General features: G+C 58.3%; 99 protein-coding genes, 3 tRNA genes and 6 pseudogenes (1 of these 108 running past the window's edge). 72 read left to right on the plus strand and 36 right to left on the minus strand.

Annotated features, from left to right (window positions below; translation table 11 throughout):
* Positions 1–1,128 (minus strand): IS256 family transposase (locus A3220_RS00315; protein ID WP_062372272.1); only part of this gene is annotated, 1,128 nt, incomplete at its 3' end.
* A gap of 752 nt (positions 1,129–1,880) precedes the next feature.
* Between A3220_RS00315 and A3220_RS17375 the strand changes: the two genes are divergently transcribed.
* Complete coding sequence (locus tag A3220_RS17375) at positions 1,881–2,483, plus strand: PcfJ domain-containing protein (RefSeq protein ID WP_164834368.1); 603 nt, start codon at positions 1,881–1,883, stop codon at positions 2,481–2,483.
* Here A3220_RS17375 and A3220_RS00325 read toward each other — a convergent pair.
* Together A3220_RS00325 and A3220_RS00330 are read right to left on the minus strand one after the other, a co-directional pair.
* Positions 2,480–3,727 (minus strand): PD-(D/E)XK nuclease family protein, encoded by a 1,248-nt coding sequence (locus A3220_RS00325; protein ID WP_062372277.1) that lies wholly within the window; start codon positions 3,725–3,727, stop codon positions 2,480–2,482. The genes A3220_RS17375 and A3220_RS00325 overlap by 4 nt on opposite strands.
* Positions 3,728–3,736: 9 nt before the next feature.
* Positions 3,737–4,909, minus strand: coding sequence for a UbiH/UbiF/VisC/COQ6 family ubiquinone biosynthesis hydroxylase (locus A3220_RS00330; RefSeq protein ID WP_062372280.1), 1,173 nt, complete (start codon positions 4,907–4,909; stop codon positions 3,737–3,739).
* Between the two features lie 96 nt (positions 4,910–5,005).
* Here A3220_RS00330 and A3220_RS00335 point away from each other — a divergent pair, with 96 nt between their 5' ends.
* From A3220_RS00335 to A3220_RS00355, 5 genes are all read left to right on the plus strand, one after another.
* Positions 5,006–5,872 carry an NAD-dependent protein deacetylase gene (locus A3220_RS00335; RefSeq protein WP_062372283.1) on the plus strand — a complete coding sequence of 289 codons (867 nt, stop codon included), beginning with the start codon at positions 5,006–5,008 and terminating at the stop codon, positions 5,870–5,872.
* 141 nt (positions 5,873–6,013) lie between these two features.
* Entirely contained in the window at positions 6,014–7,507 is a 1,494-nt protein-coding gene (locus A3220_RS00340; RefSeq protein ID WP_062372286.1) for a protein adenylyltransferase SelO, read from the plus strand.
* 63 nt (positions 7,508–7,570) lie between these two features.
* A complete protein-coding gene (dinB, locus tag A3220_RS00345) occupies positions 7,571–8,617 on the plus strand; it encodes a DNA polymerase IV (RefSeq protein WP_062372289.1) in 1,047 nt (348 codons plus the stop codon).
* 104 nt (positions 8,618–8,721) lie between these two features.
* Complete coding sequence (locus tag A3220_RS00350) at positions 8,722–9,534, plus strand: alpha/beta hydrolase (protein WP_062372292.1); 813 nt, start codon at positions 8,722–8,724, stop codon at positions 9,532–9,534.
* Between the two features lie 18 nt (positions 9,535–9,552).
* Positions 9,553–9,801, plus strand: a complete 249-nt coding sequence (locus A3220_RS00355; RefSeq protein WP_062372295.1) for a YkoF family thiamine/hydroxymethylpyrimidine-binding protein — start codon at positions 9,553–9,555, stop codon at positions 9,799–9,801.
* Between the two features lie 28 nt (positions 9,802–9,829).
* Here the strand turns inward: A3220_RS00355 and gabT are convergent, their stop codons facing one another.
* From gabT to csiR, 5 genes are all read right to left on the minus strand, one after another.
* Positions 9,830–11,104, minus strand: a complete 1,275-nt coding sequence (gene gabT, locus A3220_RS00360) for a 4-aminobutyrate--2-oxoglutarate transaminase (protein ID WP_062372298.1) — start codon at positions 11,102–11,104, stop codon at positions 9,830–9,832.
* A 56-nt stretch (positions 11,105–11,160) separates the two neighbouring features.
* Entirely contained in the window at positions 11,161–11,358 is a 198-nt protein-coding gene (locus A3220_RS16625) for a diguanylate cyclase (protein ID WP_269061811.1), read from the minus strand.
* A 10-nt stretch (positions 11,359–11,368) separates the two neighbouring features.
* A complete protein-coding gene (locus A3220_RS00365) occupies positions 11,369–12,583 on the minus strand; it encodes a CaiB/BaiF CoA-transferase family protein (RefSeq protein ID WP_062372300.1) in 1,215 nt (404 codons plus the stop codon).
* Between the two features lie 27 nt (positions 12,584–12,610).
* Entirely contained in the window at positions 12,611–13,789 is a 1,179-nt protein-coding gene (locus tag A3220_RS00370) for an acyl-CoA dehydrogenase (protein WP_058578270.1), read from the minus strand.
* A 99-nt stretch (positions 13,790–13,888) separates the two neighbouring features.
* The gene (gene csiR / locus A3220_RS00375; protein ID WP_044628884.1) at positions 13,889–14,578 is read right to left on the minus strand and encodes a DNA-binding transcriptional regulator CsiR; all 690 of its coding nucleotides are present in this window, start codon (positions 14,576–14,578) and stop codon (positions 13,889–13,891) included.
* A gap of 111 nt (positions 14,579–14,689) precedes the next feature.
* On the opposite strand from csiR, the gene lhgO reads away from it, so the two are divergent.
* The 4 genes from lhgO to A3220_RS00395 all read left to right on the plus strand — a co-directional run bounded on the left by lhgO (position 14,690) and on the right by A3220_RS00395 (position 19,605).
* Positions 14,690–15,883 carry an L-2-hydroxyglutarate oxidase gene (gene lhgO / locus A3220_RS00380; protein WP_062372303.1) on the plus strand — a complete coding sequence of 398 codons (1,194 nt, stop codon included), beginning with the start codon at positions 14,690–14,692 and terminating at the stop codon, positions 15,881–15,883.
* 132 nt (positions 15,884–16,015) lie between these two features.
* Positions 16,016–16,975 (plus strand): TAXI family TRAP transporter solute-binding subunit, encoded by a 960-nt coding sequence (locus A3220_RS00385; RefSeq protein ID WP_062372305.1) that lies wholly within the window; start codon positions 16,016–16,018, stop codon positions 16,973–16,975.
* Positions 16,976–16,993: 18 nt separating this feature from the next.
* Entirely contained in the window at positions 16,994–17,488 is a 495-nt protein-coding gene (locus tag A3220_RS00390; protein WP_062372308.1) for a DUF1850 domain-containing protein, read from the plus strand.
* Positions 17,489–17,592: 104 nt separating this feature from the next.
* Complete coding sequence (locus A3220_RS00395; protein WP_062372311.1) at positions 17,593–19,605, plus strand: TRAP transporter permease; 2,013 nt, start codon at positions 17,593–17,595, stop codon at positions 19,603–19,605.
* An 80-nt stretch (positions 19,606–19,685) separates the two neighbouring features.
* Here A3220_RS00395 and A3220_RS00400 read toward each other — a convergent pair whose 3' ends face one another.
* Positions 19,686–22,214: a penicillin-binding protein 1A gene (locus A3220_RS00400; protein ID WP_062372314.1), complete on the minus strand. Its 2,529-nt coding sequence runs from the start codon at positions 22,212–22,214 to the stop codon at positions 19,686–19,688.
* 193 nt (positions 22,215–22,407) lie between these two features.
* Between A3220_RS00400 and pilM the strand changes: the two genes are divergently transcribed.
* The 12 genes from pilM to eno all read left to right on the plus strand — a co-directional run bounded on the left by pilM (position 22,408) and on the right by eno (position 39,560).
* Positions 22,408–23,469: a type IV pilus assembly protein PilM gene (gene pilM, locus A3220_RS00405; RefSeq protein WP_062372316.1), complete on the plus strand. Its 1,062-nt coding sequence runs from the start codon at positions 22,408–22,410 to the stop codon at positions 23,467–23,469.
* The gene (locus tag A3220_RS00410; RefSeq protein ID WP_062372320.1) at positions 23,466–24,035 is read left to right on the plus strand and encodes a PilN domain-containing protein; all 570 of its coding nucleotides are present in this window, start codon (positions 23,466–23,468) and stop codon (positions 24,033–24,035) included. Before pilM ends, A3220_RS00410 begins: the two co-directional genes overlap by 4 nt.
* A complete protein-coding gene (locus A3220_RS00415) occupies positions 24,032–24,679 on the plus strand; it encodes a type 4a pilus biogenesis protein PilO (RefSeq protein ID WP_062372323.1) in 648 nt (215 codons plus the stop codon). The genes A3220_RS00410 and A3220_RS00415 overlap by 4 nt, the downstream gene beginning before the upstream one ends.
* A complete protein-coding gene (locus A3220_RS00420) occupies positions 24,676–25,194 on the plus strand; it encodes a pilus assembly protein PilP (protein WP_062372326.1) in 519 nt (172 codons plus the stop codon). Before A3220_RS00415 ends, A3220_RS00420 begins: the two co-directional genes overlap by 4 nt.
* 60 nt (positions 25,195–25,254) lie before the next feature.
* Positions 25,255–27,300 carry a type IV pilus secretin family protein gene (gene pilQ, locus A3220_RS00425; protein WP_062372328.1) on the plus strand — a complete coding sequence of 682 codons (2,046 nt, stop codon included), beginning with the start codon at positions 25,255–25,257 and terminating at the stop codon, positions 27,298–27,300.
* On the plus strand, positions 27,300–27,866 hold the full coding sequence (gene aroK, locus A3220_RS00430; protein ID WP_062372331.1) for a shikimate kinase AroK: 567 nt from the start codon (positions 27,300–27,302) through the stop codon (positions 27,864–27,866). The genes pilQ and aroK overlap by 1 nt, the downstream gene beginning before the upstream one ends.
* Positions 27,863–28,966 (plus strand): 3-dehydroquinate synthase, encoded by a 1,104-nt coding sequence (gene aroB, locus A3220_RS00435; protein ID WP_062372336.1) that lies wholly within the window; start codon positions 27,863–27,865, stop codon positions 28,964–28,966. The genes aroK and aroB overlap by 4 nt, the downstream gene beginning before the upstream one ends.
* A 457-nt stretch (positions 28,967–29,423) precedes the next feature.
* Positions 29,424–33,866: a glutamate synthase large subunit gene (gene gltB, locus A3220_RS00440; RefSeq protein WP_062372340.1), complete on the plus strand. Its 4,443-nt coding sequence runs from the start codon at positions 29,424–29,426 to the stop codon at positions 33,864–33,866.
* A 32-nt stretch (positions 33,867–33,898) separates the two neighbouring features.
* On the plus strand, positions 33,899–35,317 hold the full coding sequence (locus tag A3220_RS00445) for an FAD-dependent oxidoreductase (protein ID WP_062362444.1): 1,419 nt from the start codon (positions 33,899–33,901) through the stop codon (positions 35,315–35,317).
* 355 nt (positions 35,318–35,672) lie between these two features.
* Positions 35,673–37,328 carry a CTP synthase gene (locus A3220_RS00450; RefSeq protein ID WP_044628869.1) on the plus strand — a complete coding sequence of 552 codons (1,656 nt, stop codon included), beginning with the start codon at positions 35,673–35,675 and terminating at the stop codon, positions 37,326–37,328.
* 10 nt (positions 37,329–37,338) lie between these two features.
* Entirely contained in the window at positions 37,339–38,202 is an 864-nt protein-coding gene (gene kdsA, locus A3220_RS00455; protein WP_062372343.1) for a 3-deoxy-8-phosphooctulonate synthase, read from the plus strand.
* 68 nt (positions 38,203–38,270) lie between these two features.
* Positions 38,271–39,560 (plus strand): phosphopyruvate hydratase, encoded by a 1,290-nt coding sequence (eno, locus tag A3220_RS00460; protein WP_062372347.1) that lies wholly within the window; start codon positions 38,271–38,273, stop codon positions 39,558–39,560.
* Between the two features lie 498 nt (positions 39,561–40,058).
* Here eno and fdxA read toward each other — a convergent pair whose 3' ends face one another.
* Positions 40,059–40,382, minus strand: a complete 324-nt coding sequence (gene fdxA, locus A3220_RS00465; RefSeq protein WP_044628866.1) for a ferredoxin FdxA — start codon at positions 40,380–40,382, stop codon at positions 40,059–40,061.
* A 182-nt stretch (positions 40,383–40,564) separates the two neighbouring features.
* Positions 40,565–43,132 carry a DNA mismatch repair protein MutS gene (gene mutS, locus A3220_RS00470; protein WP_062361599.1) on the minus strand — a complete coding sequence of 856 codons (2,568 nt, stop codon included), beginning with the start codon at positions 43,130–43,132 and terminating at the stop codon, positions 40,565–40,567.
* A 121-nt stretch (positions 43,133–43,253) separates the two neighbouring features.
* On the opposite strand from mutS, the gene A3220_RS00475 reads away from it, so the two are divergent.
* From A3220_RS00475 to A3220_RS00515, 9 genes and pseudogenes are all read left to right on the plus strand, one after another.
* Complete coding sequence (locus A3220_RS00475; protein ID WP_062372476.1) at positions 43,254–43,778, plus strand: CinA family protein; 525 nt, start codon at positions 43,254–43,256, stop codon at positions 43,776–43,778.
* Between the two features lie 89 nt (positions 43,779–43,867).
* Entirely contained in the window at positions 43,868–44,929 is a 1,062-nt protein-coding gene (recA, locus tag A3220_RS00480) for a recombinase RecA (protein ID WP_062372350.1), read from the plus strand.
* A gap of 38 nt (positions 44,930–44,967) precedes the next feature.
* Positions 44,968–45,430, plus strand: a pseudogene (locus A3220_RS00485) (regulatory protein RecX).
* Positions 45,431–45,654: 224 nt separating this feature from the next.
* The gene (gene alaS / locus A3220_RS00490; protein ID WP_062372353.1) at positions 45,655–48,264 is read left to right on the plus strand and encodes an alanine--tRNA ligase; all 2,610 of its coding nucleotides are present in this window, start codon (positions 45,655–45,657) and stop codon (positions 48,262–48,264) included.
* Between the two features lie 105 nt (positions 48,265–48,369).
* Positions 48,370–49,620, plus strand: coding sequence for an aspartate kinase (locus A3220_RS00495; RefSeq protein ID WP_044630003.1), 1,251 nt, complete (start codon positions 48,370–48,372; stop codon positions 49,618–49,620).
* Between the two features lie 192 nt (positions 49,621–49,812).
* On the plus strand, positions 49,813–50,001 hold the full coding sequence (csrA, locus tag A3220_RS00500) for a carbon storage regulator CsrA (protein WP_009722197.1): 189 nt from the start codon (positions 49,813–49,815) through the stop codon (positions 49,999–50,001).
* Between the two features lie 124 nt (positions 50,002–50,125).
* Positions 50,126–50,218: transfer RNA gene (locus tag A3220_RS00505), tRNA-Ser, on the plus strand.
* A 30-nt stretch (positions 50,219–50,248) separates the two neighbouring features.
* Positions 50,249–50,325 (plus strand) — tRNA-Arg (locus tag A3220_RS00510).
* Positions 50,326–50,393: 68 nt separating this feature from the next.
* Positions 50,394–50,470: transfer RNA gene (locus tag A3220_RS00515), tRNA-Arg, on the plus strand.
* A 239-nt stretch (positions 50,471–50,709) separates the two neighbouring features.
* Here A3220_RS00515 and A3220_RS00520 read toward each other — a convergent pair.
* Positions 50,710–51,714: a tRNA-dihydrouridine synthase gene (locus A3220_RS00520; RefSeq protein WP_252860387.1), complete on the minus strand. Its 1,005-nt coding sequence runs from the start codon at positions 51,712–51,714 to the stop codon at positions 50,710–50,712.
* Positions 51,715–51,841: 127 nt separating this feature from the next.
* Between A3220_RS00520 and A3220_RS00525 the strand changes: the two genes are divergently transcribed.
* The 3 genes from A3220_RS00525 (at position 51,842) to A3220_RS00535 (ending at position 55,330) form a co-directional block, all read left to right on the plus strand.
* Positions 51,842–52,099 carry an OadG family transporter subunit gene (locus tag A3220_RS00525; RefSeq protein WP_044630001.1) on the plus strand — a complete coding sequence of 86 codons (258 nt, stop codon included), beginning with the start codon at positions 51,842–51,844 and terminating at the stop codon, positions 52,097–52,099.
* Positions 52,100–52,191: 92 nt separating this feature from the next.
* The gene (oadA, locus tag A3220_RS00530; protein ID WP_044630000.1) at positions 52,192–53,994 is read left to right on the plus strand and encodes a sodium-extruding oxaloacetate decarboxylase subunit alpha; all 1,803 of its coding nucleotides are present in this window, start codon (positions 52,192–52,194) and stop codon (positions 53,992–53,994) included.
* Between the two features lie 13 nt (positions 53,995–54,007).
* Positions 54,008–55,330 carry a sodium ion-translocating decarboxylase subunit beta gene (locus tag A3220_RS00535; RefSeq protein ID WP_044629999.1) on the plus strand — a complete coding sequence of 441 codons (1,323 nt, stop codon included), beginning with the start codon at positions 54,008–54,010 and terminating at the stop codon, positions 55,328–55,330.
* 76 nt (positions 55,331–55,406) lie between these two features.
* On the opposite strand, the gene A3220_RS00540 is transcribed toward A3220_RS00535, so the two are convergent.
* Both A3220_RS00540 and A3220_RS17660 read right to left on the minus strand, forming a co-directional pair.
* Positions 55,407–56,024 (minus strand): YigZ family protein, encoded by a 618-nt coding sequence (locus tag A3220_RS00540; RefSeq protein WP_062372356.1) that lies wholly within the window; start codon positions 56,022–56,024, stop codon positions 55,407–55,409.
* A 27-nt stretch (positions 56,025–56,051) separates the two neighbouring features.
* Positions 56,052–56,507 carry a S24 family peptidase gene (locus A3220_RS17660; RefSeq protein ID WP_252860388.1) on the minus strand — a complete coding sequence of 152 codons (456 nt, stop codon included), beginning with the start codon at positions 56,505–56,507 and terminating at the stop codon, positions 56,052–56,054.
* 261 nt (positions 56,508–56,768) lie between these two features.
* Between A3220_RS17660 and ccmA the strand changes: the two genes are divergently transcribed.
* The 13 genes and pseudogenes from ccmA to A3220_RS00610 all read left to right on the plus strand — a co-directional run bounded on the left by ccmA (position 56,769) and on the right by A3220_RS00610 (position 72,217).
* Positions 56,769–57,389 carry a cytochrome c biogenesis heme-transporting ATPase CcmA gene (ccmA, locus tag A3220_RS00550; RefSeq protein ID WP_062372361.1) on the plus strand — a complete coding sequence of 207 codons (621 nt, stop codon included), beginning with the start codon at positions 56,769–56,771 and terminating at the stop codon, positions 57,387–57,389.
* 55 nt (positions 57,390–57,444) lie between these two features.
* Positions 57,445–58,137: a heme exporter protein CcmB gene (gene ccmB, locus A3220_RS00555; protein ID WP_062372482.1), complete on the plus strand. Its 693-nt coding sequence runs from the start codon at positions 57,445–57,447 to the stop codon at positions 58,135–58,137.
* A 14-nt stretch (positions 58,138–58,151) separates the two neighbouring features.
* A pseudogene (locus A3220_RS00560) lies at positions 58,152–58,893 on the plus strand (heme ABC transporter permease).
* Entirely contained in the window at positions 58,893–59,147 is a 255-nt protein-coding gene (gene ccmD, locus A3220_RS00565) for a heme exporter protein CcmD (protein WP_044629993.1), read from the plus strand. The pseudogene A3220_RS00560 and the gene ccmD overlap by 1 nt, the downstream one beginning before the upstream one ends.
* Positions 59,137–59,646, plus strand: coding sequence for a cytochrome c maturation protein CcmE (gene ccmE, locus A3220_RS00570; protein WP_044629992.1), 510 nt, complete (start codon positions 59,137–59,139; stop codon positions 59,644–59,646). Before ccmD ends, ccmE begins: the two co-directional genes overlap by 11 nt.
* 50 nt (positions 59,647–59,696) lie before the next feature.
* The gene (locus A3220_RS00575; RefSeq protein ID WP_062372364.1) at positions 59,697–61,703 is read left to right on the plus strand and encodes a heme lyase CcmF/NrfE family subunit; all 2,007 of its coding nucleotides are present in this window, start codon (positions 59,697–59,699) and stop codon (positions 61,701–61,703) included.
* A complete protein-coding gene (locus tag A3220_RS00580) occupies positions 61,700–62,227 on the plus strand; it encodes a DsbE family thiol:disulfide interchange protein (protein WP_058579615.1) in 528 nt (175 codons plus the stop codon). The genes A3220_RS00575 and A3220_RS00580 overlap by 4 nt, the downstream gene beginning before the upstream one ends.
* A complete protein-coding gene (locus A3220_RS00585) occupies positions 62,218–62,688 on the plus strand; it encodes a cytochrome c-type biogenesis protein (protein WP_062372367.1) in 471 nt (156 codons plus the stop codon). Before A3220_RS00580 ends, A3220_RS00585 begins: the two co-directional genes overlap by 10 nt.
* Positions 62,685–63,926, plus strand: a complete 1,242-nt coding sequence (gene ccmI / locus A3220_RS00590; RefSeq protein WP_062372370.1) for a c-type cytochrome biogenesis protein CcmI — start codon at positions 62,685–62,687, stop codon at positions 63,924–63,926. The genes A3220_RS00585 and ccmI overlap by 4 nt, the downstream gene beginning before the upstream one ends.
* Positions 63,927–63,959: 33 nt before the next feature.
* Complete coding sequence (gene smc / locus A3220_RS00595; RefSeq protein WP_044629987.1) at positions 63,960–67,460, plus strand: chromosome segregation protein SMC; 3,501 nt, start codon at positions 63,960–63,962, stop codon at positions 67,458–67,460.
* A gap of 580 nt (positions 67,461–68,040) precedes the next feature.
* Positions 68,041–69,822 carry a cell division protein ZipA C-terminal FtsZ-binding domain-containing protein gene (locus A3220_RS00600; RefSeq protein WP_062372372.1) on the plus strand — a complete coding sequence of 594 codons (1,782 nt, stop codon included), beginning with the start codon at positions 68,041–68,043 and terminating at the stop codon, positions 69,820–69,822.
* A gap of 89 nt (positions 69,823–69,911) precedes the next feature.
* Positions 69,912–71,948 (plus strand): NAD-dependent DNA ligase LigA, encoded by a 2,037-nt coding sequence (ligA, locus tag A3220_RS00605; RefSeq protein ID WP_044629985.1) that lies wholly within the window; start codon positions 69,912–69,914, stop codon positions 71,946–71,948.
* Complete coding sequence (locus A3220_RS00610; RefSeq protein ID WP_062372376.1) at positions 71,945–72,217, plus strand: YheU family protein; 273 nt, start codon at positions 71,945–71,947, stop codon at positions 72,215–72,217. Before ligA ends, A3220_RS00610 begins: the two co-directional genes overlap by 4 nt.
* Here the strand turns inward: A3220_RS00610 and mnmC are convergent.
* The gene (gene mnmC / locus A3220_RS00615) at positions 72,211–74,250 is read right to left on the minus strand and encodes a bifunctional tRNA (5-methylaminomethyl-2-thiouridine)(34)-methyltransferase MnmD/FAD-dependent 5-carboxymethylaminomethyl-2-thiouridine(34) oxidoreductase MnmC (RefSeq protein WP_062372379.1); all 2,040 of its coding nucleotides are present in this window, start codon (positions 74,248–74,250) and stop codon (positions 72,211–72,213) included. The two genes, A3220_RS00610 and mnmC, sit on opposite strands and share 7 nt — an antisense overlap.
* A 157-nt stretch (positions 74,251–74,407) precedes the next feature.
* Positions 74,408–74,707: a YciI family protein gene (locus A3220_RS00620; protein WP_054641335.1), complete on the minus strand. Its 300-nt coding sequence runs from the start codon at positions 74,705–74,707 to the stop codon at positions 74,408–74,410.
* 131 nt (positions 74,708–74,838) lie between these two features.
* Between A3220_RS00620 and A3220_RS00625 the strand changes: the two genes are divergently transcribed.
* Together A3220_RS00625 and A3220_RS00630 are read left to right on the plus strand one after the other, a co-directional pair.
* Positions 74,839–75,795, plus strand: a complete 957-nt coding sequence (locus A3220_RS00625) for a PHP domain-containing protein (RefSeq protein WP_044630011.1) — start codon at positions 74,839–74,841, stop codon at positions 75,793–75,795.
* A gap of 54 nt (positions 75,796–75,849) precedes the next feature.
* Positions 75,850–76,474, plus strand: a pseudogene (locus A3220_RS00630) (L-threonylcarbamoyladenylate synthase).
* A 63-nt stretch (positions 76,475–76,537) separates the two neighbouring features.
* On the opposite strand, the gene A3220_RS00635 reads toward A3220_RS00630, so the two are convergent.
* Together A3220_RS00635 and A3220_RS00640 are read right to left on the minus strand one after the other, a co-directional pair.
* Positions 76,538–77,440, minus strand: coding sequence for an ion transporter (locus A3220_RS00635; protein ID WP_062372382.1), 903 nt, complete (start codon positions 77,438–77,440; stop codon positions 76,538–76,540).
* Positions 77,441–77,482: 42 nt separating this feature from the next.
* Positions 77,483–78,382: a CYTH domain-containing protein gene (locus A3220_RS00640; RefSeq protein WP_062372384.1), complete on the minus strand. Its 900-nt coding sequence runs from the start codon at positions 78,380–78,382 to the stop codon at positions 77,483–77,485.
* A gap of 136 nt (positions 78,383–78,518) precedes the next feature.
* Here A3220_RS00640 and A3220_RS00645 point away from each other — a divergent pair, with 136 nt between their 5' ends.
* The 5 genes from A3220_RS00645 (at position 78,519) to A3220_RS00665 (ending at position 82,672) form a co-directional block, all read left to right on the plus strand.
* Complete coding sequence (locus tag A3220_RS00645; protein WP_062372387.1) at positions 78,519–79,199, plus strand: TIGR00153 family protein; 681 nt, start codon at positions 78,519–78,521, stop codon at positions 79,197–79,199.
* A gap of 9 nt (positions 79,200–79,208) precedes the next feature.
* On the plus strand, positions 79,209–80,474 hold the full coding sequence (locus A3220_RS00650) for an inorganic phosphate transporter (RefSeq protein WP_044629977.1): 1,266 nt from the start codon (positions 79,209–79,211) through the stop codon (positions 80,472–80,474).
* A 179-nt stretch (positions 80,475–80,653) separates the two neighbouring features.
* A complete protein-coding gene (argA, locus tag A3220_RS00655; protein WP_058578697.1) occupies positions 80,654–81,970 on the plus strand; it encodes an amino-acid N-acetyltransferase in 1,317 nt (438 codons plus the stop codon).
* A gap of 89 nt (positions 81,971–82,059) precedes the next feature.
* Entirely contained in the window at positions 82,060–82,257 is a 198-nt protein-coding gene (locus A3220_RS00660) for a hypothetical protein (RefSeq protein ID WP_054641836.1), read from the plus strand.
* Complete coding sequence (locus tag A3220_RS00665) at positions 82,226–82,672, plus strand: DUF2335 domain-containing protein (protein ID WP_084812722.1); 447 nt, start codon at positions 82,226–82,228, stop codon at positions 82,670–82,672. The genes A3220_RS00660 and A3220_RS00665 overlap by 32 nt, the downstream gene beginning before the upstream one ends.
* 58 nt (positions 82,673–82,730) lie before the next feature.
* On the opposite strand, the gene A3220_RS00670 is transcribed toward A3220_RS00665, so the two are convergent.
* On the minus strand, positions 82,731–83,585 hold the full coding sequence (locus A3220_RS00670; RefSeq protein WP_062372389.1) for an SDR family oxidoreductase: 855 nt from the start codon (positions 83,583–83,585) through the stop codon (positions 82,731–82,733).
* Between the two features lie 372 nt (positions 83,586–83,957).
* Here A3220_RS00670 and A3220_RS18110 point away from each other — a divergent pair, with 372 nt between their 5' ends.
* Positions 83,958–84,080, plus strand: a complete 123-nt coding sequence (locus A3220_RS18110; RefSeq protein ID WP_266100169.1) for a hypothetical protein — start codon at positions 83,958–83,960, stop codon at positions 84,078–84,080.
* Between the two features lie 183 nt (positions 84,081–84,263).
* Positions 84,264–84,788 (plus strand): annotated as a pseudogene (locus A3220_RS00675) (transposase); the annotation flags it as partial.
* Here A3220_RS00675 and A3220_RS16630 read toward each other — a convergent pair.
* Both A3220_RS16630 and xseA read right to left on the minus strand, forming a co-directional pair.
* The gene (locus tag A3220_RS16630; RefSeq protein WP_044630769.1) at positions 84,773–85,042 is read right to left on the minus strand and encodes a helix-turn-helix transcriptional regulator; all 270 of its coding nucleotides are present in this window, start codon (positions 85,040–85,042) and stop codon (positions 84,773–84,775) included. The pseudogene A3220_RS00675 and the gene A3220_RS16630 overlap by 16 nt on opposite strands.
* A 134-nt stretch (positions 85,043–85,176) precedes the next feature.
* Positions 85,177–86,535: an exodeoxyribonuclease VII large subunit gene (gene xseA / locus A3220_RS00680; protein ID WP_044630770.1), complete on the minus strand. Its 1,359-nt coding sequence runs from the start codon at positions 86,533–86,535 to the stop codon at positions 85,177–85,179.
* A gap of 217 nt (positions 86,536–86,752) precedes the next feature.
* Here xseA and guaB point away from each other — a divergent pair, with 217 nt between their 5' ends.
* Positions 86,753–88,222: an IMP dehydrogenase gene (guaB, locus tag A3220_RS00685; RefSeq protein ID WP_054645354.1), complete on the plus strand. Its 1,470-nt coding sequence runs from the start codon at positions 86,753–86,755 to the stop codon at positions 88,220–88,222.
* 88 nt (positions 88,223–88,310) lie between these two features.
* Positions 88,311–89,888, plus strand: coding sequence for a glutamine-hydrolyzing GMP synthase (gene guaA, locus A3220_RS00690; RefSeq protein ID WP_044630771.1), 1,578 nt, complete (start codon positions 88,311–88,313; stop codon positions 89,886–89,888).
* Between the two features lie 342 nt (positions 89,889–90,230).
* Here the strand turns inward: guaA and cadR are convergent, their stop codons facing one another.
* Positions 90,231–90,641 carry a Cd(II)/Pb(II)-responsive transcriptional regulator gene (gene cadR, locus A3220_RS00695; RefSeq protein ID WP_170968092.1) on the minus strand — a complete coding sequence of 137 codons (411 nt, stop codon included), beginning with the start codon at positions 90,639–90,641 and terminating at the stop codon, positions 90,231–90,233.
* 79 nt (positions 90,642–90,720) lie between these two features.
* Here cadR and A3220_RS00700 point away from each other — a divergent pair, with 79 nt between their 5' ends.
* Positions 90,721–91,626, plus strand: coding sequence for a cation transporter (locus tag A3220_RS00700; RefSeq protein ID WP_042924021.1), 906 nt, complete (start codon positions 90,721–90,723; stop codon positions 91,624–91,626).
* Positions 91,627–91,732: 106 nt separating this feature from the next.
* Here the strand turns inward: A3220_RS00700 and A3220_RS00705 are convergent, their stop codons facing one another.
* Positions 91,733–92,641: a cation diffusion facilitator family transporter gene (locus A3220_RS00705; protein ID WP_044630773.1), complete on the minus strand. Its 909-nt coding sequence runs from the start codon at positions 92,639–92,641 to the stop codon at positions 91,733–91,735.
* A gap of 218 nt (positions 92,642–92,859) precedes the next feature.
* On the opposite strand from A3220_RS00705, the gene A3220_RS00710 reads away from it, so the two are divergent.
* A complete protein-coding gene (locus A3220_RS00710; protein ID WP_054641841.1) occupies positions 92,860–94,116 on the plus strand; it encodes a transposase in 1,257 nt (418 codons plus the stop codon).
* 68 nt (positions 94,117–94,184) lie between these two features.
* Here A3220_RS00710 and A3220_RS00715 read toward each other — a convergent pair whose 3' ends face one another.
* The 5 genes from A3220_RS00715 to A3220_RS17155 all read right to left on the minus strand — a co-directional run bounded on the left by A3220_RS00715 (position 94,185) and on the right by A3220_RS17155 (position 100,579).
* Complete coding sequence (locus A3220_RS00715) at positions 94,185–94,379, minus strand: DUF6316 family protein (protein ID WP_062372392.1); 195 nt, start codon at positions 94,377–94,379, stop codon at positions 94,185–94,187.
* Between the two features lie 80 nt (positions 94,380–94,459).
* Positions 94,460–97,606: a CusA/CzcA family heavy metal efflux RND transporter gene (locus tag A3220_RS00720; protein WP_062372393.1), complete on the minus strand. Its 3,147-nt coding sequence runs from the start codon at positions 97,604–97,606 to the stop codon at positions 94,460–94,462.
* A 13-nt stretch (positions 97,607–97,619) separates the two neighbouring features.
* Positions 97,620–98,834 (minus strand): efflux RND transporter periplasmic adaptor subunit, encoded by a 1,215-nt coding sequence (locus A3220_RS00725; RefSeq protein WP_054641790.1) that lies wholly within the window; start codon positions 98,832–98,834, stop codon positions 97,620–97,622.
* Positions 98,835–98,857: 23 nt separating this feature from the next.
* Positions 98,858–100,168 (minus strand): TolC family protein, encoded by a 1,311-nt coding sequence (locus tag A3220_RS00730; RefSeq protein WP_062372396.1) that lies wholly within the window; start codon positions 100,166–100,168, stop codon positions 98,858–98,860.
* Between the two features lie 63 nt (positions 100,169–100,231).
* The gene (locus A3220_RS17155) at positions 100,232–100,579 is read right to left on the minus strand and encodes a hypothetical protein (RefSeq protein ID WP_128082391.1); all 348 of its coding nucleotides are present in this window, start codon (positions 100,577–100,579) and stop codon (positions 100,232–100,234) included.
* An 82-nt stretch (positions 100,580–100,661) separates the two neighbouring features.
* Between A3220_RS17155 and A3220_RS18115 the strand changes: the two are divergent.
* A pseudogene (locus tag A3220_RS18115) lies at positions 100,662–100,943 on the plus strand (hypothetical protein); the annotation flags it as partial.
* Between the two features lie 15 nt (positions 100,944–100,958).
* Here A3220_RS18115 and A3220_RS00740 read toward each other — a convergent pair.
* Entirely contained in the window at positions 100,959–101,915 is a 957-nt protein-coding gene (locus tag A3220_RS00740; protein WP_042924031.1) for a bile acid:sodium symporter, read from the minus strand.
* A gap of 602 nt (positions 101,916–102,517) precedes the next feature.
* On the opposite strand from A3220_RS00740, the gene A3220_RS00745 reads away from it, so the two are divergent.
* From A3220_RS00745 to A3220_RS00760, 5 genes are all read left to right on the plus strand, one after another.
* Positions 102,518–103,408, plus strand: coding sequence for a sce7726 family protein (locus tag A3220_RS00745; protein ID WP_062372403.1), 891 nt, complete (start codon positions 102,518–102,520; stop codon positions 103,406–103,408).
* A gap of 7 nt (positions 103,409–103,415) precedes the next feature.
* Positions 103,416–103,673 carry a sce7725 family protein gene (locus tag A3220_RS17670; protein WP_252860389.1) on the plus strand — a complete coding sequence of 86 codons (258 nt, stop codon included), beginning with the start codon at positions 103,416–103,418 and terminating at the stop codon, positions 103,671–103,673.
* Positions 103,609–104,352: a sce7725 family protein gene (locus A3220_RS00750; RefSeq protein ID WP_252860390.1), complete on the plus strand. Its 744-nt coding sequence runs from the start codon at positions 103,609–103,611 to the stop codon at positions 104,350–104,352. The genes A3220_RS17670 and A3220_RS00750 overlap by 65 nt, the downstream gene beginning before the upstream one ends.
* Before the next feature lie 50 nt (positions 104,353–104,402).
* Positions 104,403–105,386: an RES family NAD+ phosphorylase gene (locus tag A3220_RS00755; protein ID WP_197746084.1), complete on the plus strand. Its 984-nt coding sequence runs from the start codon at positions 104,403–104,405 to the stop codon at positions 105,384–105,386.
* Positions 105,387–105,484: 98 nt separating this feature from the next.
* On the plus strand, positions 105,485–105,712 hold the full coding sequence (locus A3220_RS00760; protein ID WP_252860391.1) for a DeoR family transcriptional regulator: 228 nt from the start codon (positions 105,485–105,487) through the stop codon (positions 105,710–105,712).
* 33 nt (positions 105,713–105,745) lie between these two features.
* On the opposite strand, the gene A3220_RS00765 is transcribed toward A3220_RS00760, so the two are convergent.
* Complete coding sequence (locus tag A3220_RS00765) at positions 105,746–106,054, minus strand: hypothetical protein (protein ID WP_054641258.1); 309 nt, start codon at positions 106,052–106,054, stop codon at positions 105,746–105,748.
* 254 nt (positions 106,055–106,308) lie between these two features.
* On the opposite strand from A3220_RS00765, the gene A3220_RS00770 reads away from it, so the two are divergent.
* The 4 genes from A3220_RS00770 (at position 106,309) to A3220_RS00785 (ending at position 109,468) form a co-directional block, all read left to right on the plus strand.
* Positions 106,309–106,890 (plus strand): DedA family protein, encoded by a 582-nt coding sequence (locus A3220_RS00770; RefSeq protein WP_058578690.1) that lies wholly within the window; start codon positions 106,309–106,311, stop codon positions 106,888–106,890.
* Between the two features lie 66 nt (positions 106,891–106,956).
* The gene (locus tag A3220_RS00775) at positions 106,957–107,760 is read left to right on the plus strand and encodes a PhzF family phenazine biosynthesis protein (RefSeq protein ID WP_062372411.1); all 804 of its coding nucleotides are present in this window, start codon (positions 106,957–106,959) and stop codon (positions 107,758–107,760) included.
* Between the two features lie 169 nt (positions 107,761–107,929).
* Positions 107,930–108,880: a DUF808 domain-containing protein gene (locus tag A3220_RS00780; RefSeq protein ID WP_062372414.1), complete on the plus strand. Its 951-nt coding sequence runs from the start codon at positions 107,930–107,932 to the stop codon at positions 108,878–108,880.
* Between the two features lie 75 nt (positions 108,881–108,955).
* Positions 108,956–109,468, plus strand: coding sequence for an NYN domain-containing protein (locus tag A3220_RS00785; RefSeq protein WP_062363093.1), 513 nt, complete (start codon positions 108,956–108,958; stop codon positions 109,466–109,468).
* Here the strand turns inward: A3220_RS00785 and A3220_RS00790 are convergent.
* From A3220_RS00790 to A3220_RS00800, 3 genes are all read right to left on the minus strand, one after another.
* Positions 109,429–109,725 carry a DUF1330 domain-containing protein gene (locus A3220_RS00790; protein WP_062363090.1) on the minus strand — a complete coding sequence of 99 codons (297 nt, stop codon included), beginning with the start codon at positions 109,723–109,725 and terminating at the stop codon, positions 109,429–109,431. The two genes, A3220_RS00785 and A3220_RS00790, sit on opposite strands and share 40 nt — an antisense overlap.
* A gap of 67 nt (positions 109,726–109,792) precedes the next feature.
* A complete protein-coding gene (locus A3220_RS00795; protein WP_062372416.1) occupies positions 109,793–110,335 on the minus strand; it encodes a hypothetical protein in 543 nt (180 codons plus the stop codon).
* 30 nt (positions 110,336–110,365) lie between these two features.
* Positions 110,366–110,818, minus strand: a complete 453-nt coding sequence (locus A3220_RS00800) for a helix-turn-helix domain-containing protein (RefSeq protein WP_058578684.1) — start codon at positions 110,816–110,818, stop codon at positions 110,366–110,368.
* Positions 110,819–110,888: 70 nt separating this feature from the next.
* Here A3220_RS00800 and A3220_RS00805 point away from each other — a divergent pair, with 70 nt between their 5' ends.
* Complete coding sequence (locus tag A3220_RS00805; RefSeq protein WP_062372419.1) at positions 110,889–111,914, plus strand: SO_0444 family Cu/Zn efflux transporter; 1,026 nt, start codon at positions 110,889–110,891, stop codon at positions 111,912–111,914.
* Positions 111,915–112,225: 311 nt separating this feature from the next.
* Here the strand turns inward: A3220_RS00805 and A3220_RS00810 are convergent.
* Positions 112,226–113,130 (minus strand): annotated as a pseudogene (locus A3220_RS00810) (LysR family transcriptional regulator).
* 170 nt (positions 113,131–113,300) lie between these two features.
* On the opposite strand from A3220_RS00810, the gene A3220_RS00815 reads away from it, so the two are divergent.
* Positions 113,301–113,879 carry an NAD(P)H-dependent oxidoreductase gene (locus tag A3220_RS00815; RefSeq protein ID WP_062372420.1) on the plus strand — a complete coding sequence of 193 codons (579 nt, stop codon included), beginning with the start codon at positions 113,301–113,303 and terminating at the stop codon, positions 113,877–113,879.
* A gap of 144 nt (positions 113,880–114,023) precedes the next feature.
* Here A3220_RS00815 and msrQ read toward each other — a convergent pair whose 3' ends face one another.
* Positions 114,024–114,641 carry a protein-methionine-sulfoxide reductase heme-binding subunit MsrQ gene (gene msrQ / locus A3220_RS00820; RefSeq protein ID WP_044629806.1) on the minus strand — a complete coding sequence of 206 codons (618 nt, stop codon included), beginning with the start codon at positions 114,639–114,641 and terminating at the stop codon, positions 114,024–114,026.
* Positions 114,641–115,343, minus strand: the 3' portion of a protein-coding gene (gene msrP / locus A3220_RS00825) for a protein-methionine-sulfoxide reductase catalytic subunit MsrP (protein ID WP_044629805.1). It continues 314 nt past the right edge of the window; 703 of the gene's 1,017 nt are visible here — the last part of the coding sequence; its start codon lies beyond the right edge, outside the window; its stop codon occupies positions 114,641–114,643. The genes msrQ and msrP overlap by 1 nt, the downstream gene beginning before the upstream one ends.

A 115,343-nucleotide genomic window follows, 5' to 3' on the forward strand; every position in this document is an offset into this window, starting at 1 on the left:
CAGCTTGAAGACCATCGCCAGGGTCGTCGCTCTGGAGCCGCAGTTCCGGCTGCGCTTGCTCCGCAGGCGGACCGTGGCGAAGGTCGACTCGATCGGGTTGGTGGTGCGGATATGCACCCAGTGTTCTGCCGGGTAGTCATAGAACGCCAGCAGCTCCTCCCGATCCTTGGCCAGGCACTCCATGGCTCTGGGGTACTTGGCCTCGAAGCGTTTCACCGTGCGATCGAAAGCCTTGTGCGCCTCATCGCGGGTCTCGGCCATCCAGATCTCATGGAGGTCGGCCTTGACCTTGGGCTGCACGGATTTCGGCAGTTTATTCAATACGTTGGCAGTCTTGTGGACCCAGCAGCGCTGGTGCTCGGTCTCTGGATAGACCTTGCTCAGTGCAGCCCAGAAGCCCATGGCGCCGTCGCCGACCGCCAGCTTGGGGGCAGTGGTCAGCCCGCGCTCGCGTAGACCCGTAAGCAGCTCTTTCCAGCTGGCCTCCGACTCGCGTTGCCCATCCTCGACAGCCACCAGCTCCTTGCGGCCCTGATCGGTAACACCGATGATCACCAACAGGCACAGGCGGTCATCCATGCGCACGTTGCTGTACACGCCGTCTGCCCACCAGTAGACGTAGCGCTGCTCTGATAAGCCCCGCTTCTGCCACTCGGCGTGCTCAGCCTCCCACTGCTTCTTGAGCCGCGACACAGTATTGGCCGAAAGCCCCTTGGCCTGGTCGCCCAGCAGGGCTGCCAGGGCCTCCTGGTAGTCACCGGTGGAGACCCCCTTCAGGTAGAGCCAGGGGATCAGCTCTTCGATGCTGCGGGCCCGCTTCAGGTAGGGCGGCAGCAGCGCGCTGCTGAAGGTAACCCCATCACCGCTGCGATCGCGGGTCCGGGGCACCTTGACCTCGACGTCGCCGATACCGGTCTGCACCGTGCGCTCCGGCAAGTAGCCGTTGCGGACGACGGCACGGCGACCGTCTTCCAGCGTCTTCTCGGCGTACTGCTCAAGGAACGTGCTCAACTCGGCCTCCACGGCTTTGGCGATCAGATCTCGGGCACCTTGGCGAAGCAATTCATGCAGCGGGTCGGTAGCGCCAGTGTCTGGTTGCGTCACGGCTTGGAGAGTAGAATTGCTCATGGCGTATCCGTCCTATGTTGGTTGTGATCTGGCGAGATCAATCAACAGGATACGCCACCCTCTCTACTGCCCTCCATACACAAGAACTGAGCTTAACTCCTTAAGAAGAACTAGGGGTTAATAATGCTTACCGCCGGAGACACTGTCATATGCAGCTTTGCGCCGCCCTAATGAAGCAGCTATTTGCTCGAGCCAAGCGTCAAAACAAGAGTGCTTCCCTAAACACTAAACACGGCAGTGAGCGTTCTGGCTGGTGGTCATTAGATCTTTCTGGGCAACTTGGGTATCCGCTAACGCTTGAGATTCAAGGCTGGTATGGCAGCCAGCCCTTTTCTTGGAAAAGCGTTAGCGACGGCGCTGTTGTTGCGGAAAGCCGCTTTCTCCAGTCGCCTGGTCTTCCTTTGGATATTTTATGCACTCAGAATAATACCCTTGAGCAGGGGATCCCTTCCGAGCTTGTAGCGTTGGGCGATCACGCCCCTTTTATGCGTTATGCTGTCTATCAAGCCTGTGCCTGCTTACCTCCTGCCAAACAATTAGCCGAAGACTCCCCGTTGCTGCTGGTTCTCACGCTTGATTGGGCACAGAGGTTAAATATTGAACAAGCTGAATTGGCAGTTTGGCTGTCCGACAAGCGTGCTAGGCTGTTGAAAATAATTGGCTTACCGGGTTCTGCTTCTCTTGCTAGGCTGTTACGCCGTATTCCATTAACGCCAATCGCAAGCTGGCAGTTGGACGCTTTGCGGAAATGCTTGCAACAACCTGACGCCCTGGGGCTATTGCGGCATCTCACCCATCCTAACCTTAACCATGTGTGGTTCCTGAACCGTTTCCCCGCTTCTTGGCCAAAGCTGCTGGAGATGATTGAGCAGAATGCATCGTTGCATACAATCGTCTGGCTACAGCGCATGGTGGAAGACATCCAGCGCCTCGCGCCTAACGGCACCCAGCTCTACCGTGTAAGCGATACCCAGGCGTTGCAGCAACTGCATGATGACTTGGTGGCGCGCTTCAATGCCCTGAGCCGCGAGAGCCATGGCGCTGCACTCGCTATGCAGTATGGCGACTACCCCGAGGTGCCTCACCCTGGTGATGCCGATATCGTTGCGCTGGAGAGTTGGGATGCTCTGCTGGCCGAAGGCACCCAAATGCATCACTGCATAGGCAGCTATGCGGCACAAATCGCTGCCCGCCAAGTATTCGTTTACCACATGCAAGCGCCCGAGGTACTAACCGTTGCGCTTACCCCACAAGGCGGTAAATGGGGGCTGCAAGAAGCACGCGGTTATTGCAATGCGTTGCCTGGTGAAGCGGCATTAGCGGCAATACAGCGATGGTTATCGGTTGCCTATTAGGCTTGCTCTGTGGGAAGCATTGCTGCCTGAAAGGCGTGCTCATCCACCCATGCCGCCAAATCACCCAGCGCCTTCATGGCACCTGCCTTGGTGTATTCAGCGGGCCAGGCACTTAACGCTAACCAGCGGCCCCTATTTTCATACCAAGTATCGTTGTCACTGCCATCCCTGTACCACGTGCTGTCCGGCTGTTTGGAGGTAGGTACTGCCTTTAAAAATGCTCGTTCGAGATCTTTCAGACACGGGTCATGATTCTCCTGGCTCTCCACGTATGCGCGGAGCTCGAAACCGATGCTTTCATTACCTTCTGATTCCGATGAAGGGTAAAAAATCAGACATACTTGGGTGGCTCCACCATGTTGTTCGCTCCACGAGCGGGGGAAGAAGCGCCATACCCTTGTTTGGTGCCAGTTCTCCGGCTTTTTATTGGTGCTAATATTGCCGATATCTATCTGTAACGCAGCGGCAATATGGCTTTTCCCTTCCGCCCTCAGTTCCTGTTCGAACTGTTCCAGACGCGCCGATGCTTCGTATAAGTCATGAAAATGCTTTAACGAAAACTCTAGTTCCTCTTTCGTCATGATCTTCTCTTCCGTGGGGTGGGCGATAGAGGCGAGGTGCTGCAGCAACTCCTGATAAAAGACTTGCCATTTCGTCTGCTCAGAGGGCGCTACATCTTGCCCATACAGCGCATAAGCCGAGACTAATAGTTCCGAGTAGGATAGCGTCGGCCAGCCTGCCTTTTTAGCGGGAGCCCAAACGCTTTCCTTGGAGTCATCCGGGCATAAAACGCATCGATAAGCTTTAACCGCATAGCTGTTCAGCAAGCTGTCGTAGGCATCAAACGGATTATGCTCCGCCGAAGCCCATACTTTATGCTCGATACCCACGACGAAGTCGTTTCCCGACACCACTAAATCTAAACGCTTCGTCGATGCGCTTTCGGCGCTCCAACTCCCTGCTTCTCGTTCGGTGGTAACGGCTTCCCAGTCGACTTGCTGTAGATGTTCACCATCGAAGTGGCCTTTACGCACGAGTGCATGCAGCAGCGCTTTGGCTAACCAGCGGGGCGCACCGGGGTAGCCGCCCATGAAGAAGGCCATTAAGTCCGATAAGCGGTTTTCATGCTGGCCAGGGCCTGCAACGGAGAACAAGTTGGGGGTAGGGGGCTCCGGCTTGGGCAGGAGTGCCAACTTCTCGAAAAACCGTTCTAACGCTGCCAAATTAGCTGATTCTGAAGACATCAAGTACCCCTAAAACATTCTGAACGGATTCAACCCATTGGCCTGCTGCATCATCATGCGTTTGGCAAACGGCACTCGCTCGGCGAGGTGCAGGCTGAGATCACCCAGTTGGCGGAGCGGCTTGGCCCCGGTGAAGAGGTGGTGGAAGCTGTCGGTGGCGGCAATCATCGCTTGGTTGGCGAGGCGGCGCTGGCACTCGAAGCGGTGCAGGCTGATGTGGTCGCCGGGGTCGCGGCCTTTGATGATCAGCTCGGCCAGGGTGTCGGCGTCGTGCAGGCCGATGTTCAACCCTTGCCCGGCCAGCGGGTGCACAACGTGGGCGGCGTCGCCGATCAGCGCGAGGCGTTTGCCGATGTAGCGCTTGGCGTGCTGGCGCTTGATGGGGAAGCTGGCCCGCGCCACAATACGGGTGAGCTTGCCCAGGCGTTGGGGGAAGGTGGTTTCAATGGCGTGCTGGAGCGCGTTGTCGGAGAGCTGTTCGCGGGCTTTGGTGGCTTCGTTGCTGTCGTACCACACCAGCGAGGCGCGCTGGCCGGGCAGCGGCAGCATGGCAATCGGCCCTTTGGGGGTAAAACACTGCCAGCTAACATCCTGCTGGGGCAGCTCGGTCTCGACGTTAATGATCATCGCCCGCTGGTGGTAGTCGTGGCTGGTCACGCCAATGCCCGCTAGCTCGCGTAGCGTAGAGCGCGCGCCGTCGGCCCCCACAATCAGCCGGGCACTTAGGGTTTTGCCGTTATCCAGCTCTAGCATGCGGGCGGTGGTGGCTGCCATGGTGCTGAGCGGGGCGCACTGGGTATAGCAGGTCACGCTGGGCAGTTCTTCCAAGCGTTGCCACAGGGCGTACTGCAAAGCGCGGTTTTCGATAAAAATACCGAAGTCGTTCATGCCGCTCTCTTCGGCGGAGAACACGGAGTGGCCGGTGCCATCCTGATTCGCCACGTCGATATGCCGGAACGGGCAGCAGCGCTCGCCGGGCAGTATCGCGCCGCTGGCTTTCACAAACGCCAGCGACCGGGCGTTGAGCGATGAAATACGCAGGTCGTAGTCGCCGCTGGCGGGTTTGGGGGCGCTGCCGCGCTCGACGAGCCCCACGGAAATGCCCGCTTGGCCGAGCCTTGCCGCCAGGGCCGCGCCCACCATGCCGCCACCGACAATAATAATCTCGTGATCCCACTGCATGAGAGGCTCCTTAATCCGCTATCGAGGGCACATTGCATGTGCTTATATTGTCCTACAGTATCGTTGACTTGTCGCAGTATTGCCTAGGGTGATCCATTGACGCAGGCCGTGGAAAGTGTCGAAAAACGAGAGAGCAGCGAGGTAGCCGGGGAAGCACTGGCCGCCTTTATCAGGCGCTACCCCAAACTCTGGGTGATTACCGGAGCGGGGGTGAGTACCGATAGCGGAATTCCCGATTACCGCGATGCCGATGGTCAGTGGAAGCGCCCGCCGCCGGTGCAGCACGGCGATTTCATGAGTTCCTTCGCCGTTCGCCAGCGCTATTGGGCGCGAGCGCTGGTAGGCTTCAAGGCCATGCGTGAAGCCCAGGTGAGCGGGGCGCATCGGGCGTTGGCAGAGCTTGAGGCCATGGGTCATGTGGAGTTGCTGGTCACACAAAACGTGGACCGCCTGCACCAGCGGGCGGGCTCAAAAAAGGTGATCGATCTTCACGGCAGGGCGGACGTGGTGGCCTGTATGGCCTGCGGCTATCAAATGATGCGTCACGCCATGCACAGTGAAATGGCGCGCATGAACCCAGCCTTTGCCACGTTGGATGCCCGCCACGCGCCGGATGGCGATGCGGATCTGGAAGCCGATTTCTCCACCTTTAACGTATTGGATTGCCCGCGCTGCAAGGGCATTCTCAAACCGCAGGTGGTCTATTACGGCGATGTGGTGCCCCCTGCGCGGCGGTTGGCGGCCCAGGCGGCGCTGCAGCAAGCCGACGCGGTGCTGGCAGTGGGCACGTCGTTGATGGTCTATTCCGGCTACCGCTTCTGTCGGGATGCCCACGCCATGGGCCTGCCCGTGGCATCGCTCTCGCTGGGCGTGACCCGTGCCGATGGGTTCTTGACCCACCAGTGGCGCGCGCCGCTAACGCCGGTGCTGGAATATGCGGTTGGGCGTCTGAAAAAGGGCTAACGTGTTTTGGATACCGGCGGGTTACTATCGAAGCGAGCAATTTCAAATTGGTTAAGAGGCTCTCTGCGACAGGCTATCGCCAATTACTTGAGTAAACTGCTAGGGTATTCCTAGACGATAAACTGAAAAGCGGAGTTGCCCGTGCTGACCTTTGAACACCAGTTTGCCACGCTGCCAGAGCCTTTATGGGTGGCTTGCCAGCCTACGCCCGTGGCGCAGCCCAGCCTGATCGCGTTTAACGATGACCTGGCCGCGCAGCTAGGCATGCAAACCCGGCCCGACGACGCCACGCTGGCCCAGTGGTTCAGCGGTAACCAGCTGCCGCCGGGTGCCGAGCCTAAAGCGCTGGGCTACGCCGGGCACCAGTTCGGCAACTTCGTACCCCAGCTTGGCGATGGTCGCGCGCTGCTATTGGGCGAAGTGGTGGACCAGCAGGGTGAGCGCCGAGATGTGCAGCTAAAAGGCAGCGGCCGCACGCCGTTTTCTCGGGGTGGCGATGGGCGCTCGCCCCTTGGCCCGGTGCTTCGCGAATACTTGGTGAGCGAGTTCATGGCCGCCGTGGGCGTACCCACCACCCGCGCCCTGGCGGCCGTCTCTACGGGCGAGCGCGTGGTGCGCCAAATGGCCGAGCCGGGAGCCGTGCTGACCCGTGTAGCCAGCAGCCATATTCGTGTAGGCACGTTCCAGTTTGCCGCCGTTCGCCGCGATGAAGACGCGCTCAAAGCGTTGGCCAATCATGTGATGGCCCGCCACTACCCAGAAACGGCCAATGCTGACGATCCGTACCTTGCCCTGCTGGAAGCCGTTACCGCCCGCCAGGCAGCGCTGGTGGCGCGTTGGATGAGTCTAGGCTTCATTCACGGCGTGATGAACACCGACAACTGCAGCATTGCCGGTGAAACCATCGATTACGGCCCCTGCGCCTTCATGGAGCAGTTCGACCCGCAAAAGGTCTTCAGCTCCATCGATCAGGGTGGGCGCTACGCTTTTAACCACCAGCCGGGCATCGCTCAGTGGAACCTGGCGCGCTTTGCCGAAACCCTGCTGCCGCTGATGCGTGAAGAGGGTGATGCCGTGGTAGAGCAGGCCACCGAGGTGCTACGCGGCTTTACCGCTCGTTTTGGCGCCGAGCAGCGCCGCCTGCATGCCGACAAGCTGGGCCTTGCCCCGGAAAGCGACCGTGCCGTGGCGCTGATGGAAGCGCTAGAGATCCAGATGCATCAAGGCCGCATGGACATGACCGCGACGTTCGACGCGTTGACGCACTATGCCAAAACGCTGGGTGCCCAAGCCTTGAGCGCGGACACGTCAGCCCACTCCCAAAAAGAGGCGCTGCTGGCGCTGACCACGCAGCCCGCTGGCCTGACCGCTTGGCTGGCCGACTGGGAAAACGCCCAGCAAGCCAGCCAGCAGAGTGAACGCCAGGAGGCCATGCGCCGCGCCAACCCTGTGGTGACTCCCCGCAACCACCGCATTCAAGAGGTCATCGATGCGGCGGTAGAAGGCGATTTCGCGCCTTTCCACACGCTGCTCGCGGCGGTCACGCAGCCCTTTGATGAATCGGAAACCGCGCGCCAACTGGCCGCCCCTGCCACGGCTAGTGAGCAGGTGCTGCGCACTTTTTGTGGTACGTGACGGCGGCACACCCTGTGATAAACTGTGCTTTTTTACAGGTAAGGGCGGAGGCAAGGTCGGCCTGTGCGCAAAATCATTCACTGCGACTGTGACTGCTTCTATGCGGCGGTCGAGATGCGCGACAACCCCGCGCTGGCGGAGATTCCCATTGCCATTGGCGGCAGTGTGGCGCAGCGCGGGGTGGTGGCCACCTGTAACTATCCTGCCCGCGCGTTTGGCATCCACTCCGCCATGCCCATGGCTCAGGCGCTCAAACGCTGTCCTCACCTCACGGTGATTCGTGGCGACATGGCGAAGTACAAGGCCGTGGCACGCCAGGTGTTTGCCATCTATCGCGATGTCACCGAACTGATCGAGCCGCTCTCGCTGGACGAAGCCTTTCTGGACGTCTCGGAGGTCACGCTTCACCACGGCAGCGCCACCCGTATGGCCGAAGCCATTCGCCATCGGGTGAAGCAGGAAGTGGGCATTACCGTGTCGGCGGGGGTGGCACCCAACAAGTTTCTCGCCAAGATCGCCAGCGACTGGCGCAAGCCCGATGGGCTGTTTGTCATCACGCCAGACGATATCGACGCCTTCGTGCAGCAGCTGCCGGTGAAAAAGATTCATGGGGTGGGGCCGCGCACCGCTGAAAAGCTGGCCGAACTGGGGATTCAAACGGGGGCGGATCTGCGCGCCCGGCCGCTGACCGAGCTGGTGGAGCGCTTTGGTCGCTTTGGGCATCGCCTGCATGAACTCAGCCACGGGCGCGATGAGCGCCCGGTTAAAACTCACCGCGAACGCAAGTCGATCAGCACCGAGCAAACCTACTCTCAAGATTTACCCACCTTGGAAGCCTGCCGTCGTCAGCTCCCCGAGCTGATTGGCGATTTAGAGCGCCGCTACGCCCGCCTAGACCCGGCACCCGCCGTGCGCGGAGTAATGGTGAAGATCAAATTCAACGACTTCACCCAAACCACCGTCGAACACGCCGACCCCGCACCCAACTTGGAGCAGTTCGAAACCTTGCTGAATGTGGGATGGGCAAGGGGCGAGCGCCCCGTGCGCCTGCTGGGGGTGGGCTACCGCTTGTCGGAAGAGACCGCTGCCCAGCAGCTCTCGCTGTTTTAATTAGCCTGTTAACACTTGGGTGGATTGACGGGTTTCAGTGCTCGCGTTAAAACAGACGTATGATAGATAGCGCTTCTTCCCGTTAGCCTAACTGCGAGCCTGCCATGCCTGCCGATGCCACCCAACGCCCCCGCTTAGTGTTTGCCCATGCCAACGGCTTTCCCGGTTTGAGCTACCGCAGCCTGTTAGACCCGCTGGCAGAATCGTTCGATTTACACCCGCTAGATCGGCTAGGCCACCACCCGGATTACCCGGTGAATCACAACTGGGGCAACTTGGTGGAGGAACTGCTTAGCTACCTCCCCGATACCGACGCGCCGCTGCTGGGCGTAGGGCATTCGCTGGGCGGCACGCTGATGGCCATGGCTGCGGATAAGCAGCCGGAGCGTTTTCGCGGTGTGATCATGCTCGACCCGCCGCTGATGCTGGGGCCGGATGCCTGGGCCATGAAAGCGGCCAAACGGTTTGGGTTCATGGACCGTATCACCCCCGCGGGTAAAACCAAGGGGCGGCGCACGGTGTGGCCCAGCCGTGAGGCCATGGCGACCTCGCTGCGGCGGCGAGGGCTGTTTCGTCGCTTTACCCCCGAGGCACTCAACGACTACATTGAAGCAGGCACACGGCTGCTGGACGATGGCAGCGCCGAGCTGACCTTCGACCCGCGCATCGAGCTGGAAATTTTCCGCCACTTGCCGGATCACCTCTCCGGCTTGCCCCAACGGGTAGGCGTACCCGTTCAGCTAGTGGCCGGGCTGGAGTCGCACTTGATGACGCCATCGCGGGTCAAGCGCATCGCCCGCCGGGGGTTGCCGGTCAGTACGGTGCCGGGCACCCACATGTTCCCCATGGAGCACCCGGAGGAGACCCGCTCGGCGATCTTGGTCGCGTGGCAGCAGTTTCAAACAGCGCCGTCATAGGGCGCTCAAGGAGTCGATATGTACCTTTCCGTACAGCTGAGTTACTACCCGCTGGCCGATGATTTCAAGCCCGTGGTGAAAGAGGTCGTCAAACGCCTGGAGGCCACCGGGCTGGAGGTTCATCCTAACCGCATGAGTACCCAGGTATTCGGTGAGTTCGATGAGGTGATGGCGGCACTCGGCGAGGTGATGAAGTGGTCGTTCGAGGCCCACGGCAAAGCCGTGTTTACCGCCAACTTTTTGGAAGGTGATCGGCGGCCCCGGTAACGCTCCTCAACTGCGTGGGGATGAGAGTTTAGATCAGCGATTCCAGGCAGGACTCGATGATGTCCAGGCCTTCGTTCAGCACGTCGTCTTCGATGGTGACGGGCATCAGGAAGCGGATGGTGTTGCCGTACATACCGCAGGAGAGCAGGATCAGACCCTCTTCACGGGCTTTTTTGCACAGCGCTGCTGCCAGCTCCGGGTCCGGGGTGCGGTCGGTCTTGTTGTTCACCAGTTCGAAGGCGGCCATGGCACCCATGTTACGCACGTGGTCGATGCAATCGAACTTGCCCTGCCACTCGTTGAAGCGTGCTGCCAGCTTCTCGCCCAGCGCCTGGCTCTTCTCGAGGATGTTCTCCTCTTCGAAGATTTCCATGACGGCCAGCGCTGCGGCACAGGCGGTGGGGCTGCCGGTGTAAGTGCCGCCCAGGGAGTTGGGGCCAGAGGCGTCCATCACCTTGTCGGTACCGACGATGGCCGAGATCGGCATGCCGTCGGCCATGCTCTTGGCCATGGTCATCATGTCTGGCTCAACGCCGCTGTGCTCGATGGCGAACATCTTGCCGGTGCGGCCAAAGCCCGACTGCACTTCGTCGATGATCATCAGCATGCCATGCTCATCGCAAATTTCGCGAATCTTCTTCAGGAAGCTGGTCGGAGCAGGGTAGAAGCCGCCTTCACCCAGCACCGGCTCAAGAATGATCGCGGCAGTGTCTTTAGGGTTGGCGTCGGTTTTCAACGTCATCTTCAGGCCGCGAATGGCCTCGTCTTCGCTGACGCCGTGGTAGGGCACCGGGTAGGGCGCGCGGAATACGGTGCCGGGCATCGGGCCGAAATCGGTCTGGTAGGGCGCGACCTTGCCGTTCATGGCCATGGTGTAGAAGGTGCGGCCATGGTAGCCGCCATCGAAGCAGATCACGTTGGAGCGGCCAGTGGCGGCGCGAGCGATCTTCACCGCGTTTTCCAGCGCTTCGGCACCGGAGTTGGCCAGCATCACCTTGGCGTGGCCGCGCACGGGCACGAGATGGCTGAGCTTTTCGGCGACCTTGACGTAGCCTTCATAGGGCATGACCGTTTGGCAAGTGTGCATGACCTTGTCGAGCTGGGCTTTTACCGCAGCCACTACCTTCGGATGGCGGTGCCCCACGTTCAAGACGCCAATACCGCCCGCGAAGTCGATGAAGCGGTTGCCGTCGGCGTCCCAGATCTCAGCGTTTTCGGCGCGGTCCGCAAAGGCGGTGGCGGGGCTTGCAGCGCCCGCCGCGACGTATTTCTGCTTTAGTTCGTTAAGCTCGGCATTGCTCATGACTCAGCTCCTTAAAGGATAGGGTGTAGCTCTAGCATAGTGCGCAATAGCGTTGATCACACTGATGACGATGCGATGACAATCCGGTTGCGCCCGGCTTGTTTGGCCTGATACATCGCTTTATCGGCGCGATCAAGCATTCGAGTACTCGACGTTTCAATGTAACACGCGATGCCTGCTGAAAGCGTCACGGTTAGCTGATGCTGAGTGTAGGGCGTTTTGAGAAGCGGGGCGGTAGGCTCGTTTGCCGCCAATAGCGTCTGATTAAATAATGCCCGCTTGGCGAAGCACTAGGCGCTGTTCATCGGTGATGCCGATGGCATTCAGCACGCTGTCGGTGTGCTCGCCAAGCGTAGGGGGCGCGGTGGTGGCACTGATGGATTCGCCGTTGATGCGGATCGGGTTGGCTACAAGGTTGACCTCACCTGCTTGGCGATGGGGCAGCGTCTGCCTCAGGCCGCGAGCTTTCACGTGGGGGTCGTCAAAGACGCGGTCCAGGGTGTTGATCGGCCCGCAGGGCACGCCCACCGCTTCAAATGCCGAGAGCCACGTATCCGTAGGCTGCAATGCTAGGGCGAGTTCTAATACCGGCACCAGCGTCTCGCGATGCTGCACACGGCTACCGTTGGTGGCAAAGCGTTCATCTTGCGCCAACTGCGGCTGGTCAATGACCTGGCAGAAGCGCTTGAACTGCTCGTCGTTGCCCACCGCCACAATCATATGGCCATCTGCCGTGGCAAACGCTTGGTAGGGCACAATATTAGGATGCGCGTTGCCCAGCCGCTGAGGCACCTGACCGGAGGTCAGATAGTTAAGCGCTTGGTTCGCCAGCACGCCTACCTGAACATCCATCAGTGCCAAATCGATATGGCAGCCTTCGCCGGTGTCGCGGCGCTGGTAGAGCGCTGCCAGCACTGCGTTGGCGGCATATAGGCCGGTAAAGATATCGGTAAACGCTACGCCGCTTTTGACGGGGCCGCCACCGGGCTCACTATCCGGCTTGCCGGTCAGGCTCATAATCCCGCCCATGGCCTGAATCATAAAATCGTAGCCCGCCCGGTGGGCGTAGGGGCTCTGCTGGCCAAAGCCGGTAATGGAGCAGTAGACCAGGCCAGGATTGAGTGCTTTCAGGCTCGCGTAGTCCAGGCCGTATTTTTTCAGCCCGCCGACCTTGAAGTTTTCCAGCACCACGTCCGATTGGGCCGCCAACTGCTTGATCAGCGCTTGGCCTTCGGGCTTGGCCATATCCACCGTCACCGAACGCTTACCGCGATTGGCGCACAGGTAATAGGCCGACTCCGTGCTGCCGGAGAGCCAGGGTGGCCCCCAGTGGCGCGTGTCATCGCCGCTTTGGGGACGCTCGATCTTGATCACTTCGGCACCCATGTCGGCCAGCATCTGCCCGCACCAGGGGCCTGCCAGTACGCGAGAGATGTCGAGTACCTTGATGCCTGCCAGGGGCTTTGCGACTGTGCTCATGGGGTGCCTCGCTGAGTGATGACGACGTTAGAAGAACGACTGAATGCCGGTTTGTGCGCGGCCCAGAATCAGGGCGTGCACATCGTGGGTACCTTCATAGGTATTCACGGACTCCAGGTTCACCATGTGGCGAATGACGCCATACTCGTCAGACACGCCGTTACCGCCGTGCATGTCGCGGGAAACACGGGCGATATCCAGCGCTTTACCGCAGTTGTTGCGCTTGATCAGCGAGATCATTTCCGGTGCCCAGTTACCGCTGTCCATCAGGCGGCCCACCTGCAGGGCGGCTTGTAAGCCCAGGGTGATTTCGGTCTGCATGTCGGCCAGCTTCTTCTGGATGAGCTGGTTGGCGGCGAGCGGGCGGCCAAACTGCTTGCGGTCCAGAGTGTATTGGCGGGCGGCGTGCCAGCAGAACTCAGCGGTGCCCATCACGCCCCAAGCGATGCCGTAGCGGGCTTTATTCAAACAGCCGAAGGGGCCTTTCAGGCCGCTCACGTTAGGCAGCAGGTTCTCTTCGGGAACGAAAGCGTTGTCCAGCACGATCTCGCCGGTGATAGAGGCACGCAGCGATACTTTGCCTTCGATTTTCGGGGTGGAGAAGCCTTCGGTACCACGCTCGACGATGAAGCCTTTGATCTGGTTATCGTGGGCAGCGGACTTGGCCCAGACCACCGCGATATCGGCAATCGGGCTGTTGGTGATCCACATTTTCGCGCCGGTCAGGCGGTAGCCACCATCGACTTTTTCCGCACGGGTGATCATGGAGCCCGGATCGGAGCCATGGTCGGGTTCGGTCAGGCCGAAGCAGCCCACCATCTCGCCGCTGGCAAGCTTGGGCAGGTATTTCTGTTTCTGCTCTTCGGAGCCATACGCTTCGATGGGGTACATTACCAGCGATGACTGCACGCTCATGGCCGAGCGGTAGCCAGAATCGACACGCTCCACTTCACGGGCGATCAGGCCATAAGCCACGTGGTTGACGCCCGCGCCGCCGTATTCCGGGGAAACCGTGGCACCTAGCAGACCCAGCTCGCCCATCTCGTTCATGATCTCGCGGTCGAAACGCTCTTCGCGGAAGGCGCTCAGCACACGTGGCTGCAGGTTTTCCTGGCAGTAGTCGTGGGCCGCATCGCGGATCTGGCGCTCTTCGTCGGTGAGCTGGCTTTCCAGCAGAAGCGGGTCGTCCCAGTTGAAGCGTGTCATGGCGTGAACTCCGAAAGATGATCGTGTTGAGCTCAATGTATCGCCGTTATTTAAAAATTTCTACATTTTTTTAAAACGCAGAATTTAATCACCTGGCATTCAATCGATGCCGCGGGATTGCAGTACCCGTGTGATGATAGGCACCGGGGTCATCAGGTGGTCGCGCATCAGGTTAGCGGCCTGCTCGGCATTGCGGGCGAGAATGACGTCGACCAGCGCAGCGTGCTCCTGGCGCTTGATGTCCAGCGCCTGGGGCGACATGACGGTCTCTTGCAGCCACAGGTGGCGATAGCGCTCTACCTGATCAAACAGGGTGTCGCGCATCTGCAGCAGGTGGGGGGAGTTGCAGCCGCTGGCAATGGCGGTATGGAACGCCTTGTGGCGCAAATCCCAACCATCCAGCAGCTCGTCGGGGGAGCTGACGCCGGTGACTTTGGCTAGCCGGTGTGCCGTGGCCAGCACGTTGGCTTCCCAGTCGTCGTCGCCACGTTCGATGGCGAGGCGCAAAATCAGCCCTTCCAACTGAGCGCGAGCGTCGTAGATATCGTTCAGTTCGGCCAGCGACATGGCGGCCACCCGGTAGCCCCGTTGGCTGATGGCCACGACCAGCCGGTCGGCGACCAGCTGTGACAGCGCTTCACGCAGCGGCCCGGTGCTCACGCCGTAATACTCTTTCAAACGGCTCATCAAGAGCTTCTCTTCGGGGGCATAGCGGCCACGAATGATGTCCTGCTTGAGCGCGTGGTAAGCGCTAATTGCTAGGTTCTGGCGCGGTGCATCGTGCTCCATAGGGACTCCTTGGATCAGTGTGGCTTAGACCAATGTAGGGGTGTGGCGGTCAACGTAGAATAACGGCTATTATCAATAAATTTTGAAAATTTGGCACAGGTAACGACATTCATGTGGGATTTCATCATTGTCGGCGGCGGCATACTGGGCTTTTCCACCGCCATGCAGCTGCAACAGGCCTACCCGGACAAACGCTTGCTGGTGTTGGAAAAGGAAGCAGGCCCCGCTCAGCATCAAACCGGCCATAACAGCGGCGTGATTCATGCCGGGGTGTATTACACGCCGGGAAGCCTGAAAGCGAAGTTTTGCCTGGAAGGCAATCGCGCCACCCGTGAATTCTGCGACCAGCACGGCGTGCGCTACGACATTTGCGGCAAGCTGCTGGTGGCCACCAACCCGCTGGAAAAGCAGCGTATGGAAGCGCTCTGGGAGCGCACGGCGGCCAACGGTCTGGAGCGTGAATGGCTAGAGGCCGAGGCACTCAAGGAGCGCGAGCCCAATATCACCGGCGTAGCGGGTATTTTCGTGCCCTCTAGCGGTATTGTGAATTACGCTGAAGTCACCCGCGCCATGGCGGCAGAGTTCACGCGCCTTGGCGGTGAGATCCGCTTTGACCACTGCGTCACCGGCCTTGAGGAGCGGGCTGATGAGGTCGTGGTGACCACTCAGCAGGAAACGTTTACCGGCCGCTATTTGGTCTCTTGTTCGGGCTTAATGGCGGACCGCGTCATCCGCATGCTGGGCAAAGATCCTGGATTTACGATTTGCCCCTTCCGTGGCGAATACTACCTGCTTCTCGAGCGCCACAACCGCATCGTCAACCACCTGATTTACCCCATTCCCGATCCCGCCATGCCGTTCTTGGGCGTTCACCTGACGCGGATGATCGATGGCACGGTCACCGTGGGGCCGAACGCGGTGCTGGCGTTAAAACGCGAGGGCTACCGCAAGCAGGACATGTCGCTGAGTGACATGGGCCAGATGTTCAGCCACCCAGGCATCCTGAAAGTGCTGGGCAAGCATCTCAAGCCTGGGCTGGTGGAAATGAAAAACTCGCTCTACAAGCGCGGCTATCTGGAGCTGGTCCGCAAGTACTGCCCGAGCCTGACCCTGGAGGATTTGACCCCTTACCCGGCGGGCGTACGCGCTCAGGCGGTCTCCAACGATGGTCGGCTGGTGGATGACTTCCTGTTCGTGAATACTCCGCGCACGGTCAACGTGGGCAATGCGCCATCGCCTGCGGCGACCTCGGCGTTGCCCATTGGTGCGCATATCGTGGAGCAGGTGAAAATGTTGTTGGATTAGTATCTAACGCGACTGCCGTGCTAACGTTTAAATACCGTTCTCGGCGCCGCTGACGGCGGCGAGAAACTGGCTCCTTACCTCCCTTTACGTCAACCATAATCAATAAGTCCAAGCAGGACGGAGGCAATTCCAATGAAAAAACTAAAATATACCGTTGCAGCGACCATGATGGCGGCTGCTCTGCCCGCCAGCGCGCAGCAGCTCTCCATCGCGACCGGCGGTACCGGCGGCGTTTACTACCCGATCGGTGGTGGCTTTGCCGAAATGATCAACAACCATATCGATGGCGCTCAGGCGACCGCCGAAGTGACCGGCGCTTCCGTCGAGAACATGGGGCTGATCATGCGCGGCGATGCCGACCTGGCACTAGTGCTGGCAGATACTGCTTATCAGGCGTATACCGGTACCGGCGATTTCGATGGCCGCCAGATTGAGAACACCCGCGCGCTCGCGTCTGTGTATCCCAATGCTGTGCAGTTGGTCACCCTGGCAGAGTCTGACATTCAGAGCATTGCGGACCTAGCCGGTAAGCGTGTCTCTGTAGGCGCACCGGGTAGCGGCACCGAGCTGAACGCCCGTGCTCTGCTAGAAGCCAACGGCGTCAACTATGAAGATTTCACTCCTCAGCGCCTGAACTTCAACGAAACCGCTGACGCGATTCGTGATGGCGATATCGATGCTGGTTTCTGGAGCGTTGGTCCGCCCACTAGCTCGATTCTCAACCTTGCTGCCACGCGCGATATTCGCCTGATCGGCCTGTCCGATGAAGAGATTGCCAACGCTCAGGAAGTGGAGGCGGTGTTTGCGCCTTATGAACTGGCCGCGGGTATGTACGACGGCATGGACGAGGCGGTACAGACCATCGGTATCCCTAACGTGCTGGTCGTCAACGCCGATATGGATGAAGAGCTGGCCTACCAGTTGACTCAGCTGCTGTTTGAAAACACCGATGAGCTGATTGCCGTTCACCCAGCGGCTAACGACACCACCATCGAGTTCACCATGAGCTCTACGCCGGTACCGCTGCATCCGGGCGCGCTTCGCTACTTCGAAGAAGTTGGCGCTGAGATCCCGGACCGTCTGCGTCCATAACCCATTAGGAGCCGTGCCATGCAGTGGCAACGACGACTGATGGCGCTCTTACTGATGAGTGGTTTGTTCGCCGAAGCGGAGGCCTCCCCCGCTTCGGCGACTGCGTCTTGGCATCTGCGGGTCGTGACCGAGCAGGGCGACACGCTCGTAGATGCAGCCGCGCCGCAGGGCAGCCGCTGGTGCATCCAGTGGCAGCACTCTGTCGAGCACTTTACGGTGTTGGACTGTTACCGTAACGCGGGTGGCATCATGCAGCTAGAGCGTAGCCACCAGCCGGATTTTGCCGCTGGGCTTGGGCATATTTACGGGCGTGGTGAGCAGGTATCCGACGGTGAGGGCGGGTACTGGATCAATACGATTAACGAGCCGGTGGCGAATAATCGCTACGTGCTACGGGTCGGCTCGACGGCCGTCAATCACCGTGTCATGTGGCCGGATGGCGAGCATCCCACCGTGAGCCTGAGTGAGCGAGCGGCTGGCCAACGCGTCACGATAGCCTTGTCATTGCGTTGAGTGTCGTTAGTCAAACACCTCATAAGTGCGCCGATCGATGTCGCTTTTCATAAAAATTAAGTGGGTGTTAATCCCCTAAGTTAGCTTATGCTTCCGAGGACTTTATGAACGAATCCACGCCACCGCCGACTGTGATGCCGGGCGGCAATGCGATTCAACCCCGCTTCGTTTTATGGTGTATCACCATCGTTGCGGTGGGACTGTCGTTATTCCAACTCTACTCGGCGGGTATTCAGCCGCTGGGCCTATTTTATCAGCGCAGCATTCACCTAGCGCTGATCATGCTATTGGCATTTTTGATGTTTCCGGCCTTTGGGCCAAACCATAAGCGCGGCATCGTGGGCTGGGGAATCGACCTGGTCTTCTTTGCCGGTGCGCTGATCACGGGTGGCTACTTGGTGTTCAACTTGGATGCCATCTTCAGTCGCGCCGGGTTCTGGAACCAGACCGATATTTTGGTTGCCTGTATTGCCACGGCCACTGTACTCGAGGCCAGCCGCCGCGCGGTGGGTTTTGGTATGACGGTGATTGGCTTGCTCGCTATCGTTTATGCGTTTGCCGGCCCCCGTGGGGAGCTTCCCTGGCTGGGCGAGTGGATGCCCGGCATCATGGAGCACCGTGGCTATAGCCTTGACCGCGTAGCGGGCCAGCTTTACTTGGGCCAAGAAGGCATCTTCGGCCTGCCGCTGGGAGTTGCCGCTACCTATATCTTCATTTTTGTGCTCTTCGGTGCTTTTTTGGAAAGCACGGGTGCCGGTAAGTTTTTCATCGATATGGCTTACGCCGCTACTGGACGCCAGCGCGGCGGTCCGGCCAAAGCGGCCGTTCTGGCCTCGGCGGGTATGGGGTCGATTTCGGGCAGCGCCATTGCCAATGTGGTCACCACCGGCGCGTTTACCATTCCGCTGATGAAGAAACTGGGCTACCAGCCGAAGCAGGCGGGGGGCATCGAAGCCGCCGCTTCCACCGGCGGGCAAATCATGCCGCCGCTGATGGGCGCAGGCGCCTTCTTGATTGCCGAATATACCAATACGCCTTACTTAGAGATCGTCAAAATCAGCATTCTGCCGGCGATCATGTACTTTGCCACGGTCTATCTGTTCGTCCACATCATTGCCTTGAAACAAGGCATGCAGGGCATGGCCAAGAGCGAGCTGCCCCAAATGCGCCAAGTCATGAAAGATGGCTGGCACTTCCTGCTGCCGCTGGCGGTGTTGGTATGGCTGCTGGCCATGAGCATGTCGCCCATGCGCGTGGGGTATTACGCAGTCATCACCATGGTGGCGGTGGCCGTCTTGCGCTATGCGTTATGGTACTTCTTCGTGGCACCCAAACAGGGGCAGCCGGTCACGGTCGAGCGCACGAAAGTGGTCGTGTGGGCAGGGCTCGTGAAGCTGGTCCAGGGATTAGAGTTGGGCGCGCGCAATGCCGTGGCGGTCTCCATGGCTTGCGCTGTCGCCGGTATCATCGTTGGCGTGGTCGGTTTGACTGGTCTGGGTCTGAAGTTCTCCTCCATGATGCTGGCGTTCTCCGGTGGCAACCTGGTGCTGGCACTGCTGTTGGTGCTGTTGGCGAGCCTAATTTTGGGGATGGGGTTACCGGTCACTGCCAGCTACATCGTTCTGATCGTGCTGGTGGGCCCGGCGCTGACCGCCGAGTTCGGTGTGCCGCTGTTGATCGCTCACTTGGTGGTTTTTTGGTACTCCCAGGACTCTAACGTGACGCCGCCCATCGCCTTGGCAGGCTTTGCTGGGGCGGCGATTGCGGGCAGTAAACCTATGGAGACGGGCTTCCAAGCGTGGAAGTTTGCCAAAGGCCTCTATTTGATTCCGCTGTTTATGGTGTTCAATCCGGAGATCATCATTGGCGGGCCGGTACTCGTGGTGGTATGGAATGCAGTCATCGCGCTACTGGCGCTATGTGCATTCGCGGCCTCGCTAGAAGGCTACCTGTTCACGCGTATGTCTTGGCTGCCTCGTTTGGCCATTGGTGGTGCCATCGTCGGTGTGTTCTATCCAAGCTTGTGGACGGAGGTGGCCGGAGTCACGGTCATGGTCGTAGCCATCGCCGCTAACTGGCAGGCGAGCAAACGGGAGACAACGCCGGTGGCTGGTTGATTTTGCCCAGAAGAAAAGCAGCACCAAAAAAGCCCGGGAACATTCGTTCCCGGGCTTTACGTTTTAGCGTCGGTTCGTATTTAGAAAATTGACTCTGCCGTGCCAGACCCTTGCGAGCCGCTGGCTTCCTCGAGCTCTTGGCTAATGCGCCGAGGCTGGAAATCCGGTAGATGGTCTCTGTGGAACAGCTCGGTCATGCCGCCCGGTTGGTCATCGTGTAAACGACGGCCTGTCTCCTGGTCCACCCGTGCGGTGACGATGGTGTCGGGACGCTCTGGCAGAGCAGAGGGCGTTCCTTCTAGCGCATCCCCCATGAAGTCGATCCAAATCGGTAGTGCTGCATTCGCGCCGTACTCGGCAATGGTGTCGTTGCTGTCTTTACCGACCCACACCGTTGTCACGAGATTGCTGTTGAAACCGGCAAACCAAGCGTCCCGCTGGCTGTTGGTCGTCCCGGTTTTACCGACGATATCCTCACGATTAAGACTCAGCGCTGCCCGGCCCGTGCCCGATGTGATGACGTCGCGCAGCATGTCACGCAGGATGTACACCGCGGCGGCGTCGGCAACGCGGGGCGCCACTGGGTAGCTTTTGCCATCAATCTCGACGGTCTCCTGGCCTTCGGCACAGTTAACGCAGGCGACTTGGGGAGTGGCTTCATCGATGATCTCGTTGTCATCGTCACGGGTAACGCGCTCAATAAACCAAGGGGCGACTTGGAAGCCACCATTGGCGATCACCGCGTAGGCGTTGGTCATCTCCATCGGCGTAAGGCTGGCGCTGCCTAGTGCCAGTGACAGGCCACGGGGCAGGCGCTCAGGTGCAAAACCGAAGCCTTCTAGGTACTGAATAGTGTGGTCCAACCCCATGGTTTGCAGCACGCGGATAGTGACCAAGTTACGCGAACGCGCGAGCGCCGGGCGCAGGCGCATCGGCCCTTGGAAGTCGCGGCTGGAGTTCACCGGACGCCACAGCGAATCGCTGCCGTCGTCTAGCACCACTGGGGCGTCATTGACCACGCTGGCCGCATTCATCTCGCCATCTTGCAGCGCGGCGAGGTAGATAAACGGTTTGAAGATCGATCCTGACTGGCGCTGTGCCTGTACAGCGCGGTTGAATTTACTGGCGTTAAAATCAAACCCGCCCTGTAACGCTAGGATGGCGCCAGTGCGTGGGTCCTGGGCTACCAGCGAGCCTTCTGCATCGGGGCGCTGGGAGAGGCGCAGTGTGCCTTCGTCGGTTTCCATTACGCGAATCAGGTCGCCACGCTTGGCAATCTGGTCGGCGCTGCTGGGTTCGGCACCACGGCTACGCGGGCTTAAGTAGGGCTGTGCCCAGCTTAGGCCATCCCAGGCAATGGTTTGCAGCTCACCGCCGCGGGTTAATACCTGCATTTCACGGCCGCTGCTCTCTACCACAATCGCGGGCTGTAGCAGACCGTAGTTGGGCGTGCGCTCCAGTACTTGAAGCCAGTTGCTCACATCGCCATCTACGCCTTCGACTTCTGTTTGGCTACGTTGCGCTGCCTGACGGGCAGTTTGGCGGATCTCAGGCGACTCAGATAGCTCCTCTTCCAAACCCTGGGTAGTGGTCTGCTCTTGGGCTTCGACCAAGCTGGGGGCAATGTCCTCTTGCTCGGCACCCCGCCAGCCATGGCGTAGGTCGTACTCGATCAGGCCGTTGGCCAGTGCTTGGCGGGCAAACGGCTGCAGCTCGCTATCAATCGTAGTGTAAATACGGTAGCCGCCGGTGTAGGCGTCATCGCCAAAGCGCTCAATGGCATACTGGCGAGCCATCTCTGCCACATAGGCCGCGTCCACTTCGGCTTGGGTGTAATGGCGGCGAGCGGTGACCGGCTCTTGCACGGCATTTTGGTAGATGTCGTTATCGATATAACCAAGCTCGCGCATACGGAACAGAATCCAATTACGACGGATCAGCGAGCGCTCAGAGTTCGCCAGTGGGTTAAAGGCAGAAGGCGCTTTGGGTAGCCCAGCAATCATGGCGGTTTCGGCCAGGCTCAGCTCGGCAAGCGGCTTGTCATAGTAAGTCTCGGCGGCGGCAGCAATGCCGTAGGCGCGGTTACCCAGGAAGATTTTGTTGACGTAAAGCTCAAAAATCTCCTCTTTATCGAGGATCTGCTCCATCTGCAGGGCTAGCAGAATCTCGCGGATTTTACGTGTGAAGGTCTGGTCCAGGGTCAGCATGTAGTTACGCGCGACCTGCATGGTAATGGTCGAGCCGCCCGACTGAATGGTGCCGCCGCTCTGCACTAGCTCCACCGCTGCACGGGCTAAGCCGCGAGGGTCGACGCCGGCATGGTCGAAATAGCTGGCATCTTCTGCCGCAATCAGCGCATTAATCATATCCTGGGGGATATCGTCGAAGTCGATCGCCATGCGGCGCTCTTCGCCGAATTCGCCAATCAGTTTGCCGTCGTTGGTGAAAATACGCAGCGGTGTGTGCAGTTCAAAATCTTGCAGTTGGCGAACGTCGGGCAGTCCCGGCGAGAAGTAGATAGCGGCACCAATCACCGCCAGTATGACCGCGCCTGAGAGCGCAACAACCAGCGAAAATAGTGACAACACAAGAGTTCGTAAAAACGTCATGAACAGTGGGTACCCGTGAAAAGAGGAGTAGCCAGGGCAGTATTAACGCCATGGCGCGCAAGTGGCTGCCATTATAGGAAGGGGAGGCAGCGGCCACCAGTGTTGATATGGCGTAGAGGCATTGGCGTGTGCCTTAACTAAAAATCATGTAACCTCGAAACTCGCACGATAGGCAGGCGGAGCCGGAGTCAGCATGCGCTTACTAAAACCCAGTAAAGGGTTGATTGGTGTCGATATTACCTCGGCCACCGTCAAGCTACTTGAACTTAAACAGTGCAACGACAACTATCAAGTTGAGAGCTACGCCGTGCGCCCGCTTCGCGAAGGCGCGGTAGTCGAGCGCCGTATTCGTGACATGAACGATGTCGCCAATGTGCTTAGTCGCGCCGTTGAGCATGCCAAACCCTCGACGCGCAAAGCCGCCGTGGCCGTTCCGGCCAGCGCCGCGATTACCAAAACGCTCCAGTTTCCCATTTCGCTTAGCGAAGATGAAATAGAGGAGCGCATCATTGCTGAGTCTGACCGGCATATTCCGTTTCCGTTCAGCGAGGTAGCGTTCGATTTCCATTGCCTAGGCCCCGCGCCCTTTGATGAAGAGCAGCAGCAGGTGATTTTGGTGGTGTGCCGCCAGCAGGATGTTTCTCAACTTACCGAAACCTTAGAGCGTGCAGGTCTTGAGCCTGCGGCGGTGGATGTGGAAACCTTCGCCATGGAGCGCTCGCTGGCCGAGCTGCGTCGTCAGCTCAACGTCGACAGCGATCCCAACGCCTGCGTAGGGCTAGTGGATATTGGTGCGAACATGAACGCCTTCCACGTGGTGCGTGGAGGTCACATCGTCTACAGCCGGGACACGGTGTTTGGCGGTCGCCAGCTCACCGACGCGATTCGCGACCATTACTCTTTGAGTAACGAAGAGGCCGGCTTTGCCAAAAAGTACGGCGGCCTACCGGATGACTATCACGAGAAAGTGCTGAATCCGTTTTTGGAAACCGTGGTACAGCAAGTAGGTCGCTCGCTGCAGCTTTATTACACCGCTGCTCGCCAGCATGAGGTGCAACACATTGTATTGGCGGGAGGTTCAAGCGTTATTCCCGGCCTTGCCGAACGTATTTCAGAAGATAGCGGTATGTCGGTGACGATTGCCAACCCGTTCCAACGTATGCGTGTGAATAAACGCCTTAATATTGAAGGCCTAACCAATGATGCACCGGCCATGCTCACCGCTGGTGGTTTGGCGATGAGGGTTGGGTTATGAGCATTAATATCAACCTACTTCCCTGGCGGGAAGCACGCCGTGAAAAGCGTACACGCCGATTTTATGGGGTAGTCGTGATGATGTTCTTAGCGGGTATTGGTTTAGGGCTGGGTGTCTTGCAAGTTTATCAGCAGCAGTTATCAGCTCAGCAGCAGCGCAATGCGTATATCACGAACCACATTGAGCGCTTGAATAACGAAATCGCCGACGTGCAGCGCTATCAAGCAACCGCAGCCCGGTTGGGTGAGCAATTAACGCTGTTTCAAACCCTGCAAGCCGAGCGGATAGGCACTGTACAGTTGTTCAATAATATTGCTGCCAGCGTGGTGGATGGCGTGGTGTATCAGCGCCTTTCCCGCAGTGGTGAACAGGTTAGCTTTTCTGCCATGGCGGGCAGCGAGCGGCAGGTATCGGATCAACTGCGCCAAATCGCCAGTATGCCAGGGTTTGGGGTGCCACAACTCTCTGAGGTAGCCAGTGGCGATGATGGTACCAGCCGAGTGTTCCAGTTTGACGTGGTACAGTCTGTCGTAGAAGAAGCCGCCGCTGAGGAGGAAGCGCCATGATCTGGGGGCGTGAACGCTGGCGGAGTGAGTGGCGGCAGCTGCAAGATGTAGATTGGCAGGGGCTGGATGTAAAAGAGGCGGGAGAGTGGCCTGCGCTATTAAAAGCGCTATGTGGGGTGCTGGCCTTTGTCATTGCCGTTGGCGCATTAAGTTGGTGGCTGGTGGGCGAAAAGCGCGCCGAGCTAGAAGCGGCGCAGCGTCAAGAGATGCGCCTGCTGAGTGAGTACCGCAGTAAAGTCTCTGAGGCGGCATTTTTGCCCGAGGTACGCGACCAACTAATGGTCTTAGAGGAGCAAATGGCCACTATGCGTGCCATGCTGCCCACCAGTGCCGAGATTCCTTCACTGCTGGATAGTATTAGCGATGCGGCGGTGAACAATAACCTAAGTATCGAAACGATTCGTCTTCGGCCCATCGTGCGTAACGCCCATTATGTGGAGCACCCTTTGGATATTCAGGTGCGTGGCGGCTATCACGAGCTGGCGCAATTCGTGGCCGATATTAGCCAGCTTGCGCGTATTGTGACCCAGCACGATTTAACCCTAGCCCCTGCCGGGCAGAGTGGTGACTCGCTGCGCATGTCGCTGCTGGCACGTACCTATAGCTATATAGAAGCAGTGGAAGGGGAGGAGACCGCCCCATGAAGCGTCTACTTAGCATTGGCGCGGTGGTTCTGTTAGCGGGCTGTGGCGATGCCAATCTGAGCCAGTTAGATACCGTGATGGAAGAGATTCGTCGTATACCGGCAGGGCAGCCACCGGTGATTATACCGACGATTCCTGAGTATCAGCCGGTAGATTACCGTTACCGCGAGGTGCGAAGCCCCTTCTTAGCACCAGAAAGCATTCGTGCCAACGACACGGTAGCAGTGATGGAGAGTGCGCTCGCCCCGGATCAGCAGCGCACCCCCGAGCCGCTAGAGGAGTTTCAGCTGGAGGCGCTGCGTTTAGTTGGCACATTGCGCATGGGCGGGAAGCAGGTGGCGTTGATTAGCGCCCCTGATGGCAGCACTTATAGTGTGCGTGAAGGCAACTATTTAGGCACTAACTACGGGCATATCACCGCGATTGGCCCGCAAGAAGTACGCATAACCGAACGTATTTTTAATCAGTTGCAGGGTTGGCAGGAGCGTCAGGCATCGCTCACCCTGAATGAGTAGGCTAAGCACATATCGCACGGTGCGCCCTATGTATTTTTACTTGTTATCGGATAACACGCTATGGTCGTCATGCTTCGTCTAATTACGCTGCCATTGTTAGCCCTGATGCCCACCTTTGCCCTGGGTTCAGTGCTAACGGACCTTGATGTGCGTTCAACCAGTGGCGGTGAGGTGGAGCTGGTATTGCAATTTAGCGGCGGCGTTGCCGAGCTTCGCGGCTATCGGCTGAATACTCCGCCGCGTCTAGCGCTAGATCTAGCCGATACCCAAAGCAGCTTGCCCCAGCGGCGTATTAACGTAGCCAGCGCAGGTGTGGAGCGTATTACCGCGTTGGAGGGCAATGGCCGTACACGGCTAGTGGTCGACCTGAGCGAGCCGCTGGACTACACCTCTCGCATAGAAGGGGATCAGCTGCGCATCACCCTAAGCCCTGAAAGTATTAGCGCTGCGAATGACAACTCGCCCGCAGGTATGAGTAGCGAGCTGGAAACTGCCCTAGGGCCGCAAGTAACGGATATCGACTTCCAGCGGGGGGCTGATGGGGCAGGGCGTTTGCTGGTCTCTTTTGATCGTGAAGGGGTAGTGACGCAAGTGCGGGAAGGGAGTGAGGGCCGCGTTATTGCTGAGCTTCGCGACGTAGATATTCCTGATTCCTTGAATCAAATTTACGATGTGACCGACTTTGCTACCCCCATTACTCGCATAACCCCCCGCACTGGCCAGCGGGAAACCCTGCTTGAGCTACAAACGAACGGCCCCTACGCGATGATTTCATCGCAAAGCGGGCGAACACTCACCGTGGAAGTACAGCCGGTGAGCCAAGCCTCTCAGCAGGACCGCGCGCAGCAGGGAGAAAGCTTCACCGGCGACCGTCTGAGCCTCAATTTCCAAGATATTGAGGTGCGAGCCGTGCTGGCGACGCTGGCTGAGTTTACCGGCTTGAACCTAGTCGCCAGTGATAGTGTTACTGGGCGAGTAACGCTCAACCTCAACGATGTGCCCTGGGACCAGGCGCTGGCGCTGATTTTGCAAAGCCAAGGGCTCTCTAGCCGTGAACAGGGCAATGTGATTGTAGTAGCGCCGGCCAGTGAGCTGGCCGAGATTGAGCGTCAAGAGATTGAGGCCCGTAGCCAGCAGCAAATCTTGGCGCCGTTGGTGACTGAGTTCATCGAGATAAAGTACGCACGGGCCGAAGATTTAGCACAGCTGTTGCGTGGTGGTGACGGTTTTGGGCTGCTCACTGAGCGTGGCCGCGTTAGCGTTGACCAGCGTACCAACACACTGCTCATTCAAGACACGGCCGAACAGGTGCGCGATATTATGCGGACGCTGGTCCGGCTGGATGTGGCGGTGCGTCAGGTACAGATCGAAGCGCGCATCGTGATTGCCCGTGATAGCGCTTCCCGAGAGTTGGGGGTGAACTGGGGCGTCTCCAGCACCCGAGGCTTCCTGGAAAACGAAGCCGGGCAGTTCGTGCCGCGCAACATCAATCCTGGCGGCCTCAACCGTGCCCAAGGTGGCCTGGCGGTGGACTTAGGCTCAACGGCAGCGGCTGATACGGGCTTCAGCTTTGGCTATCTCTCAGGGGATATTCTGCTCGACCTTGAGTTGCGCGCCCTTGAAAGCGAAGGCAAAAGCCAGACCATTTCGCAGCCTCGGGTGATTACCGCCAACCAGCGCACCGCAACGATCCGCCAAGGGGAGGAGCGGGCATTCCAGAGTGTCGATGCCCAGGGCAACCCCGATACCGAGTTCAAGGAGGCGGAGCTGTCGCTGGAGGTCACGCCGCAAATTACCCCAGATAACCGCATCATTATGGATTTGGTAATCAAGAACGACAGCTTCCGTGAGAGCGAGTTCGGCGGCGAGCCGCCCATTGATACCAACCAAATCGAGACCCAGGTGCTGGTCGATAATGGCCAGACGGTGGTGTTAGGCGGTATTTTGACCACTGAACAGCTGAGCCAAATAGCGAAAACACCGCTGCTGGGCGATCTTCCTATACTGGGCAGGCTGTTTCGCTATACCGAAGAGAGCAATGAAAAGGTAGAGTTATTAGTCTTTATCACTCCACGATTACTTGATGATGGTTTGGCGGTTCGCTGATGCAGGATTTACCCAATCTTTTCTTAATAGGCCCCATGGGGGCTGGTAAAAGCACGATAGGCCGCTTATTGGCGGGAGAACTATCGCGCCCGTTTTACGATAGCGATCACGCCATACAAGACCGCTGCGGTGCCGATATACCCTGGATTTTTGACGTGGAGGGTGAGCAAGGCTTTCGTCAGCGTGAAATTCAGATGATTGACGAGCTCACCCAGCTCACGGATGTCGTGGTCGCCACCGGCGGTGGCGCGGTGCTGCGAGAAGAGAACCGCCGAGCGCTGCGCGATCGCGGTACAGTGGTGTACTTGATGACCACTGTCGAGCAGCAGCTAAAACGCACCGCCAAAGATCGCAACCGCCCGTTGCTGCAGTGTGCGAATCGCGAACAGGTGCTCAACGATATGTTCGCCGCCCGTGATCCGCTCTATCGTGCTACTTCCGACATTACGGTACGTACGGATCGCCGTAGCCCCCGTGCCGTGGTGAATGAAATTTTACGCCGCGTGCATCGCCTGATTGATCCGTTAGAAACCGCCAGCGCCCCGCATAAAAAGGTATCTCAATGACAGAGCTAGCCCATGACCGTACGTTAACCGTTGAACTGGGTGAGCGCAGCTACCCCATCCATATTGGCGTTGGGCTATTAAATCGCTCCGACAGTTTTGTGCCCTATCTGGCCGGTAGCCAAGTCATGATCGTCACCAATGAAACCGTGGCGCCGCACTACTTAGACACGCTGCGTTCTAGCTTACCCGAGCATTTAGACGTGCGTGCCGTGGTGCTGCCAGATGGCGAGCAGTACAAAACCATCGAACAGGTAGGACGCATTTGGGGTGCGCTGCTGGAAGCCGGCTTTAACCGCCGCTGCACACTCATTGCCCTTGGCGGCGGTGTGATTGGCGATATGGTGGGCTATGCCGCTGCTTCCTATCAGCGCGGGGTGGCCTTTATTCAAGTGCCCACCACGCTGCTTTCCCAGGTGGACTCCTCGGTGGGCGGCAAAACCGGTGTTAATCATCCGCTGGGTAAGAACATGATTGGCGCGTTTTGGCAGCCAAAAGCGGTAGTGGTGGATATTGCCACGCTGACCACGCTGCCTGCCCGAGAGCTTTCTGCAGGGCTTGCGGAAGTGGTGAAGTACGGCTTTATTCGTGACGCTGCTTTCTTAGCGTGGCTAGAACAAAACATGACGGCGCTGCGCCGCGTTGAACCTGAGATCGTTGCAGAGGCCATTGCCAAAAGCTGTCAAATCAAAGCCAATATTGTGGCGGAAGATGAAACCGAGCAGGGCGTTCGTGCGCTGCTGAACCTTGGCCACACGTTTGGCCACGCCATCGAGGCGCATCAAGGTTACGGCAACTGGCTGCACGGCGAAGCCGTAGGAGCCGGCATGGCGATGGCCGCCACGCTCTCCCACCAGTTGGGGTGGATCAGCGCTGATGCCTTAAAGCGCACGAAAGCGGTGATCGAAAGCGCGGGCCTTCCGCTGGTTGCGCCAACGGGCATGTCGTCGGATGACTTCTTGACACGAATGCGGCTGGATAAAAAGAACGTGGACGCGCGTCTGCGTCTGGTGCTACTGAACGACTTGGGCGATGCCTGCGTTAGCGATGCCACGCCTATCGAGACACTGAGACAGCTACTCGATGATTATCCGCGCGGCTAGGGGAATCACCCGTAAGCGCACCCGCTCAAAACCCGCCTCGAAACAGGCGGGTTTTGTTTGTCTAGAAAGCGCCGAAGTGGCTGCTGACTAGTGATATCCGTATGCCTTATGCGCTATCGGCATGGGGTTTTTAGTAAAAATTAGACTAAAGTCTAGTGCTCTGTATTGATCGTTGAAATACCGTTTCTTTGGCCTGCAAGCCGTTGAAGTATAACTATTTTTTTATTGAGCGGTAGTGCAACTACGGGATTTGGCGAGGGTTTTTGACGATTGGCGAGTGTCGAGCGATTGCGCTACGCGGTGGCAAATCGCTATGCTGAGCGACCTTTTTCTCGCAGCAGCGAATGCGGACAACACCCTATTTTGGGCGGGTAACAAGAGCCATAAAAAAAGAAAAAACCCGTGATTATACCATAAAAAACGCTGCTTACAAAATACGCTGACTAGAGGCACGCCCATGAATAGAGGTCTTCACCAGCCAGGCGAGTTTCGCGATAACTGCGGCTTTGGCCTTATTGCCCACATGGAAGGGCAGGCCAGCCACGACTTGCTGAAAACGGCTATCGAATCACTGACTTGTATGACCCACCGCGGCGGCATCGCGGCAGATGGTAAAACCGGCGACGGTTGCGGCCTGCTGCTAAAGATGCCCGCACAGTTCATGCGTGCTGCCGCCAAAGAAGCGCTCGACGTCGAGCTGGGCGAGCGCTTCGCGGTGGGGTCGGTGTTTTTACCCAACGACGATGCGCGTGCCGCCAAAGCCAAAGAGACGCTGGTGGCTGAGTTAAGCGCACGCGGTTTGGACGTGCTGGGCTGGCGCGTAGTGCCCACGGACTCGAGTGTCTGCGGCCCCATGGCGCTGGACTGCCTGCCGCGTATCGAGCAGCTGTTCGTTGCCCCCGGCAGCAGCGACAATTTCGATGTCGATCTTTTCATGGGTCGCCGCTACGCCGAGCAGGCGCTGCGCAGCGACGAAGACTTTTACGTGGCATCGCTCTCCAGCGAAGTGGTCTCCTATAAAGGCCTGGTCATGCCGGAAGACCTGCCAGCCTTTTACAAGGACCTGAACGACCCGCGCCTGGAAACCGCCATTTGTGTTTTCCACCAGCGCTTCTCGACCAACACCGCACCGCGCTGGCCCCTGGCGCAGCCATTCCGCCTACTGGCACATAACGGTGAAATCAACACCATCGAAGCCAACCGCGGCTGGGCGAACTCGCGCAAGGCGAACTTCGTCAACGAGCGTCTGCCGGATATCGCTAAACTAGACGAAATCGTCAACACCACCGGCTCCGACTCCTCCAGTATGGATAACATGCTGGAAGTGCTGCTGACCGGCGGTATGGAGCTACACCGCGCTGTGCGCATGATGGTGCCGCCCGCCTGGCAAAACGTCGAGACCATGGGCGCCGAGCTACGCGCGTTCTACGAGTACAACTCCATGCACATGGAGCCGTGGGACGGCCCTGCAGGCGTGGTCATGACCGACGGTCGCCAAGCGGTCTGTATGCTGGACCGTAACGGCCTGCGTCCGGCGCGCTGGGTGATTACCAAGAACGGCTACATCACCCTGGCCTCCGAAATCGGCACCTACGGCTACAAGCCGGAAGATGTTGTTGCAAAAGGCCGCGTCGGCCCCGGCCAGATGCTGGCCGTCGATACCCAAACGGGCGAAGTGCTGCACACTCAGGACATCGACGATCGCCTGAAGTCCGCATACCCCTACAAGCGCTGGCTGAAACAGGAAGCGAACTACCTGGAGTCGGCGCTGACCGAACTGGCGCGCTTCCAAACGATGGACACGGATGCGCTGAACGTGCAGCAGAAGATGTTCCAGGTAACGTTCGAAGAGCGCGACCAGGTACTGCGCCCGCTAGCGGAGAGCGGCCAGGAGGCGGTGGGCTCCATGGGCGATGATACGCCGATGGCGGTGCTGTCGAGCCGCCCGCGCCTGCTCACCGACTACTTCCGGCAGAAGTTTGCCCAGGTCACCAACCCGCCGATCGACCCGCTGCGCGAAGCGATCGTGATGTCGTTGGAAACCTGCTGTGGCGCGGAGCTGAACGTCTTCAAGGCCACACCGGAACACGCCCATCGCTTGATTTTGACCACGCCGGTGCTCTCGCCGCGTAAATTCACCGCCCTGGTGAGCCAGGACGATCCGGCCTTTGCTAGCCATATGCTGCCGCTCGGGTACGATCCAGAGCAGACCAGCCTGCAGCAGGCGATTACCGCGCTTTGCCAAGAAGCCGAAGCGCAGGTAAAAGCGGGTAAAGTGATTCTGGTGCTGAGCGATGCGGAGCTGCCGAAAGGACAACTGCCCATTCAGGCGGCGCTTGCAGTAGGTGCGGTGCACTCCCACCTTGGCCGTTTAGCGCTGCGTCCTAACGCTAATATCGTGGTGGAAACCGGCTACGCCCGCGATGCCCACCAGATGGCCGTGCTGTTCGGCGTTGGTGCAACGGCTGTCTTCCCGTGGCTGGCCTACCAGGTCATGGCGGATATGCACCGCACCGGCGAGCTGACCGGAAATCCGGCGGATGCCCGTGAGAACTACCGCAAAGGCCTGCAGAAAGGGTTGTTCAAAATCCTTTCGAAAATGGGCATCTCAACGCTGGCGTCCTACCGTGGCTCCATGCTGTTTGAAGCGGTAGGCCTGTCGGATGAAGTCATGAACACCTGCTTTGTGGGCATGGCTTCGCGTATCCAGGGCACCGGCTTTGCTGAGCTTCAGCTTCAGCAAGAACTGCTGGCCAAGGATGCATGGATTCCCCGCAAAGGGATCTCTCAAGGCGGTATGCTCAAGTACGTGCACGGCCACGAGTACCACGCCTACAACCCGGATGTGGTCAAGGCGCTGCAGGCGGCGGTGCAAGAGGGCAGCTACACCAAGTGGAAGAAATTTGCGCAGCTGGTGAACGAGCGCCCCGTGGCCACCATTCGTGACCTGCTGAAACTCAAGCCTGCGGCCACGCCGATTCCGCTGGAAGAGGTCGAGCCCATCGAAGCGCTGATTCCACGCTTCGACAGCGCAGGCATGTCGCTGGGCGCGCTGTCGCCCGAAGCGCACGAAGCGCTGGCCCAGGCCATGAACGAGGCGGGCGGTCGCTCCAACTCCGGTGAAGGTGGCGAAGACCCAGCCCGTTACGGCACCATTCGCAGCTCGAAAATCAAACAGATCGCTTCTGGCCGTTTCGGTGTTACGCCAGCTTACTTGGTCAATGCCGAAGTGCTGCAGATCAAAGTGGCCCAGGGTGCGAAGCCCGGTGAGGGCGGCCAGCTACCGGGCGGTAAGGTCAATCAGCTGATTGCCCGCTTGCGCTACTCGGTGCCCGGCGTCACGCTGATTTCGCCGCCGCCGCACCACGATATTTACTCCATCGAAGACTTGGCGCAGCTGATCTTTGACCTCAAGCAGGTCAACCCAGACGCGCAGGTCTCGGTGAAACTAGTCTCCGAGCCAGGGATCGGCACTATTGCGACCGGCGTCGCCAAAGCCTATGCGGATTTGATCACTGTGTCTGGCTACGATGGCGGCACGGCGGCAAGCCCGCTCACTTCCATCAAGCACGCCGGTTCCCCTTGGGAGCTGGGCCTGCCCGAGGTGCATCAAGCGCTGCGCATTAACGGCCTGCGGGACAAAATTCGTCTGCAAACCGATGGTGGTCTGAAGACCGGCCTCGACGTCGTCAAAGCGGCGATTCTGGGTGCTGAAAGCTTCGGTTTCGGCACCGCGCCGATGGTCGCGCTGGGCTGTAAATACCTGCGTATTTGCCACCTGAACAACTGCGCCACCGGTGTAGCGACCCAGGATGACTTCCTGCGTGGCGAGCACTTCCGCGGCACCGTGGATATGGTGAAAAACTACTTCCGCTTTATTGCCGAAGAAGTACGCGAGCTGATGGCCATGCTGGGCGTGCGTAAGCTCACCGACCTGATTGGCCGCACGGACCTGCTGGAAGTGCTGGAAGGCAATACGGCATCACAGAGTAAGCTGGACTTAATGCCGCTGCTGGCGAACGACTTCGTGCCTGCAGATGCGCCGCAGTTCTGTGAAGTGAGCCGTAACGTGCCCCACGACCCGGGTGCCAAAAACCAGGAAGTCTTGGCGGCGCTGAAAGAGGCCATTGAGTCTCAGTCTGGCGGCACGTTCGATTTTACCATCACCAACTGCGACCGCAGTGTCGGTGCGCTCACCTCCGGTGCCATTGCCAAGCGTTACGGTGAAGATGGCCTTGAGGCCGCACCGGTCACCGCGCGCTTTACCGGCGTGGCGGGCCAAAGCTTTGGCGTATGGAACGCTCGTGGCCTGAACCTCTACCTGGAAGGCGATGCCAACGACTACGTCGGTAAAGGCATGAACGGTGGCAGCATCGTCATCGTGCCGCCCAAGGTCAGCCAGTTCGAGAGCCACAAAACGGCCATTATCGGCAACACCTGCCTCTATGGGGCTACGGGTGGCACGCTGTTTGCTGCCGGTACCGCTGGCGAGCGTTTTGCGGTACGTAACTCCGGCGCCACGGCGGTGATCGAAGGCGCGGGTGACCACTGCTGTGAGTACATGACCGGTGGTTTGGTCTGCGTGCTGGGTGAGACCGGCGTTAACTTCGGTGCGGGCATGACCGGTGGTTTTGCCTACGTGTTGGATGAAGATCGTAGCTTCGTGGATAAGTACAACCACGAGCTGGTTGAGATTCACCGGGTCAACACCGAAGCGATGGAAGCCTACCGTCGCCACCTGCGGGAGATGATCGAGGCCTACGTGGCCGCGACGGGTTCCGCACGCGGTGCGGCGATTCTGGAAGACTTTAGCGACTACGCGCGCCACTTCTGGCTGGTGAAGCCAAAAGCGGCCAGCCTGGGTAGTCTGCTGGATCAGTCTCGGCGTCAGCCGCAATAACCGTCAGCGCCTACGCTTCGAGGAGAGAGATCATGGCCAACCGTTTAAATAACGATTTTCAGTTTGTCGACGTGGGTCGTAAAGACCCACAGAAAAAACCTGCGCACACCCGGGCCAAAGAGTTCGCGGAAATTTACGAGCCGTTCAAGCCCACCGATGCGGCGAGCCAGGCGCACCGCTGCTTGCACTGCGGCAACCCCTACTGCGAGTGGAAGTGCCCGGTACACAACTACATTCCCAACTGGCTGCAGCTGGTGGTGGAAGGCAACATTATTGAAGCCGCCGAGCTGTCCCACAAAACCAACTCGCTGCCGGAAGTGTGTGGCCGCGTGTGCCCGCAAGACCGCCTATGTGAAGGCGATTGCACCCTGAACGATGGCTTTGGCGCGGTGACGATCGGCTCGGTGGAGAAATACATCACCGATACCGCCTTTGCCATGGGCTGGCGCCCTGATATGTCCAAAGTGGTGTGGACCGATAAGAAAGTCGCGATTGTTGGTGCAGGTCCTGCGGGCTTGGGCTGTGCCGATATTCTGGCGCGCAACGGCGTCAAGCCGGTGGTGTTCGATAAGTACCCCGAAATTGGCGGTCTGCTGACCTTTGGTATCCCTGAGTTCAAGCTGGAAAAGAACGTCATGGAGCGCCGCCGTGCGGTATTCGAGGAAATGGGCGTTGAGTTCCGTCTGAATACCGAAATCGGTACTGATGTCGAGTTCGAGACGCTGCTGCAGGAGTACGACGCGGTGTTCCTGGGCATGGGTACTTACAAGTACATGCAGGGTGGCTTCCCCGGTGAAGACCTGCCCGGTGTCTACAAAGCGCTGGATTTCCTAATTGCCAACGTCAACCGCCGCTTGGGCTTCGAGAAAGACCCGAACGACTTTATCTCCATGGAAGGCAAGCGCGTGGTGGTGCTGGGCGGTGGTGATACCGCGATGGACTGTAACCGCACCTCGATTCGTCAGCGCGCCGCCAGCGTGACCTGTGCCTACCGCCGCGATGAAGAGAACATGCCGGGCTCGCGCCGTGAAGTGGCTAACGCACGGGAAGAGGGCGTCGAGTTCTTGTTCAACCGCCAGCCGGTAGCGGTAGTGGGCGAAGATAAGGTCGAGGGTGTGAAGGTAGTCCGCACGCGCCTGGGCGAGCCGGATGAGAACGGCCGTCGTCGTCCTGAAGTGGTGCCGGGGTCTGAAGAGATCATTGCGGCCGATGCGGTCGTGGTGGCCTTTGGTTTCCAGGCAAGCCCGGCACCGTGGTTCGATAGCGCCAATATCGATGTCAACGAATGGGACCTAGTCAAAGCGCCTGAGCATGGTCAGTACGCCTTCCAAACTAGCAATGAGAAAATTTTTGCCGGTGGCGATATGGTGCGTGGCTCCGATCTCGTGGTCACCGCTATATATGAAGGGCGTCAGGCGGCCGAGGGCATTCTGGATTACCTAGGCGTGTAAAGTGTGTATGCCATGCCGAACAGCACCAGGGGTAGGTCGTAGCGAGGGTCTTTTGTCATGGATGACAAAAGTAGCGCCCAGGGATGGGTTCACAGCGCCCTCGCGCAGACCTACTTCTGGGGCAACTGCGCATCGGCATCCTTTAGCCCGATCAATTGGCCTCCCACTGTTTATGTACAGTCAGTAGCTAGTTATGTGTAGCCAATAGCTAGGGTGGGAGGCAGCTTTAGCTCGCGACCGAGAGCTGGCGCTGTTTCACTTCAAATTGAGCCTTAAGGCGTACTCTGCTATTCTGTCGTCCCATCCTGGTGTGGCTTTCTGTTACGCCTTTTGATCACGTTTCGACAGGTTTTCCATGACACGATATATCTTCGTGACCGGCGGCGTTGTGTCCTCTCTTGGCAAGGGCATCGCGTCGGCCTCGCTGGCGGCGATTCTCGAGGCCCGCGGCCTTAAGGTCACCATGCTCAAGCTCGACCCGTACATCAACGTGGACCCGGGCACCATGAGTCCCTTCCAGCACGGCGAGGTGTTCGTCACCGAGGATGGCGCCGAGACGGACTTGGACTTAGGTCACTATGAGCGCTTTATTCGCACCAAAATGACCCAGGGCAACAACTTCACCACCGGCCGCGTGTACGAACATGTGCTACGCAAAGAGCGCCGGGGTGACTACCTGGGTGGCACTGTGCAGGTCATTCCGCACATCACTGATGAGATCAAGCAGCGCGTCTACGCTGGAGGCGAAGGCTTCGACGTGGCGCTGGTGGAGATCGGCGGGACGGTTGGCGATATCGAATCACTGCCGTTCCTGGAGTCCATTCGTCAGATTCGCAGCGAGCTGGGCGCAAGCCGCGCCATTTACATGCACCTCACCCTGGTGCCGTACATCAAGACCGCTGGCGAAACCAAAACCAAACCGACGCAGCACAGCGTAAAAGAGCTGCGCTCCATCGGCATCCAGCCGGATATTTTGATTTGCCGCAGCGAAGTGGAGCTTGAGGAGAGCGAGCGCCGCAAGATTGCGCTGTTCACCAATGTGGAAGAGCGTGCGGTAGTGCCGCTGCAAGACGCCGACACTATCTACCGCATTCCGCTAATGCTTCACGAGCACGGCCTGGACGATATCGTCTGCGACAAGCTGCGCTTAGAAGCTGAGCCTGCGGATCTGTCGGAGTGGGTCAAGGTACTCGATGCCAAGCTGAACCCGCTGAAGTCGGTCAGCATCGCCATGGTCGGCAAGTACATGGAGCTGCTGGATGCGTATAAGTCGCTGAACGAAGCGCTGATCCACGCGGGTATTCAGGGCCGCATCAAGGTCAACGTCGACTACATCGACTCTGAAGACATCGAGCGTCACGGCACCGAGCGTCTGGCAGGTAAAGATGCCATTCTAGTGCCCGGCGGTTTTGGCGAGCGCGGTGTGGAAGGCAAGATTCTGACCGCCCAGTTTGCCCGTGAAAACAACATCCCTTACCTGGGTATCTGTCTAGGCATGCAGGTAGCGGTGATCGAGTTCGCCCGCAACGTGGCTGGCTGGAAAGACGCCAACTCCACCGAGTTTACCCACGATACCAAGCACCCGGTGGTGGGGTTGATCACCGAGTGGATCAATGCCGAAGGCAAGATCGAGCTGCGCGACGCGGCCTCCGACCTGGGCGGCACCATGCGTTTGGGCGGCCAAGTGTGCCATCTGGCCGCTGGCAGCAAAGCCCGCGAAGCGTACGGTGCCGACGAAATCGTTGAGCGTCATCGCCACCGCTTCGAAGTCAACAACCAGTTCATTGATGAGCTGGAAGCTGCGGGCCTGGTGATTTCGGGCAAGAGCGTCGATCAGTCGCTGGTCGAAGTCGTCGAGCTGGCGGATCACCCTTGGTACGTGGCGTGTCAGTTCCACCCGGAATTTACTTCGACGCCTCGCGACGGTCATCCGCTCTTCTCGGGCTTCGTCAATGCCGCACTAGAACACAAAACGGCACGCACCCGTGCCCACGCCGCACCTCAGGAATAAAGGGGGAAGCATGTCTTCTCAGTCCCAATTCCCAGAGCATCACATCAACGTTGCCGGCTTAACCGCCGGCAATTCTTTGCCACTCATGCTGCTTGGCGGCATGAACGTGCTGGAGTCGGCGGAGCTGGCCGATGAAGTGGCGCAGGCCTACGTGAATGTGACGCAAAAGCTGGGTATGCCTTATGTGTTCAAGGCCAGTTTCGACAAAGCGAATCGCAGCTCGATCCACTCCTACCGGGGGCCTGGGCTGGAAAAAGGCCTGCAAATCCTGGCCGATATCAAGGCGCGCTATAACGTGCCCATCATTACCGATGTGCACGAGCCCTGGCAGGCAGCGCCTGCTGCTGAAGTCGCCGATATCATCCAGCTGCCGGCCTTTTTGGCGCGCCAGACCGATCTAGTGGTGGCAATGGCGAAAACGGGCGCTGCCATCAATATCAAAAAGCCGCAGTTTTTGGCCCCGCACGAAATGCGCCATATCCTTAACAAGTTTCAGGAAGCGGGCAATGACCGCCTGATGCTCTGCGAGCGCGGCACCAGCTTTGGCTACAACAACCTGGTGGTGGACATGCTGGGCTTTGGCGACATGAAGCAGACCGGTTACCCGGTGTTCTTCGATGTCACCCATGCTCTGCAGCGTCCAGGTGGCCGGGCGGACAGCGCCGATGGCCGCCGTGCCCAGGTTGCCGAGCTTGCTCGCGCGGGTGTGGCAGTGGGCTTGGCCGGGCTGTTTTTGGAAGCTCATCCAGACCCCGATAACGCCAAGTGCGATGGCCCCTGCGCACTGCCACTGGACCAGCTCGAACCGTTTCTGACCCAACTGTCACAGCTGGACGCGCTGGTCAAAGGCTTCGCCCCCTTGACCATCCGTTAATCGCGGCGGATATCCGTGGTATACATTGGACCTCTCATCGATTAGACCGACAACCAAAGGACACTGTCATGACCAAAATTGTTGAAATCAGTGCGCTGGAAGTGCTCGATTCGCGCGGTAACCCGACCGTTCAAGCCACCGTACGTTTGGAAAGCGGTGCCGTAGGCAGCGCCTGTGCCCCCAGCGGTGCCTCCACGGGTTCCCGCGAAGCACTCGAACTGCGTGATGGCGACAAGGCGCGCTACCTCGGTAAAGGCGTTTTAAAAGCCGTCGAGGCCGTGAATGGCAAGATTCGTGATGCGTTGTTGGGAATGGATGCGCGGGACCAGCGCGGTTTGGACAATGCCATGCTGGAGTTGGATGGCACGGATAACAAGGCGACTCTGGGAGCCAATGCGATTCTGGCGGTGTCGCTCGCGGCAGCCAAGGCGGCGGCCAATGCCAAAGGCGTGCCACTGTATGCCCATATCGCCGAGCTTTACGGTCAGCCAGGCCAGTACAGCATGCCGGTACCGATGATGAACATCCTCAACGGCGGTGAGCACGCCGACAATAACGTGGATATTCAGGAGTTCATGGTGCAGCCGGTGGGCGCCCCCAACTTCCGTGAAGGCCTGCGCATGGGCGCGGAAATTTTCCACGCGCTGAAAAAAGTGCTCTCTGCCAAGGGGCTGTCTACCTCGGTAGGGGATGAGGGTGGCTTTGCGCCCAACCTGACATCCAACGCCGAGGCACTGGCCGTCATCAAGCAGGCGGTGGCCGATGCCGGTTATACCCTGGGCAGCGATGTCACTCTGGCGCTGGACTGTGCTGCCTCCGAATTCTACAAGGAAGGTCAGTACGACCTGGCCGGAGAAGGCAAGCGTTACGACTCCGAAGGGTTTGCCGACTACCTGGCAGGCCTGTGTGCCGACTACCCCATCGTGTCTATCGAAGACGGCATGGACGAGTCCGACTGGGCCGGTTGGAAAGCCTTGACCGACAAGCTGGGCGACAAGGTGCAGCTGGTGGGGGACGACCTATTCGTCACCAATACCAAAATCCTTAAGCGTGGCATTGACGAGCAGATCGGTAACTCGATTCTGATCAAGTTCAACCAGATTGGCTCGCTCTCCGAAACCCTCGACGCGATTAAAATGGCCCAAGATGCGGGCTTTACGGCGGTCATCTCCCACCGTAGTGGTGAAACGGAAGATACCACTATTGCCGATTTGGCCGTAGGCACCTGTGCGGGACAAATCAAGACCGGATCGCTGTGTCGTTCTGACCGTGTCGCGAAGTACAACCGCCTGCTGGTGATCGAAGCCGAGCTAGGGGATGTGAGCTACCCCGGTTTGAAAGCCATCAAAGGCCAGTAGGTCAAAAACATAGCGTTCGCGTGTAAGAGATCTCTCAAAAATTTGTAAGAGATCTCTTACAAATGCCGACGAAATTCGCTCGAAACCTTGTAAGAAAAAGCGAGATTTTTCACTAATTCAACTTTAAGTGATTGTCTTAGTTGGGTTTTATGAAAGAAAGGCGGGTCCCTTGGGCTCGCCTTTTGCGTATTGGGTCCGATTGAGAAGTTGCGCTGTTCTGCCACAATGCATTCAGGACAAGGGGAGGCAAGGATGCTTCAGGCAGGATGCAACGGGATGCAAGCAGGTGCGCCGGGTGATACAGAGACGTGAGTCCTGGCAAGGAAGTCACCTGAGGAGGTTGACACAGGGAGTGGTCAGAGGAAGTGCTTGGAGCGGGCGGCCTACGGGCCGCCTTTTTTTGTGTAGGCCATTCACGCAATCATGGACGCCTTCCATCCGACTACAAAAAAACCAGCGTAAACGCTGGTTTTTTTGGGATGTGCTAACACTCTGCGCTTAACGCTCGAGTTTTTCCAGCTTACCCGTTTTGCCATCCCACTCTTCTGCATCGGGCAGAGGGTCTTTCTTCTCGGCAATATTGGGCCACACTTCGGCCAACTCCGCGTTGATCTCGATAAACTGCTCTTGGCCATCTGGCAGCTCATCCTCCGAGAATATTGCCTCAGCAGGGCACTCTGGCTCACACAGCGCGCAGTCGATGCACTCGTCCGGGTGAATAACCAGGAAATTGGGGCCTTCGTAGAAACAGTCGACTGGGCAAACTTCCACACAGTCGGTGTATTTGCATTGGATGCAGTTCTCGGTAACGACAAACGTCATCTTGCTATCCCTCTTGCGAGACCGAGAAGCCTCCCGGTCGTGGTCAATCGTGAATGGTTATAAATCTGCGGTTTTTTATAAGGTAAAAAGGTATGGGCGACATTCTAGTGGTGCCCATACCCGGCGGCAAGCGCTCGCGCTCATCTGTTGATGCGATTACTGACGCTCATTATATCCATTGTCTATAGCAACTCTCGCCACTGATACAACAAGGTCAGCGCTTCGCGAGGCGACAAGTCGTCGATATCCGCCTTGCCGAGCGCTTCTACCACCGGGTGCGGGGCGCTGGCGAACAGGTCGTTTTGCTGCGGTATCGCAGGGCTCGCTGAGGGCCGCTGCTGCTCGTCGACATCCCGCTGTTCGAGCATCATCAGCTTTTCCCGAGCGCGACGAATTACCGGAGCCGGGACCCCGGCGAGTTGGGCGACCTGTAAGCCATAACTCTGGCTGGCGGGGCCTGCCTCGATACGGTGCATGAACACGATACCATCGCCGTGCTCCGTTGCCGTCAAATGAATATTGGCGATGCCCTCCGCCTGCTCAGGCAGTGCCGTCATTTCAAAATAGTGCGTGGCAAACAGCGTGAGCGCCCGAGCGTTAGCGAGATGCTCGGCGCTTGCCCAGGCCAAGGAAAGCCCATCGAAGGTGCTAGTGCCACGGCCAATCTCATCCATTAACACCAGGCTGTGTTCGGTGGCATTGTGCAAAATATTGGCGGTTTCGGTCATTTCTACCATGAAGGTAGAGCGCCCTCCCGCTAGATCATCTGACGATCCGATCCGGGTAAAGATGCGGTCAACCGGGCCGATCTCGGCGGCATCGGCGGGTACGAAGCTGCCGCTATGGGCCAGCAGGGCGATCAGGGCGGTTTGGCGCATGTAGGTCGATTTACCGCCCATGTTGGGGCCGGTGATGATCAGCATGTGCTGCTTGGGCGTTAGCATAACATCGTTAGGCACGAACGGCGTGTCGCTCACCTGTTCGACCACCGGGTGCCGTCCGGCGGTAATGGTAATGCCGGTCGCGTCCACTAGCTGCGGGCGTACCCAGTTAAGAGCGCCGGCACGCTCGGCAAAAGCACACAGTACATCCAGCTCAGCCAGCGCGCGTGAGGTGTTTTGTAGCTCGTGCAGTTGGGCGTTGAGCTCGGCTAGCAACTGATCGTAGAGCCATTTTTCCCGCGTCAGCGCCCGCGACTTGGCGGAAAGCGCTTTGTCCTCAAACTCCTTCAGCTCTGGGATAATAAAGCGCTCGGCGTTTTTCAGCGTTTGACGACGGATATAGTCGGCTGGCGCATGCTGCGCCTGGGCGCGGGGTAGCTCAATAAAGTAGCCGTGTACGCGGTTATAGCCAACTTTTAGGTTGGCAAGTCCCGTGCGTTCGCGCTCTCTCAGTTCTAACTGAACGAGATAGTCGCCTGCGTTTTCGGCCATGCCGCGATGCTCATCTAGCTCGGCATCGAAGCCATCGGCAATCACGCCGCCATCCCGAATCACTACAGGCGGGTTGTCGACCAGCGCTCGCGCTAGCGTATCGGCCAGCTCGGGGTAGGGGCGGATATGCGGCTTGAGGCTATCCAGGGCGCTGCCGCTGTCGATATCGGTCAGCAGCGCTTCCAGCGTGGGCAGCGTGGCGAGCGCATCTCTCAGTCGCGCGAGATCGCGTGGGCGTGCGCTGTAAAGAGCGACGCGGGCGAGTATGCGTTCCACGTCCCCCACGTCGCTCAGCGTATCCCGCAGGCTCATATAGTTGGCATCAATAGAGAGTAGGGCCACGCCGGCTTGGCGGCCCTCGACGATCTCCCGCTGGCGTAGCGGGCGATTCAGCCAGCGCTTTAAAAGCCGCGAACCCATGGCCGTGGTGCAGGTATCAAGCACGCTGGCCAGGGTGTTATCGCCGGTGCCGCCGAGGTTGATGTCGATTTCCAGATTGCGGCGGCTGGCGGCGTCGATCACCACGGCATCGTCGCGGTTCTCTACGCTGATGGCGGTCACGTGGGGCAGGCGCGAGCGCTGGGTATCGCGCGCGTAGTCGATCAAGACACCGGCCGCGATCAGCGCCGTGGAGAGATGCGCGCAGCCAAAGCCACGCAGGTCGCTAACTTCAAATTGGTCGCACAGGCTGCGGGTGGCGCTTTCCAGATCGAATAGCCACTCCCCCTGGCGGCGTAGGCTGCGCTTTTGCGACCACGCATCGGGCAGGGTCAGGCTCTCCGGCACCAGCAGCTCCGCAGGGGAGAGGCGGGTCAACTCGGCGAGCATTTCCGCTTCGCTCTCGACTTCCAGTACGTTAAAACGACCGCTGGAGAGCTCCAGCCATGCCAGTCCCCAGCCAGCTTTTCCGGGGGCAACGGCCACCAGAACGTTATCTCGCCGAGCATCTAGCAGGGCTTCATCGTGCAGTGTGCCGGGGGTGACGATGCGCACCACCTGACGCTCCACCGGGCCTTTACTAGTGGCTGGGTCGCCGATTTGCTCGCAAATCGCCACCGACTCACCGCCTGCTACTAAGCGGGCTAAATAACCTTCCGCGCTATGGTAGGGCACCCCGGCCATGGGGATGGGTTTACCCCCCGACTGGCCGCGCTGGGTCAGGGTGATATCCAGCAGCGCAGCGGCGCGTTTAGCGTCATCGAAAAACAGCTCGTAAAAATCCCCCATGCGGTAAAACAGCAGTACCTCGGGGTGCTCGCGCTTGATGTTAAGGTATTGCGCCATCATTGGCGTATGGGCGGGGCTGGCCTGTGACATGGGCGTCCTGATTGAGCGTGGCGCAAGCGGTTGGCCTGCGGCATGTTCGTTGAGCAATTTCATTGAGAAAGCTAAACGCAGTATTCTACGCTACCCTAAGGTCTTACATGAAGGAGTCACCATGCCCCCCAGCGTTTCCAGCCTCAAGAACCTCGATTTATCGCTGCTTGCCCAGCGGCTGGGTCGGCAATGCCTTCAGCTAGGCGTGGAAGTGACCACGGCAGAATCCTGCACGGGTGGTGGCATTGCCAGCGCCATTACCTCGGTGGCCGGAAGCTCGGCCTATTTTACGGCGGGCTATGTCACCTACTCCAATGCGGCAAAAACACGCCTGCTGGGCGTAGAGCCTGCCATGCTTGACGCCCACGGGGCTGTCAGCGAGCAGGTGGTTAACGCCATGGTGGCGGGGGCTTGCCAGGAAAGCGGTGCGGACGTTGCCGTAGCCGTGAGCGGTGTGGCTGGCCCTGACGGCGGCAGCGATGACAAGCCGGTGGGCACTGTATGGATTGCCTGGGGCTCCTCTGAGCAGCAGCAGGCCGAGTGCTTTCACTTCCCCGGAGACAGGCAAGCGGTACGTGAACAGGCCGTACGCGAGGCGCTGGCAGGCCTAGTGGCCCGGTTGAGTGCTCAGGCGCAGAAGAAATAATCGTTAAAGTTGCCGCTGAGGATTTGTTTAGCCGCTAATCTTTGGCATACTACTGGCTAATTATACAGCTTGTTATGAGGAATTTCCGCATGGCTCAGGAAGACAACCGCACAAAAGCGCTTAATGCTGCACTCAACCAGATTGATCGCCAGTTTGGTAAAGGGACCGTTATGCGCCTTGGCGATGCGCCACGCGTCGTGATGCCGTCTGTCTCCACCGGTTCGCTGGGGCTGGATATTGCACTCGGCATTGGTGGTTTACCGTTTGGTCGTGTCGTCGAAATCTTTGGCCCAGAGTCATCGGGTAAAACTACCCTGACACTGTCGGTCATTGCCCAGGCGCAAAAGCAGGGCAAAGTGTGTGCCTTCGTCGATGCCGAGCACGCGCTCGACCCCAGCTACGCTGAGAAGCTGGGCGTCAACCTGGACGACCTGCTGGTTTCCCAGCCGGACACCGGTGAACAGGCGCTGGAAATCACCGATATGCTGGTCCGCTCCGGCGGTGTGGATGTGATTATCATCGACTCCGTGGCTGCGCTGACTCCGCGTGCGGAAATCGAAGGCGAAATGGGCGACTCCCACGTGGGCCTGCAGGCGCGCTTGATGTCCCAGGCGCTGCGTAAAATCACCGGTAACATCAAAAACGCCAACTGCTTGGTGATCTTCATCAACCAGATTCGTATGAAGATTGGCGTGATGTTCGGTAGCCCCGAGACCACGACCGGCGGTAACGCGCTGAAGTTCTACTCCAGCGTGCGCTTGGATATTCGCCGCACCGGTTCGGTGAAGTCGGGCGACGAAGTCACCGGTAACGAAACCCGCGTGAAAGTAGTGAAGAACAAGGTGGCACCGCCGTTCCGGCAAGCTGAGTTCCAGATCCTTTACGGCAAAGGTATCTACCACGCGGGTGAGGTTATCGATCTTGGCGTGCAGTGCAGCCTAGTGGACAAAGCAGGCGCTTGGTACAGCTATAAAGGCAACAAGATCGGCCAGGGTAAAGCCAATGCGGCGCAGTACCTGGAAGAGCATCCTGAAATCATGAACGAGATTGAAACTCAGATTCGTGATCAGCTACTGGCCAAGGCGGAGCCGAAGAAGGAAGAAGCGTCTGCCGCTGATGTGGCTACAGATAGCGATGATGATCTGCTTTAAGCCGCTACCTCCATTGCATGTGCTAAGAGGGAAACTCGATGTTTTCCTCTAATGTGGATGCTTCTGCACGTGAAGTAGCGATTCAACTACTGGCTCGGCGCGAGTATTCTCGCGCCGAGCTGGCGCGTAAGTTACAGCAAAAAACTTTTGATGCCGATGAAATCTCTGCTTGCCTAGACGCCTTGGCCGAGCAGTCGCTGCAGTCCGATGCACGCTTTGCCGAGAGCTTTATACGCTCGCGTATTTCCAGAGGGCAGGGCCTAATTCGCATTAAAGGCGAGCTTCGCCAACGCGGGGTTGACCAGGAAACTCAGGCCGCCGCGTTGGCAGCAGTAGAAGAGCGTGAAGCGGTAGACTGGTTTGAGCTTGCTCGAGAAACGCTGGAAAGGCGTTTTTCCACTCCGGGTGATTCCCCCAAAGAGCGTGCCAAGCGCGAGCGTTTTTTTAGCAGCGCGTGGGTTTGATTTTGAACAAATTCGCTATGCTCTTTCCTGTTTGTAGCCCCGCTCAGGGCTGTCTATAACCCCGCTCAGGGCTGTTACTGCCCTAGCTTACAGCGGCTTTCTTCCTGTTTATTTCTTCTCTGTTTAGGCCGTCTGTTTTGGTTTTGCCACTAACTGCGGCTTTAGTCGTTTGACAACTGCGTTATAATGGTTCCTTTGCGACCCCAGCGGGTGGCGGCGACAGCGCCCTGGGGCATCACGCTTTCTTGTTACGGATACCCTATGAAAAGCGCAGAGATCAGACAGGCCTTTTTAACGTTTTTTGAAGAGCACGGCCACACGGCTGTTCCGTCTAGCTCGCTGGTGCCGGGCAACGACCCGACGCTGCTGTTCACTAATGCGGGCATGGTGCCTTTCAAAGATGTGTTTTTGGGTCGTGACCCTCGCCCCTACGTGCGTGCCACTTCTGCTCAGCGCTGTGTGCGTGCCGGCGGCAAACATAATGACTTAGATAATGTTGGCTACACCGCTCGCCACCACACCTTCTTCGAAATGCTGGGCAACTTCAGCTTTGGCGACTATTTCAAGCGTGACGCCATCCGCTTTGCCTGGACATTTTTGACCGAAACCCTGGGGTTACCCAAAGAGAAGCTCTGGGTCACCGTACATATCAGCGACGACGAAGCCGAGCGCATCTGGAAAGATGAGATCGGTATCGACCCCGAGCGTTTCTCCAAGCTGGACGAGGACAACTTCTGGCAAATGGGCGACACCGGCCCTTGCGGCCCCAGTTCTGAGATCTTTTTCGATCACGGCCCGGAAGTGTGGGGTGGCCCGCCCGGAAGCCCTGAAGAGGATGGCGACCGCTACATCGAGATCTGGAACCTCGTCTTCATGCAGTTCGAGCGCGATGCCCAAGGCACCCTCAATCCGCTGCCTAAGCCCTCTATCGATACCGGTATGGGCCTGGAGCGTGTGGCGGCTGTCATGCAGGGTGTGCACTCCAACTACGAAATCGATCTGTTCCAGAATTTGCTCAAGGCGGCAGCAGACGCCACGGGACATAGCGATACCACCGCGCCCTCGCTACGCGTCATTGCTGACCACATTCGCTCCTGCGCTTTCTTGATTGCCGACGGCGTACTGCCCTCCAATGAAGGCCGCGGCTACGTGCTGCGCCGGATTATTCGTCGTGCCATTCGCCACGGCCACAAGCTGGGCGCGGCCGAGCCGTTCTTCCACAAGCTGGTGAGTGCGCTGGATGCCGAAATGGGTGATGCCTACCCCGAGCTGCGCGAGGCCAGCGAGCAGATCGCCCGCGTACTGCTGAAAGAGGAAGAGCAGTTTGCGCGGACGCTGGATCACGGTATGGGCTTGCTGAACGCGGCGCTCGAAGAGCTGCAAGGTGATGTGCTGCCCGGCGAAACCGTGTTCAAACTCTACGACACCTACGGCTTCCCGTTCGATTTGACTGCTGACGTGTGCCGAGAACGTGAAGTGACACTGGATGAAGCCGGTTTCCAGCGTGAACTCGAAGCTCAACGCGAACGCGCTCGTGCCGCCAGCCAGTTTGGCGCGGATTACACGGCCTCTATCGAACTGGACGGCGAAACCCAGTTTACCGGCTACGAGCGGCTGGAAGACCAGGCCACCGTGACCGCCATAGTGGACAGCGAAGGCAACGCGCTGGCGGCCTTGGAAGCCGGTCAAAAAGGCACCGTAGTGCTCGATCGTACTCCGTTCTATGGGGAGTCCGGCGGCCAGGTGGGCGATACTGGCTACTTGCACGTCGATGGTGGTCGTTTTCAGGTGAACGATACTCAGAAACAGAGTGGCCACCACCTTCACCAGGGGGTAATGGTCGAAGGGAGTCTGAGTGTCGGCGCCAACGTACGCGGTGAAGTGGACGCCAGCCTGCGCAGCGCGACCATTCGTAACCACTCCGCGACCCACCTGCTGCACAAAGCACTGCGTATGGTGCTGGGCGATCACGTTCAGCAGAAGGGCTCGTTGGTCAACGCAGAGCGTCTGCGTTTTGACTTTAGTCACTTCGAACCGATGACCGCAGAGCAGCTTGCTGAGGTCGAGCGCATCGTCAACGAGCAAATCTTGGCCAACGCGCCGACCAAAATCGAGCAGATGAGCCTCGCCGATGCCAAGGCCAAAGGCGCGGCAGCACTGTTCGAAGCCAAATACGCTGATAACGTGCGCGTATTGACCATCGGTGCCGATGACTTCTCCATCGAGCTTTGCGGCGGTACCCACGTCAAGCGCAGTGGCGACATTGGCTGCTGCCACGTGGTCAGCGAAGTAGGTATTGCCTCGGGTGTGCGTCGTATTGAAGCGATCACCGGCGAAAACGCACTGGCGTATTTCCGTGAGCAAGAAGCCCGTGTTCAGCGGATTAGCGAACGCTTAAAAACCAAGCCAGAGCAAGTGGAAGCGCGTGTCGAATCGCTGGTGGAGCGCAACCGCAGCCTGGAAAAAGAGCTTGAGCAGCTCAAAGCGAAGCTGGCGAGCGCAGCGGGTAGCGATATGCTCAGCCAAGTGCAGGAAGTGGGCGGCGTGAAGCTGCTGGTAACTGAGTTGGATGGCGTGTCTGGTAAAGATCTGCGCGGCGTATTGGATCAGCTGAAAAACAAGCTAGGCTCTGGCGTGATTATGCTAGCCACTGCTGACAAGGCCGCTGGTAAAGTCAGCCTGATTGCTGGGGTCACTTCTGATTTAACTGGCCGTGTTAAAGCGGGCGAGCTGGTTAATCATGTGGCCTCCCAAGTGGGTGGCAAAGGGGGTGGGCGCCCTGATATGGCTCAAGCAGGCGGCAGTCAGCCAGAGGCGCTGCCGGATGCGTTGAACAGTGTCCCGGCTTGGTTGGAAAACACACTTCGCTAAATAGAGAGGCCGGTGGCATTATTTGCTACCGGCCTTTTTGCTAGTTAGGAAATTAGCAATAACAATATTCACCTTCCATTCCCGAACGTAAAGGAAAAACGGCATATGGCACTATACGTACAGAAGTTCGGCGGCACTTCGGTGGGCTCTGTCGACCGTATCAAGGCCGTGGCGGAAAAAGTTAAAGGCTTTCGCGACCAGGGCCATCAGGTAGTGGTTGTTGTCTCCGCGATGAGCGGCGAGACCAACCGCCTGACCGAAATGGCCCATGCTCTGAACGAGGATCCCGCCCCGCGTGAAATGGATATGTTGCTCTCAACAGGGGAGCAGGTGACCATTTCCCTACTGGCCATGGCGCTACAGCAAATTGGCGTGTCGGCGACCTCGCACACGGGTGCCCAGGTAGGGATTCATACCGACAGCGCCTACACCAAGGCGCGTATTCAGCGTATTGAAACTGACGATCTCAAATCTGACCTGGATGCAGGGAAGGTCGTGGTGGTCGCTGGTTTCCAAGGCGTAGACGAAGACGGCAATATCACCACGCTGGGGCGTGGCGGCTCTGATACCACCGGCGTGGCGCTTGCTGCCGCCTTGGGGGCTGATGAGTGCCAAATCTATACCGACGTAGACGGTGTTTACACCACGGACCCCCGTGTATGTTCCAAAGCGCAGCGCCTTGAAAGCATCACCGTAGAAGAAATGCTCGAACTCGCTAGTTTGGGCTCCAAAGTGCTGCAAATTCGCGCTGTTGAATTCGCCGGTAAATACAACGTGCCGCTGCGGGTACTGTCTAGCTTTGAAGACGGCCCTGGCACCCTGATTGTTGCAGATTCAGACCAAGACGAGGATTCTATGGAAGAACCGCTAATCTCCGGTATCGCGTTTACCAAGAACGAAGCCAAACTCACCCTGCTGAATACGCCGGATGTACCTGGTGTGGCTTCACGTATTTTGGGGCCGATTGCCGACGCGAATATTGAAGTAGATATGATCGTCCAGAACGTTGCACCAGCTGGCGATTACACCGACTTCACCTTCACCGTGGCAAAAGGTGACTATAAAGCCACCAAAAAGCTGCTAGAAGAGACCGTTATTCCTGACCTGGGCGGAGGTGAGCTGCGCGGCGATGACAACATTGCCAAAGTGTCGCTGGTCGGCGTTGGCATGCGCTCTCATGCGGGTGTTGCCTCTAAAATGTTCCGCGTATTGGCCGATGAAAACGTTAATATCCGTATGGTCTCTACTTCAGAAATTAAAATTTCTGTCGTAATTGACGAAAAACATATGGAGCTTGCAGTTAACGCCTTACACAAAGCGTTTGGTCTCGATAAGTCCGATATCGAATCTGAATAACAATTGTGGCCTAAACCTTCTACGCTGAAGTTACTCGCTGCCGTGTGGTGGTGAGCTTTCTTTCAACGGGAGGGTAAGGTGTCATAGGGGCCAAAGCCTTTGGTGGCAGGCGTCACCATGCCGCATAATGGCATGGTGACGCCGCTGGCGGACACATCCCGTTGTATAAAACGTCTGAGAAGGAGATCAGCCATGCTCATCCTAACCCGCCGCGTTGGCGAAACGCTGATGATCGGTGATGAAATTACCGTCACAGTATTAGGTGTGAAAGGTAATCAAGTGCGCATTGGTGTGAACGCACCAAAAGATGTCGCGGTTCACCGTGAAGAGATCTATCAGCGCATTCAGCGTGAACGTAATAGTGAAAGCGAATCAGAATAAATGGCCGCCCGTGTTACGCTCATTAAAGGGCGTTTAAGCGGTGATTTTAGGCCAGCGCGAAAAAAATCGGAATAAGACTGGACACCAGTCATCAAAATCGGTAATATTCGCGCCGTGCCGTTGAGGAGAGGTGGCCGAGTGGCTGAAGGCGCTCCCCTGCTAAGGGAGTATAGGGTTTATAGCCCTATCGAGGGTTCGAATCCCTCTCTCTCCGCCAACTGCATGATGTAGCATCGTAATTTGATACGCGCCCGTAGCTCAGCTGGATAGAGTACCTGACTACGAATCAGGTGGTCGGAGGTTCGAATCCTCCCGGGTGCGCCAAGTTGCAAAGCTAAGTGCTTGATGTTACACTGATTTCATTGCTTGACGAATTAGGCAATGACTGAAAAGCGCCCGTAGCTCAGCTGGATAGAGTACCTGACTACGAATCAGGTGGTCGGAGGTTCGAATCCTCCCGGGCGCGCCAGATTTCAAAACCCGCTCTTTAATGAGAGCGGGTTTTCTGTTTTCTAGCCTGACTAACGTGGCTCGCGCGTTAGTCTTGCGATCGTGTAAAGCGCCCCCGCAACTTTGCGGAAGGGCGCTTTTTTTTGGCTCGAAGGAAATGAGGTGGGTCGAGCCCGCGTATGGGTCGAAAAAAAGCGCCTCGATAGGCGCTTTGACTCAGCAGGTTCAACGGCGGCTGGTTCAGGCACTTCGCCCGGCTTAGGCGGGTTCGTAGGCGGCGAGGGAGCTTGCGCTAGGGGTAAGGCTGCCGAGAAGTGCATCCAAGTCGGTCAGGCGCTTCAGGCGCTGAAAGTGCTGGTCGGCTTCAGCGTTGCCTTGACGCATCTGGGCAAGCCACTGCTTCACCAGCGACACGACCACCCGGTCAGGAAGGTGTTGACGCTGGAGCTCGGCGTACTCTTGCAGTACGCTGGCGCGCATTTCCCAAGTGGTTTCCGCCAAACGTTCGCCGGTTTGTTGCCAGTAGCGAATCCGAGGTGCCAGCCAGGGGTCAGCCAGCGCGCTGCGTCCGAGCATCACATCGCAGCAGCCGGAGAGCGTGCGTGCCTTCCAGTAATCCTCAAGCGTCCAGATATCGCCATTGGCCACCACGGGGATCGAGAGGTGGTGGCGCACTTTGCCAATCCACTCCCAGTGAGCGGGTGGGCGATATCCCTCATCCCGTGTCCGGCCATGTACGACCAAGCGCGCTGCACCGCCTGCTTCCGTCGCCTGCGCACAGGCCACCGCCAAGCGGCGATTGGCAAATCCCAGGCGAATCTTCGCGGTCACCGGAATTGCGCCGTCTAGCGCCTCTGCGACCGCTTTGACGGCCTGGTAGACGCGGTCTGGCTGGCGCAGTAGCGATGCGCCGCCGTCGTGGCGGTTCACCAGCTTGGCTGGGCAGCCAAAGTTGAGATCCACGCAAATGGCTCCAAGGGCTAGCGCCTGGCGGGCATTTTCGGCTAGTGTCCTAGGGTCGGAGCCGAGTAGCTGCAGATGGACGGGTACGCCGCTAGGCGTCGCTACCGGGCGGCTGGTGAGTTCGGGGCAGTGTTTGTAAAACACCCGTGGGGGAAGGCGGGTATCCACTACCCTGACAAACTCCGTCACCGTCCAGTCGAAACCGGCCTGGCGAGTTAGTAGATCGCGGGTGAGCGCATCAATAACGCCTTCCATCGGTGCAAGACCGATCTTGCCTTTATGTAGTAAATTAACAACCATGACTTCCACTATGGCGCGATTGCATTCTATCCTGAATGTGGCAGGTTAGTGTATTACCCTTATTGCGCCAAGCGCCGTTAGAGGCGTTTGGCGTGCCAATAACCCTATAAAACAAGGAGAGCACGCTATGCAGGGGTCGGAGTTACTCCAAGAGGGGCTCGCTCTAATGGGCCTTGGTATGGGCTTTGTTTTTGTTTTTCTTACTATTTTGGTCATTAGCGTTACGCTGATGTCGAAGTTGATTGACCGCTTTCAGCCTGCTCCCGTGGCAGCGCCAGCGGGTCGAAATAGTGCAAAAACACCCGCCAGTAACGGCCAAAATGACGAAGTTGCCGCGGTGATCAGTGCTGCAGTGCATCGTTACCGCTCGTCCCGCCGTCCGTAAGACGCACGCTTTTGTGTGCTTATTTCGCTCTGATGGCTATTTTTTTGTTAAATTTACTACAAATCCATAACGCTAAACTGTGAGCCACGACCATGAATGAAACAAAACGTCCTCTGGGAATCACTGATGTTGTCCTGCGCGATGCTCACCAATCGCTGTTTGCTACGCGCCTACGCTTGGATGACATGCTGCCCATCGCCGAAAAGCTGGATAAAGTCGGCTACTGGTCTCTGGAAACCTGGGGCGGTGCCACTTTCGATGCGTGTATCCGTTATTTAGGAGAGGACCCGTGGGAGCGTATTCGTGCCCTTAAAGAGGCGATGCCGAACACACCTCAGGCAATGCTGCTGCGCGGCCAAAACCTGCTGGGTTACCGCCACTACGCCGATGACGTAGTTGATAAATTCGTCGAGCGCGCTAAAACCAACGGCGTTGACGTATTCCGCGTGTTTGACGCCATGAACGACCCACGCAACCTGGAGCGCGCCATCAAAGCGGTTCGCCAAGTCGGTGGCCATGCACAGGGCACCATTTCCTACACGGTGAGTCCGGTACATACCCTGGATAGCTGGGTAGATCTTGCCAAAACCATTGCTGCAATGGGCGCAGATTCTCTGGCTATCAAGGATATGGCGGGGCTACTCACGCCGTATACCGCTTACGATTTGGTCTCACGGCTGAAAAAAGAGCTCTCCATTCCAGTGCATTTGCACTGCCATGCGACGACCGGCTTATCCACGTCGACCATCCTGAAAGCGGTCGAAGCGGGGGTTGATAACGTCGATACGGCGATCTCCTCCATGTCGATGACCTATGGCCACAGTCCGACTGAATCCGTGGTTGCCATGCTCAAAGATACTGACCGCGACACTGGGCTAGACCTGGAGTTGCTGGAAGATATCGCCGGCTACTTCCGTGAAGTGCGCAAAAAGTACGCTTCTTTTGAAGGTTCGCTGCGCGGCATCGATTCGCGCATTCTGGTGGCCCAAGTTCCCGGCGGTATGCTCACCAATATGGAGAGCCAGCTAAAAGAGCAGGGCGCTGGCGACAAGCTGGATGACGTGCTGAGCGAAATCCCCCGCGTACGCGAAGACCTCGGCTTTATTCCGTTGGTGACGCCCACCTCACAGATTGTGGGCACTCAGGCAGTCATGAACGTCATGATGGGCGAGCGCTATAAGTCGATCTCTAAAGAAGTGCAGGCGCTGCTGAAGGGCGAATACGGCTCTGCCCCGGCTCCTTTCAATGCCGAATTGCAAAAGCGTGTACTGGAAGGCGGCGAGCCGATTACTTGCCGCCCGGCAGATAATCTCTCTCCAGAAATGGACAAGCTCGCGGCCGAGCTGAAAGAGAAAGCCAGCGCCGATAGCATTCGCCTTGCCGAGGGCGAGCGGGAAGTGGATGACGTGCTGACCTATGCGCTGTTCCCGCAGATTGGCCTGAAATTCCTCAAAAACCGCGACAATAAAGACGCCTTTGAGCCTGCGCCCGAAGCGCCTCAGGCAGCCGCCCCAGCTAAGGCAGAGGCTCCCGCAGCAGCACCTGCGCCTGCCGGTGGTCCGGAAACCTACACCGTGAAGCTCAACGGTAAGGCTTACGTGGTCGAGGTGTCGGAAGGTGGCGAGATTGGCGATATTCAGGAGCAGCCTGCTGCACAGTCTGAGGCCGCCGCCCCAGCGCCCAGCGGTGAAAGCATCGATGCGCCGCTGGCCGGTAACATCTTCAAGGTGAATGTACGCCCAGGCGACCAAGTGGCCGAAGGCGATGTGGTGATTATCCTGGAAGCCATGAAGATGGAAACCGAAGTGCGTGCCAGCAGTGCCGGTACGGTATCGAAAGTCAACGTCAGCGAAGGCGATAGCGTCGCTGTTGGCGATGCACTGATTGAGCTTTAAGGGCAACTCGGGAATGGATAAATTAATTACCTTATGGGAAGGCTCCGGGCTCTATAATCTGGAGCTGGGCCAAGCGGTTATGATCCTGGTAGGGCTTGGGTTGCTCTACCTGGCGATCTACAAGAAGTTTGAGCCCCTGCTGCTGGTGCCAATCGGGTTTGGCGGTATTCTTGCCAATATTCCTGAGGCAGGCTTGGCGATTTCAGCGCTGGATCAAGCGATTGAAGTCGCCAAGCCCGCCGTGCTGCAGCAAATGGCTACAGCGTTGGGCGCGACGCTAGATCCGCTGACTGGGGTAGAGGGTTGGCGCGAGACGCTGAAAGCGATTGCCCATGATTCGGCGGCGCCGGATCAGCTGCGCGCCGCGAAAGATATTGCAGTGAGCGTCGGCTACAGCGACGGCATGCTGTATAACTTCTACAAGGTTGCCATTGGTTCTGGTATCGCGCCGCTACTGATCTTCATGGGCGTAGGGGCGATGACCGATTTTGGCCCGCTGCTGGCCAATCCGCGCACGCTGTTTCTGGGCGCGGCGGCACAGTTCGGCATTTTCGCTACGCTGTTCGGCGCCGTGCTGCTCACGTCCATGGGCATTATGGACTTCTCGCTCAATCAGGCGGCAGCGATTGGTATTATCGGCGGGGCAGATGGCCCGACCTCTATCTATGTGTCCAGCGTACTTGCGCCGGAGCTGCTGGGGGCGATTGCCGTGGCCGCCTATGCCTATATGGCGCTGGTGCCATTGATCCAACCGCCGATCATGCGCCTTCTGACCACTGAAAAAGAGCGCAAGATCACCATGACGCAGCTGCGTCCGGTCTCCAAGCTCGAAAAAGTGGTCTTCCCGCTGATGCTGTTGATCGCTGTGGCGCTGTTTCTACCGGACGCGGCACCTCTGCTAGGCATGTTCTGCTTTGGTAACCTGATGCGCGAGTGCGGTGTGGTTGAGCGCCTTTCCGATACCGCGCAAAACGCGCTGATCAATATCGTGACGATCATCCTCGGGCTCTCTGTGGGCTCGAAACTGATGGCCGATAGCTTCCTGGCGTTTGAAACCCTGGGTATTCTGGGACTGGGGATCGTAGCCTTCGGCATCGGCACCGCCGCTGGCGTATTGATGGCCAAGCTGATGAACCTAGTCAGCAAAATGCCCATCAACCCGCTGATTGGCGCGGCGGGTGTGTCTGCCGTGCCGATGGCGGCGCGTGTGGCGAATAAGGTGGGTCTGGAAGCGAACCCGCATAACTTCCTACTGATGCACGCCATGGGGCCGAACGTTGCTGGGGTCATTGGTTCGGCAGTGGCTGCCGGTGTGATGATCAAGTACCTGGGCTAAGCGGCTAGTTAGACAGCACGTCTGCCGCTATAGAACGCGGCTTACCGAGCAAGCGCTCGTGTAAGCCGCGTTTTTTTTATGTTCGCTGTAGCTCAATGGATGTTTTAAGGCGGTTTTCCAGTCCGCTGATATCCAGCTCGACATCGCGTGGCCAGCCAATGGTTAAGCTCACTCCGTTGCCATCGTACTCCGCCTGTTGCACGGGCAGTGCCTGCTCGTCGCACCAAGCGCGGGCTTGCGCTTCGTGGGCGAAGCGGACCTTTAATAAATAGCTATCCCGCTCGACGACTTCCCGGGTGGGCAGCGTTTCCAGCCCGGCATTGACCGCCTGCGCATAAGCGCGTGCCAAACCTCCGGTACCTAACTTGGTGCCGCCAAAGTAGCGAATCACCACGCAACCAATTTCGCCAATCTGGCTGCCCTGCAACGCCTGGAACATCGGACGGCCTGCGGTTCCGCCGGGCTCGCCGTCGTCGGAAAAGCCAATATGCGTTTGCTCTCCAGGAGGTCCGGCGATAAACGCAGTGCAGTGATGGCTGGCATTCGGGTGGGCAGCTTTGGCCGCTTGAAGCAGCGCGTCGAAGGCGTCGGTGGTAGGAGCGTGGCACACCCAGGCCAAGAACTGACTCTTTTCAACGTCAATCTCGGCGGTGTGCCATGTCTTAGGGGCTAAATCAGGGACTCGATAGCGCAAATAGTACTCCCGGCAGGGTGGATAACGTTAATGGTGCCGGGTTTCCGTTGCGTGGTGGGCTACGCCCATTACCATGCCCAGCACCTGGATATCACAATTATGCAGGAAGACTTCGGGCATCGCTGCATCTTCGGGCCATAAATGAATGCCTAAACGGCTGATAGAGAGCTGCTTCAGCGCCACTTCCCGCTGGTTAATCGTTGCTACGACGGTTTCTTGATGAGCGTCGTGCTGGTGGCGATGAATGATGATGACATCGCCGTCGAAGAGGTTGCAGTCGCGCATGCGATCGCCGCGAATACGCAGGGCGTAGGTGTTGCGACGTGTGACGCGAGGGGGTGTGCACGCTTGGCGCGCATGTGATGAGGCGCTGCGAGACGCTAGTGGGGTAGGCGTCGATGGCGCTACCGGTTGAGACAGCGTCTGAGAGGGTACGTAAGAAGGTACGTGAGACGTTACCTGAGGGGATAGGCAAATCGTCATAGTGTGTTCTCCCATGCAGCGCCCGTTGCCAAGGCGTTTGATTGAGTCGATAGCTGTAGTTTTATTCTGTGGTGTCTATTTATACAGTTGTTACAGTATAAGCCTGTTTTTGCATACAGTGCTAGTGCTGTCTCACACCTGGGTTTCTTACGCGGAAATTGAGACAGGTCACGCTGCGACCCAAGACCGCAGAGCGTGACTGGCGAGAAAGGGCCTTTCCGTGTAGAGTTCGACCCAAAATCAACGTGCCTGGAGTGTCTTTTGAGCCTGTGCCTGCAAGCCCGACAATTGGCCTGTGAACGCGACGACCGTTGGCTGTTTGAAGGGCTCGATCTCGATATCCAAAGCGGTGAGATCGTGCGCATTGAAGGCCCCAACGGCAGCGGCAAGACGACCCTGCTGAAAATACTCTCTGGCCAATTAACCGATTACCGTGGCGAGCTTTACTGGAATGGCGAACCCATGCGCCAAGCCCGTGAACATTTTCTCGCCAATTTACTCTATCTAGGTCATGCCCCAGGCGTGAAAGCAGGCCTGTCACCGCTGGAGAATCTAGCTTGGTATCAGGCGCTTAGCGGGGAAAAGGGCAGCGAACCTGCACGTGAGGCAGCGTTGGCTGCCGTTGGGTTGGCGGGGTTTGAAGATGTCCCCGCCGGCCAGCTTTCAGCCGGGCAGCAGCGGCGCGTGGCGCTGGCACGCCTGACCCTGACCCAGCGGGTGCTGTGGGTGCTCGACGAGCCTTTCACCGCAATCGATCGCCAAGGGGTGGCGGCGCTAGAGGCACAGTTGGTGGCGCATGCACAGTCTGGCGGCTGCGTTCTGGTCACCACCCACCACGCGTTGACCGAGTCACCTGTGCTTAGGCGCATTCAGCTGGGGTAAGAAGGAGACAGCGTTGCAACGTTCATACGCTCAACTGAGCACCCCAGAGGTGGCTATGCATGCACCCCAGGGCGGTTTGATGGTGGCCATAAAGGCAACCCTCAAACGCGACCTCACCTTGATGTTGCGCCGTCGTGGCGAAGTGCTCAATCCGCTGGTGTTCTTTGCGCTGGTGATTACCCTGTTTCCCATTGGTATTTCACCGGATCCAGAGCTGTTGGCAAGCATTGCGCCAGGGCTTTTATGGGTGGCCGCACTGCTCGCGGCACTGCTTTCGCTGGATAGCCTGTTTCGCAGCGACTACGACGATGGCAGCCTGGAACAACTATTACTGGCACCCCAGCCGCTGGCGGCGCTGGGGTTGGCAAAAGTGGCGGTACATTGGTTGCTGACGGGGCTGCCGCTGGCACTGATGGCACCGCTGCTGGGCATCATGCTGTCGCTTCCAGCGGGAAGCTACGCCGTGCTAGCGCTGTCGTTGGCACTCGGTACGGCCAGCTTGAGCTTAATTGGGGCGATCGGAGCGGCGCTAACAGTAGGGCTGGCCCGTGGCGGTGTGCTGCTCTCGCTGCTAGTGCTGCCGCTCTATATACCAGTACTAATTTTCGGCGCAGGTGCCGTACAAGCCGCTATTTTTGGCGAGGGTATTGCCGCGCATCTGGCGATTTTAGGCGCACTGTTAGCGCTGGCGCTGATGTTGGCTCCCTGGGCCATTGCGGCATCGCTGCGCATCAGCATTAACGGTTAGAGGACGGGAACACCATGTGGGCCTTTATCAACAAACTAAGATCACCCAAGTGGTTCTATGCCATTAGCGCCAAGCTGCAGCCACTTTTTTGGGTGGCGGCGACGCTGCTGCTGTTGGTAGGCACCGTCTGGGGGTTGGCCTTTGCGCCTGCGGACTATCAACAGGGCAATAGTTTTCGCATCATTTATGTCCACGTACCCGCCGCATTCCTAGCCCAATCCATCTTTGTCTCCATGGCGGTCTCCGGGCTGGTATTCATGGTCTGGAAGATCAAAGTGGCGGATATGGTCGCCACCGTGATGGCCCCGCTGGGTGCCGCGATGACCTTCGTAGCGCTTTTTTCGGGCGCAGTATGGGGCGTGCCCACCTGGGGAACCTGGTGGATGTGGGATGCACGGCTTACCTCCATGCTGATTCTGCTGTTTCTCTACCTGGGCGTAATTGCCTTGCGCGGTGCGTTTAGCAGCCGCGATAGCGGCTCCCGTGCCGCGTCGGTGCTAGCGATGGTGGGCGTGATCAATATTCCGATTATTAAGTACTCAGTGGATTGGTGGTACACCCTTCACCAGCCCGCCACTTTCACGATTACAGGGCGCTCTGCCATGACCATGGACATGTGGGCACCGCTGCTGATCATGGTATTGGGCTTTTACAGCTTTTTTTATTGCGCTCACGCTGATGCGCACGCGCAGCGAGATTCTGCGTCGAGAAGCCAATAAGCGCTGGGTGCGCGAGCTTGCCGAGGAGACGAACTAATGGCCTTTTCCTCGCTAAACGAATTTTTTGCCATGGGCGGTCACGCGGTCTACGTGTGGGCTGCCTGGGGAGTCACTGCGCTGTTGATGCTAGTGATTGTGTGGCACGCACGTCAGGAGCGCCGCCAGCTACTCAACGTGGTAAAGCGCCGGGCGCGTCGTGAAAATGCCCAGCGCAACGCTCAGCCATCGCACGCGCAGCCCCTGCAAGAGCCAGTTAACTCTGCTCAGAAGGACGTTCACCATGACGCCTAAACGTAAACAGAAGCTGTTTGTTATCTTAGGGCTATTGTCGCTCACCGCCATTGCGGTGGGGCTCACCCTGTATGCGCTGCGCGCCAATATCAATCTGTTTTTCAGCCCGGTACAAATTGCCCAAGGCGATGCCCCTATGGAGCGCCAAATTCGCGCGGGGGGCATGGTCAAAGAGGGCTCTGTGTCCCGCGACCCGGAAAGCCTCGATGTTGAGTTCGTAGTGACTGACTACGTGGATGATCTAGAGGTCTACTACAGCGGTATTCTGCCGGACCTGTTCCGTGAAGGGCAGGGCGTGGTGGTGGTTGGCGAGCTTCAGGCCGATGGCCGCCTCTACGCCGATAAAGTACTGGCGCGCCACGATGAAAACTACATGCCGCCCGAAGTGGCGCAGGCACTGGAAGAAGCAGGCTACTCCCCGGCCGACTTTCAAGCGAAAGCTGCCGAAGTGGGCAAGCGCCTAGAGCAGGAAGGCTCCCCAGAAGGAAGCGACTATTAACGACTGCACGCACGCTGTGCGATAAAGCCTGATGCTAATTCGGAGCACCCATGTTGATTAAGATCATTCCTGAAATCGGCCACTTTGCCCTGGTCATCGCGCTACTCATGGCGGTGGTTCAGGCGGTGATGCCGCTTGCCGGGGCTGCCACGCGTCGCCCGCTGTGGATGGCCTATGGTCGTCCCATGGCCATCGGCCAATTCCTGTTTGTGACCATTGCCTACCTCTGCTTGACCGCCAGCTACATGCTGGACGATTTCAGCGTGGCTAATGTCGCTAACAACTCCAACTCTCTGCTGCCCTGGTACTACAAATTCAGCGCCGTGTGGGGTAACCATGAAGGCTCGGTGCTGCTATGGAGCTTGATGCTGGCGGGTTGGGGATTCGCGGCATCGGTCTTCTCGGGCGACTTGCCCCGCGACATGGTGGCCAGAGTGCAGGGCATCATGGGCATGGTGTGTGTGGGCTTCTTGCTCTTCATTTTGATGACCTCCAACCCCTTCGAGCGCTTGCTGCCCAACATGCCGCAAGATGGCGCCGACCTGAATCCGCTGTTGCAGGATTTTGGCCTAGTGGTTCACCCGCCGATGCTCTACATGGGTTATGTGGGCTTTTCGGTGGTGTTTGCTTTCGCGATTGCCGCCCTGCTGGGCGGGCGCTTAGACGCCGCTTGGACCCGCTGGGCGCGCCCCTGGACCAACGTGGCCTGGGCGTTTCTCACCGTCGGGATCGCACTCGGCAGCTGGTGGGCCTACTACGAGCTTGGCTGGGGCGGCTGGTGGTTCTGGGACCCGGTGGAGAACGCTTCGCTATTGCCCTGGCTAACGGGCACGGCACTGGTTCACTCGCTGGCGGTGACCGAAAAACGTGGCTCGTTCAAGAGCTGGACGGTGCTGCTGGCGATCTCGACGTTCTCGCTGTCGCTGATGGGCACCTTCTTGGTGCGCTCGGGCGTACTGACCTCGGTCCATGCCTTTGCCAATGACCCCACCCGTGGCTTCTTCATTTTGATGCTGCTGGCGATTACCGTCACGCTATCGCTGCTAGTGTTTGCCCTGCGTGCGCCGCGGGTGAGCCATAAGGTCGGTTTTAACTGGCTCTCGCGGGATTCGCTGCTGCTGATCAACAACATCATTTTGGTCATCATGACCGTCACGGTGCTCTTGGGCACGGTGTACCCGCTGATTCTGGATTCTCTGGGGTTGGGTAAAATCAGCGTAGGCCCGCCTTACTTCAATGCGCTGTTCGTACCGCTCACCGTGGTGATGTGTGTCTTCATGGGCTTGGGGCCGGTGGCGCGCTGGAAAAGCATGAGCGGTCGTGAGCTGTGGCGCAAGCTAGGTCTCGCGGCGGCAGCTGCCATCGTGCTGGGTGTGGCCATGCCGTTGGTCTACGGCGGCGAATGGAACCTGTGGGTGTCGCTGGGCATTATTTCTGCGCTGTGGATCGTCTTGCCGATGGTGCGCGACCTGTTCGACAAGACCCGTCACGCCAGCTCGTTTGTCGCCGGGCTGCGCAAGCTCTCGCTCTCTTATTGGGGAATGGTGCTGGGCCACGTGGGCATTGCGGTGACCATCGTGGGCGTTGCCGTCGTTTCGAACTACAACATCGAACGCAACGTGCGCATGTCGCCGGGCACCACCGTGGAAGTGGCGGGCTATCAGTTCACCATGACGGAACTCACCAACCGACGTGGCCCCAACTTCCTGGCCGATACTTCGATCATTCAGGTACAGCGCGGGGACGAGGGACGCAGCTTCGTGATGCGCCCCGAGAAGCGCCTTTACCTCGCCACCGGCATGCCCATGACCCAAGTTGCGCTGCGCCCTGGTTTGTTCCGCGACCTCTATGTGGCCATGGGTGAAGACCTGGGCGACGGCAGCTATGCCATGCGCGTCCAGTACAAGCCGTTTGTGCGCTGGCTGTGGTTAGGCGGCCTGCTCATGGCCTTCGGCGGCATCTTGGCCGTAGCGGATAAGCGCTACCGCCGCGCAGCCGCGCGCCAACCTGCATCCTCACGTATTGATCAATCTCCGTCACAGGAGGCCACGGTATGACACGCCGCCTGCTGTTGCTTCTTTTACCCATCGGTTTTGTGGGCATCGCGCTGTTTCTCTATCAAGGGCTGGGGCGCGACCCTTCACAGCGAGACTCAGCGCTGATGGCGCGGGATTTTCCTGCGTTCGAAGCCTCCACGTTGCGGGATGCCAACCGTCAGGTGGATCAATCGCTGCTGACAGGGGAGGTCACGCTCGTCAACGTATGGGGCGAATGGTGTCCCGCCTGCAAGCAGGAAATGCCGCAGCTGTTAGAACTCGCTGATAACGGCATCCGTATGGTGGGCATCAACTACCGAGATACCCGCGAGAAAGGCTTAGAGTTTTTAAGCGAGTTTGGCGACCCCTTTGAAGTGAATGTTTTCGACCCTGAAGGCAGCCTGGGCTTTGATCTTGGCGTTTACGGCGCACCGGAAACGTTCTTGGTGGATGCCGATGGAGTGATTCGCTACCACCATAAAGGCTACGTGTCACCTGAAGACGTTCGTGAACGCATCCTGCCGGAGGTAGAAAAATGGCGTTAATGCGTGGGATCTTCGCCGTGATGCTGCTGGCACTGGCGGGCAGTGTCGTGGCGGCAGGCATTGAAGTTCGCGAGTTCGACGACCCGGTGATGGAGCAGCGCTACCGTGACCTCACGGCCTCCATGCGCTGCCCGTTATGCGAAAACCAGGCTATCGATGACTCGGACGCGCCGATCTCTGGTGATATGCGCGAACGGGTCTATCAGCTGCTTCAAGACGGTCAGTCGGATATCGAAATCATCAACCACATGGTGCAGCGCTTTGGGGAGTACATCCTCTACAACCCGCGCCTGGAAAACCGCACCTACCTGCTGTGGGGGCTACCCATTGGGTTGGTGGTGCTAGGCATGCTGGTCGTCGTGCTGATGGTACGCGCCCGCCGCAATGCATCTGCGAAAGCGTTGAGCGCAGAAGAACGCGCCCGCTTGGATGCCCTGATTAACCGCGAGAGGTCTTCATGACACCGCTCTGGATAGCGATTGCCTTACTGTTACTGCCCGCGCTGTGGCTATTAGTTGCCCCCATGCGCGGTGCCCGCGTTCTGCGCGACCAGCTAGATCACTTTGAAGCCAACGATACGTCTGCCGAGCAGAACGTGGCGATTTTCCAGCGGCGCATGGCGTCCCTGGAAGCGGCACGCGAGCGTGGCGACATCGACGACGCTCGTTTTAATGAAGATCGCCTAGAGCTAGAGCGCAGCCTGCTGGAAGACACTGCCACTCAGGCCAAGCGGCCACTGAAAGCTGCGAGCGCTGGACGGCTGGTGGTGCCGCTGGTCATGGTAGCGGTGGTGGGTGCCAGTACGTTTTGGTATCAGCAAAACGGTGCCGAAGGAGACCTGACGCTCTACGCGATTCAAGAAGAGATCAGAAACGACCCGGAAGGCTCGTTGATGATGTTCCTGGAGCGCATGGAGGCCGAAGCCGAGCGCCAGCCTAACAACCCCAACGTGTGGAGCTCGCTGTTTCCACTCTACCGGGATACCGGTCAGCCTGACAAAGCAGTCGATGCGCTGGAGCGCTTGATCGCCATCGAAGGGCGCATTCCGCCGCTGCTCGCTCAGTTGGCGCAGCTCCGCTTCTTCATGGCCGAGCGGGAGTTAACGCCCGAGGTACAGGCGCTGGTCGATGAAACGCTTGAACTAGACCCCCGTCAGCCCACCGTGTTGGGGCTTCTGGGCATTCACGCCTTCGATAACGGTGATTATGAAACGGCCGTCGACCGTTGGCGCCGTGCCGTTGCCAATATTTCAGACCCAGAGACGGCTGCTTCCCTGCGTGATGGTATCCGTGTGGCCCAAGAGCGCATGGGTGTCGCACCGGAGCCATCTGCCGCCGCTCAGGGCCAAGGGGTGCGGGTGCACGTTTCCATGGATGAGGCACTGGTAGACAACGTCAGTGACGACGCCACGGTGTTCATCACCGCGCGGGATATCGACGGCGAGCTGCCGCCGCTGGCAGTGATCCGCGCGCAGGTTGCCGATCTGCCGATGACCGTGGTGCTGGACGATACCGCCGCCATGTCGCCGCAAGCGCAAATCTCCCAGGTGCGTGAAGCGCGCCTGGTGGTGCGTGTCTCAGAATCTGGGCAGGCCACGCCGCAGCCGGGCGACCTGTTTGGCGATTTGGAGAGCGTCAGCGTAGGTGCTATCAGCGAAGACGATGCGGCCAATGTCGTTATTAACCGTGTTTTTGAATAACCACCACGTAAGCTACCGCTGCTAAGGGTCGCAATGCGCTTAACCTCTATACGTCTCGTTGGGTTCAAGTCCTTTGTCGATCCGGTCACCGTGCCCTTCGATGGCAACATGACGGCCATCGTTGGGCCCAACGGCTGCGGTAAATCCAATATTATCGACGCCGTGCGCTGGGTGATGGGGGAGTCCTCCGCCAAAACCCTGCGCGGCGAATCCATGGCCGACGTTATCTTCAACGGCTCTACCGGACGTAAGCCGGTAGGGCAGGCCTCTATCGAGCTGAAGTTCGATAACCGCGATGGCGGCATGGGCGGTTTATACGCCCAGTACTCAGAAATTGCCGTCAAACGCCTGGTGACCCGGGATGGCCAGTCCAACTACTTCTTCAACGGCCAGAAGTGCCGCCGCCGGGATATCGCCGACCTGTTCATGGGGACCGGCCTAGGCCCGCGCTCCTACGCCATTATCGGCCAGGGGATGATCTCGCGGCTGATCGAAGCGCGCCCGGATGACCTTCGCGCCACCCTCGAAGAAGCCGCGGGGATTTCCAAGTACAAAGAGCGCCGTCGGGAAACCGAAAACCGCATGCGGCGCACCCAGGAGAACCTGGAGCGCCTGGACGATATTCGCGAAGAGCTGGATAAACAGCTCGAACGCCTCAAGCGCCAAGCGGAAGCCGCCAAGCGCTACCAAGAGCTCAAGCAGCAGGAGTACCGCTTAAAAGGCGAGCTGGCGCTGCTGCGCGGCCGCGCCCTGCGGGCCGAACAGTCCCACCAAGAGAGCCGTGTCCGCGAGCTGGAAATTGCCGTCGAAAAAGACGTGTTTGGCGTGCGTCAGTGCGAAACCCGCCTGGAGCAGGCCCGCGAACAGCACGACGAGCTGGCCGACGTGTTGGACCGCCACCAGCAGCAGTTTTATGAAACCACCACGCGCATTGCCCGCTTAGAGCAGGACCAGGCCCACCGCCGCAGCCGCGAAGCGCAGTTGGCCAATGACATTGCCACCGCCCGACGGGATCTCGACGAGCAGCGCCAGGTCAGCGAGGGCGACCAGGAGCGGCTCGCGGTGATCGATGAGCGCTTTGAGGAGCTGCTGCCCGAGCATGAAGCGCTGGAAGAGCAGCTCGAATTGCTCGAGCAGACCCTGGCCGACGCAACGCCAGCGCTGGAAGCCGCTGAACAGCAGTGGGCCGACGCCGAAAACCGCTGGCGCGAGGCCAGCCGCGATGCCGACCGTAGCCAAGACCAACTGCGCGACTTAGAGCAACGTATTGCCCGCCTGCAGGCAGAAGGGCAGCGCCGCCGCCAGCAGCGCGGCGAGCTGGCCGACATGACCGCGCTACAAAACGAGCACGCCGAATACCAAGCCCGCCTGGAAGAAGCCGACCAACGTGCCGACGCCTTCCAAGTGGAGCGTGAGCAGTGGCAGCAGCGCTACAGCGATGCCAAAAGCGCCTACCAGCAAGCGGTAACCTGCCGCGACGAGCAGCGCGCTGCGCTGAGCCAGCAGCAGGGTGAACTTGCCTCGCTGCAGGCGCTGATGGATGCCGCTCTGGCCGATCACGACCCTCAGCTAAGCGAAACGCTGGCCGCTCATGGCCTCGCCGATGCACCCCGCTTGGGTGAAGCCATTTCGGTCAGCCAAGGCTGGGAGCGGGTTATTTCCTGGCTACTCGCCCCTTGGTTAAACGCCCGACTGGTAGCTGCCCATCAGCTAAACGCGCTGCCCGAAGCGCTGGCGACGGAGTGGTGCTTGATTGATCAAGCGCCGCCTTCCACAGCCACGGCGGGCCCAGGCCATCGCCTCAGCGATTTGGTGAAAGGCGCGGGCGCGCTGACGGAGTGGTTGGCGAGTATTCACTATGTTGATACTGCTGACGCGGCGGAAGCGTTGTTGCCTACGCTTGCTCCCGGTGAGAGTGTGGTTAGCCAAGACGGCGTATGGCGCGGTCGCGGTTGGCTGCATCAGCAATCCAATGGCGAAGGCGTCGATGCGCTACTGGTCACTCGTCGTCGCTTTGAGGAGCTGGCCGCAGAGCGTGAGCGGGCGGAAGAGGCGCTGGCGCTCTTGGATGAACAGTGCGAAGCCGCCAACGAGACGATTGAAACGTTAGAACTGACCCGTGAGCAGCAGGCGGAGCAGGAGCGTGACCACGCGGCCACCCGCCAACAGCTAGCAGTGCAAGAGCAGCGGCTTGCCCAACGCCTTGAGCATCTCTCCAGTCGCGCCACGGAGCTGGACGACGAACTGGCCCAGCTGCAAGAAGATGAGGCGGAGTTAACACTTACTTTAGAAGAGCAGCGCGCTCGTTGGCACACGGCCATGGAGCAACTGGAAACCGCCGCAGAAGCCCGCGAAACCAGCGCCGAACAGCGCCACCGCCAGCGTGAGCAGCGCGAGCAGCTCAACCAACAGCATGCCCCGCTCAAAGCGCGGCAGCAGGCGCTGGCCTTGGAACGTGAGCGCTTAAAAGCCGAGCGCGACAGCCTGCGTGCGCAGCAGTCCCGCTCAAGCGATACCGAAGAGCGCCTCTCACTGCGTATTGCCGAGCTGGAAGAGTCCCGTGAAATGCTGGTCGAGCCCGACGAGCTGGCCGCAGAGGAGCTCGAAGAGCTGCTCCACCAGCGCGAACAGCAGGAACGGCGGCTCAACGAAACGCGCCAACAGGCCCAGGCGCTAGCCGAGCAGCTGCGCAACGATGAGTTAGCCCGCCAGCAGCACGAGCGCAATCTTGAACAGAGTCGCGAACAGCTCCAGCAGCGCCGCATGGACGTGCAGGCGCTGGCGCTCAAAGCAGCGACCCAGGATGAGCAGTTAGCAGAACTAGGCCACGATGCCGATGCGCTCGCCAGCACGCTGCCCAGCGATGCCAGCGAACCTGCGTGGCAAGAGCGTTTGGAAAGTACCTCGGAAAAAATCCGCCGCCTGGGGGCGATCAACCTTGCGGCCATCGAGGAGTACGATCAGCAGGCCGAGCGGCGTAATTACCTAGAAGCCCAGCATGCCGAGCTCACCGAAGCACTGGAAACGCTGGAGCGGGCGATCAAGCGGATCGATCAAGAAACCCGCGTCCGTTTTCGGGAGACGTTCGATCAGGTCAATAACGGTCTGCAAACGCTCTTTCCCCGTGTGTTTGGCGGTGGGGCGGCGTGGCTGACGCTGACCGGTGATGACCTGTTGGAAACCGGCGTGGCCATCATGGCCCGCCCGCCGGGTAAGAAGAACAGCACGATTCATCTGCTATCCGGTGGGGAAAAAGCCCTAACTGCGCTGTCGCTGGTCTTTGCCATCTTCCAGCTTAACCCGGCCCCGTTCTGTATGCTGGATGAGGTCGACGCTCCGCTGGATGACGCCAACGTTGGCCGCTACGCCAAGCTGGTGAAAGAGATGTCCGAAAGTGTGCAGTTCATCTATATCACCCACAACAAGATTGCCATGGAAGCCGCCGAGCGCCTGATGGGGGTCACCATGCAAGAGCCCGGCGTTTCGCGTTTGGTTTCCGTGGGTATTGATGAGGCCGCTGAGTTGGTCGAATAGTGCGTGTGGCTCATGGCTGCGCCGTGTTGCGACTTCCCTAGAGTTTCCTTATTTGCCAAGGCGTGCCTGTCACCTGGGTGCGCCAGCGCAAGCGGATAGTAACGCCATGCCCACGAAATGCTTTGATAACAGCAAGTTGTTGAAAAAACGTGGTGTTGGCGGTGGGGTCGTCGCGGCCGTATAGGCTTAAGTCCCGCTTATCGCTTGCGAATCATTACCTGTTAAAGCGCAATGCGTTCATAAGAAACTAGCGATAGTGAAAAACATTCACTAGCATAACGTTTAAATAGGGTGAACTGAGTGGGTAGCGGCCTCACACGGCACTCCGCGTTTGGCCACCCGTATCAGAGATGGAATGACGCGGAAAGGGCACTTTTGATGGTTGATAAGGTCGAAAAAATCGCCTAAAAAGCTCCCTTAGCGGCTCAAACGTGTGAAAATCAGCAAAAATTGGCTCTTTTCGTAGCAACCGCGCTATGCTTGGTGCTAAATATCGATTTATAAGAAGGTTCCCATATTCTGGCGCAGTGCCGCTCACTGTGCCCTAGTAACCGGTTAGATGACCCATGGAATGCTCGACATGGAATTAAGAGAGTGGTTAATCATTCTAGGACTGGCACTGGTTTCGCTAATCGTTGTCGACGGTGTGCGTAGGCTCCAGCGTCAGCGTCGTGTACCCCGGCTAGATCAAGCGGTAAAGGATTTACCCACCGCCAAGCTAGAAGAGTTCGACGACGAGGCGAGAGAGGCCGAGATCAATTGGGAACTGCCTAACGGCGGTGCCCGGGTCGTTAAAGCTGCTGACTACAGCGGGCTGGGTCAAAAACCCAAGCTAGAGCGCCAAGAGCATCCAGGGCCTTCTAGGGTGCTGTATGATTTCCGTCGCTCGTTTACCAAATCCTCAGGAAAGCCAAAACCCGCAGCAGCGAAACCTAACAAGGCGGAGCCGGCTGTCCAGGCAGCTACTGTTAATGTGTCAGCAACAGCTGATGCGTCTGCTGAAACCAGAAACGAAATGCGCGAACCGCCACGTCGTGAGCCAAGTGTCTTTACAGCTCGTGAAGAGGCCCCGAAAGCAGAGGCCCCCCAGCCAGCGACCCCGGAGCCGTCCATGAGTGCCATGGAAGACGAAGCACCCCAGTCTCAGCAAACAGGTACAGCACCTGCGTCGTTCTCTGCCACTGATGAAGCACCTAGCGAACAGCCGAACACCGCTGAGCTAAATGCCTCTCATACACCAGAGCCCCATGCTGAGCTGGAAAGCAACCGAGCTCCTGAAGAGCCAGCGGCCGCTGAGCCAGATATTACTCCTGAGCCCGAGCCGGTGCTTCGCGCCGAGCCTGAAGATGCGGTATTTGCCAAGCACGCTTCCGACGCACCCAAGCGCCGCCAGTTGCGCGCCGACATGGCAGGCGATCACGAGCTAGATGACGATGAAATCGACGAGTATCGTTTAGTCGATTTTGAAGGCATTGGCCGTTCCTTTAAGCGGCGTATTATTGAGCGCCGTAAAGAGAAAGCCATCAAAAAAGCCGAGAAAGCCAAGCGAGCTGAAGCAGCCGCCAAGCAAAAAGTTGAGCGTAAAGCGCTGGAAGCCGAGCAGCGCCGTGAAGCGAAGCAGGCCGCTGAAGCGGAAAAAGCGCGTATCGCTCAAGAAAAAGCTCAAGCTCGCGAAGCCGCTGCTGCTAATGAAGCTGCCGCCCAACGCGACGCCGTGCAGCAGGCGCATGCCGAGCCTGAATTAGAGCGCTACGCAAACAGCGCTAGCCGCTATGAAGATCACTACCAGAGCGTTGATGAAGAGTACGATGACGCTTATGCAGCCCAAGACAATGTTGTGCGCGCGCACCCTACGTTGGAAAAAGCTCTGCGTCATGACGTGAACGGCGAGCACGCCAAAGAGACGCTTGCCAATGCTAACGAGTTGGTAGTCATTAGCGTGCTGTCGCGTGATCCCGAAGGTTTTGATGGCGACAAGTTGCTTGAACTAATGATGGCCTGTGGGTTGCGCTATTGCCGCGCGATGGGCGTCTTCAATCGCTTTGAAACGGAAAGCCACAATAGCGAGCTGCAGTTCTCGATGGTGAACGTGCTCAAACCCGGCACTTTCCCCATCGAAGAGATGGATGAGTTTGTAACGCCTGGGATCACTTTCTTAATGCCCCTGCCCGGCGCGGTGGATAGCTCGGCTGCTTTTGAAGCAATGGTCGAAACGGCCATGGTGGTGGTACGCCACATGGGCGGCGAGCTGAAAGATGAAAACCGCAGCGTGATGACGGCGCAAACCATCGAGTTTGCCCGGCAGCGTGTTCATGAATTTGAGCGTCGCCACCGCCTGCACCGCCATATGCAGGCTCGCTAAACGCCGCGTTGTGCGAACACCCGCCTTCCTCAAGAAGGCGGGTGTTTTTGTTACTAATTACCTGTTTTATTTGTCTTCGGAACCTCTGAATGAGTCAGCCTGACCCCACCCTGCTGGAAGAGATCAGCCAACTACGCGCTGATCTGGATGACGCCAACTACCGCTACTACGTGCTAGACGAGCCAACGTTAACCGACGCTGACTACGACCGTAAGTTGCAGCGCTTAAAGCAGTTAGAGGGCGAGCACCCCGAGTTGATTTCCCCCGACTCGCCCACTCAGCGAGTCGGCGCCGCTCCGGCAGAGGGCTTTCCCGAGGTTGCCCATGCCATTCCGATGCTCTCGCTGGATAATGCCTTTAGTCGTGACGATATTGTGGCCTTTGCCGAACGCGTGGCGGAACGCTTGGAGTGTCAGTCGGAAGAGATTGAGTTTAGCTGCGAGCCGAAGCTGGATGGCGCGGCGGTATCGCTGGTGTATGAGCAGGGCGTGTTGGTCAGCGGTGCGACCCGTGGGGATGGTCGCACGGGGGAAGGCATTACCTCTAACCTGCGTACCTTGCGCTCGGTGCCGCTTAAGCTCATGGGCAAAAACGTGCCTGAGTTGGTCGAAGTGCGCGGCGAAGTGATTATGCGCCACTCCGGCTTTGAAGCGCTCAACGAGCGTGCCAGAGAGGAGGGCAGCAAAGTATTTGCCAACCCGCGCAACGCTGCGGCTGGCAGCCTGCGTCAGCTCGACCCGCGCATTACGGCGACCCGCCCGTTGGAGTTCCACGCCTACCAAGCAGCACGCTTGGAGCCAGACTTGGGCGATGCCACCCACAGTGCGCTGATGGCACGGCTGTCCACCCTGGGCTTTCGCACTAGTGCAGAGTTAACCACGATGTACGGCCCCGACGCGGTAGCCGACTACTGCGAGCAGCTAGGCGCTAAACGCGACCAGCTCGGCTACGACATTGATGGCGTGGTGATTAAGGTCAACGACCTGCGCCACCAGCGAGAGCTGGGTTTTGTTGCCCGTGCCCCGCGTTGGGCGGTGGCGTTTAAATTCCCTGCCCAAGAAGAAGTCACGACCCTCAACGATGTGGAGTTTCAGGTAGGTCGCACCGGGGCGATTACGCCGGTGGCGCGCCTTGCGCCGGTCACCGTTGCGGGAGTGACGGTCTCTAACGCCACGCTGCATAACGCCGATGAAATTACTCGCTTGGGCGTGATGATTGGCGATACGGTAGCCATTCGCCGCGCAGGGGATGTGATTCCACAAGTGGTGCGAGTGGATGAAGAGAAGCGCCCGGCGGATGCCCGTGTGATTACCTTCCCCGACCACTGCCCAGTGTGCGGCTCGGATATCGAGCGCCTGGAAGGCGAGGCGGTGGCACGCTGCTCTGGTGGGCTTTACTGCGCTGCCCAGCGTAAAGAGGCGCTGAAACACTTTGCCAGCCGAAAAGCGCTGGATATCGACGGCCTGGGCGAGAAGCTGATTGAACAGTTGGTGGATCAGGAGTGGGTGAAGACGCCTGCCGATCTCTTCCATCTCAGCGTAGAGCAGCTAAAGAGCCTGCCGCGTATGGGCGAAAAATCCGCCACCAACTTGGTTAACGCCCTGGAAAAGGCCAAGCAGACCACGCTGGCGCGGTTTATCTACGCGCTGGGCATTCGTGAGGTGGGCGAAGCCACGGCTGCTAACGTCGCCAACCATTTCGGCACGCTGCAAGCGCTACAAGATGCCGATCAAGCGGCGCTGGAAGCGGTGAATGACGTAGGCCCCATTGTCGCCAAGCATATCCACACGTTTTTTCGCCAGCCCCACAACCTGGAAACACTTCAAGCGCTGATCGAGGCGGGCATTACTTGGCAAGAGTCAGAAGTCACCCAAGGCCCCACGCCGCTAGAGGGCCAAACCTGGGTGCTGACCGGTGCCATGGAGAGCATGACCCGTGACGAAGGCAAGGCGCGGCTTCAGGCGCTGGGGGCCAAGGTGGCGGGCAGCGTCTCTAAAAAAACGACTTGCCTAGTGGCGGGCGAAGCTGCAGGCAGTAAGCTCACCAAAGCCGAGCAGTTGGGGGTTGAAGTGATCGACGAAGCCACCTTTATTGAGCGTTTAGCCGCTTGGGAGCAAAGCGAATGAGCCGATTTATCGAAGTGCCCGCGCGGATGCTGCCGCCAGAAACCTTAACCGCGCTGCTGGAAGCGTTTGTTACTCGACAAGGCTACGACACCACCGATACCGGCGAAGGCATGAGCGGCTGGGTGGCCGAGCTCAGACAGCAGTTAGATCGTCACGAGCTGATCATTGCCCACGACCTAGAGCTGGAAATGACCGAAGTGATGACCCTCGCCCAGTGGCGCTCCTTTGGGCGAGAGTTAGCAGATGATGAAGAAGAGGGCGATTACTGAGCCCGCACCAGCGCGCTAATGATGCGCCGCCCTGGGTGAAGGTGGTCAGCCAATGGCTGCTCGATGGGCAGCGGTTCATCGCAAATGCGCGATGCGATAACCTCCGCGCACAGCGGCGCGCTGGCAAGCCCCCGTGAGCCATGGGCGGTGGAGATCCACAGCCCTGGATGGTGCTCGCCATTAACAGGCGGCACTTTCGAGGCATCTTTACGCAGCACTGCGTAATCCCGCTGCCACGCGGCTGTGTGGGGCACCGGCCCGGCGTAAGGGGTTTTATCGGGGCTGGCGGCTCGCACTGCAGCCCGGCCTTCCAGCGCTTCTGGGCTTAACGTAACGCCAGCTGCCTCTAGCGCGGCGACCCACTCTGGCAGCGCTTGGCGTAGCTCATCAATATTGCGCTGGTGCTCTTCCTCGACCACTTGCGTTGTGGCGTTATTGGGCACAAAGCTGGCGCCAAAGGTCAGTACGTTATCCATCGGTGGTGATACATAGCCTCCCGCACATACCACTTTAGTGGGCACCTTCGTACCTGCTGGCAGCGTTAGCTCGCTGACCTGGCCGCGCACCTGCTGCAACGGCAGCTCGGCGGTTTGAGCAAACTGGTTAGCCAGGGATGCTGTAGCCACGACCACATGATCAGCCTGCAGCGTTTCGCCGCTGGCCAGCGTGACCTGCCACTGCGCCGTTTGGGAGGCTTGCTGGGCTTGCTGTAGCTCGCTGACGTCGCCCTGCCGTAGGGTGATATTGGCGTGCTGCAACAACTGTTCGCAGAGCTTTTTGGGCTGAACCCAGCCCGCCTGGGGATAAAAAAGCCCGTGGGCCGCAGAGACCGGCACGCCCGCCAGCTCGCTTAGTGCGTCACTCTGTGCAGACATGACCGATTCCGGCAGCGGATGATTGGCCATAAAGCGCTGCTGGCGGTTAGCCTCTTTATCGCTGAGCGCGAGCTGTAACACGCCACAAGGCTGCCAGAGCGGCGGCTCCTGTGGGTGAGCTGAGGCCAGTTGGCCAAACCAGCGCTGGCTATACAGCAGCCCCGCTAAATAGAAGCGGCTTTGATGATTGGTTTCCACCGCCAGCTTCACATAGAGCGCCCCTTGACGATTGCCGGAGCCGCCCGCGCCAGGGGCGTCACGCTCAACCACCGTGACTTGCTTGCCGCGCTTAGCCAGCGCTGCCGCTACGCTGCTGCCCGCCATGCCCGCGCCAATTACAATCACGTGCTTTGCATCGCGGTGGGGAGGGAGCGTGAACCAGGGCGCCGCGTTGCGCCGCGTATCTGTGGGCGGTGCTTCTATACCGCCCGCTAGCATCTCCCGCTTACGGCCAAACCCCGGCACTTTTTTCCAGTGAAACCCCGCCGCTTTCAGCCCGCGCTTGACGATGCCTGCGCAGGTGAACGTGGCAAAGGTGGCACCGGGGCGCGAACGGGCCGCCATGGCTTCAAAAAGCTCAGGCTGCCACATCTCGGGGTTTTTAGAGGGCGCAAAGCCATCTAAAAACCAAGCATCCACTTGGCCCTCCAGCAGGTTCAGCCGCTCGGTGGTGTCGCCAAAGTGCAGGTCGAGGGTGACGCGCTCGCTTAGGTGCAAACGGTGGATGCCGCTTACCGCCTCTGGCCATAGTTCGCACAGCACTTGTGAATAACCGGCCAGCGACGGCCAGGCGCTTAGGGCGCGGGTAAGCGCTTCACGGCCCAGGGGAAATTTTTCTGTGGATAACAGATGCAGCCGTGCGCCTTTTGGGGCGTGCTGCTCAAAGCAGGCCCAGGCGCACAGTATATTTAGCCCGGTGCCAAAGCCTGTCTCGCCAATCACAAAGGCCCGTGCTTCCTGCCAAGCCGCAAACCGCTCGGGAAGTCGGTTGGCCCCTAAAAAAACGTGCTCGGTTTCTGCACGCCCATCCTCACGGGAAAAATAGACGTCGTCGAAGGCGTCTGAATGGGGAGAAGTGTCGTTCCACGTCAGCTGTGGGGCGGTTAACGCCTCAAGTGGAGGTAGAGCACTAGGGGGTTGAGCAGGGCGTTGAGTCACGCGGGCATCCGTGGTGGCGATAATTGGTTAAAAAATGATCAATTTGTTAATCGGGGCGCTATCTCTGGCTTATAGAAAAGCGTCCGCCGAGTTTTCACAGAGTTTTCCACAGGCTCTGTGAAAAAGCGGGCGGACCCTCCACACTCGCCCCTATTGGTCAAGGCAAAACTTTTTTGAACGGCTTAACAATTACCTTGGCATAGACCCCTGCGATGATGTATGGATCGGCATCTGCCCAGGCTTGGGCGTCCTCTAAACTATCGAATTCCGCCACCACTAAGCTGCCGCTAAAGCCCGCATTGCCGGGGTTGTCGGAATCAATGGCGGGGTGCGGGCCGGCCAGAATAAGCCGCCCCTCATCGCGCAGTGCTTCAAGCCGCGCTAAGTGGTCGGGGCGGGCTGCTAAGCGGCGCTCTAAGCTGTTGGCAACATCTTCACTGATAATGGCGTAAAGCATGGGGATAACTCCTTGAAGGCAGGGGTAACGTATCGGCCATAGCATTGACCGCACTCCGGTTAGCGCGCACCATGGCGAGCTTGTTCGTGTTCAACACGCCTATTCTAAACTCGCCACACGGCGTCATGCTAATGCCACTACTTCCTAACGCTCTTGCCTCCGTACTGCCTACCGCATTCGATGCCGACCAGCGCTACTCGGTTGACCTGCATATGCACTCAACCGCTTCTGATGGGGCGCTTTCCCCGACGGATCTGGTAACCCTATGCGCTGGGCGTGGGCTTACTCACATGGCGCTCACCGACCATGACACGATGGAAGGGGTGGAAGAAGCGAGCCGCGCCGCCCAGCAGGCAGGGCTTTGCCTGGTGCCGGGGTGTGAGTTATCCACCCGCTGGCAGGGGATTAATATTCACGTGGTAGCGCTAATGCCCGGCGGGCTGCAGGGGCCGATGATAGAGGGGCTTGAGCAGCAGCGGGAAGCGCGTATCAAGCGCGCTGAAGTGATCGCCGAGCGTTTAGAAAAAATGGGCTTACCCAACGCGCTGGAAAAAGCCCGCGCCCAGGCAGGCGGCGACCGCCCCCTAGGGCGACCTGACTTTGCCCGGGCGCTGGTGGCGGAAGGTGTGGTAGCCGATTGGGCCGGAGCCTTTAAGCGCTACCTGGGCAGTGGTAAAAAAGGCGATGTTAAAGCCCATTGGCCGGAAATTAGCGAAGCAGTGGGTTGGGTAGTGGCGTCTGGCGGAGTGGCCGTGCTGGCCCATCCGCTGCGCTACGGGCTTACCCGGCGCAAGCGCGGCCTGTTGATGGATACCTTTATGGAAGCCGGTGGTCAAGGCGTAGAGCTTGTTAGCGGCCAGCAAAACCCAGACGCCACCCGTGATTTGGCGCGCCAGCTGGTAGAGCGGGAGCTATACGCCTCGCTGGGCAGTGATTTCCACTTTCCTGGCAGCCATGCCGCGCCTGGTAGCATGAGTCCGGTGCCCCGTACCGCCGCGCCGCCTATTTGGCAGCACCCCCGTTTAGCCCACCTGCGCGATGCCCCGAGCGGTATGCTGGGTGCTAAACCGCTGAATCAGCTAAGCTAAAAGTGATATCGCTAAAAATCTTAGCTAATAGATGCCTACAGGCAGGAGTAAGCGATGAGCCAATATTTTCAGATTCATCCGGAAAACCCGCAAAAGCGGCTGATTGACCAAGCCACCGAGATTATTCGTAAGGGTGGAGTAGTCGCTTACCCAACGGACTCAGGCTACGCGCTGGGCTGCCATTTGGGCGAAAAAAAAGGCCATTGAGAAGATCAAATGGCTGCGCTCGCTGGATGACAAGCATAACTTTACCCTGGTGTGTTCCGACCTTTCCGAAATTGGCACCTACGCCAAAGTGGATAACGCCGTGTTCAGGCTGCTGAAGGCTCACACGCCCGGCCCCTACACCTACATTCTGGATGCCACTACCGAAGTGCCGCGCTTGCTGCTGCACCCTAAGCGCCGCTCAATTGGTGTGCGGGTGCCCGATCACCGCATCACCCACGCGCTGCTAGAGGCGCTGGGTGAGCCGCTAATGAGCGTGACGCTGATTCCGGTTGGCGAGGCGCTGCCGATGAGCGACCCCGAGGAGATTCGCGAGCGCTTTGGTGCCCATCTGGATTTGATTATTGATGGCGGTGCCTGCCACCTTGACCCAACGAGCGTGATTGATCTTCGTGAACTGCCGCCCAAAGTCGTGCGGGAAGGGCGTGGCGATATAACGCCGTTTCAAGAGTAGCGGTCACTGAGCACTATTAAAACGGGGGGCGCTTAGCGTCTCCGTTTTCGTATCGGCGAGGTGCTATTTATCCTCGCTTGGCGTCTCATCGTCGCTGCTCTCTTTGTGCGCTTTTTTGCGCGGGTCCTCGCTGTTCTCATCCAGCCAAGTGCCGCAGCGCAGGCAGTAGCGGGCACGCTTTTCGTGGCGGTCGTGGCCGCAGCCAGGGCAGGCTTCTTCTGAGTAGCGGTCTTCACGAATCGAGCGGATCACTTGGGCAGAAAACACCCCGGTGGGCACGGCAATAATCGAGTAGCCAATCAGCATCAGAATCACTGTGATGGCTTTGCCCAGCGAAGTGGCGGGCACAATATCCCCATACCCGACGGTGGTGATGCTCACGATGGCCCAATATATCGACATCGGTATGCTGGTAAAGCCCGACTCAGGGGACTCAATGGTGTACATCAGCGCGGCAAACAGTGTGACCACCATGAGAATGCTACTGAAAAATAGCAAAATCTGGCGCAGGCTACGTTTAAGCGCATCCAGCAGTAGCCTGCCTTCCCCCACAAACTCCATCAGTCGCAAAATGCGGAAGATGCGCAACACCCGCAAAATCCGCACCATCACCAGCGCGTGCGCGCCAGGCATCAGCAGCACTAGCCAAGTGGGGATAATTGCAATCACATCCACCACGCCGTAAAAGCTTTTTAAATACACCGTGGGGCGTTCAAGGCAGTAGAGCCGTACCAGCAGTTCCAGGCTAAACAGCAGTGTAAAGGCCCATTCGATGTAGAAGAAAATATGCCCGTAACGCTCGGCATAGATCTCAACGCTATCGAGCAAAATCACCGCCACGCTGAGCAGAATGGCGACGATTAGCGCAATATCAAACGCCTTCGCCCCCGGCGTATCGGATTCAAAAATAATATGGAACAGCCGGGCGCGGAGTCCTTCGGCGCCGGGAGTAAGGGGAAAGCTCATCGCGTCATCCTGAGGTGGGCTTAATGAGTGGTTGAAACGTGTTTAGCGTAGCGCGGTTTCATAAGCGAAGCGACGAGCCAAATTTAACGCAGCCGCGCCGTAGGCGGTGGTGGGCATGCCTGCGCTATCTAATGCCTTAGGCAGCATCTCAGCATCTGCCCGTGCGGCGCTATCCAGCTGCGGGTGCTGGGCAAGCGTTGCCAATGCCTGCTGCGCGGCGATTAAGTGCGTCGCGTCACCGCTATCGTGATAGGCGTCGAGTGCGACTGTCGCGCGGTGTAGCCACTCGGCCGGGTGCTGGGCATCAGGCAGCGGCCACTGCTGGCGGCCCAGCGCATTGCCCCGCGATGCCTTACTGCTGTCGGAGGGACGCAGTGGTACTTGGCTGGCCAGCTCGGCCGCCAGCGACCATAGCGCCTCAGGGTCGCCTGCTTTTAACTCTAGCTCCACTTCGCAAATCGGCGCGCGAGCCTTGCCACAAACGATCTCGCCCTCATCCAGCACCAGCTCAATCTTGCTGCCTTGCCAGGCAAGCTGCCAACTGCGGCGGGTGAAGTCTGTGCTTAGCGTCGAGCGCAGTGCCGCAATTTTGTCTGCTAACGCGTTTTGAAAGGGCGGCAGGGCGGCCAGGGCGGATTGATCTAAGCTGGGGTCAGGAACTTGCCACTCCCACTCCTGTCGGCAGGAGAGCCCGCCACCCCCTTGGCCGGCGGTTTTTACCGTCTGCAATACTTGGCTATCCAGCTGGCGCAGGCGCACCGCTATTCGTGCGGCGGCTAAATCTCCCGCCGGGGTATCGAAGTAGGTGTTGGCCAGCTGCTGCTGAACGGGGGGAGTGCTGGCGAGCACCGGATGGTGTAACAGCGCGTCGATCTGGGTGGGTGGCAGTGCCAGTTTTAGCTCTACCTCGGTCGGTGCTGGCATGCTGGTTGAGTTTTTCATGACAATCGCCACCTCACTATTATGACATTTTGGTTAATTTTTGATGACATTATGAACTTTTCATGACGGCGGCGGACGCACTCTTTATACTGGCGCCCGCCATTTCCAGGCTCCCCGAAAACAGGCTAAAGGCTATATGGTAACCTCCAACCCTTTTTCCGCGATGTTTGGCCGCTCGCCATTCCAGCCGCTGCTGGCCCACATCGTCAAGGCCAATGAATGCGCCGACCTCCTCCTGCCGTTCTTCGAGGCAACACTTGTCGGTGATTGGGACACGGCGGCTGAGCTGCGCGAGAACGTCACGCGCTTAGAGCACGACGCCGACACCCTGAAAACAGAACTGCGGCTGAACCTGCCTAACACCATGTTCCTGCCGGTATCGCGTTCTGACCTGCTCGATTTGATCAGTGTTCAGGACAAGATTGCCAACAAAGTGCGCGACATTACCGGCATTATGCTGGGGCGTAAAATGCGCGTACCCAATGAGCTGGCCGAACCGATGCGCGACTACATGCGCACCAGTGTGGCCTGTGTGGCCCAAGCCCGCCAAGCGCTTGAAGAGCTGAAAGACCTGCTGGAATCCGGTTTTGGTCGCAATGTTTCCGATGTCATGCAAAACATGATCCGCGAACTGCACACCCTTGAGCACCAGGCCGATAGCCAGCAGGTGGCGATTCGTCGTCAGCTGTTTGAGCTTGAGAGCCAGCTACCGCCGGTGGATGTGATCTTCCTCTACAAGATCATTGAATGGGTGGGCGAAGTCTCTGATCGCGCTGAACGCGTAGGTAGCCGCCTGCAGATTTTGACCGCACGCTAAGGGATACTCATGCAGATTATTGCCCAGCACGGTGACATTTTTATCATTCTGGCCTGTGTATTTGGCTTCTTTATGGCGTGGGGCGTCGGCGCAAACGACGTCGCTAACGCCATGGGAACCTCGGTGGGGTCGAAAGCGATTACCATCAAACAGGCGATCCTTATTGCCGTTGTCTTTGAGTTTTTAGGCGCATGGCTGGCCGGTGGCGAAGTCACCAACACCATTCGTAAAGGCATCATCGATCCTGAATTGTTGCAGGAAGACCCACAGCTGCTGGTGTACGGCATGTTAGCGGCGCTGCTGGCAGCGGGAACCTGGCTGCTGGTGGCCTCCATGAAAGGCTGGCCCGTTTCCACCACGCACTCCATTGTGGGCGCGATTGTGGGCTTCGCGGTGGCAGGCCTGGGGGCTTCTACCGTGGATTGGGGGGCGGTTACCAAGATTGCCGCAAGCTGGGTCGTTTCCCCGCTGCTGGCCGGTACCATCGGCTTTGTGCTGTTCAAATCGGTCCACCACCTGATTTTTGAAAACGATAACCCGTTTACCGCCGCCAAGCGCTACGTGCCGGGCTATGTATTTTTGGTGGGCTTTATTGTTGCCATGGTCACGCTGACCAAAGGGCTCTCCCACGTGGGGCTCGACCTGACCTTTAACCAAAGCCTGCTGCTCTCCATCCTGCTCGGCTTGGTCATTATGGGCATTGGCATGCTGATGCAGCGCCGCATCAAATTCGAAAAGACCGCTAACGACCATTTTGGTTACGCCAACGTGGAGCGAGTGTTCGGCGTACTAATGATCTTCACTGCCTGTGCCATGGCCTTTGCCCACGGCTCTAATGATGTTGCCAATGCGGTTGGCCCGCTGGCAGCGGTGATCAGCGTGGTGCAAACCGGCGGTGAAATTGAGGGCTCGGCCCTTGTGCCCTGGTGGGTACTGGTACTAGGTGGCGGCGGTATCGTCGTTGGCTTGGTTACCTATGGCCATAAAGTCATCGCGACGGTCGGTACCGGCATTACTGAGCTGACGCCTAGCCGTGGTTTTGCGGCCACCCTGGCGGCGGCTACCACCGTAGTGCTGGCATCGGGTACTGGTCTGCCCATCTCGACCACTCACACCCTAGTGGGCGCGGTGCTGGGCGTAGGCTTGGCCCGTGGTATGGCGGCGCTTAACCTGCGTGTGATTGGTACCATTGCTATGTCGTGGCTGATTACGCTGCCTGCTGGTGCTGGTTTGGCGATTCTGTTCTTCTTTATGTTTAAAGGCATGTTTGGTTAACAGACGGAGCTAACTCCGCACCGAATGCCACAGCTCGGCTGAACCGCCAAGCCTACAGCGGCACCTTCTTAGCACACGATCTTTGAATAAGATCTTTGCAATAGAAGGTGCCGCTGTTTTTTGTGCTCTGTTAAAGTAAACAGCGTTACCTTCATTCACCTGCTGCCGGAGAGCGGCCCTTGGACACTCGTTTCCCCTTTGTAGATTGGTTTCGTAACGCCTCCCCATACATTAATGCGCACCGGGGGCGAACCTTTGTCATCTTGATTGAGGGCGAAGCCATGGCGTCGGGCCGAGGGGAGCAGCTCATCCAGGATTTAGCGCTGCTGCACACCTTAGGTGTGCGCTTGGTAGTGGTGTTCGGCATTCGCCCTCAGGTACATGAGGCACTGACTGCCGCTGGCGTAGAACCCACCCGGGTGGATGGCCGCTGGGTGGCCGATCGCGCGGTGATGGCCCACGTTGAGCAGGTAGCGGCGCACCAGCGGCTCTGGCTGGAAGCCCGGCTTTCCCTTGGCCTGCCGAGCACGCCGCTACACGGCGTAGAACTCAGCGTGATTTCCGGCAACCTAGTCACCGCCAAGCCGCTTGGCGTGCGCGAAGGAGTGGATTTTGACCATAGCGGCGAAGTGCGCCGGGTGCGGGCCAGCGCCATTGAGGGGCTGCTGGAAAAAGGCTCGCTAGTGCTACTGCCGCCGCTGGGATTCTCCAGCACGGGGGAAGTGTTCGATTTAGACGCCTCGGAAGTGGCTCAGCACGCCGCCGTGGCGCTCAAGGCAGACAAGCTGATTCTGCTGGGCGAGTCCGAAGGCCTGGAAGACGAGCAGGGCGCGCTCTTGCGCCAGCTTTCCCCTTTTGAGGCAGAGCCGCGCCTGCAGCAAGCCGCGCCGGGTAGCGAATTGGCGCGACACTTGAGTGCTGCCTGCACCGCCGCCCGTGAGGGTGTAGCACGTACTCACTTGCTCTCGTGGCGCAATCACGACGCGCTGCTGGGCGAGCTGTTCACCCGTGACGGCGTGGGCACCATGATTACCCAGCACCGCTACGAACAGCTGCGCCCCGCCACGCTGAACGATGTGGCAGGCCTGCTAGAGCTGCTAGAGCCGCTAGAGCGGCGCGGTATGCTGGTAGCACGCTCCCGAGAGCGGTTAGAGCACGAAATTGATGATTACATGGTGATTGAGCGGGACGGCATGGTAATTGGCTGCGCGGCGCTGCACGTATTCCCCGAGACCACCGTGGGCGAGCTGGCCTGTGTGGCCGTGCATGGCAACTACCGGGGCGGCGAGCGCGGCGAGCGCCTTGTCGAAGCCCTGGAGCGACGCGCCCGCCAGCGGGGGCTTTCCGATATGTTCGTGCTCACCACCCATACCGCCCACTGGTTCGTGGAGCGCGGCTTCCGCGCCGCCAGCCTGGAAGACCTGCCCCCCCTCAAACGCGAGGCCTACAACCACGCCCGTAAATCCAAGGTGCTGGTGAAAAATCTGGCGGGTTAGTGGGGAAAATCGGCACCATGCGCGCTATCGACTACCTAACGAGAGTCACTTTGCGCTATGGTAAAAGAAACTAACCGAGGGATGCCGCAATGAACCTCAAACATATCGCACACATTGCCAGTGTCACTACGATCTTTCCGCAAAAGCGGCAGGCAATCCAACCTGTCGAGTTTGTCGTGCACGAGAGCGATGCAGAGGCATTGAGCAGTGATTTTCTGAAGGTTGGAAAAGATATGCAAAAGGCGATGGAGCAATATGACCGACTCCCCAAGCTCTCACACTCGTGATTCATCGCAGCAATCACCAACCTCTTCTAACAATCAGAGCATTATTGCTCAACAATTGACCTACTCAGGTCCCTTGCCGCCCTCTGCAGAAATGGAAAAATACGAGCGCATCAGCCCCGGCGCGGCAGATCGTATTTTAGCCATGGCCGAGAAGGAGCAAGCGCATCGCCACGCGCAAGAAGAGAAAGAAAACGCCGTCAACTCTCGTATTGCTGAGTCCAATATACGCTCGCAGGATGCCAGTATCAGCGAGATCAAGCGCGGGCAGTGGATGGCCTACAGCCTTGGCCTTATCTTTCTGGGTATTACAGTGATGCTCGGGCTGAACGGGCATGAAGTTGCTGCGTCAACATTAGGACTTGGCGGGGTTGCGGCGGTGGCGACTGTATTTATAAAGGTGCGTAACAAGCAGTAGGGTAGGCTGTAATAGTCGTGTTCTACGGGTGAGGCGGCATCGCCGCCTCAGAGGGTTGCTAGGTATTCAGAATCACGCCACCGTTCAGGTGCAGCGTTTGGCCGCTCATGTAGGATGACTCTTCACAGGCCAGGTACACATAGGCCGGGCCGATTTCACTGGGCTGTCCGGCGCGTTTCATCGGCACCTGACTGCCGAACTCCGCGACTTTCTCTTCATCGAAGCTGGCCGGAATCAGCGGTGTCCAGATGAGGCCGGGAGCCACGGCGTTGACACGGATGCCTCGGTCCATCAGCGACATCGCCAGCGAGCGTATCAGCCCCTGAATGGCGCCCTTGGTGGCAGTGTAGTCAATCAGCGTGTCGTTGCCCTTGAACGCATTGATGGAGGAGGTGGCAATGATCGTATCGCCCTCACTCAAATGGGGCAGCGCCGCTTTGGTCAGGTAAAAGTGGCTGAAGATATTGGTCTGGAACGTGCGCTGCAGCTGCTCGTCGGGGATCTCGGTAATATCGTCCCAGTCGTACTGCTCAGCGGCGTTATTGATCACGATGTTGATCTTGCCGAAGTGATCCAGGGTGCGCTTAACAATCTCGCGGCAAAATGCCGGGGCGGCCACATCGCCTTTCAACACCAGGCAGCGGCGTCCTTCTGCTTCCACTAGCCGCTTGGTTTCCTCGGCGTCTTTGGTCTCTTTGAGATGCACGATCACGCTATCCGCCCCTTCACGGGCGTAGTGCACGGCCACGGCACGGCCAATGCCGCTGTCGCCGCCGGTAATAATGGCTACTTTATCGAGCAGTTTTTCAGCGCCGCGATAGCTATTGCGGATGTATTCAGGTGCTGGGCGCATGGCGTGTTCATCGCCGGGCTGTTTGTTCTGGTGCTGCGGGGGCTGCTGTTGGTCGCTCATGTGCGGTCACTCCTTTGTGTGCACGAATCGCTTCGATTAGCTGGCAGGGCTGCCCGTCTCCTCAGGCGGCTAGCTGCCGAATGTCGAGCTTTCAACGTAGACCAAAGGCGAAGGATAGAGCAAATAGTGCGGGCGCATCAGTAACCTGGAATAGCGAGAATTAATAAAGGCTATTTAAACAGACGATCAATAGGAGATTGCTCCTGCTTATTTTTTTTAAGTGACTGTTATAAATGGTTTTTGATTAAGCGTAAGTAAGTGGTGATGGTATTAGGCGGATAGCGCACCATGGCAAGAACCCCGGCAGCAGCTATAGTGAGTGAGGCTTTATCCCAGTAATATCTCGACCACCGCCAAGGAGTAGGAGGTACTATGTCCCCTGATAAAGACGACCAGAAGAAAGATCAGCGTGACGACCACCACGATGACGCAAACCCAATGCCTGACACGCACCACGTCAATCCTGATGCCGAGAAAAAGTCAGAGAAAAAGTAAGTAAGAGAGATTAAAAAGGCGCTGTTGTTAGCCTGGATTTCTCACAGGGTATAAAAGAAAGCGGCTGAAAGTGCTATGATTTCAAGAACCTAACCAATCCATCAAGCACCAACAGCCGCTTCCAAAATGGTACCTGAAAAGCTGACCTTCTCGCCACTCTCACGCCGCCAAATTGAAGCCGACTATCTGCGCACCAGTGACCGCAGCGACAGCCGCCATAGCTGGGCGATCCTCGCCTTACTGGTACGCTTTATCCGCCAATACTGGCCCGATACCCGCATCGTGTTACGAGGTGATAGCCACTTTTGTCGTCCCCGGATGCTGAACTGGTGCGATCGGCATCACGTCGACTACATCGTGGGAATCGCCAAGAACAGCCGGCTGCTCAAGGAAGTGGATGTGCCCATGATGCTGGTACGCAAGACCCAATGGCAGGTGGGAGGGAAAGTGGCAGAGACGTTTCGCTTTCCGTATCAAGCACACTCCTGGAAATACCCACGCTGGGTGGTGGCCCGTCTGGAAGAAGGCGAGCTGGGCTCTAATCCCCGGTTTATCATCAGTTCCCGTTACGATGACGGCTTCAAGCTTTACTACGAGCAGTACTGTGCCCGGGGTGACATGGAGAACCGGATCAAGGATCAACAACTGAGCCTGTTCGCTGACCGTACCTCCAGCACGCACTGGTGGGCCAATCAGTGGCGGCTGATCTTGTACCAGCGATTAAACGGATTTTTACGCTGAACCACGACCTCTAAGCCCATCAAGTCGAGTGTATCGAGTACCTTCTGCAGTTGAAGCGTAGGCTTGCCGCGCTCTAGGTCGACAATAAAACGGTTGCCGGTACCGGCAAGGCCTGCCACGTCGCTTTGCAGTAGTGCTTGGGATTGGCGCACCTGTTTTATCAGCGCGCCGAGTTCTTGTGAGGTGCGTACTCGAGTCGCAGGAGGAGTTGAAGTCGCCATTGCGAGTGCCTCTCGTAAATTACCGTTCGGTAAGAATAGCCGAAAGGCAATGATCTTGCTGGCAAAATATTCCCGAACGGTAATTTTTTGCTATCTCTGTATCTAAAGGCGTCTAATGATTACCGAGCGGTAATTCAGTGCTTCTTGTAGCGCCGTTTTACTTCGACGTTGAGGCGGCCTTCGCCCAGGCGCAGTTTGAGCAGTTGGCCGGGCTGGGTGTCTTCGGCGCGGCGGATGACTTGGCCTTGGGTATCTTGGGCGATGGCGTAGCCGCGGCCGAGTACGGCCAGCGGGCTGACGGCGTTTAGCTCGCGGGCGGCGCTGTGCAGGCGTGCTTGCCGTACTTCTAATATGCGCTGCATGGCGCTAGCTAAACGGCGCTGTAGGCTGCTGATACGCTCGCTTTCGGCGCGGTGCAGCCGGGCCATATCCTGGCTGGCCAGGCGTCGGGCGAGCTGGGCCGCTTGGGCTTTTTGCTGGGCGAGGGTTTGCTGCATGGCGCGGGTAAGGCGCTGCTGCAGCGTAGTGAGGTGTTGGCGCTGGCGAGCCAGCTGTTCGCCGGGGTGACGAAGGCGGGCGCGCAGAGTATCTAGCCGCTGGCTATCGCGCTCTAACCGCGCTTGCATGCTTCGGTGCAAACGCTGCTCCGCCTGAGCGAGCTGGCGCTTTAGAGCGTGTTGGTCGGGCACTAGCCGTTCAGCGGCGGCGGATGGAGTAGGGGCGCGCATATCGGCGGCAAAATCCGCCAGGGTGACATCTACCTCGTGGCCCACTGCCGACATCACCGGCAGCCGGGAGTGAAAAATCGCCCGCGCCAGATGCTCGTTATTAAACGCCCAGAGATCTTCCAGGCTGCCGCCACCACGGGTGATTAGCACCACATCTTGCTCGGGGTCTAGCCGCGCCTGCCGGTTGAGCAGGCCCAGCGCCGAGATCATCGCCGGGGCGGCTTCAGCGCCCTGAACCGGTACGGGAATCAGCGTCACGTCCGCCAGCGGCCAGCGAGCGGCCAATACGGCCAGCACATCGCGAATGGCCGCCCCATTGGCGGAGCTTAAAATCAAAATCTTGCGCGGGGGAAAGGGCAGGGGGCGCGTATTGGCGAACACGCCTTCGCCTTCCAGCTGCGCTTTCAAACGCTCGAAGGCCGCCAGCAGCTCGCCAAGGCCAGCGGCTTGCACCGCTTCAGCAATGAGCTGGTAATCGCCCCGTGGCTCGAACAGCGAGACCCGCCCGCGTAGCTTCACTTGGTCGCCATCGCGCATGGGGGCGGCCACAAAGCGCGCCCGCTGACGAAACAGCGCACAGCGAATCTGCGCCCGGTCGTCTTTTAAAGTGAAATAGATATGCCCCGAGGCCGGGCGAGACACATTAGAAAGCTCGCCCTCTACCCACACTTCCCCCACATCGCGCTCCAGGGTTTGCTTGGCGCGCTGGTTCAGCTGGCTCACGGAGAGCGCTTTGGGAGTGGGTGATGTGCTTGTCGGTTCCATCGTTGGCCTTGGTGATCATTTCGTGGATGACACGATACCTCAAACGAGGTGCGTGAGCCTTGCCAGCGGCGCTTATTCCCGCAGGGCTTCGAGCGTCATTAGCAACTGGTATAAGCCTAACCGCGACTCTGCATTGCTGGGGCGGCCCTCAAAACGTTATAATAGGCGATTAACTTTTTACGCCCCATCTTCCCACTTCTCAATGGGTGTTGCCGCTATGCTACGTATGGCCCAAGAAGCGCTTACGTTCGATGACGTACTCCTCGTTCCCGGCTTCTCCGACATTCTGCCAAAGGATGTCAGCCTCAAAACCCGCCTGACCCGCAATCTCTTCCTGAATATTCCCCTGCTTTCCGCTGCAATGGATACTGTAACTGAAGCGCGTCTAGCCATTGCGATGGCTCAGGAAGGCGGCATCGGCATCATCCATAAGAACATGACCATGGCGCAACAGGCCGCTGAAGTGCGCAAGGTGAAGAAGCACGAAAGCGTCATCGTCAAAGACCCGGTCACCGTTAGCCCCAAAGCCAAGCTGGAAGACCTGCTGGCCATGGCCCGCGAAAACGGCTTCTCCGGCTTCCCAGTGGTAGAAGGAGAAACCCTGGTAGGCATCGTGACCGAGCGCGACATGCGCTTCCAGCCTAACGTGGGCGACAGCGTTGCCGACATTATGACTCCCCGCGAGCGGCTGGTAACAGTGAAAGAAGGCACCGACCTTGAAACTAGCAAAGCCAAGATGCGCGAACACCGCATTGAGAAAATGCTGATTGTCGATGACGCCTTCCATCTGCGCGGCCTGGTGACTTTCCAAGACATCGAAAAAGCCCGCACCTACCCGATGGCCGCTAAAGACAGCGACGGCCGCCTGCTAGTAGGCGCAGCGGTCGGCACCGGCCCGGAAACTCCGGACCGCGTAGCCGCACTGGCCGAAGCCGGCGTTGACGTGATCATCGTTGACACCGCCCACGGCCACTCCCAGGGCGTGATTGACCGCGTTCGTTGGATCAAAGAGCACTTCCCCGAGATTCAAGTGATCGGCGGCAACATCGCCACCGCCGCCGCTGCCAAAGCGCTGGCCGAAGCAGGCGCAGACGCCGTGAAAGTAGGCATCGGCCCCGGCTCTATCTGCACCACGCGTATTGTGGCAGGCGTTGGCGTACCGCAAATCACCGCCGTTTCCAACGTAGCCGAAGCGCTGAAAGAGTTCGACATTCCGCTGATTGCCGATGGCGGCGTACGCTTCTCTGGCGACTTGGCGAAAGCCATTGCCGCTGGCGCAAGCGCCGTGATGGTGGGTGGCCTGCTGGCCGGTACCGAAGAAGCACCGGGCGAAGTTGAGCTTTACCAAGGCCGTACCTACAAAGCCTACCGTGGCATGGGCTCCATGGGTGCCATGTCGCAGAGCCAGGGCAGCGCCGACCGCTACTTCCAGGACAAGGACGCCGGAGCCGAAAAGCTGGTGCCGGAAGGCATCGAAGGCCGCGTACCCTACAAGGGCATGATGAGCGCCATCGTTCACCAGCTGATGGGCGGCCTGCGCGCCTCCATGGGTTACACCGGCTGTCGCGACATTCAGGAAATGCGCACCAAGCCCGAGTTCGTACAGATTACCGGCGCTGGCTTTAACGAGTCCCACGTTCACGACGTGCAGATCACCAAAGAAGCCCCCAACTATCGGGTGAGCTAACCAGCGCTTTAAGTTACACGGCGGCGGGCATTGCCCCGCCGCTTGCTTTTTAGCCAATGCGGCCGTTCCGCGTTATAGAGGCTCCGCCATGAGTGACATTCACGCCCATAAGATCCTGATTCTCGACTTTGGCTCCCAGTACACCCAGCTGATCGCCCGCCGGGTACGTGAAATCGGCGTATTCTCTGAAATCCGCGCCTTCGATATCACCGAAGAAGAGATTCGCGAATACAACCCTAACGGCATCATCCTGGCCGGTGGCCCGGAATCCGTCACCGAGCTGGATTCCCCCCGCGCCCCACAGTGCGTGTTTGAAATGGGCCTGCCGGTATTTGGTATCTGCTACGGCATGCAAACCATGGCCGAGCAGCTAGGCGGCAAGGTAGAAGGCTCTAACCAGCGTGAGTTTGGCTACGCCCAGATTCAAATCGACGCCGAGACCGCGCTGTTCAAAGACATCAAAGACCACGTAGACGCCGCCACCGGCAACGCGCTGCTGGATGTATGGATGAGCCACGGCGATAAAGTCGCCAAAGCCCCCGACACCTTCACCGTGACCGCCTCTACCCCGAGCTGTCCGATTGCGGCCATGGCCTGGGAAGAGAAGCAGTTCTACGGCGTACAGTTCCACCCGGAAGTGACCCACACCCTACAGGGCCAGCGGATTCTTGAGCACTTCGTGCTGGATATCTGTAAAGCCGAGAAACTGTGGACCCCTGCCCAAATCATCGAAGACCAAGTACAGCGCGTACGCGAGCAAGTCGGCGACCGCCACGTACTGCTGGGCCTTTCCGGCGGCGTCGACTCTTCCGTTGTGGCTGCGCTGCTGCACAAAGCGATTGGCGACCAGCTCACCTGCGTATTCGTCGATAACGGCCTGCTACGTAAAAACGAAGGCGACCAAGTGATGGAAACCTTCGCCAAGCACATGGGCGTGAAGGTGATCCGCGTGGACGCCGAAGAGCTGTTCCTCAGCAAGCTGGAAGGCGAGAAAGACCCGGAAGCCAAGCGCAAAATCATCGGCAACACCTTTATCGACGTGTTCGATGAAGAAGCCAGCAAAATTGAAGGCGTGGAGTTCCTGGCACAGGGCACCATCTACCCGGACGTGATCGAATCCGCCGCCTCGAAAACCGGCAAAGCGCACGTGATCAAATCCCACCACAACGTGGGTGGCCTGCCGGAAACCATGAAGCTCAAGCTCGTCGAGCCGCTGCGCGAACTGTTCAAAGACGAAGTGCGCAAACTCGGCCTCGAACTCGGCCTGCCCTACGATATGGTCTACCGTCACCCATTCCCTGGCCCCGGCCTGGGCGTGCGCATTCTCGGCGAAGTGAAGAAAGAGTACGCCGACATTCTGCGCGACGCGGATGCCATCTACATCGAAGAACTGCGCGCCGCCGGTTGGTACGAAAAAACCAGCCAAGCCTTCGCCGTGTTCCTGCCGGTGAAATCCGTAGGCGTGGTTGGCGACGGCCGCCGCTACGAATGGGTCATCGCGCTCCGCGCCGTCGAAACCATCGACTTCATGACCGCCCGCTGGGCGCACCTGCCCTACGAGCTGCTGGAGAAGGTTTCCAACCGGATTATCAACGAGTTGGAAGGCGTTTCGCGGGTGACTTATGATGTGAGCAGTAAGCCGCCTGCTACGATTGAGTGGGAGTAGCCGGCAACGACGGGCACTCTCTGGTAACCGTCTGTCAATGACAGGCGTTCATTCAACCCGGCGCCATTGCCGGGTTGTTTGTTTTTGGACTTTGATTAATTACCTGGAATTACCCGGTTTTTCTATTTGAACCTCAGTGCATCCACCAGCAAGCGAAACAGCGGGGATGATTGACGGCGACTCGGGTAATACAGGTAATAGCCGTCATAGGTGGTAAACCAGTCATTCAACAGACTGACCGGTTTTCCGCTGTGCAGTTCTTCTCTCACCATTGCGGTCGGCGCCCACGCTGGAAAAATGCCCCTGTTACAGAACGTTCAGGAGAGTTTTTGGAACCGGGTGTCAGCCGCTCGAAACCGGAGTAGCCGACAAATTCCGCAATATGCCGCATTGCTCGACTGTCCGACGGTTTGAACAGCTGCGGCGCAGCATTCTCAGTTGCTCGTTCAGTTTGGTTAGTTCCTGGATACGCGCCTCCACCTGCTCGATATGCCTATCCATCATCCGATTCACGTCATCACATTGTGCGCCGGGGGAACGGCTTAATCCCAATAATTGCCGGATCTCCGGCAAACTGAGATCCAGGCTGCGACAGTGCTTGATGAACAGTAATTGCTCAACGGCAACTTCATCGTACAGGCGAAAATTACCTTCACTGCGTTCTGCGGAGGCAATCAATTGTTCCTTTTCATAATGCCGGATGGTTTGCACGGAGCAGCCAGTCACTTTCGACAGTTCGCCGATTTTTATCATCTCTCAATATTCCGATTGACTCTATTAGTTGTTATAGAGTTTATAGTGACCGTCTGTACATTCTCAAGGGCTTTTTTCGATGTCTGACCCGTGTAATGACAACTGCCAGAGCAACAAGATTGCCAGTGCCCCCACTTCTGGGATAGCGAATACTGATACGGCTTTTCAACATGGCTATGTCAGTGACTACCGGGTACCAAAAATGGACTGCCCGTCGGAAGAGGGGATGATCCGCATGGCTCTGGACAGTATTGAGCCCCGGGTTTTACTGGAGTTCGATACACCGAATCGGAAGGTGCGGGTATTCCATGGCGACAATGGGGCTGCCATCGAGGAGAGGATGCGTTCCCTGGGGCTGGGTGCCACGCTCGAAAAAACCACCCCGGCGGGGGAAGAGGATTTAGTCCTGGCCAGGGAGAAGGAAGAGGCAACCGCCCAGGTCGAAGCCGGTATACTGAAGTGGTTGCTGGCCATCAACGGCGTTATGTTCGTGGTTGAACTGACGGTAGGCTGGCTGGCGCAATCCACTGGCTTGATAGCGGATTCTTTGGACATGTTTGCTGATGCCGCGGTCTATGGCGTCGCCCTCTATGCGGTGGCGAACAGCCTTCGCACCAAGCTGCGCGCGGCGCATTTGTCAGGCTGGCTGCAGTTGATTCTGGCGCTGGGAGTCCTGGCTGAAGTCGGGCGGCGATTTGTTTTCGGCAGCGAACCCGTATCCGCGTTAATGATGGGTTTTGGTCTTGTGGCCCTGGCGGCCAACGTCTGGTGTCTGGTGCTTATCGCAAGAAACCGGCACGGCGGCGCACACATGAAAGCAAGTTGGATCTTTTCCGCTAACGATGTCATCGCCAATGTGGGCGTTATCGTCGCCGGTGTATTGGTCGCCTGGACGGGTTCCCGTTATCCCGACCTGGTTATTGGTCTGATCATCGGGCTGATTGTGCTGAATGGCGCCCGGCGAATTCTGCAACTGCGCTATTAGTCTCTGGTCCTTTCTCGCTGCTCGGATTCATGCCGGCAAAATTCCGCGCCTGGGCGGCCTATTAAAATAGTCGCCGCTCTCGCCGATGCTTATGGAGAATTTTCTGTCAACCGTGCCCATAGGTGTGGGCATCCTTGTGCATGTGGTCCGGGTGCTCGAATTCCAGTGTTGAATGACGTATGTTGAATTCCTGCGCCAGAGCCTGTTTTATCCTGTATTTGATATTCTCAAGCTGATCCCATGCACTTTCCTCGATAATCACATGGGCCTCCAGCGAGGCATCGTGTTCGCCCATCTGCCAAAAATGCACATGGTGAAGGTCGATAACGCCTTCGATATTGGAGAGGGCAACAATGACGGCATCGGTATCGATGTCCACCGGGCTACCCAGCATGAGTGTTCTGATGGTGCCGCCGATTTCTGTCAGGCCCAGGTAGAGAATATAGCCCGCGATACCGATGGTGATGGCAGGATCAACCCAGCGCATGTCGTAGAGCAAAATAAGAGTCCCGCCAATGACCACGGCGACCGACGCGAGTGCATCCGACAGATTGTGAAGAAACAGTGCACGGATATTGACGCTGTCTTTCTGCATCGAATAGGTGAGCAACGCTGTCAAGGCGTCCACAGCCAGAGCGATACCACCAAGCCAGACGACCCACCAGCCCTTTACCTCTGGAGGATCGATTATCCGCATGCCACCTTCGTAAACCAGGTAGATCCCGATAATGATCAAGGTAGTGTAGTTGATGAGAGCTGCAACGATTTCAATGCGTCCGTAGCCAAAGGTCATCCTTGCGTCAGCCTGGCGGCGCGCAATTTTTTGCGCCGCGAACGCGATGACGAGTGCGGCCATGTCAGAGAAGTTATGCAAGGCGTCCGCGATAAGGGCGAGACTGCCGGCAAAGATACCTCCCCCAATCTGAGCCAGGGTCAGGATCCCGTTCGCCCAGATGGCGATGGCAACGCGTTTATCCTTGGTCTCGGGGGGTATATGCACATGGTCGTGACTCATTGGGTTAACCTAGTTGGTGGCTATTTATAAAGAGGCATCTGCTGTATTCAGCTTACTCTGTGCCTGGTCGCCTGTCTAGCGTCTCCCCACTTTTCCACAGGTGGTGCTGTAACTGCCTGAATAGCGTTGAAAATTTCAGTGCTATCAACGAGATCGGGGGCTTTCCCGCCGGTATCATGTTGTTACCCCTAACACCATGAACCAAAAGGAAAACCCCGATGCTTCAAGATGCCAAAGACCGCGCCAAATGGAAAGCTCGCCTGATCGGCTGGTGTGACGACCTGTCGGATCACCTCGCTCGACCCGTCGTGAAGCTGGCGGCAGAAACGCTCTTTGGCATCCTGGCCAGCGGTAGTTTGCGCCAGGCCGAGATCGCCCGCGCCTTGAAGGAACCCTGTCGGCTGCACCACACGCAGAAGCGGTTGTCGCGCATGCTGTCCCGGCACAGCGAGCTTGCTTGGGCCGCGGAGCAACTGCAGCTCCAGCGGATCACGCCTTACATCACCGATGACATGGTGCTGGCCATCGATCCGGGCGACCTGAACCGGGATGGCGCCCCGGCCAGTGAATACCGAACCCGCGTTCGCGACGGTGATACCGGCGAGATCGTCGGTGGTTATCCGCTGATCAGCGTGGTGGCACGCGACCTGAGGCGGGGCACCACCTGGCCACTGCTCACGCGGCTGCTATCGCCGGCTCGCGGCGGCTACCGCAGTGAAAACACCGATATCCTGAGCGTGATGGATACCGTGCAGCGCCATGTGGAGGGCCGGCCACTGTGGGTCATCGATCGTGGCGGCGATCGAGGGCGGCTGTGGGATGCCTGGCTGCGCGCCGAGCGTCATGTGCTGGTCCGGGCCGCCAATCAGCGCTTCTGGCAGTGGCGAGATACCGCCAAGACATCGCAGCAGATTGCCCGAGATCTGCCACTGAAACACCGCGGCCACTTGCGCCGTGGGCAGCATATCCCGGTGCGGTTCGGCATCACCAAGGTCACACTGCGGGAGCATCCGGAGACGCCGCTGTGGATGATCGTTGTCGATCATGAGAAGTCGGAGCGCCTGGTGCTGGTGACGACGCGCCCGGTGCGTGGTCGCCGCCAAGGCGAGCGGATGATTCAGGCTTACCTGGATCGCTGGGCCTGCGAGGAGGGGTACCGGTTCACCAAGCAGGGGTTCGACCTGGAGGGTGTCCAGGCACGCCGTTTCACGACGCTGCAGAACTTGGTGGCGCTGGCCAGCCTGGCCTGGGCACTGCTTGCGGCCTATCAGGACCGAGCGCCGGAGTTGGTGCGGCACGCGCAACGTCAGAAGCGACACCACCGGCTGATATTCCCGTTCTATAGCCTGCAGCGAGGCTGGCAACGGCTGTTTGCTCAAGGCCGAAGTGTTTTCTACCCCCTCTGGAGAAGAGCGCCAGACGCCGAGGCACGAATACCAGACTTGTTCACCTCCTCAGGAGGACTATGCCGATGACACGCCGGAAAATGGGGAGACCCTAGGTCGCCTGTACCTTGGCGACTTTGTGGATTTTGGGCCATTGGCTACTCATCCTTTTTGACAGTTTTCAGGAGTTCCGCAAGGCTGTCTTCGGCCGCTTTTTTGTTCGGGAATGGCCCGATATTTTGACCTTCACGGGTTAAAAAATACCAGTCACTGTTGATGGCGTGGATGCGATGTGTTCGAAAGGGTGAGGCTTCTTTCAAGTCATCTATTCGTTGCTTGGGTGGATCGTTCATAGTCTTTCCAGGATATAAACCGCAATAAAAGAACATTGAAAAAATCATGGGGAGATTCCCCCCCCACGATGGAGTGTTGGTTAACTATCAGTGTCGTGATTAATGTCGCCTGTGGGCGTGGAGTTACTGGCACTTCTGCCATGCAACAGCGCATAGAGCACAGGGAGTACAAACAACGTCAACAGGGTGGACGAGATAATCCCGCCGATCACCACGGTCGCCAGAGGACGCTGTACTTCGGCACCGGTGCCGGTATTGAGTGCCATGGGTACAAAGCCGAGGCTTGCTACCAGGGCGGTCATCAATACCGGCCGTAAGCGGATCAGGGCGCCTTCGACAATGGCCTTCATCAGGTCACCCTGCTCGTGCCACAGATCGCGGATAAAGGCGATCATCACCAAGCCGTTTAACACCGCCACCCCGGAGAGGGCGATAAAGCCAACACCCGCCGAGATCGACAGGGGCATGTCTCGCAGCCACAGGGACAGAACCCCGCCGGTGAGGGCCAGTGGCACGCCGGTGAAGATGATCAAGGCATCTTTGAGGGAGCCGAAGGCCATCACCAAGAGTGCGAGGATGATGGCGAGGGTCACGGGCACCACGATGGCAAGCCGCTGACTGGCGGACTGCAGTTGCTCGAAGGTCCCGCCGTAATCCAGCCAGTATCCGGCGGGTAGGTCCACGTCGTCCGCAATGCGCGCCTGTGCTTCCTCGACAAATCCGCCCAGGTCGCGGTCCCGCACGTTGGCGGTGACCACCACCCGACGCTTGCCGTTTTCCCGGCTGATCTGGTTGGGCGCCGGAGCCAGCTCCAGCTCGGCCACTTCCGACAGGGGCACATAGCCACCGTCCGGCAGGGGGACAGGTAGGTCCGCGAGGCTGTCCACATCCCGGCGGATGTCTTCGGGAAGACGCACCACCAACTGGAAGCGGCGGTCGCCTTCGTAAATCAGGCCGGCGTTTTCGCCCCCGACACCGGCTGCCACCAGATCCTGGAGATCATCCACGGTCAGCCCGTAGCGGGATAGCGCCATGCGCTTGGGGTGTACCGACAGCATGGGCAGGCCGGTCACCTGTTCGACCCGGGCATCGGCGGCGCCCTCCATGGATTCCACAACCTCAAGGACGTCGTTGGCCGATGCCAGCAGCTGATCCAGGTCATCGCCGAACACCTTGATGCCGAGGTCGGCGCGCACGCCGGAGATCAGTTCGTTGAAGCGCATTTCTATGGGCTGGGTGAACTCGTATTTGTTGCCCGGCAGTTGGGTCACGGCGTCCTCCATTTCCGCCACCAGTTCATCCTTCGTCTTGTCGGGATTGGGCCACTGGTCGCGAGGCTTGAGGACGACAAAGTTATCCGCTACGCTGGGGGGCATGGGGTCGGTGGCCACTTCCGGCGTGCCGATCTTGGCGAACACCTTGTCCACCTCCCCAAAGGCCTTCAGCCGTTCTTCCAGCTGCGATTGCATCTCGATGGACTGCTCCAACCCGGTGCCCGGGATGCGCAGGGCATGGAGTGCAATATCCCCTTCATCCAGTTGTGGAATAAATTCCGACCCCAGGGTGGTCGCCAGCCAGAGACAGACCGCTACCAGCGTGGTCGCGCCGCCCAACACCAGCCAGCGGAACCTCATAGCCACCCGCAGCGCAGGCCTGTAGAGCGATTTAGCACCGCTGATTACCGGGCTTTCCTTTTCGCTGATCTTGCCCCCCATAAAGACCGCAACAGCGGCGGGCACCACGGTCAGTGACAGCACCATGGCCGCCAGCAGTGCCATTACGACAGTGGCCGCCATGGGGTGGAACATCTTGCCCTCGACCCCGGTGAGAGCAAAGATCGGCAGGTACACCACAGTAATGATGGCGACACCAAACAGGCTGGGACGAATCACTTCGTTGGTGGCCTCGAACACCAATTGCAGACGTTCCTTGAGGGCCAACTGACCCTGGTGCTGGGCCTGGGACAGGCGCCGGATACAGTTCTCGACGATGATGACCGCGCCGTCGACGATCAGGCCGAAATCCAGCGCCCCCAGACTCATCAAATTGGCGGATACGCCAGACCGCACCATACCGGTGATGGTGGCGAGCATCGAAAGCGGAATGACAGCTGCCGTGATCAAGGCGGCGCGCAGGTTGCCCAGCAACAGAAACAGCACCACGATCACCAGCAGTGCCCCTTCAAGCAGGTTCTTCTCCACCGTGGCAATCGCCTTGTCCACCAGGGCTGTGCGGTCGTATACCGCCTCCACCTTGACGCCGTCGGGCAGGGAGGGCTGAATGGCGTCCAGTTTCTCGGCCACCGCCTGTGCTACCGCCCGGGAATTTTCCCCCACCAGCATCATGGCGGTGCCCATCACCGTTTCCTTGCCGTCGCGGGTGGCGGCTCCGGTGCGCAGCTCCTTGCCAATGGCCACTTCAGCTACATCGGCTACCCGGACTGGCGCACCATCCCGGTTGGCAATCACCACCTGTTCAATATCGCCAATGGTGGCCAGCTGCCCGGGCGAGCGCACCAACAGCTGTTGGCCGTTGCGTTCGATATAGCCGGCGCCGCGATTGGTGTTATTGGCCCGCAGGGCGCTGACCAGTTCATCCACCGTGATGCCGAACTCCAGCAACCGTTGGGGCGACGGCGTGACGTGGTACTGCTTGTCGTAGCCGCCAATGGTGTTGACTTCGATCACGCCGGGCACCTGGGCCAACTGGGGTTTGATGATCCAATCCTGGATCTCCCGCAGTGCCGTAGCGTCCAGCGGACTGCCATCCGCTTGAGCGGCGCCGGGCAGGGCTTCTACGGTGTACATGAAGATCTCGCCAAGACCGGTGGCGATGGGACCCATCTCCGGCTCCAGCCCGGGGGGCAGCGCGCTCTTGATGGCGCCCAATCGCTCATTGATCAGATTGCGGGCGAAATAGATGTCCGTGCCTTCCTCGAACACCACCGTGACCTGGGACAGGCCGTAGCGGGACAGGGACCGGGTATAGGACAGGTTGGGCAGGCCGTACAAGGCCGTTTCCACCGGGAAGGTGATGCGTTGCTCTGCCTCCAGGGGCGAATAGCCCGGTGCCTCGGTGTTGATCTGTACCTGGACATTGGTGATATCCGGCACCGCGTCGATGGGCAGGCGCTGAAAACTCCACACGCCCACGCCGACCAGCACCAGAATAAGGGATAACATTAAAAACCGTCGCTCTACCGAGAGACGTAAGATGGCATTGATCATCATAGCCTCCTGGTTAGTGGTCGTGGGATGCGCCGGATTTTTCGATATCGGCCTTGATCAAATAACTGTTTTCCACCACATAGCGATCGCCTGCTTGCAGGCCGCCCAGTACCTCAGTCAGGTTGCCGTCGCTGCGGCCCAGCTCCAGTGGGCGGATCTCGTAGGTGTCATCCACCTGAATAAACACCACGGTCCAGTCCCGGAAGGATTGCAGGGCGCGGTTGTCAACCACCAAGGGGGCCTCCACCGTTTCCACCACGATATCCCCGGCCACCAGCAAACCGGGGGTCAGCAGTCCCTCGGCATTGTCGACTTCGACCCGGGCCAGGGTGTAGGGCGCGTTGCCGGGTGCCGGCAGCAGGTGGCGGATGGTGCCTTCCCGCTCGATGCCGTCAGCCTTCAGTCGGACTTTCTGGCCAATGGCAACCTCGGCCCGTTGGCCGGGGAAGACCTTGAATTCCGCCCACAGAGTGGTCAAATCGGCAATGGCGAATAGGGGTTGCTCACCGGCCATTTCCCCGTTGCTGATCCGACGCTCAATGACGATCCCGTCGATGGGCGCTCGCAGTGCGTAGGTCTGCAGACTTTCGTTGGATTCTACTTGAGCGAGCACGTCACCACGCTCGACCCGATCGCCCAGATTGACCTTCACCTGGCTGACCACGCCCGGGAAACGGGCGCGGATCCGGGCAATCTGCTGCGGTGCCGTGGTCAGGCTGCCGTAGGTGGTGAGGCTGCGCTCGATGGCACTCGGCCCGGCTGCGGCCGTTGTGATACCCGCTTTTCGGGCGATAGCCGGGGCGATCCGGGTGCGACCTTCGTGGGATTCCCAGTGCCAGCGGTAGTTCTTGCCGTCCATGGCGAGGCTCACTTCTACGTCGAAGGAGTGGGGTTCGGTCACCACGCCATCCCCCAGCCAGTAGTCCCCCTGGTAGGCGAAGTCGAAGGTGTCCACTTGCCCACCCAGGCGGGTGAGCTGGACATTGAGGTCAATATCATCAGTAACGGCGCGGCCATCCCTGGTGACCCAGGCCCGGTATTCCGGTGGGACCCCCTGCTCGAAGATCTGCAGTTCGACGGTGGCGTCGTTCTGTTGCAGCAGTATGCCGCCGTTAGGCCCCTTGACCTCTGCCTGCGATTCGTCGTGTTGTTCCTCGGCAGCTTGTAAGGGGCTGATGGCAAGGCAGGTGGCCACCAGAATCAGAGAGAGTTGTTTTATCAGTTGCATGGTGTGAATCCTGAATTTGTGGGTTAGCGCGTCGGGGCGCCCGGAACAGTCGCGAGTGGCTGCGCCGTAAGTTGTTCGATCAACGCCTGGTTGAGCAGCGCCGTGGTGGCGGCGTCGACCAATGCCTGCCGTGCTGAGAGCAGCTCCCGCTGTGCGGCGGTCCACTCCACATAGCTGTAGCGGCCGTTTTCATAGGCTTCGCGGGTCTGAGTGAGTGCCTCGGTCAGGTCGGGAAGCATTTGGCTGCGAATCTGCTCAACAGTCTCGATACTTTGTTGCCGCAAGTGGTAGGCGTCGAACAGGCGCGAATGGAGGCGCAGCAGGGTATCCTCCCGGCGGAATCGGACCTCATCCCGCGCCGCCAGGGCGGCCTGCACCTCGCCGCGATTGCGCCGTCCGGAAAAGAGCGGTACCGAGAGCCCAGCGGTCAAGCCCGTATCATCCGTCTCCTCGAAACGCCGGACGCCCACCTGCCAACGGATGTCGCTCTCGGACTGGCTGCGCGCCAGCTGAATCTCCGCTTCGCGGATACGCTGTTCGCTCGCGTAGATTTGAATGGCTGGGCTGTCGCTGACCCGCTGGTACAGGGCATCGAAGTTGTCGGATGAACCGAACTGGAACAGATCGCCTTCCAGCATTTGAAAGTCCGGGCTGGTATCGCCCCACAGGGAAGCCAGAGCCATTTTCCGGCTCTCGTAGGCGGCTCGAAGACGGGACTGCTCAATACGACTCTGGGTGAGCGCGGCCCTGGCGCGCAGGACTTCGGCCTGGGGCGCCGCGCCCCTGTCGGCGCGACGGGTGACGATCTCGTGGGTGGCCTCGGCCAGCGCCACAGCTTCAGCGGCCAGTTGGAGTTTTTCCTGCAGGGCCAGTGTGGCGACAAAGCGCTGGGTCGCCTGTCCCAAGAGATCCAGGGTCTCGGCCCGGCGCTCGGCCTCGACCCGCCCGTATTGTGAGTCAACTACGCTGACGCGGGCCTGACGCTTGCCGCCAAGTTCGAGGACCGATGACAAGGACAGGGTGTACTCCGCCCCGTCGACCCCTCGCAGATTGTCGCTGCCGAGGAAGTTTTCCACTTCCAGGCCGGCCTCCAGGGCAGGATTTTGATCTGCCGTGATGCGTCGGCCATCAAGACCCTGAAGGCGAAAATCGAAGACCTGGAGGCCGGGGTTTTGTGCCATGGCCCGCGAGAGAGCTTTGGACAGAGTGAGCGGTTTCTCCCCGGCGAGTGCCAGGGTAGAACCAAATGCCAGCGTTAGAAGGCAAAAGGCATGGATAATAGAGTGGCACGGCATTGCGCGCCGCCCCTTTTTTACGGACATTCTGAAAAGCATGGGACTGCTCCTACGAAAGTCTAAATGACAGTTGTTCCCCGGGTGGGGAAGGTATTCGCAGGGTCAGGAAATGGGAGGGCGGAAAAGGGAGGATTGAACCCCGGTGGTGAAGTTGGCTTGGTAGTCGGACTGTACTATTCCCGCAGCCAAGCCGGAAATGTCTGTGAGGGTTCCCAGCAACACCATGTGAAAGCAGCTGTGGCTGTGATGGCCATGGTCCGCTGAATGACTGGGGCTGCCGGGAGACGACTTGGTTGCCTGATTTTCGCTGGAAAAATCCGCTGATTCGTGTGAATGCTCATCATAATGTGGCATTGCGGGGTTGTGCGGTTGTGCTTCATAGGCAATAGACGCCACTGACTGCAAAGCAATCAACAGCGTCATTGCGACTATGAAACAGCGTTTAATCATGCAAGTGGTCCCGGAATTTGATCGTGAGCCTAGCAGAAAGGCAACCACATAGAAAGGACTGGACTCCCATGGGGTTACGTGTGTCCGTAGTGCGCTGCCCTGAGTGGCGGGCGATTGCACCGACCAACCGCAGTTCGTCTATGTGGCTGCCGCCGGGGGCAGCCGGGCCGGGATCAATATGGCCGGCGGCGACGCTATGCTCGATCTTCGCGCCATGCCGGCGGTCATGGCGATGCGGGCCAATATGACCGTGCAGGAATTGGCTGAAGAGCTGTTTCCCTACCTGACCATGGTGGAAGGGCTCAAGCTCTGCGCCCAGACTTTTACCAAGGACGTGACTCAATTGTCCTGTTGCGCCGGGTAAGGCTGCGTTCCCGGCTCAGTCGGCATTCCTGATCAGGCGCGGCAGCCAACGCAGATACGCCACCATGCCAAACAACTCGACCAGGGATTGGAAGACGATGACAACGATGGCGGCACGCCAGGGCTCCGGCAGTGACAGCGCCAGCGGCAGCATGACGAAGGAGTTGCGGGTACCAAAGCTGAAGGTGAGGGTGCGGCCGATAGTGGGCGTGAACCCGAATAGCTCACTGAGCCCCTTGCCGATGGTAGCGGCGGCAACCAGATAAAGTACAAAAACCACAAGCGCCGACCACAGCAGGGCGCCATTGTCGATCACCAGGCTGACCTGGGAACCGGCAATTAGAAACACCACCAATGCCAGCAACGGCACGGGCAGCCACCCAAGCCAGTCCACCAGTGTTTGCGCGCGCGGGTGCTTTTCCGTCAACCGTTCGGTAATCCAGGCCAGGATCAGCGGGGTGACAATCAATCCGAAGAATGCCGGCAGCAAGTGGCTGCCAACCGCCAGTTCAATGGCGATATTGCCCATGAAGAGCCAGATATAAATGGGTAGCAAAATGAGCTGGACCAGCAGAAGGATCGGCGCGGCCGCTATGGCCCTGGCACCGTCCCCACCACCGAGATGGGTAAAACTGATAAACCAGTCCGTACAGGGCACCAGCAGTACCAGCAGTACGCCGAGACGAATAGCGGGATCATCCGGTAACAGCCACAACAGAAGACCAACGACCACCGGTATCAGGATAAAATTGCCCGTCAGCAAAGCGGCCAGAAAGCGGCGATCACGAAATGCCGACCTGAGATGTATCAGTGGTACCTGAGTGAAAGTGGTGTACAGGAGAACGCCCAGTGCGGGCCAAAGCAGCGCTTCCCAATGACGGGTCTGCTCTGGTGACATCCAGCCGATGGTCATGCCGGCCAGGATGACTAGGAGATAAAGCCAGACTTGATATCGCTCCAATTGTTCGCGCATTTAAGGCTGTTCCCGCTGTTTTTTCGAGGGCACGATAGTATCATTGGGGCGCAATGAACTCCCGACACTTGCCCTGAGCATTTCGGCAGGCTTCGAGGGGGACTGAAATCTCTTTAGGTTGGGTCGGGAGAGATACGGTAAAATGGTTAGCGTCAGCGTTATACCTTTTTTCTGACAGTAGCGGGGATGGGCGTCTCCACAGGGTTGGTGGCTTTTTACCCGGTTTGGCTGGTTCTGACCCTGTTGAGAGGAGCTGTCAGTAAAAAATGAAATTATTTTTAAGGAATTTCTGAGCATGGTATTTATCATGGTGTTACCGATTATCAGTATAATAAGCCGTTGAAAATAAAAGACAAAAATGGCTTATTGATAATAGAGTGGGAGTGAGCGTAGGCTTATTTCTTATATAGTTGCGTGGGCGCAAGTGATGTAGCCTAACCTTAAACTGTTCGGTATCAGGTCTATATTTAGTATTGAGAATATGCAACGGTAAAGTTGTTCGCTTCGAGCGGCGGTAAGGATACTGCCGTTTTTGCTAAATGTAGGTTAGGGGTCAACTCATGCCCCCTGATTTGTCCGAAATGGACGGCTGAGGTAGGAGTATGAAAAATTATAGTACATCGCAACTGTCCGCCCTGACCCGACTCTTCTCTGCAGCTGTCTTCCGTGAATTGGCGAAAAAAGGCCAGTCTGGCTTATTCTGTCGGTTACTGGAACAAACAAACTTGCTTGATAATGCCGGTTCGGGTGCGACTGTTGGAGATGTTTTCGACCAAGCATTCGAAATTTTGAAGGTCGCAGGACAGCGCGATGAATATATTTATCGGGCGGCTATCAGCCAGAAGATACTGATGGGAACGCATTCGCTACGCACAGCTTCGATGCTCAATGAGTTTCGTGCTGGTAGTAGCAAGGCTGATCTCGTCATCTTGAACGGCACAGCTACCGTCTATGAGATCAAGTCGGAGCGGGATTCGCTTGCGCGACTAGCCAACCAGGTCGATAACTATAAGCGTGTTTTCGCCAAGGTAAATGTAATTGCGAGCAAAGATCATATAGAAGGCATAATAGAAACGGTTCCGAAAGACGTAGGGGTAATGTGCCTTTCTAAGCGCTTCCGGATAACAACAGTGCGCGAAGCAGCAGAGCGCCCTGAGCGAATCTGCCCAGTAACCGTTTTTGAGTCATTGCGTATGGCTGAAAGCAACACAATCTTGCAGACGATGGGCGTGGTGGTACCTGAGGTTCCTAACACTCAACGGCACGCGACTATGCGTGACCTGTTCTCTAGGCTAGACCCGGTAGAGTTGCATATAGAGATGGTTCGCACGCTCAAGCGGACGCGTGATCTTTCATCACTTAGTGACTTTGTCAATCGTTTGCCCAAATCTTTGCAAGCAGCGGCGCTTTCTATATCGGTGCGCCGCTCTGATCACCCGAAGCTGATTGATGCCATTGAGACTCCGCTTCAAACAGCTATGACTTGGAGCTGACCTTCGTATGTATTATCCCTATTTTCGCGGAAAACAATACGAGCTAATTACTATCCGCGAGACGTCAAAGTTGCTTGCCGAAAAGAACTTTGTGCCTGTGATTGAGCCTGTGCGGGAGTCACTTGGCAGCCTTAAGAAAACATTGAGTGCTGTGTGCGAGGCAGGTGGGCGCGCTATAGTTATCGTGAACCCTTATCACGGTGACCACAAAAAAAGACGGGGCGAGCATTACTGGTCTACTCCAAGAATATTTTTGCGAAGTTGACAATATCTCAGCTGGCATTTTATTGCGTAATGATATGAATGCAGATGAAGTAATAGCCTGCTATGACCAACATGCTGATCATCAACCTGTTCTAGTCCACGCGGGCTTCACTGCCCCCAAGGAGCTGGCGGCTGCGCTTAAGAAAAACACGGCGGGCCTCGATAACGTATTTATAGAAGATCATGCAAAAATGCTCTACCGGAAGCACTTCGACCAGGGCAAACGCATTCTCGTACGCGACGGCTTCAAACGGCAACGTAACGCCGATTATCTTCCTGTAGAGGAGTTCTCCGACCTTCATGTCACCTATGATGAACTCCGCATGACGGGATTTGGAGATTTTCTTATCGCTGGCGACGTTTATAGTGAGAGCGGTGGTCCGGCTTACGCCGTCGCGATCCACTTGACTTTCATTGATCCTGACAAAGACGATGTCATGTATGTCTACCACTTTATCTCTGATACTAACGACACTCCAACCGACCCTGCTGGCAAGTTCGCTCAGGCGCTGGAGAAACTGATCGCGAAACTGGATAGTGACAATTCCCACATTCTTGAAACTGAGGCGATAAAGGAGTTTCGCTCCCTCCATGCTAAAGGCCATTTTCCAGGCCTCGGCTACATTAAAAAGCTCTCGATGAAGCATCACATCGAGACACTTGCCGACTATCTTGGTTAAGCCTTATGGTACAACGACTCTGTTGCCCTGAATGTTTTGATGATCGCAGTTTGCGCGATCAGCTCTTCCCGTCGCTAGATCCCAGTTACGGAGCATGTGATTTTTGCGGGACCGCTGATACCCAGCTTGTTGAGCCGGGTAAGCTCGCCAATTATTTCGAGCTTCTAGTTAATGTCTATGAGCCGAGTGAGGACGGTAAGTCGCTGGTCGAATGGATGAAGGATGATTGGCAGCTCTTTAGTCACCAACGTATGGACACCGCCCACGCTAAAGAACTGCTCGGTGAGATTCTCGATGACGGTGAAATCGTCCGAAAAAGCTTTGCACCATCTCCAAGCTATATTAGTGAGGGGCTCGCACAGTGGGATAAGTTGCGCGACGAAATGATGTATGCCAACCGCTGGTTCCTTGATGTCGCCATTGATTTAGACCGCCTCGAACAGTTGTTTGGCATGTTGTTGGCGTCGCAATTACCTCGGCAATGGTATCGCGCGCGCATCCTTGCCGAGGACCAGGTCTTCCCAATTGAGAAGATGGGTGCACCCCCGGAGCGACGCTCATCACATGGTCGGGCTAATCCTGCGGGCATTCCCTATCTTTATCTGGGATCAATTCCTGAAACCGCTGTGGCTGAGATAAGGCCTCATACCGGCGAGCTTGCATGTGTTGCTGATTTCACAATTCCCGATATTAAGGTTGTGGACTTGCGCAATCCGCGCAAACTCGTTTCTCCCTTCATACTCTCCGAGTCGAGCGAGATTAGTCAGTTACGCGCCGATTTGCCGTTCCTCGAACGTTTAGGTGAGGAGTTGACTCGACCTGTTCAGCCGTCAGGGGCCGCGATCGACTATATTCCGAGCCAGTATCTTTGTGAGTTCATTAAGAAAATCGGTTTCGACGGCGTGCTCTATCGTAGTTCAGTCAGCGACGGTATCAATCTCGCACTGTTTAACCCCGAAAAGGCTGTCGGCGGCAAAGTGGAGCTCTACAGCGTGTCCAAAGTTTCGGTCAAAGTATCCCGCCCTTTAGAATAAACAGACTTTTACAGATACTGTTTGTGTGAACCCAGAACCAGATTCAATTCGATAGATCTCTTTGAGCTAGGCCTCATTTGGTTTTTTTTGTCAGTATCATGGCAACTACGATACTCAACGAACGGCAAATTAAGGTGCTGAACCGTTTGTTGGATACCGCAGTCGAAGAATTTGCACAGGGTATTAATGCCCGCAAGTACCAATCGTTGGCTGAGGTGAGCAAGGCCACCGCCACGCGGGATTTGGCAGAACTGGTGGAGAAAGGCTGCCTTTCCAAGCTTCCCGGCGGTGGGCGCAGCACGCGTTACTCCGTGGAGGTGGGTTAGGGCTGCTTGTTGAGAACGATAGGTTTCAAGGCGTTAGTCAGAAACCCTATCGCAGTTATCTTGATACAGCGGCGCATCGGTGCCCAGCGCTAGGCGCTCGGTGGCGCTGTTGTAGTAGAAGTGGCCATGCTCAACGTTGGCAAGGTGATAATCCCCGCATACGCCATAGCCCTTGTTGACGCGCTTTAAATGCGAGAGGTCGGCCTGCGTTTGGCTGCCGAGGCGTTCCGATATGCTTGCGGCGATATGAGCATCACGCTGGGCCTCGGAGTAGGCTTGGCCGCCGAATATCAGGCCCGCAACGATGAAAATGGCGACGACGGGAATCCATAGGTTATGCATAGCGTGCCCAGTGAGTAGGTGTGGTGTGCATGATGCCAGTAGGCAAAGTAGTTAGCAGGATAATAACGGGTTGCTGGTTTAGCTGCACTGATGAGTGTGGGCTGCGTGCGTTGCTGTTGAACGCCACTCGCATATTGAATAAGCTGCCTGCCGCTAAAAAGCCCTATTCAATCCTCTGCATCATCCCGAATCGAGATAAAGAGGGCGTTTACCTAGCGCCCACGGTTCCGGGGTTACTTTATGGATGAACGCAAATGACGCTTGAGCATTTGGTGGCGAACTATGGCAGCTTCGGGCTGTTCGTGGGGGCGAGCTTGGAGGGCGAAGCCAGTGCGATGCTGGGCGGCATCCTGTCTCATCAGCACCTGATCGAGTTTTGGCCCGCTATCATCGCGCTCGCGCTGGGCTCTTTCCTGGCGGATCAAGTGTTCTTCCTGCTCGGGCACGGGTGGCGCAATAGCGCTATCGTTCGTTCGGTGCAGGGTAGTGCGGCAGGTGGGCGTGTACTGACAACGTTCAACGCCCACCCGAACGTTTTCGCGTTCTCCTTACGCTTCCTTTATGGGCTACGCATGGCCGGTGCGGTGACCATCGGCACGACCGATTATCCTTGGCCACGCTTTATCCTGCTCAATGCTCTTTCGGCGTTGATCTGGGCGCTGGCCTGGGTCACGCTCGGTTATCTGTTTGGTCAGGCCCTTGCGCCACTGTTCGAGCGGCTGAGTGGCTATTCCCATTTTATATGGGCTGGGATTGCCGCTGCCCTTTGCATCGCGGCAGTGGCCGTGATGGCTTCCAGGCGGAGACGAGCTCAGCGCTTGACGACGCGCGATTGAGCTTGATGCCTCCGCCAGAAAGCGGCACTAACCTAGCGTTTTCGCCTCTCTTTTTCGGTAACTGCCATGAAAATCGACCTCTACCAAGTAGATGCTTTCGCCTCAAAACCCTTTGAGGGCAACCCAGCCGCCGTGTGCCCGCTGGAGGCGTGGTTGGATGATGCGCTGCTGCAGGCCATTGCAGCGGAGAATAACCTTTCCGAAACCGCGTTTTTCGTACCCACGGAAGCGGGCTATCACCTGCGCTGGTTTACGCCTTCGGTGGAGGTGGATCTGTGCGGCCATGCCACCTTAGCGGCGGCGTGGGTGGTGTTTCATGCCTTGGGCGTGGTGGCCGAGGCGGTGGCCTTTGAAACCAGAAGCGGTGTACTAACCGTTCGCCGCGAGGGCGATGCGCTGGTGATGGACTTCCCCGCGAAAACGCTCGCACCGCTAGACATGCACGCGGAAGTCGCCGCTGCCCTGGGCGGTATCGAAATCGAAGAGCTGCTGATCTCGGATGACATTGTGGTGGTCGTCGAGGAGGCGAGTGTGATTGAACGCCTCGTGCCGGATATGCAGCGGCTTAAACAGCTGCCAGGGCGAGGTGTGGCTGTTACTGCGAGAGGCGATGATGTGGATGTTGTCTCTCGCTGGTTTGGCCCCAAGGTCGGCGTGGAAGAAGACCCGGTGACTGGCTCGGCGCATACGTCGCTCGCACCTTACTGGGCCGCGCGTTTGAGTAAGCAAGCACTCACTGCCCGCCAGGGTGGCGCTCGCCAAGGCGCGCTGAATTGCGTTGTAGAAGGCGAGCGCGTGATGATTAAAGGCCGCGTTGCGCCTTATCTAATGGGGCAAATCACGCTGCCTGAAAATGCTTCCTTAAGGTAGTACCCCTCACTCCATAGCGCGCTCCCTCGAAGGCCACTCTTCGAAGAGACACAGTGAGGGTAGGTCATGAAGGGAGCGAAACGACACTGCCCTTGGCATAAAAGAGTCCGCCCGCCCCAGCCACCGTGTGCTTTACTATCTGCAATGCTGATTCACGGAGGAAATACCCATGGCTATTGGCGGCTTGATTGGATTACTGGACGACATTGCCGCGCTGGCGAAGCTATCCGCTGCATCACTGGACGATGTAAGCGCCGCGGCTGGTCGTGCGACGGTGAAAGCGGCAGGGGTGGTGGTGGATGATGCGGCGGTGACGCCGCAATATTTGCACGGGGTAGTGGCAGAGCGTGAGCTGGCGATTGTGAAGCAGATCGCGCTGGGCTCTATCCGCAACAAGCTGATTTTTATCCTACCAGCGGCGCTGCTGCTGAATCATTTTCTGCCCGGGCTACTGCCGATCATCCTGATGATAGGCGGCACCTACTTGGCCTTTGAGGGCGCGGAGAAAGTCTGGCACAAGCTTTCCGGCAAGCATGACGACGACAAGCCAGCGGTAGAACAAGGGCCGGAAGCTGAGAAAAAGATCGTGAGTGGTGCCATCCGCACCGACCTGATTCTCTCTGCTGAAATTATGGTGATTGCGCTGGCGACGGTGTCTCATCAAGGATTCTGGTCACAGCTAGCCAGCTTGGTGGTGGTTGCGTTTGTGATCACTGTTTTGGTGTATGGCGTGGTGGCGCTGCTGGTCAGGATGGACGATGTTGGCCTACAGCTTGCCCAGCGGGATCACTCAGGCGTACAAGCCCTGGGCCGTGGCTTGGTCACGGCCATGCCCAAAGTGCTCGCGACCATCTCAGTAGTGGGCACCATCGCCATGCTGTGGGTGGGCGGGCATATCTTGATGGTGAATCTGGGGGCAGAGGGAACGGGCTGGTTCAACGCGCCCTACGAGTGGGTGCATCACATCGAGCATGCCATTCATGAGTCCACCGGTGCCTTTGGTAGCACGCTGGGCTGGAGCTTCAAAACGCTGTGCTCGGCGGTGATTGGCTTTTTGGTGGGCTCGGTGGTGGTGGGGGTGTTGCGCTTCGTTCCTGCCAAGCGGGCGCATTCTAAATAGCGGCGCGGTACCATACCCGCTTACTAACGCCAGCCCCAAGAGGCTGGCGTTTCACTACCTGCTGAGGCTTTTGCTATGACACGCGTCGCTATCTTCGTGGATACCCAGAACGTCTATTACACCGTGCGCGAGGCCTACGGCAAACATTTCGATTACCGCCGTTTCTGGGCCAAGGCAACGGTCAACCGGGAGGTGGTGGCCGCCCGCTGCTATGCCATCGATAAGGGCGACGCCAAGCAGCGTGAGTTCCAGAATATCCTCCGCTCGATTGGTTTCGAGGTCCGGCTCAAGCCCTTCATCCAGCGTGCGGATGGCTCCGCCAAAGGCGACTGGGACGTGGGCATCACCCTCGATGCCATCGAATACGCCGAGAAAGCCGATGTAGTAGTGCTGGTCTCCGGCGATGGCGACTTCGATCTGTTAGCCCAGAAAATTCGCGAGGTGCACGGTAAACGTGTCGAGGTCTACGGTGTGCCCCAGCTCACCGCTGCCTCGCTCATCAATGCCGCGAGCGAGTTCATCCCCATCGAGGGTGACTTGTTGCGCCATCACACCTCTTCGATGCCTTCTACCAAAAAGACGCGGTAATCGGCACCCAGGAAGCGGTGCTTGCGGGCTTCTTGGTAGGCGGGGCTTTGGTACCAAGCGCGGGCGGCGGCCATGTCGGGGAAGCGCAGAATCACAGCGCCTTCCATCGCGCTGCCTTCCAGCACTTCAAAATCGCCGTAAAACGCCAGCGGTTGCGGGTCGTGGCCTTCGCGGGCGGCTTTGGCTTTTTCGCTGTAGCGCTGCATCTCTTCGCTGTCGTGGGTGTGTTCACGGGTCAGAACGATATAAGCGGGCATTCCTTTCTCCTAGATAAGATGACAAGACGCTCCAGCATACCATTGCCGACGGGCGCTGCCTTATGAATCAGGGCGAGTGGGGCCGTTGGTGGGGGGTGTACGCGTCCGCTTCGATAACGGCGTCGTCCTCTACCGCGCGTTCGAGCTGGCGGTGTTCTAGGGCAGCGAGTGCGATGCGGTAGCAGTCGTCGATGTGGCTGTTACCCATGTATTTCATGGCGGTAAAGCTGATGCCGCCTGCCACGGCACTGCCGATCAGCGGTACGAACTTGGATGCGCCTTTTGCCGCCACCCGAACGCCCATTTTGCTGAGTAGCGAGACGATGAGGTTCTGGGTGATGTATTTGCCCGCCATCTTGCTGCCGGTGTTGGAGATAGCGGTCATGACGAACAGCTTGCTCTCGGTATCCAGGCCATCGATTTGCTCCGGTGTCAGGCCAAACTGGCTATTAATTTTGGGGATGATGCGCATCAGAATCGCCACGTCCGAGCCGATATCCAGCCCCGGTACGGGGATGATGGCGGTGCCCGCTGAGAGTCCGGCACTTTTGGTGACCATCGCTTGGCATGTCTTTTTGATGGCCTCGAGTTCTTCCTTCGTTTCGATCATGGGCAGTTCCTTTGGGGGGGTGGCCGCGCGTCATTTGAGCAAAGATTGGCGGTCGCCACAGCGGGTGTCACTGCAGCTGGGCTGGTGCTCATACAGCGTTTGGATGATTTGGCAGTCGGCGGCTTTGCCGCTCCGGCACTGATGAACCACTTGGCGCAGCTCGTCGGCTAGCGCCTGAAGCTTGGCAATGCGCGCCTCCAGGTGCGCGAGATGGCGGCTAGCAATGTCATCGGCGGCGCTGCAGTCGGTGTCGGGGTGGTCTGAGAGCGCTAACAGCTCCTGAATGCTGTGCAGGTCTAGCCCCAGGTTGCGGCCATGGCGAATGAAGCTGATGCGCTCAAGCGCCGCTTGGTCGTAGTGTCGGTAGCCCTGTTCACCGCGTTGTGGGGGCGGCAGCAGGCCGAGTTTCTCGTAGTGGCGAATGCTCTCCGGTGAACAGCCGGTGCGGGCGGCCACTTCGCCAATGCGGTAGACGTGTGTCATGGCTTGACCCTGTAACGATGACAGGGTTTAGGCTAGTCCTCATTCCCACCGTGAACAAGTAGGTGATGAGATGACGCTGATAACCGAGCTGCTGCAAATTGCGCTGACGGCAGCCCCGTGGCTGCTGCTGGGGCTGGTGATTGCCGGGCTGATTAAGGCGTGGTTGCCAGAGCGCCTACTGCAGCGCTGGATGGGCGGGCGCGGCCTGGGCAGTATTGTACGGGCGGCAGTGATTGGGATGCCGCTGCCGCTGTGCTCCTGCGGGGCGATTCCCACCGCGATTGCGCTGCATCGGGGCGGTGCGGGGCGCGGGCCTACCACGTCGTTTTTAATCAGCACCCCTGGCGTGGGCGTGGACTCGATTCTGCTCACCAGCGTGCTGCTTGGGCCGCTGATGGCGGTGTTACGTGTTGGCGGCGCGTTGGTAACGGCCATTGTGACGGGCCTGCTGGTCGGCTTTACCCGCGAAGCAGAGGCCGTTGCGCCTGCAGCCACTGCTGGCTGCTGCTCGTCGCATGGCTGCCACGATCACCACGCCGACACCGGCGAACCTAGCGGCCTCCGTACGGGGCTGCGCTATGCGTTTAGCGATCTGTTGGATGATATCAGCGCGTGGATGTTTGCCGGGCTGCTGCTTGCCGGTGTGCTGGTCACTCTGGTACCGCCGGATACGCTAGCACAGTTTTCGGGCGGTATTTTGGCTCTGATACTGATGGCAGTGGTGGGTATTCCGCTTTATATCTGTGCGGCGGCAGCTACGCCAGTAGCGGCCGGGCTACTGTTAGCGGGTATCTCGCCTGGGATGGCGCTAGTGTTTTTGCTGGCGGGGCCGATTACCAGCCTAGCAACGCTGGCCATTTTGCGCCGCGAGTTGGGTAATACCGCGTTGACGGTCTACCTTGTCTGCGTGCTCACCGTGACCGTGCTAGTCGGCTGGCTGTTCGATGCGGCCGTTGCCTTGGCCGGTTGGAACCCTGTGGAGCAGGCCAGTCAAGTGCAAGAGCTGCTGCCCCACTGGTTGGAGTGGTTAGCGTTGGTGGTGCTGGCGCTGGTGGCTATTAGGCCGGTGCGCCGCCGCGTGATGGGGTTTTATTAACCCGGCATCTAAATAGCTATGCGATAATGCCGGCATGAACAGAGAAGATGCTCGCACACTCCATCCCACCGCTCAGGAAGAAGGAAGAAAAGCGAAAACTTGCGGTTCGCCTTTCCAAGCGTGGGATGAAGAACAAACACTAGCCCGCCTACGTTGAGCCAGGAGGCGAAGGTCGCCCACTGTATTTGGTAGCTGTTGGAGTAGGTGTAGTCGCTGAGCGTTCCGCCAAGCAACGACCTCCTATGTTGCCTACCCAGTGTAGGTCAGGGGCCGAGTTTTACCCAAAGCGAAGCAAGCGGCGCTTAGCGTTCTCACGGGCCGTGGGCATACTGCGCGGGGAGCCGCTCGGCTAAAAAATCCATGAACAGCCGTGTACGCTGAGACAGGGTGGCTTGCCGGTAGTAAACCGCGTTGATCGGCTGCGTGACGAGCTCGGTGTGGTTGGGCAGTACCTCTATCAAGGTGCGGTTTTGCCGGGGCGCGCGGGTCATGAAGTCAGCCAAACACACGATCCCTTCACCTTTGAGTGCGAGCTCCAGTAGCGTGCTGCCGCTGGAGGCAGCGAGGGTGGGCGTGATATGTAAGCGCTTACCATCGGCGCAGGTCAGCGGCCAGTGGTTCAAGTGGTCGAGCTGGCTAAAACCGAGCAGGCTATGGCGGCAAAGCTCCTCTACCTGCTGCGGCGTGCCGTGGCGGGCTAAATAGGCGGGGCTGGCCAGCACCCGCAGGGCGCTATGGCCAAGGGGCGGGCGTGAAGGGAAGAGTCCTCCAATGCGCCAATGCGAATGGCTAGATCGACCCGCTGCTCCAGCAAATCCACAAAGCGGTCATGGGTATCCAGCTCTAGGGTAATGCCAGGGTAGCGGGCGCGAAATTCACCAATCACCGGGACAATCACATACTGCATAAAGCTTGGCGCGGCGTTGACCCGCAGCCGGCCTTTGGGCTGGTCGTGGCGGTCGAGCAGGGCCTCTTCGGCCTCTTCCACGGCGGCTAGGATGCGTCGGCAGTGGGCGAGAAAGGTTTCCCCTTCTTCGGTCAGTTCCAAACGGCGGGTCGTGCGGCGCAGCAGCGTCGTGCCGAGCTTCTGCTCCAGGCGGTTTAGCGCGCGGCTGACGCCTGACACGGTAATGCCCAACCGTTCGGCAGCGGCGGTAATCGAGCCGCAATCCACCACGGTGATAAACGCTTGCTGCTCTTCCAGAGTGCTTTTCATTGTTGGTTTGGGGTGCCTCGATAAAAGGTTGATTGTTGATTTTAGCGCAAAAGTCTCTTGCTAGATGTTTGGTTTTTCTTTGTTGCTCTGCACTACACAATGCTTGCCAATTAATGCCCTGCTTACTTCTTTTAAGCGGGGTGGTCACGATACTCGGTGAGGTTGAAGCAATGAAGATACTGTTAATCAATGGTGGTAAAGCGTTTGCCCACTCTGGTGGTGAACTCAACAATACCCTGCATGCCGTGGCGGTGGATACGCTGAAAGAGCTAGGCCATGAAGTGCGCGAAACGGTCATCGAGCAGGGCTATGAGGTTGCCACCGAAGTGCAAAACTTCCTCTGGGCGGACAGCATTGTGTATCAAATGCCCGGCTGGTGGATGGGCACCCCCTGGACAGTAAAGCGCTACATTGATGAAGTATTCACTGAAGGCCATGGCTCTCTGTACGCCAGCGATGGCCGCTCTCGCCAAGACCCGAGCAAGCAGTATGGCAGCGGTGGCTTACTGCAAGGCCGCCATTACATGCTGTCGCTGACCTGGAACGCGCCGATTGAAGCGTTCGACGAGCCGGATAACTTCTTTGAAGGCCGTGGGGTGGATGGCGTTTACTTCCCGTTCCACAAATCTCAGGAGTTTATTGGCCTTGCGGCTCAGCCGACCTTTATCGCCAACGATGTGATCAAGGCGCCGGACGTAGAGCGCGACAAAGCCGCTTACCGCGCCCACCTGCGCCGCGTGTTCGGCTAATTCTCGACGCCGCCCCTTCGAGACCGGGTAGCCGCTTTATTTAGCGGTTTCAGCCCACCCGGTATTCGGTCTTTTCGGTACGCAGCCTTCTCGGTACTCGGCGTACCGGAATTTTCGCGACACGCCCGATGTGCCCAAGCTGCGCTACCGGCTTAGCCGGTAGCGCAGCTTGGGCAGCCGGTGGGCGACCGGCGGTAGGCGGGTCGCCATAATAAGCGCCGATACAGCGGCATAGGCCGCCCACTCGCTAAGATCCGCACGCACTACCCAGAAGAAGTGGAGCAGCACTAAGCCTAATATGACATAGGCAAACTTGTGCAGCGGCTTCCAGCGCTTACCCAGGCGTCTCATCGACCACCGGTTGGAGGTGGCGCCCAGCACGATAAGGCCAATGAGCGCTATCATGCCTACAACAATATAGGGGCGTTTCACCAGCTCGCTGCCCAGCAGTGCCCAGTTAAGTCCTAAAATAAAGAGAGCGTAGCTAAGCAAGTGCAACGTGGCATAGGCAAGCGTCCATAGCCCCAACTGTCGGCGGATTAGCGTAAATCCTTTCCAACGGGTGAGCTTGGTGAGCGGGGTTAAGCTCAAGGTGAGCAGGAGCAGCCAGAGCGCGCCGATGCCTAGGTTCAACAGCAAGTAACGGCCGGGTTCGGGGCCTGCTGCATGGTTGGCGACCTGCCAGCCCCAAAACAGCAGTGGCGCCAGCGCCGCAAAAAAAACGCCCAACCGCCAAGCCAGCCAAATCCGTGGTGATGCCATTAGTAGTTCGCCTTTAAATCCAACCCCGCGTACAGCTCGGCAACCTCATCGGCGTAGCCGTTAAACATAAGCGTATCGATGGTGTTAGGGCTAAACAGGCTGTTGGGCAGGCGCCTTTCCGTGGCTTGGCTCCAGCGCGGATGGTCAACCTCGGGATTAACGTTGGCATAGAAGCCGTACTCATTGGGCGCGATGAGTTGCCAGGAGTTCACCGGCTGCTCTTCCACCAGTGTAATACGCACAATCGACTTAATGCTCTTAAAGCCATACTTCCATGGCACCACCAAACGCAAAGGCGCTCCGTTTTGGTTCGGCAATTCGCGGCCATACATGCCCATGGCCAGCAGCGTTAGCGGGTGCATTGCTTCGTCGAGCCTTAGGCCTTCGACATAGGGCCAATCAATCAGCGAGAAAGACGAGCGCTGCCCCGGCATCTGCTCAGGATCTACCAACGTTTCAAAGCGCACGTATTTGGCTTTGCTGGTGGGTTCGGCGCGCTGAATAATGTCGGCCAGAGGAATGCCCAGCCAAGGGATCACCATGGACCACGCCTCTACGCAGCGCAGCCGATAGATACGCTCCTCAAATTGCGATGGCTTCGCAATATCCTCGAGAGCAAACCGCCCGCCATTGTTGACTTCACCATCAATAACGACGCTCCAGGGTTCTGTCCGTAGGCTCCCGGCGCGGCGGGCAGGGTCC

It is taken from the genome of Halomonas sp. KX33721 (assembly GCF_001596805.1).
Taxonomy (GTDB): Bacteria; Pseudomonadota; Gammaproteobacteria; order Pseudomonadales; family Halomonadaceae; genus Vreelandella; species Vreelandella aquamarina.

Bases quoted from the DNA above. Each gene is read 5' to 3' on its own strand.
- A3220_RS00325 (WP_062372277.1), bottom strand. From the start codon at position 3,727: ATGTCTTCAGAATCAGCTAATTTGGCAGCGTTAGAACGGTTTTTCGAG.
- A3220_RS00330 (WP_062372280.1), bottom strand. From the start codon at position 4,909: ATGCAGTGGGATCACGAGATTATTATTGTCGGTGGCGGCATGGTGGGC.
- A3220_RS00350 (WP_062372292.1), top strand. From the start codon at position 8,722: ATGCCTGCCGATGCCACCCAACGCCCCCGCTTAGTGTTTGCCCATGCC.
- A3220_RS00355 (WP_062372295.1), top strand. From the start codon at position 9,553: ATGTACCTTTCCGTACAGCTGAGTTACTACCCGCTGGCCGATGATTTC.
- gabT (WP_062372298.1), bottom strand. From the start codon at position 11,104: ATGAGCAATGCCGAGCTTAACGAACTAAAGCAGAAATACGTCGCGGCG.
- A3220_RS00365 (WP_062372300.1), bottom strand. From the start codon at position 12,583: ATGAGCACAGTCGCAAAGCCCCTGGCAGGCATCAAGGTACTCGACATC.
- A3220_RS00370 (WP_058578270.1), bottom strand. From the start codon at position 13,789: ATGACACGCTTCAACTGGGACGACCCGCTTCTGCTGGAAAGCCAGCTC.
- csiR (WP_044628884.1), bottom strand. From the start codon at position 14,578: ATGGAGCACGATGCACCGCGCCAGAACCTAGCAATTAGCGCTTACCAC.
- lhgO (WP_062372303.1), top strand. From the start codon at position 14,690: ATGTGGGATTTCATCATTGTCGGCGGCGGCATACTGGGCTTTTCCACC.
- A3220_RS00385 (WP_062372305.1), top strand. From the start codon at position 16,016: ATGAAAAAACTAAAATATACCGTTGCAGCGACCATGATGGCGGCTGCT.
- A3220_RS00390 (WP_062372308.1), top strand. From the start codon at position 16,994: ATGCAGTGGCAACGACGACTGATGGCGCTCTTACTGATGAGTGGTTTG.
- A3220_RS00395 (WP_062372311.1), top strand. From the start codon at position 17,593: ATGAACGAATCCACGCCACCGCCGACTGTGATGCCGGGCGGCAATGCG.
- A3220_RS00400 (WP_062372314.1), bottom strand. From the start codon at position 22,214: ATGACGTTTTTACGAACTCTTGTGTTGTCACTATTTTCGCTGGTTGTT.
- pilM (WP_062372316.1), top strand. From the start codon at position 22,408: ATGCGCTTACTAAAACCCAGTAAAGGGTTGATTGGTGTCGATATTACC.
- A3220_RS00410 (WP_062372320.1), top strand. From the start codon at position 23,466: ATGAGCATTAATATCAACCTACTTCCCTGGCGGGAAGCACGCCGTGAA.
- A3220_RS00415 (WP_062372323.1), top strand. From the start codon at position 24,032: ATGATCTGGGGGCGTGAACGCTGGCGGAGTGAGTGGCGGCAGCTGCAA.
- A3220_RS00420 (WP_062372326.1), top strand. From the start codon at position 24,676: ATGAAGCGTCTACTTAGCATTGGCGCGGTGGTTCTGTTAGCGGGCTGT.
- pilQ (WP_062372328.1), top strand. From the start codon at position 25,255: ATGGTCGTCATGCTTCGTCTAATTACGCTGCCATTGTTAGCCCTGATG.
- aroK (WP_062372331.1), top strand. From the start codon at position 27,300: ATGCAGGATTTACCCAATCTTTTCTTAATAGGCCCCATGGGGGCTGGT.
- aroB (WP_062372336.1), top strand. From the start codon at position 27,863: ATGACAGAGCTAGCCCATGACCGTACGTTAACCGTTGAACTGGGTGAG.
- gltB (WP_062372340.1), top strand. From the start codon at position 29,424: ATGAATAGAGGTCTTCACCAGCCAGGCGAGTTTCGCGATAACTGCGGC.
- A3220_RS00445 (WP_062362444.1), top strand. From the start codon at position 33,899: ATGGCCAACCGTTTAAATAACGATTTTCAGTTTGTCGACGTGGGTCGT.
- A3220_RS00450 (WP_044628869.1), top strand. From the start codon at position 35,673: ATGACACGATATATCTTCGTGACCGGCGGCGTTGTGTCCTCTCTTGGC.
- kdsA (WP_062372343.1), top strand. From the start codon at position 37,339: ATGTCTTCTCAGTCCCAATTCCCAGAGCATCACATCAACGTTGCCGGC.
- eno (WP_062372347.1), top strand. From the start codon at position 38,271: ATGACCAAAATTGTTGAAATCAGTGCGCTGGAAGTGCTCGATTCGCGC.
- fdxA (WP_044628866.1), bottom strand. From the start codon at position 40,382: ATGACGTTTGTCGTTACCGAGAACTGCATCCAATGCAAATACACCGAC.
- mutS (WP_062361599.1), bottom strand. From the start codon at position 43,132: ATGTCACAGGCCAGCCCCGCCCATACGCCAATGATGGCGCAATACCTT.
- A3220_RS00475 (WP_062372476.1), top strand. From the start codon at position 43,254: ATGCCCCCCAGCGTTTCCAGCCTCAAGAACCTCGATTTATCGCTGCTT.
- recA (WP_062372350.1), top strand. From the start codon at position 43,868: ATGGCTCAGGAAGACAACCGCACAAAAGCGCTTAATGCTGCACTCAAC.
- alaS (WP_062372353.1), top strand. From the start codon at position 45,655: ATGAAAAGCGCAGAGATCAGACAGGCCTTTTTAACGTTTTTTGAAGAG.
- A3220_RS00495 (WP_044630003.1), top strand. From the start codon at position 48,370: ATGGCACTATACGTACAGAAGTTCGGCGGCACTTCGGTGGGCTCTGTC.
- csrA (WP_009722197.1), top strand. From the start codon at position 49,813: ATGCTCATCCTAACCCGCCGCGTTGGCGAAACGCTGATGATCGGTGAT.
- A3220_RS00520 (WP_252860387.1), bottom strand. From the start codon at position 51,714: ATGGTTGTTAATTTACTACATAAAGGCAAGATCGGTCTTGCACCGATG.
- A3220_RS00525 (WP_044630001.1), top strand. From the start codon at position 51,842: ATGCAGGGGTCGGAGTTACTCCAAGAGGGGCTCGCTCTAATGGGCCTT.
- oadA (WP_044630000.1), top strand. From the start codon at position 52,192: ATGAATGAAACAAAACGTCCTCTGGGAATCACTGATGTTGTCCTGCGC.
- A3220_RS00535 (WP_044629999.1), top strand. From the start codon at position 54,008: ATGGATAAATTAATTACCTTATGGGAAGGCTCCGGGCTCTATAATCTG.
- A3220_RS17660 (WP_252860388.1), bottom strand. From the start codon at position 56,507: ATGACGATTTGCCTATCCCCTCAGGTAACGTCTCACGTACCTTCTTAC.
- ccmB (WP_062372482.1), top strand. From the start codon at position 57,445: ATGCATGCACCCCAGGGCGGTTTGATGGTGGCCATAAAGGCAACCCTC.
- ccmD (WP_044629993.1), top strand. From the start codon at position 58,893: ATGGCCTTTTCCTCGCTAAACGAATTTTTTGCCATGGGCGGTCACGCG.
- ccmE (WP_044629992.1), top strand. From the start codon at position 59,137: ATGACGCCTAAACGTAAACAGAAGCTGTTTGTTATCTTAGGGCTATTG.
- A3220_RS00575 (WP_062372364.1), top strand. From the start codon at position 59,697: ATGTTGATTAAGATCATTCCTGAAATCGGCCACTTTGCCCTGGTCATC.
- A3220_RS00580 (WP_058579615.1), top strand. From the start codon at position 61,700: ATGACACGCCGCCTGCTGTTGCTTCTTTTACCCATCGGTTTTGTGGGC.
- A3220_RS00585 (WP_062372367.1), top strand. From the start codon at position 62,218: ATGGCGTTAATGCGTGGGATCTTCGCCGTGATGCTGCTGGCACTGGCG.
- ccmI (WP_062372370.1), top strand. From the start codon at position 62,685: ATGACACCGCTCTGGATAGCGATTGCCTTACTGTTACTGCCCGCGCTG.
- smc (WP_044629987.1), top strand. From the start codon at position 63,960: ATGCGCTTAACCTCTATACGTCTCGTTGGGTTCAAGTCCTTTGTCGAT.
- A3220_RS00600 (WP_062372372.1), top strand. From the start codon at position 68,041: ATGGAATTAAGAGAGTGGTTAATCATTCTAGGACTGGCACTGGTTTCG.
- ligA (WP_044629985.1), top strand. From the start codon at position 69,912: ATGAGTCAGCCTGACCCCACCCTGCTGGAAGAGATCAGCCAACTACGC.
- A3220_RS00610 (WP_062372376.1), top strand. From the start codon at position 71,945: ATGAGCCGATTTATCGAAGTGCCCGCGCGGATGCTGCCGCCAGAAACC.
- A3220_RS00620 (WP_054641335.1), bottom strand. From the start codon at position 74,707: ATGCTTTACGCCATTATCAGTGAAGATGTTGCCAACAGCTTAGAGCGC.
- A3220_RS00625 (WP_044630011.1), top strand. From the start codon at position 74,839: ATGCCACTACTTCCTAACGCTCTTGCCTCCGTACTGCCTACCGCATTC.
- A3220_RS00635 (WP_062372382.1), bottom strand. From the start codon at position 77,440: ATGAGCTTTCCCCTTACTCCCGGCGCCGAAGGACTCCGCGCCCGGCTG.
- A3220_RS00640 (WP_062372384.1), bottom strand. From the start codon at position 78,382: ATGAAAAACTCAACCAGCATGCCAGCACCGACCGAGGTAGAGCTAAAA.
- A3220_RS00645 (WP_062372387.1), top strand. From the start codon at position 78,519: ATGGTAACCTCCAACCCTTTTTCCGCGATGTTTGGCCGCTCGCCATTC.
- A3220_RS00650 (WP_044629977.1), top strand. From the start codon at position 79,209: ATGCAGATTATTGCCCAGCACGGTGACATTTTTATCATTCTGGCCTGT.
- A3220_RS00660 (WP_054641836.1), top strand. From the start codon at position 82,060: ATGAACCTCAAACATATCGCACACATTGCCAGTGTCACTACGATCTTT.
- A3220_RS00665 (WP_084812722.1), top strand. From the start codon at position 82,226: ATGACCGACTCCCCAAGCTCTCACACTCGTGATTCATCGCAGCAATCA.
- A3220_RS00670 (WP_062372389.1), bottom strand. From the start codon at position 83,585: ATGAGCGACCAACAGCAGCCCCCGCAGCACCAGAACAAACAGCCCGGC.
- A3220_RS18110 (WP_266100169.1), top strand. From the start codon at position 83,958: ATGTCCCCTGATAAAGACGACCAGAAGAAAGATCAGCGTGACGACCAC.
- A3220_RS16630 (WP_044630769.1), bottom strand. From the start codon at position 85,042: ATGGCGACTTCAACTCCTCCTGCGACTCGAGTACGCACCTCACAAGAA.
- xseA (WP_044630770.1), bottom strand. From the start codon at position 86,535: ATGGAACCGACAAGCACATCACCCACTCCCAAAGCGCTCTCCGTGAGC.
- guaB (WP_054645354.1), top strand. From the start codon at position 86,753: ATGCTACGTATGGCCCAAGAAGCGCTTACGTTCGATGACGTACTCCTC.
- guaA (WP_044630771.1), top strand. From the start codon at position 88,311: ATGAGTGACATTCACGCCCATAAGATCCTGATTCTCGACTTTGGCTCC.
- cadR (WP_170968092.1), bottom strand. From the start codon at position 90,641: ATGATAAAAATCGGCGAACTGTCGAAAGTGACTGGCTGCTCCGTGCAA.
- A3220_RS00700 (WP_042924021.1), top strand. From the start codon at position 90,721: ATGTCTGACCCGTGTAATGACAACTGCCAGAGCAACAAGATTGCCAGT.
- A3220_RS00705 (WP_044630773.1), bottom strand. From the start codon at position 92,641: ATGAGTCACGACCATGTGCATATACCCCCCGAGACCAAGGATAAACGC.
- A3220_RS00710 (WP_054641841.1), top strand. From the start codon at position 92,860: ATGCTTCAAGATGCCAAAGACCGCGCCAAATGGAAAGCTCGCCTGATC.
- A3220_RS00715 (WP_062372392.1), bottom strand. From the start codon at position 94,379: ATGAACGATCCACCCAAGCAACGAATAGATGACTTGAAAGAAGCCTCA.
- A3220_RS00720 (WP_062372393.1), bottom strand. From the start codon at position 97,606: ATGATCAATGCCATCTTACGTCTCTCGGTAGAGCGACGGTTTTTAATG.
- A3220_RS00725 (WP_054641790.1), bottom strand. From the start codon at position 98,834: ATGCAACTGATAAAACAACTCTCTCTGATTCTGGTGGCCACCTGCCTT.
- A3220_RS00730 (WP_062372396.1), bottom strand. From the start codon at position 100,168: ATGCTTTTCAGAATGTCCGTAAAAAAGGGGCGGCGCGCAATGCCGTGC.
- A3220_RS17155 (WP_128082391.1), bottom strand. From the start codon at position 100,579: ATGATTAAACGCTGTTTCATAGTCGCAATGACGCTGTTGATTGCTTTG.
- A3220_RS00740 (WP_042924031.1), bottom strand. From the start codon at position 101,915: ATGCGCGAACAATTGGAGCGATATCAAGTCTGGCTTTATCTCCTAGTC.
- A3220_RS00745 (WP_062372403.1), top strand. From the start codon at position 102,518: ATGAAAAATTATAGTACATCGCAACTGTCCGCCCTGACCCGACTCTTC.
- A3220_RS17670 (WP_252860389.1), top strand. From the start codon at position 103,416: ATGTATTATCCCTATTTTCGCGGAAAACAATACGAGCTAATTACTATC.
- A3220_RS00760 (WP_252860391.1), top strand. From the start codon at position 105,485: ATGGCAACTACGATACTCAACGAACGGCAAATTAAGGTGCTGAACCGT.
- A3220_RS00765 (WP_054641258.1), bottom strand. From the start codon at position 106,054: ATGCATAACCTATGGATTCCCGTCGTCGCCATTTTCATCGTTGCGGGC.
- A3220_RS00770 (WP_058578690.1), top strand. From the start codon at position 106,309: ATGACGCTTGAGCATTTGGTGGCGAACTATGGCAGCTTCGGGCTGTTC.
- A3220_RS00775 (WP_062372411.1), top strand. From the start codon at position 106,957: ATGAAAATCGACCTCTACCAAGTAGATGCTTTCGCCTCAAAACCCTTT.
- A3220_RS00780 (WP_062372414.1), top strand. From the start codon at position 107,930: ATGGCTATTGGCGGCTTGATTGGATTACTGGACGACATTGCCGCGCTG.
- A3220_RS00785 (WP_062363093.1), top strand. From the start codon at position 108,956: ATGACACGCGTCGCTATCTTCGTGGATACCCAGAACGTCTATTACACC.
- A3220_RS00790 (WP_062363090.1), bottom strand. From the start codon at position 109,725: ATGCCCGCTTATATCGTTCTGACCCGTGAACACACCCACGACAGCGAA.
- A3220_RS00795 (WP_062372416.1), bottom strand. From the start codon at position 110,335: ATGATCGAAACGAAGGAAGAACTCGAGGCCATCAAAAAGACATGCCAA.
- A3220_RS00800 (WP_058578684.1), bottom strand. From the start codon at position 110,818: ATGACACACGTCTACCGCATTGGCGAAGTGGCCGCCCGCACCGGCTGT.
- A3220_RS00805 (WP_062372419.1), top strand. From the start codon at position 110,889: ATGACGCTGATAACCGAGCTGCTGCAAATTGCGCTGACGGCAGCCCCG.
- A3220_RS00815 (WP_062372420.1), top strand. From the start codon at position 113,301: ATGAAGATACTGTTAATCAATGGTGGTAAAGCGTTTGCCCACTCTGGT.
- msrQ (WP_044629806.1), bottom strand. From the start codon at position 114,641: ATGGCATCACCACGGATTTGGCTGGCTTGGCGGTTGGGCGTTTTTTTT.